Origin of the sequence: Bacillus sp. J14TS2, assembly GCF_018333015.1 — a bacterium.
In the GTDB taxonomy this organism is placed as follows: domain Bacteria; phylum Bacillota; class Bacilli; order Bacillales; family Bacillaceae_C; genus Lederbergia.
This window is the reverse complement of record NZ_BORE01000001.1, coordinates 1-115,343: the sequence shown is the minus strand read 5'-3', so window position 1 is coordinate 115,343 and position 115,343 is coordinate 1. Positions and strand designations below refer to the sequence as shown.

The window sequence follows — 115,343 nt, the reverse complement described above, 5'->3', positions numbered from 1 at the left end:
TACCAGGTCAGGAGAATCGAATTTATGGGGAGATCATGGAGGATTATGAAGCTGGAGAGATCCTTAGGCTAGGGGATACCTCTCACTATTTATTTATTGAACTTCCAACCAACCATGTTCCACGTTACACTGAGCAACTATGCTTTGACATCCAGATGAAAGGATTAATTCCAGTGATTGTCCACCCAGAACGAAACACGGAATTAATCGAACATCCAAACAAACTCTATCAGTTAGTGAAAAATGGAGCTGCTTCCCAAGTTACGGCGGGAAGTCTCACTGGTTACTTCGGTAAAAAAATTCAAAAGTTTAGCTTTGACTTAATCGAAAATAATTTAACTCATTTCTTAGCCTCAGATGCTCATAACACTACGACAAGAGGATTTAAAATGGCGGAAGCAGTTGATTTAGTGGAAACAAAATACGGTCTTGACTATGTCGAGCTATTCCTGCAAAACGCAGAAGTCATACTAGATGGACAAGATATTGATCGTGATATTCCCAAACAAATCAAAAAGAAAAAATTCCTAGGCCTTTTTTAGGCCAACAGGATGTTGGTCAGAACGGCGTTGCGCCAGGACGGTGCGCCTTTAGCCGTTCATCCTTATAAAAAGTTTTTTTGTGATTACCTATACTCATATAGTGAGCAACCCGAAGGAACTAGGCCTATATACGGGTGAAATGCCGGTTATGTCTCCAATCCGTTATCAACGGAGGCACTCGGTTATCCTGTGGGAGGGAAAAGCCCCTACCTTAGACACATTCGTTGTCAAGAGGATAATGTGAGGGCGGGTTAGATGCCCGTGTTTTAGGCTAACAAGACGACGTACACGGATGTACTAGTGCAGGCAAAGCAACAGGATGGTGCATTTTGACCTTGCCGTCGGTACTGCGCGTCTTAGCCTTTGCTCTTTAACGTTTCATTATTTAACGAAAGGTCGTGTGTGTACATGATCTTTCGTTAGCTAGTGAAAATAAGCTTAAGTATACATAAATCTATTAATTGAGAAAGAAGGGATGCCTAGTGACTTATCCAAAACGTCTATCGTTATTGGTTTTGTTGGATTCTGCCATTGTATTGTTTTCGATTTATATTGGCTATTTCCTCCTGCACCCATTTTCAAACTTTTATACGTCGAAACTTTTACTAATGAGTTCACTTATCCTACTCGCAAGCCATCATTTATTCGCTTTTCTTTATCGTCTGTATAACAAAGTTTGGGAGTATGCTAGTGTTGGAGAATTGCTTAGTATTGCCAAGGCCGTAACATTTTCGATCTTAACCGCAGCTGTTGCACAATTTATTGGTGTTGGTCATGTCTATTGGCGTGTGCTGTTTATCACTTGGATGCTGCATATTTTGTTAATTGGAGGTTCACGTTTTTCATGGCGAATGGTGCGCGATCGTTTAAACAAATCAAAAGCAGAAAAGAGAAATACTTTAATCGTTGGTGCTGGTTCTGCTGGGACAACGGTTGCCAGGCAGTTGCTTCACCATGAAGATGGAGAGCAAATACCAGTCGCCTTTGCGGATGACGATCTAACAAAATACAAGTTAGAGATTTTTAACTTAACCGTGTGTGGAACGATTGAGCAAATTCCCGATATTGTCGAGAAAAGAGACATTGAAGATATTATTATTGCGATTCCTTCTTTATCGAAAAAAGAAATTAGGCGAATTTACGAAATCTGCGCACAAACAGATGCTAATGTAAAAATTATGCCGCTGATCGAAGATGTGATGACAGGGAAAGTTTCGGTCAGTGCGATCCGCAATGTTGAGGTAGAAGACTTACTAGGGCGCGAACCAGTGAAATTGGATAGTAGCCAAATTTCAGAGTCAATCACAGGCTCAACCGTATTAGTGACTGGTGCCGGTGGCTCAATTGGGTCGGAAATTTGCCGGCAAATCTGCCACTTCGCTCCGAAAAAGCTATTATTATTAGGGCATGGTGAATTCAGTATTTACTCGATTGATATGGAACTGAAAAAACAATATAGTCAAGAAATTGAGATTATTCCGATCATTGCCGATGTGCAAGACCGTACACGCATCTTTGAAATAATGAATGACTATCAACCCGATGTTGTCTATCACGCTGCAGCCCACAAGCATGTACCATTAATGGAATATAACCCAAGGGAAGCAGTGAAGAACAATGTGTTTGGCACAAAAAACGTGGCAGAAGCTTGTGACACATTCGGCATTCACACATTTGTATTGGTTTCAACAGACAAAGCTGTTAACCCACCAAATGTGATGGGGGCAACCAAGCGGATTGCGGAAATGGTGATTCAAAACTTAGCCAAAGAAAGCCAAACGAAATTTGTTGCCGTTCGTTTTGGAAATGTATTGGGCAGTCGCGGTAGTGTCATTCCATTGTTCAAAAAGCAAATAGAATCAGGTGGACCTGTGACGGTGACACATCCAGATATGACCAGATATTTTATGACAATCCCAGAAGCTTCCCGTCTTGTCATCCAAGCAGGTGTCTTAGCCCGCGGTGGCGAAGTCTTCGTTTTAGATATGGGTGAACCAGTCAAAATCGCTGATCTTGCCAAAAACTTAATTACTTTATCTGGATATACATTAGAAGAAATCGGTGTGGAATATAGTGGCATTCGTCCCGGCGAGAAAATGTATGAAGAACTACTTAATGAGAATGAAGTACAGAAAGAACAAGTTTTCCCAAAGATACATATTGGGAAAGCAGAACCGATGGAGAAAACAGAGTTATTCGAGATTATAGAAAGCTTTGAACATTTAAATATAGAAGAAACACGAGATACCGTACTAGCAACAGCGAATTGGAAGGTAACAAAGGAAGTAAAAGTGGGCAATAGTCATTAATGAGAATTTTAAAAATGAGTATATGCGAAATTAGTAAAATAGAAGGGTAACCTTTTTTGTATTTAATGACAATGTGTGATAAAGGCTCCTTTATCGGTGATGCTTGGTGAAACATTAGTTACCTCTAACAGGATTAAAAGGTGAATACATCTAGAAAGGAAGTAGGAAAATGGAATCTACTAAAGTGAGGGAAAGATTATTTCTTTCCTCGCCACATATGAGTGACGAGGGTTACGAAATGGAATACATAAAAGAAGCCTTTGATACAAATTGGATTGCCCCCCTTGGTGAAAATGTAAATCAATTTGAAACAGAACTTGCTGCCAAGGTGGGTTCGAAATCAGCGGCAGCTTTATCTTCAGGAACAGCTGCGATTCATTTGGCACTAAAAGCCGCAGGTGTAGGTGAAGGAGATGTCGTATTCTGTCCATCTCTTACCTTTTCAGCCACAGCCAATCCCATTATCTATCAAAATGCGATTCCAGTATTTATCGATAGCGATGAAGAAACTTGGAATATGTCTCCAGATGCATTAGAGGAGGCATTTGAGAAATATCTACAAGTAAAAGCAGTTATTGTTGTCCACCTTTATGGTTTATCTGCTGATATGGATAGGATTGTTGAACTTTGTAAAAAACATAATGTGACATTAATCGAAGATGCTGCAGAATCTTTAGGTACATATTATAAGGGAAAACATACTGGGACTTTTGGAGATTATGGAATCTTCTCTTTCAACGGAAATAAAATAATCACGACTTCTGGTGGGGGGATGCTTGTTTCGGATAATGAAGGGAAAATTGCAAAAGCAAGGTTTTGGGCAACACAAAGTCGGGATCAAGCAAAGCACTATCAACATAGCGAACTTGGTTTTAACTACCGAATGAGTAATGTGGTAGCGGGAATTGGCAGAGGACAGTTGAAAGTATTAGATCAAAGAGTTGAGAAGAAAAGATATATTTTTGAGTACTATAAACAGGAACTTGGTAATCTTGAGGGTATTAAGTTCATGCCAAGTAACGCATGGAATGAACCGAATTACTGGTTAAGCAGCATGATGTTGACTGGCTCTATCAGACCTTTTGACGTAATGGAGGCTCTTGAAAGAGAAAATATCGAATCAAGACCTGTATGGAAGCCAATGCATATGCAACCATTCTTTGAGAAGTATAACTACATAGGTGGTAATGTGTCTGAGAAATTGTTTGAGAATGGGGTATGTTTGCCTTCTGATACGAAGATGACAGATAAGGACTTGAATAGAGTTATAACGATTATTAAAGGATTGTGGAAGTAAAATGAAAATAGAAACTAAACCTAATATAAATCCTCCTTCCCAAAAGACTGGGCGAGAGGGAGTTTATAGGCGTTTTGTAAAAAGACCAATGGATTTTATTTTATCGTTAGTAGCTATCATAATTCTCAGTCCGATTTTATTAGTAGTTGCTGTTCTTGTTAAGCTTAAGCTTGGAGGTCCTATATTTTTTAAACAGGAAAGACCAGGACTAAATGAGCAAATCTTTATGATGTATAAGTTTAGGACAATGACAGATGAAAAGGATGAGAATGGGAATTTATTATCTGATAGTGTAAGGTTAACGAGATTTGGAAAATTGCTACGTTCTACATCACTTGATGAACTACCGGAACTCTTCAATATATTAAAAGGTGACATGTCCATTATTGGTCCGAGACCATTATTAGTGCAATATCTGCCACTGTATAACGAAGATCAAAAAAGACGCCATGAAGTTCGTCCAGGTCTCTCAGGTTTGGCCCAGGTGAGTGGTAGAAATGCAATTACTTGGGAAGAAAAGTTCAAACTAGATGTTAAGTATGTTGATAATGTAAGTATATTTGGAGACTGGAAAATTATATTTCTAACTATAATGAAAGTATTTGTGAGGGAAGGTATTAGTTCGGAATCTTCAGCAACAATGGAACCTTTTAAAGGAAACAAAAAGGAAAGAATTGAGATATGAAGGAAAGACTGCTAATTATCGGAGCAAGCGGGCATGGAAAAGTCGTTTCTGACATAGCGATGAAAATGAATAAATGGCAAAGCATTGCTTTTTTAGATGATGACGAAAAAATCAAATCCTCAATGGGGTTAAAAGTAATTGGAACTTCTCAAAATGTTTCCAAATATATAGATGAATATGAAATATTTGTAGGTATAGGTAATAATTGTATACGGCAAAAAATCTATAATTTATTAGAGGAAGAGGGAGCTACTATTCCAACACTAATTCATCCTGATGCAGTAGTTGCACAGCAAGTGGTGGTAGGAGAGGGAACAGTTATAATGCCTGGAGCGATTATTAATAGCTGTACTAAAATAGGTAAAGGTTGTATTCTCAATACTGGTTCTTCGATAGACCATGATAATTGTGTAATGGATTTTGTTCATATTTCACCAGGAGTTCATTTAGCGGGTAATGTAAATGTTGGAACTAGATCTTGGATGGGGATAGGCAGTATCGTAAGTAACAATTTGTCGATTACGAATGATTGTGAAATTGGTGCAGGTGCTGTGGTAGTTAAGGATATAACTGAATCTGGCACATATATAGGTGTACCGGCTAGGAGAGTATAGAGGAATGAAGAAAAATGTTTGGATATGGAATCATTATGCGACCAATATGTTCAAAGACTGTGCTGGGAGACACTATTGGTTTGCAGAAAACTTAATTGATAATGGCTATACCGCAACAATTTTTTGTGCCTCCACTTTTCATAATATGAATGAAAATATTGATACAGGCATTCAGTTGTATGTTAAAGATGAGGTTAATGGCATCCCATTTGTTTTTGTAAAAACACCTTCTTATCAAGGTAATGGGAAAACTAGGATAAAAAATATGATAGCTTTTTATAGAAATCTATTCCCAGTAGCTAAAGAATTCGCAAAGATTCACGGGAAACCTGATGTAATACTTGCTTCTAGTGTGCATCCACTAACTATGTTAGCGGGGATAAGATTAGCAAAAGAATTCAAGATACCATGTATTTGTGAGGTTAGAGATTTGTGGCCAGAAAGCCTTGTTGCTTATGGTGCATTGAAAAAAAATAGTTTAATTGCTAAGTCACTATATCATGGAGAAAAATGGATATATAAGAAAGCAGACTCCGTTATTATGACTTGGGAAGGTGGAAAGGACTATATCGTTCATCAAGGATGGGAAAAAGAAGTTGATTTATCCAAGATTAAGTATATAAGTAACGGAGTTGTAATAGACACATTTGATAAAAATAGTCGGGAAAGCAAGTTAGTTGATCAAGATTTAGGAAATAAGGATTATAAGAACATTGTTTATACTGGATCAATAAGGAAGGTTAATAATCTGGGTTTGTTAGTGGATGCTGCAAAAATAATACAAGAACAAGGTAGAAAAGAAATTAGATTTTTGATATATGGATCTGGTAATGAAGAAGATGTTCTTAAGCAGCGTTGTATTGATGAAAATATAAACAATGTAATCTTTAAAGGACGTGTGGAAAAAAAATATATACCTTATATCTTAAAAAGTTCTTATATAAATATTCTTCATAATGAAAGTACCTCATTAGATAAATATGGACAAAGTCAAAATAAATTTTTCGAATACTTAACAGCCGGTAAATGTATTGTTCAGACATACTCAACTGGTTATAGTATTTGTGAGAAATTTAATTGTGGGGTTAGTGCACCTATTCAAAACGCAGAGGAAATCGCAAAGGCTGTTCTCAATTCATGTGATGATGAACAAGAAACTTTACAAAAAGGGAAAAATGCTAGGGAAGCTGCAAAATATTTTGACTTTAGACTTTTAACGAATAAATTAATAGAAATTATTAAAATTGTTGACGAAAGTGGGAAAAAAGTAAATGAGCATGTACGAAAAACTAGTTAATAAAGAGGAAAAAATAGCGGTAGTAGGACTTGGCTATGTCGGTATGCCGATTGCAGTTGCATTTGCCGAAACGGTGGATGTAATTGGCTTTGACTTAAATACTCATAAAATTGATCAATATAATAATGGGATAGATCCTACAAATGAAGTAGGTGATGAAGTTATACGGCAAACAACAGTTGATTTTACTTCTAATGCAACTAAATTGAAAGAAGCAAAGTTTCATATTGTTGCTGTTCCAACGCCAGTAAACGCAGATAAAACTCCTAACTTAAGTCCTATAGAAGGGGTAAGTAAGACTCTTGGACAAAATTTAACAAAAGGGTCGTTTGTGGTATATGAATCTACAGTTTACCCTGGCGTTACAGAGGATATTTGTATTCCTATACTTGAAAAGGAATCTGGACTAAAATGTGGACGTGACTTTAAAGTTGGATACTCTCCAGAACGGATAAATCCAGGGGATAAAGTAAACCGTTTAGAAAATATAGTTAAAATTGTATCTGGTATAGATAATGATTCATTAGAAGAGATTGCTAAGGTTTATGAACTGGTTGTTGAAGTTGGTGTCCATCGAGCTACATCGATTAAAGTTGCCGAAGCGGCTAAGGTAGTAGAGAATAGCCAACGGGATATTAACATTGCTTTTATGAATGAACTCGCAATTGTATTTGATCGTATGGGAATTGATACACAAGATGTCGTAGAAGCAATGAATACAAAGTGGAATTCACTTAAATTTCATCCCGGATTGGTCGGAGGACACTGTATAGGAGTCGATCCGTACTATTTTATTTATGAAGCAGAAAAACTTGGTTACCATTCACAAATAATTTTATCAGGTAGGAAAATTAATGATGGAATGGGAGAATTTGTTGCTGACACTATTATTAAGAAATTAATCCATTCTAATAAGGTAGTTAAGAAAGCAAAGGTTGTAATATTAGGTATAACTTTTAAAGAAAATTGCCCCGACACCCGTAATTCCAAAGTAGATGATATTATTAAACGTTTAAATGAATATGGCATTGATCCAGTTGTAGTTGATCCATACGCGGATCCAATAGATGCAAAACGTGAGTATGAGGTTGATCTAGTTCCATTGGATATGGTAGATAATGCGGATTGTGTAGTATTTGCCGTTGGTCATAGTATGTTTAAGGATATGACATTAGAGAAGATAGATGAGTTATTCGGTGATTTTTCGAATGAAGAGAAGGTAATTGTTGATGTTAAAAGTATTTTGGATAAAGATCAGATTATAGAACGTGGATATAGTTATTGGAGGTTATAAAAAGTACGGTTAGTATAGATAGTATTCCCGGTTTATAGTGGGAGTGCATTAAGCATTGCCCCATCTATACGGATATTATCATACAGGGGCAATGAGAAGGTGATTAAGGAGTATACTTAAAAGAGACTCTACCTTCTCTAACCTCGAAAAGTCACAGAGTTAAAGAAAATGACAAAACAATACTTAGAATATTAAAATTCCGATAGATCATATAAGAGATGGTTAACAAAGTTCCGCGCAATTTCATCTTCTCGAAATTTTAGCTTGTTAGAAATAATGAAATTAGTATTGCTGTTAGTGCAGCTTTTTGGCGATTACTAGATGGAGTATCCCACACGGAACTTTCGAAAAGTGATTTCCATGGTATACCTGGGGAAAAATAGAAGTACCGGAGAAAAGCAATCAGGCTAAAAAACAGAAGGAGTTTATATTGAAATATTGCTTTTTTGTATCTTGGCAAAATGGAAATTACAGTTTCTTTAGATTTTTTTATGATAAATAGTTTTAAATATAATCTGTGTAGGGAGAAGAAATATGAGAGTATTACACATTTGCTCATACTATATAGGAAATAAACTTTATAATAATTTAGTTAAAAGTTTGTCTTTTAAAAATATTAATCAAATTATTTATATACCAATTAGAGAAAAAGTTCAATTTGGTAAAAATCAACTTCCGTCGACATTTGAAACCGTAAAGTATGAGTATAGTAATATATTAAAGAAAAGTGATAGATATTTTTTTATAAGAAAAATATCTAAACAGAAGAAAGATATTGAGTGTAATATTCTGAGTGAAGTTTTACCTGATGTAATACATGCACACACTGTTTTCAGTGATGGTGGCACTGCATATTTGCTTTATAAAAAATATAAGGTTAAATATACTGTGAATATCCGAAATACGGATATAAATTATTTCTATAAGTATGCCATTCATTTAAGGCCCTTGATGTATAAGATATTGTTAAATGCTGAATCTATTGTCTTCATTTCTTATGCATATCAAAGGAAGATGTTCTCATTATTACCGTCACAGGTGGTATCAAAAATTAAAAATAAATGTTTGGTCATACCAAATGGTATATCTGATTATTGGCACAATAATCTTGCCAAAAGGAAAAGTATTAAGGAATCGACTGATCTTACTTTATTATTTATAGGTACGCTAAATAAAAATAAAAATATAAAAACAGTTGTTTATTCTTGTCATGAACTTATTAAGAGAGGCTATAACATAAAGTTGAATATTATTGGAAATGGTCCAATGGAACAGGAAGTCAAGAATCTTTGTGAAAAACTAAATATTTATAGAGATACTGTATTTCACGGCTATATAAATGATAAAAGTTATATTTCATCAATAATGGACAAGAGTGATATATTTATAATGCCCTCAATTAAAGAAACATTTGGACTTACCTATATTGAAGCAATGTCTAGAGGGCTCCCTGTTCTATATTCAAGTGGGCAAGGAATAGATGGTTTTTTTGAAGAAGGTAAGATCGGATATTCAGTTGATCCGTATAATATAAATTCTATTGTTGATTCAATTCATAAGATAGTTAATGAGTATGATACTATGTCAGTTAACTGTATTGAACTATCTAAACAGTTTAATTGGAAGAGTATATCTGAAGATTATATTAAATTATATCAGAGATAATAGTTATTTAGAAATGCTATTTTTTAATTGGGAGTCGATTAGATGAGTATTAAGCAAAAGTTTTTTTCGAAAAATGCCTTTCAAGGTATCTTTTACTTGTTGACCTATGCAATCCCAATGTTTATATTATCACAATTATTACAATTCAACTCAAAATATAAGGATATTTGGATAGTTTGCGAACGATTTAATGAGGCAAGAGATAATGGTTATCATCTATTTAAATATATAAGGGAAAAACATAGCAAAATTAAGTGTTTTTACATTATTGATAGAAGTTCAGCTGATTTATCGAAAGTAGGATCATTTGAGAATGTTATTTACTTTGGAACTTTTAAACATTATTTATACTACTTTTTAGCTAAAAGACATATATCGACACATGGTGCTGGAAATGGATGTATGCCAAATATTTATGCTTGTAAATTGTTGGATTTTATTGTAAAGCCTAGAGCGAAAAATGTTTATTTAAAACATGGAATTATAAAAGATGATTTACCTTCACTCCATAAAAATAAATCTAGAATTGATTTATTTGTATGTGGTGCCTCATTAGAATATAAATTAGTAAAAGAAAAATTTGGTTTCAACAATAATGAAGTAAAATATCTTGGTTTAGCAAGATTTGACAATTTAATGAATTTTTCAGCGAAAAAGCAGATAATGTATATGCCTACTTGGAGAACGTTTCTTAGATATTCTAATTCTAAGGAGTTCAAAGAATCAAATTATTATAAAAAGATTAATGCTTTATTAAATAATAAAGAATTAATAGACTTTTTAGATCATAATGATGTATCTTTTGTTTTATGTTTACATCCTTTACTCAAAGAATACTCACATTTATTTAATAAAACAGGAAAGAATATTAAGATTAATAATACAGCAGAAAATGATATCCAGTTACTATTAAAGGAATCAGCTTTATTAATAACAGATCACTCAAGCATTTACTTTGATTTTGCATATATGAATAAACCGATTGTATATTATCAATTTGATAACGAGGAATTTTTTAAATCTCATTCAGGAATTCGAAAATTTGATTATTTAAAACAAGGTTTCGGTCCAGTTTTAAAAAATGAAGAGGAGTTAGTTAAACAAGTAATAAATATTTCTAATAATAATTTTAAGAATACAAGGTTATATGAAAAACGTATTGAAGATTGTTTTCCTTTAAGAGACAATAAAAATTGTGAAAGAAACTTTCTGAGTATCTTAAATTTGTAGTTGCATTTATTAGATTTATTATAGTGGCTTATTAAAGGAGTAGTAATGAATATAAAAAATAGATTAAATGCTTATAAAAACTCGTCATTTGTAAAGCAAGTAACGATAATGGTAACAGGGACTGCTGGTGCGCAGGCAATTACTTTAGTTACCTCTCCACTTATTACTAGACTGTATGGACCAGAAGCATATGGTTTAATGGGTGTCTTTATTGCGTTTATTGGTTTTATTATACCAATTTCCGCTTTAACATATCCTATTGCTATTGTCTTACCCGATAATAAAAAAGACGCTTTAGGGTTGGGCAGATTATCACTATATATATCATTAATTTTCGCTATTATCTTCACTCTTCTAATAATATTTTTTGGTGAAGAAATGGTAACTCTATTTCGAATAGACGAGATAAGTAGCTTTCTATATTTTATTCCAATTGTTATATTTTTCTCTGGTCTCTTACAAGTAATAGAGCAATGGTTAATTCGTACTAAACAATTTAAAATAACGTCAAAAGTAGTGTTATTTTATACAACAATATTTCAAGGGAGTAAAGTTGCACTTGGTTTATTCTATCCATTTGGTTGGATGCTCATATCATTAACAGCTTTTAGTAATGGTATGAAAGCTTTTTTAATGTTTATATTTAATAAGGAAAAGGAAAAATTACCAAAGGTTAATTTTAAAAAAGAGCTATTACTCATTAAGAATCTTGCGAAGAAATATAAGGACTTTCCAATTTATAGATCTCCCCAAGTATTTTTAAATGCGGCAACGCAAAGTATACCTATTTTAATGTTGGGAGCTTTTTTCGGTCCGGCATCAGCTGGATTTTATACGATAAGTCGTACTGCATTAAGTTTACCAGTTCAGCTAATCGGTAAATCCGTAGGGGATGTATTTTATCCAAGAATTTCAGAGGCTGCGATCAAAGGGGAAAATTTAAATTATCTTATAAAAAAAGCTACTATCTCTTTATTTTTCGTTGGAATCATTCCTTTTGGATTAATAATTTTATTTGGTCCGTGGCTGTTTAGTTTTGTATTTGGCGAGGAGTGGAAAGTGGCTGGTGAATATTCTCGTTGGTTGGCTTTAAGATCATTTTTAACATTTGTAACTAGACCTAGTATTATTTCAATGCCAGTGCTTTCTGCGCAGTCATTTCATCTTAAATACACAGTTCTATCATTAATAATAAATATACTTTCATTAGCAATAGGTAATTTCATATTTACAAATGATGTGATTTCGATTGCCTTATTCGGCTTTTCAAGTGCATTACTAAATATTATATTAATCCTAATAGTCTTGAAAAAAGCAAAGAGATATAGCTAACAAAATAGACTATAATAATAAGTACATTAAGAAATTACTAGGAGGTGATTTAATGAAGGGAGTTTCATTAGATAGATTCACTACAATTATTATCTTTTTTACTGTGCTTCTATATCCATTAGCAAAAATGACAACTATAGACAGTTTCACTCTTTTATCACGTTTATTAATCACCATTTTAATCACAATGATCTTTTTATGGCTTATCTTCTTTGTTACTTTTAATAAAAGGCAGTTACTTTTGATTACACCTTTTATAATTTTTGAAGTAATTTATATATTAAACATTGGTAATACTTTTAATATTGATACACTGTTTATCATTATTCACCACTTATTAATTTTAATGCTAGTAATTTTTCTAATTAATATCAAATGGACAGCAGGTCAAGCAAAAATATTTAGTGCAATTTACTTTATAGTTTTTCCATTTCTAATATTATATTCAATTTTAAATAATGGATTAGTTAATTCTAATACAATTGGCGGTTACACATATTTATTAGCTTTTTTTCCTTTACTATATTTAGTTGGTTATAATAAAAATAAAAGATATATCTTTGTGATTTTAATAATGTCAATTTCAGTGATATACCTATCTGGAACTCGATCAATTATGTTAGCTGTTGGATTCGGGATACTTACATATATACTATGGAAAGTAATAACACAAAATAGACTTCTCTTCTATGGTTACTTTATAGTAATGTTAATGATAATATTTTTAATTACAGTTGTGTATCCTAATATTAATAAATTTGGTAAGTTTATTGAGCTTAATGATCTCTCTATAAAATATACAGGAAAGTCTTTACTTAGTGGAAGGAATCAAATATGGGAGTTATTATTAGATTTTATAGCTCAGGAGCCCTTATTTGGATATGGTTCTGGAACTATACCAAACAATTTATTGCAAACTACTCTAACCAGCCATAACTTATATATTCAGATAGCATTACAAGTAGGTTTAATTGGTCTACTATTTCTATTACTATTCTTATTTGCTATTTGGAAAACGTTTTGGGAGGAACGTAACAACCCAATGATTATATTGGTGTCTTGTTATTTTATAGGGATAATCATCTATCAAGTTTTTGAAGTGACCTTAACACAAAATAACTTTGGATTCATGATTTTACAATGGATAATATTAGGAATAGGATTAAGTTATTGTTATGACAAGATAAACTCTAGAAAAAAAGGATTAAAATCCTCAGCTAAGGTGGATAGCGTTAATACATGACAATGTAATAAGAATGAACTACGAAGTTTTTTAAAATGAATGTTATACAAAATGAAAGGTTAACCCGGTACGCAACACTATTATGACCGCTATTGTGGACGCCAATCGAACTCGGAAAGACCATATTGCCGATAGGATTATTAACAGAAATCCTAAAATTGTTGGGATCTACAGACTTACAATGAAAACTGACTCAGATAATTTCCGGCAATCAGCCATCCAAGGTATCATGAAACGCATTAAAGCCAAAGGAATTGAAGTCGTTGTTTATGAACCAGCTCTATCTGAGGATGATTTCTATAAATCTAGAGTAGTCAATGATTTCGAGGAATTCAAGAAAATCTCTGATGTGATTGTTGCCAATCGCTTGTCTGAAGACTTGCAAGAAGTAAAGGATAAGGTCTACACAAGAGATTTGTTCAGTCGGGATTGAAGCGGACAGTAAAATTCAATGAGGAGGGTTAATAAATTATAACTCTTCCCTCTTTTTACCAATAAATGGAAGCGTTGTCATTATTTGTAATTAAATTTATATAGAGATAGATAAAGAAAAATAGATAAGGGAATCTACTATAGTTGTAGAGTGTATGAACTGGGGGATGGATATGGATATTTTATTTGGGCTTCTTTTTGGAATACTAATGGTTGTTGGAGGGATTGCGACTTTTATATTTGTCGGTTTATTATTAATTAGGGCAATTGGCAATAAAGGTCTTTCCATTAAAAGTGGAGCAATTGGGGCCGGGGCGTCATTGGCATTGTTTATTATTTCTTTTGTTACATTTTTTATGATTATCTTGAATTCACCTTCTTTTGAGAATGATGTAGAAGAGGCTAGCGTTACAGATGAGCAAGAAGTGAAGACGTTCATACCTGAAATGCAAATTCAAAGTGCAGTTAAGGATAATCAATTGGAGGTTACTGGTACAACTAATCTTCCAGATGCTACCGAGTTAGTTATTACATTACAAAATGATAAAGATGAAAGTTTTGATCAAGCTGTGTCGATAAAAGATGGCGGCTTCTCGATGGATGCCGTTCCGATTGAAGAATTAAAGCCAGGGGAGCAAGCGATAGAAGTCTCACTTGCAGATCAACAGCCTGATGCAGTATTAGAGGTCATTGGGGAGGAAGGTGAGCTCCTTGCTGGGTCTTTATTAGATGATGATCAACAATTATTCGTCTCAGCCAATGTTACGATTCCAGCGGAACGGTCTCCACCTAGTGATGTGGAAGGTGTCAAAGCTGATGTAACCAAAGTTATTGATGGCAATACGATCATCGTTCAACTAGATGGAAAAGAAGAAGAGGTAAGACTGAGTTCTGTGGCTGTTCCAGAGGCAAAGCATTCAAAAAAAGGTGAACAACCATTTGGAACAGATGCATTTAAATTCACCTCCAAAAGTTTAGAAGAAAAAGCCGTTACCTTAGAGTTTGATGACCAGGAAAAGGACAAGGATGGAAGACTCCTCGCATATGTTTGGATAGAGGATGTTCTATATAATAAGACTTTGATAGAAAAAGGGTTAGCAAAGCTAGAAGAATCCTCAGATAATACAAAATACCTTGATGATTTCAACAAGACTCAAGACAAAGCTAAAGATAAAGAACTTGGCATTTGGAGTATTAAAAATTACGTTCAAAAAAGTGGATTTAATGATCCAGAGAAAAAGCAGGAAAAAGAGAAAAGCAAAGAAAAGAAAGAGAGCAAGGACAAGAAATCAATTGCTTCAACACCTGCACCAAAAAAGGATTCGGAAAAGTTAGCGAAGGCGCCTAAAGAAGAGAAGCCGGCAAGTACAGAAACGAAACCAAAAGAAGAAGAGGAAACGAAGACAGAAACGCCTTCTGAGCCAAAGGCAGAAGAAAATTCGACTCCCGCACCGGCAAAAACCCCTGACCCACCTGCGGAAACGGCTAGTTGTGACATAAAAGGAAGTCAAAATGGTATCTATCATGTTCCGGGAAGCACTTATTACAGTCGTACCAAAAATGTCGCCCAATGGTTTTGTTCAGTAGAAGAGGCAGAGAATGCGGGGTATCGAGCTCCGAAGCGATGAAATTAAGGACACATTTATATGGTGCCCTAGCAGTTTGAGAACTGTTAGGGCATCCATTCATATATTAAAAAGCTTTGTATCTAACGTATGCAGTTTATTTTTATTAGTCTATTATTAGATTAAGAATGAGATACTAAAGTTTTTAGTGTGCGTACATAGACTAACGGTGGCTTTTGTTTAATATCTCGGCTGTCATTTAATGGAACAAAAACTTATCATGTTACATTGGAGATGACACTTTTACTATGTGTTTTCTGTGACATTTTACATGGTCCCATAACCTGATTCGGGTGTGAACACTTTCTGAAATCGCTGTTGTTTTGCATTGACTTTTTTAAATAGGCACGTTACAATATGTGTAACCGGTTACCTATTATTTCAGAAAATGGAGTGGGCATTTTGTCTTCTATTAAAGATGTGTCGAAACATGCAGGTGTTTCGGTTGCGACTGTATCCAGAGTTTTAAATAATAAGGGTTATGTGAGTGTGGAAACGCGGAAAAAGGTAGAGCAGGCGATTAAAACACTAGATTATAAACCAAATGAGGTCGCAAGGAGTTTGTTTAAAAAACAATCTAAGGCGATTGGTTTAATGGTGCCAACCATCATGAATCCATTTTTTCCAGAACTTGCTAGGGCTGTTGAGGATGTTGCCTCGACATTGGGTTACAATATTATATTATGCAATACAGATGATAATCAGGTAAAAGAACAACATTATTTAGATGTTCTTTTACAGAAATATGTGGATGGAATCATTGTTTCTTCTAATAATTTAAAAGCAGAACAAATTGAAAAGCTTTCAATTCCAGTTGTGTGTGTTGACCGGGAGATTAGTAAAGAAATCCCTACTGTTATTGTAGACAACAGTAAAGGGGCACAGATTGCAACCCAATTTCTACTAGATCAAAGTCGAAAGAGGATTGGACACATTAAAGGACCAAGCCATATTTTGAATGCAACAGAGAGATATAAAGGGTATCTGAATGTGGTAGGTGCCGTTGATTGGTTTGAAAGTAGCTATGTGGTGGAAGGACATTACAACATGGAATCAGCCATTGAGGGCACAAAAAAGCTTCTGCATTTCCACCCAGAAGTAGATGGTATTTTCGCGGCAAATGATACAATGGCGATTGGAGCAATTAAAGCTATTAACCAACTTGGATATCATACCCCAAGGGATATTGCGGTGATTGGTTTTGATGGCATTTCACTTGGAAAAGCAACCATACCTGAGTTAACAACCATCGCCCAACCGATCTATCAACTAGGGGAAAGGGCCGCTACTATGCTTGTGGAACTCATAGAAGGTCAATCAGCTATTGATCGTGTATATCATGTTCTTGGGGTACAGCTTGTAGAAAGACAATCAACATAAGGAGGGATCCATACTATGACCTTTAAACCTAAAATTACGGTGGTCGGAAGTATAAATATGGATTTGGTCACCATGACAGATAAACTTCCTAATAAAGGTGAAACTTTACTTGGACAACAATTTCAAATGAATCCTGGAGGGAAAGGGGCTAATCAAGCGATCGCAGCAGCTAGACTTGGGGCCCGCACTTCCATGATTGGTTGTGTTGGACAAGATGCTTTTGGGAAACAGCTACTTCACAATTTAGAAGAAAATGGTGTGAATGTAAGTAATGTGGAACCGGTTACCGATGTTGTGACGGGAACCGCTACGATTCTTGTTTCGGACCAAGATAACCGAATCATTGTTACTCCTGGAGCTAATGACTCTGTCACCGTAGACTTTATTGAATCGAAGCGAGAAGTGATTGCGAACAGTGATGTCGTTATTTTACAACTAGAAATTCCCTTAGACAGCGTTATAAGAGCAATCGAAATAGCTAAGGAACATCATGTAAAGGTGATTTTGAATCCTGCGCCAATCAGAGAATTACCGGATACTCTGATCAGACAGATTGATTATGTGACACCAAATGAGCATGAAGAAACACTTTTAATGAAGAACAGGGATTTAAACGAACTTCAGAAAAAGTTAATTGTGACAAGAGGAGAGTCGGGTGTTTCTTTTTATCAAAATGATAAAAGGATCGATGTTCCAGCTTTTAAGGTAGATGTAAAGGATACAACTGGTGCAGGTGATGCTTTTAATGGCGGATTGGCAGTGGCTCTAAGCAAGGGACTTTCTTTAAGAGAAGCATGCATTTTTAGTAGCGCTGTTGCGGCAATCTCGATCACGGAATTAGGGGCACAAACGGGAATGCCAACTGAGGAACAGGTAAAAACTTTTCTTACCAATAACTAATTTTAGGAGGAGAACGAAATGACAAAAAGGCCAATTATTATCGACACAGATCCTGGAATTGATGATGCAATTGCGATCGCGATCGCTCTATATAGTGAGAAGTTAGATGTGCGACTTATTACGACAGTTGCGGGAAATGTCAGTCTCGAAAAAGTAACGTATAATGCCCTTCGTTTACTTAAGTTCTTTAAAAAAGACATCCCTGTTGCGAAAGGGGCCGATCGACCACTGATTAAAGCACCAATTGACGCAAGTGGTATTCATGGATCAACGGGTATGGATGGTTTTGATTTCGAAGAGCCAACCAAGGACCTATTATTAAAAGAAAATGCAGTAGAAGCGATGCGGCGGATTATTACAACCAGTGCTGAACCAATCACCCTTGTTCCGATTGGACCCTTAACGAATATTGCCTTGTTATTTAAGGTTTATCCTGAAGTGAAGGAAAACATTCAAGAAATTGTGCTTATGGGAGGGTCTACGGCTAGAGGAAATGCCGGCGTCATGTCGGAATTTAATATCTATGCAGACCCAGAAGCCGCAAAGATTGTTTTCCATAGTGGTGTACCCATTGTGATGGCAGGACTCGATGTTGGCTTAAAAGCGCTTATTTATCCAGAAGATAGTGAACAATTAAAGGATATGAACGAAACTGGGAATATGGCTTATCAACTGTTTAGTAAATATCGTGGTGGTAGCATGAAAACGGGGTTGAAAATGTATGATGCTTTTGCCATTGCCTATTTATCAAAACCGGAAATATTCCAGGTAGCTGATACATTCGTTGATATTGAATTAACTGGAACCCTAACAAGTGGCTGTACAGTTGTAGATTTAAAGGGTTACCTAGGAAAACCCAATAATGCTAAAGTTTGTCTTGATGTTAATGAATCCGAGTTTAAAGAGTGGTTTTTTACAAGTTTAGAGAAATGTAATTAAATCTGACAAGTTATTCCTAACAATGGGGCTGATGAAAGCCCCGTTGTGTCCCTAACTAACAACACATTTCAGAGCAACAAGAGGAGGAAGAACAATGAACCTTGATATTGTCATGTATGCATCCGCTATTATTTCTGTTGCCGTTGTCATATTTATGTTAATCAAGAAAATGGATATTAAGATTACACTTTTTTTAATGGGAATCATTTTAATCCTGATCAGCATTGGGATGGGGAAGGAAATTGCGATTAAAGACTTTGTACCATCCGGGTCTTTTTTGTTAGATCCCATTCAAGTCATAGTGGATCAATTTAAAAGTACTTTAAACGCTGCCGGATTTATTATTCTCTTGTTAGGTGGATATACCGCCTATATGTCTAAAATTGGCGCGAATGATGTGACAGTAAATGTATTAACGAGACCTATTTCCAAAATTAAGTCGGTTTACTTTTTAGTCCCAGTTGTGTTTCTTTTAGGTAACCTATTGTCTCTCGTTATTCCTAGTGCCTCTAATTTGGCGATTATTTTGCTAGCTACTTTGTATCCGGTTTTAAGGAAAGCTGGAATGTCATCGCTCTCAGCTGCAGCTGTGATCGCAACATCTGCAACGATTGTTCCAACCCCTTTAGGAAGTGACAATGTCGCGATTGCAGAAGAATTAGCTAAGCAAGAAGCATTTAGTGGTTTAACGGTAACAGAGTATGTTTTTAATTATCATGCGCTAGTTTCAATTCCGACCCTGATTTTTATTGCGATTGTGCACTATTTTTGGCAAAAGCGGATGGATAAAAAGCTTGAACAAAGTGCTCAGGAGAGTGAAGGGAAGATTGAATCAGAAGAGATGTCTGAGAAGCAACCTAATGTTACAGGTGGAAAATTATATAAATTTGTTTATGCCATTTTACCAATTTTTCCGATTATCTTGTTGCTCATTGCCTATGGAATACAAATAGGAACAGGATCGGCGATTAATATTAGCGTAGAAGTCGCCACGATTGTATCTTTTATTTTAGCGATTATTTGTGAATTAGTTCGGCATAAAGGGAATAAAAGCGTGTTAAAAAGCACGGAGGAGTTTTTTAAAGGAATGGGTGGGGCTATGCCCATTGTTGCACTTCTAGTTGCCGCTTCTGTTTACGTGACGGGATTAAAATCGATTGGATTAATTGATGCTTTACAGGCATCAATGGAAAACGTTCAGGGACAAGGCTTTGACTTTGTTTTGCCACTTATCTTAGTTGCAATCACCATGCTGATTGTGTTATTAAGTGGTAGTGGACTCGCTCTTTTCTTCGCGATGGTACCATTAGTAGTGCCACTTGCAAATGCAGCGGGAATTAGCCCTATTGCATTATCGATTCCAATGGGACTAGCTGGAAACCTTATGCGTGCCATATCTCCAGTTGCGGCCGTCGTCTTAATTGTTGCCGGAACAACCAAAAAAGAACCACTTGAGATTGTTAAAAGAACTTCTGTCCCAATGCTTTCAGGGATTGTATTCATGTTTATCTTATCCATGATCGTATTCTTATGATTTAAGATGATGCCAGGTTCTGAAACAATTTAGAACCTGGCACTTATAATTAGGAGAAATCTTATGGGTTACGGGGAATCCCACTCACCCTAGCAGGAAACCCATATACATAACAGGGGACCCCCATTCTAGTATGCAAGAAGCCCATTTACATAAGGGTGACTACAGCCATCCAATTGCCCCACTTATGCCATCTTTTTGATCATCTATGACAAGGAGATGATCCAGTTATGACAATGATGATCCACTTACTAGGATACAACACTATCTTAACCACAGCTTTAGCTACTTGCCCTTCACTGTCGTGCCACTTCCGAATGACGCCCAATGGTTTTGTTCAGTAGAAGAGGCAGAGAATGCAGGATATAGAGCACCGAAGAGATGAAATTAAGGGTACATTTATATAATGCCCTAGCAGTTTGAGAACTGTTAGAGCATCTGCATAATGTAATAAAGCTATTTTATTTTTAAATTAGCTAGCTTAGTACTACGGATTCTGGCGGTATATAGTTATATTCAAGATTTTCCTTTACAACCGAGATCCCAAATTTTTCAAGTTCCTTATGAATCATTTGACTGTCTGCAAGCCCTTGACGATAACAATATTCAAGGAAAATCAGATACTTGCTGCTCCACGCCGTTTCTAATTCAAGGAGTAATTTTTTTTGCTCCTCAGACAGTGATTCCTTTAATTGGGAAAAGAGTTGATCTGAAACTTCGTCTACAGTACGGTACTCCGAATCAGCCATAACCTTTTTGTAGGCTACTCGATGAACTCGTTCAAAAAAGACAATATCGATAAAGGCCTTTTGAATAACGTCTTTACTAGACAATGGCTCATCCTGGTTGTTGTCAGATTCATAGGTATCACGATTCTCGTGGGTTTCTTGAGTAAAAGGAAAATCCATTAAACCTTTCACTAAGTTCTTATCATAAACCATTGAATTTTCTACATTATATAGATCGATCATTATTTAACTCCTCCTATTTTTTGTTATATGAATATTAATCCTCACTTATGTTCCCCTTGCTGATAGGAGGCAGCCCATATATAATAGAGTTGCAGCCTCTCAGGAGGGTGTGGCATGGAGGAATCCGTTTGACTTGTCATTAAGATGGGCGGATTCCTCTTTTACTTGCTCTTTTGTACGATATAATTGACTTCTTGTAATTACTAGTAAACGCTTCCAATATATCATTCATTTTTTCCAATGCATGATTTTTTAAAGCTTTTTGCAAGTCTTCATCAACTGTGGCAGTAAATGGTTTACTTGCCAATCTTCTAACACCCCCTTAGTATTATTATACATTTTTAAGAACATACGTTCAACTGCATTTTAAAGAAAAAAAGTGAATGATCATTAATATTGCCAGTTTCATAAGCTTTATGGCATTCGTGGATTTACTGAACATTTAATGCTAAAAAGTTAAATTCTATTGAGTTTTATTAATCTCCCATTAAATAGATTTAAAAGGATTGCCAATCTCTTTTATCATGTATTGGAGAAAAATACCGTTTATAAGTGTAAATGGAAGTGTTCTATAACATTAGTGCTCCTTTCCAAAATGGCAAATACTTATTGATAGATAAGTCGAGTCGAACATCCTCCAGATGAGTTTTAGAAGTTCTGTGCTGTGGTTTTGACATACAATCTCCTGAAAGGTAGCCAGCTCTAAATTGCAAAAACAGGAGAAGAAAAACATGTTGTTTTTCTTTCCCCCTGCTTGATTCGAGACCTATAATACAGGTATGTTACGCGCTTACAAAAAATGGGGTCTCTTTTCTGCAATGACTGAATCAAAACTCCACACAAATGGCTCTATTCATCTGCAATCTTCAGCCCATATTGCTCAAGTTGTTTATGAATCATTGGGCTATCCGCAATCCCTTGGCAATAACTAATTTCAAGGAAAATGCCATACATACTGTCCCAAGCAGATTTTAATTCATGAAGTAATTCTTTTTGCTCATTAGTCGAGAATGTTTCTTCTAATTGGGAAAGGAGATTGCTAGAAACTGCTTCTGCATCACGGTATTCTGAATCAGCCATGACCTTTTGAAATGCTACTTGATGGACTCGCTCAACAAAGACAATGTTTATAAAGGCTTTTCGAATAATATTGTTACTAGTCATAGGCCTCTCCTGTTTATGTAGGAATTATAGGTATCACGATTCTCGTAGATTTCTTGGACAACAATTGGCTTCGAAAAATAAATATGCATTAAATTTTTCTCAAAGTCTGTTTTACCTCCTATTAGTTTTTCTACTTTGTAAGCCTCGATATCCATTTAATTTCCTCCTATCATGGTTATATAACTAATATATTGTATATAACCATGATACGAATTTAGGAATAAATTGTCAACAATAGGTTATACAACCTATAATACTTTATATAGAAAGGGTGATTGTATGGCCATCGATAAGAAGAAAAATACGCAAGTCTTAGTCACTTTTCCAAATGAGCTTTTAGAAAAAGTGGAGGATTTCCAATTTGCGAATCGCGTTCAAAACCGAAGTGAGGCTATTCGGGAATTGATTAGAAGGGGATTGAGGGAAAATAGGAAAGGTAATTAGGCTGAAAACTAAATAGAGACTTTTTTGAATACTGAACACTGATATTGATATAGTTGGTGAACGTCAATGAATGTTTCGAAGACGTCGTATTTATCCATTCTAAACAAAACGTCACAGAAACCATTCATGTTTCTGTGACATTTCCAATTCAACCATAACAACAAAAATTTCACCTTATGCGTGGTGGATGGTAGGAGTGTCATCCAAATGTCTAATCCATATTTCTTTATTTCTTCCATTAGATTTTTTAGGAAACCATCTCTGTATCCACTTATAACAAGGGTACTCGACCGTCCTCTTGCGCGGTTATTGTACTAGTGAATTCACAAAAAAATACGGAAAATAATCCCATTAAAGGATAAAATACTTAAACTGAATATTTCCAAGAAAAGTTAACGATCAAACCATAAATGTCACCACCGACAAATAATTCAGTTTCAAACCGCAAAAGGACCAGTCATCAGAAATTGATCACTGGTCCTTTGTCAGAATGGTATATCGTCTTCATCAGTATTGATGTATGAATAATGGTCTTTACCGGGAAAACGACCGCACTCCAGATGAGTATTGATTTCTTTTATAGACGCTTGGAAAGCTTTATCGACCGGCTCATCTTCATACATACAGGAGATCATCATAAGCCGTTCTTGCAAATACAGCGGGCAGGCATTGTTGTAGTAATACACCGCCACTTCTTGAAATAAGTCTTTAGCCACCGGAATTTCCTCCATTAAGTCCATGGCGCTCACGAATCAAAATATTACCGTCCAGAATGATTTTAAAAGAGTTGTGGACGATGCGATCTAGGATGGCATCAGCAATTTGTTGTTGTTCAATGTTGGCGTGCCATCCTTCTGGTGCGAATTGCGAACAGAAAACAGTTGAGCGTTGGAACTGTCAATTCTCAATAATTTCAAGAAGAATGGTTGCTTGGTCTAAAGTTAAGCTGGTCAATAACCATTCATCTATAACCAATAAATCCACTTTTCTATACGTGTTGAGTAGCTTACGAAAACTCACGTCAACCAAATTCTTTGCTACCATCAGTTTATCAAGCTACTCCGGAAGACGAATATACGCAACGTGTAAGAAGTTACGACAAGCCGCGTTTCCTAGTGCATTTGATAGGTATGTCTTTCCAGATCCTGTGGCACCCATCAAAATGACGTTTTTACCGTCTCGGATATAGTTACAGGTGGCTAATTCTCCAATGAGATGTTTATCTAGCTTGCGGTCATCGTAATGAAAAGTAGGGTGACAGATTAAAAGATAAATTGGTATGCGTTCGTCACTAAGCTATTAATTAAAAAATTTCCAATATTATTCTTTGCTTGCAAAAAAGGTGATAAGTGAAGAAGATGAGTTTTTCCCGTATCCAAGTTGATACTCAATAGATATAAATCCTTCATGTTCTAGCAAAAGCTGAAATTCTTCGATTCCGTACCAATAGAGCTCAAAATTCGATATTTCCGTTTGTTGAATCTTGCCTTTTTTGAGTAGATCGTATCGATGAATGGAGCTAGTTTTTTGTTGATGCCAATCTATTCCCTGAGTCGTTGAGGTAAATAGAATGCCAGAATCATCATCAATCGAAAATGGACTTGTCGAAATTTTATATGGAATAAAACTTGTTGGTAATTCTAAATCAATAATAATTTTCCCTTGTTTATCAAGATGCTGATAAAAAAAATGTAGTACGTCTTTAACACGATTGCGCGGTAACAGACAGAAGCTGCCAGTCGGCATGATTATCGCTTCGTATTTCTCTGGCAGACGAAGATTCGTAAGATCTCCTTGATACAAAGTTCCTTTTACATTAGTAGCTACCATATTTGCTCTACATTGTTTTAACATATCCTCAGACACGTCTACACCCTCTACATTAAGTCCTTTCTGGAGAAGAGGGATCATCATTCTGCCAGTGCCAACACCGGCTTCCAGTATCTTCCCTTTGGTATTTTTCAAATGATCAAAATAATACTCTAAATCACCATCAATCGAATATCCGGCAGGCTTGGTTAATTGATATAGCTTGGTACTCAACTCACCATATTCAGTAAACATATCGTCAACTTCTTTCTATGCTTTTTTTTATTGGTACATAAATTTCCATGATTGAGTTCTCAGAGGCATGGCAACGTTCATCATAATATTCAAATGGAAAATGAGACTCATCCAGCTCATAATTGATCTGATCAAACCATTCTTTAAAAATATATCTCCAGGTCTCCTTAACGACTACGGATAATGGGTCTTTCTCGTATGTTGTGGCAGTTGCTAGATTGTTGATGGGCGGAGTAGTGAAAACGGCGTAAGTAGCGCCAGGGATTTCTGCAACCACCATATCAGAGGTTACTTGGCTGAAATCATTGACAATAACGCCAAATAGATAGATGGCATTTCCTTCGTTTTGATAAGGCAGCCATACTCCAACTTCACCATGTTTTGGTGGTCTCAATTGTTCATAAAGCTTTTCTTCTAAATTTGATTCATCACATGAGTCCCAATAAGCCGCAAATTGATGACTATAATTATCTGCCATGTTCGTATGCATTCCATATCCAGCTAACTTAAAAGCACCTTTTTTAGCAATTTTTGGGGGATTCAATACTTCTCGAATATTTTTAACGAATGCGTTATCGTTATCCGCCATTCTGATTTTATATGACGTTGGAGTATACCCAAATTCTTGACGAAATGATTTTGAAAATCCGCTTGCAGATTCAAATCCATAATGTAAGGCAACATCCAAGATTTTTTGGTTGTCAGTAAGTTCAATCCTTGCCGTTGACAAACGATATTTCCTTACATATTCCATTAACGGAATCCCTTTTACTAGTGAAAAAATCCTACAGAAATGAAAAGTTGAATATCCTACTTGATTTGCTATTTTTTCAGCGGAAAGCTCCTCGTTTATGTGGTCTTTTATATAAGTTATGCTCTGATCAACGACTTTGTTGTACTGCATACTACCACCTCCGAGCTTATTATACGGATAAAACAATCATTTTGCTGTTCCTAGCTTGCTATAATTTTTGAACTGCAAAGAGAGATCCGAGGAACGACAAATAGCATGTTTTGCAATTAGTATTAATGCAAATCATGTTATTTGTACAATTTTATGTCTTAGTGTGCCAACTGTTTCCATAACTGCAATTAATTGTTAGCTAATACGACTGGAGAAATCTAAAAGCTAGTCTCCATCTTGGATTATACCATTGGTTTTTAGTGTTAATACTGATGGTTTTCGGTGTTGACATCTTTGCAACTCGTGTTGTCTTTTCTTGGAAATATACATAAACAAATCAAACTCCCAAATGCGAGTGCCCATTTACCTTGGAATAAACGCATAATCAACTTTAATATTTTGATTAATCCCCCTTCAGCATAGCTTGATTTTGTCATCTACTTTGTCAATATTTGCTGAATCCATCCGCTTAGCGTCGCTTTGTCAACAAATGGTGCTAATTGCGCAATTGTTTCAGGTCCCATGTTGCTGATTTTTCTTTTATCTACAAGTTGTTTCAAAGAGTCTCTCCCAAGAAAAGGGGCTAGCGAGACGAGGAAGCTTGCGTCTAACTGGTCATCCACTGTCTGATCTATTAAGTTTATTAACTTTTCTCCACTGCAGAAAGGAGCCAATTGCATGATTGTTCCAGGGGCAATATCTTCGTCGAGTGCTTGCTCAATTAATTCATCCACCGTATCCTTCCCAATAAATGGGGCTAGTTGTGCAATGGATTTCCAATTCATTTCTTTCTTATTCGCTTTCTCAATTAACACCTTCAATCCATTTCTACTCATGAATGGGGCAAGTTTCTGAACAAACTCCATATCGACGCCGTCCTCCGTCACTCCTGCAACCAATCCATCCAACAATTCAGTCTCTACAAATGGAGCCAACCGTACTATCAAGTCCTGATTAAATAATTGTTTATCCACTCGTGCTGTCATCTCTGTCAATTCACTTGCTTTCAGTAAAGGGGCTACTTCAATCAAACCTTCCATATCCACTTCTCCCTCATTTATCATATCAGCAACGTCCTCTTGACGATTTTCAGTAACCCCTGTCATGATGTGACCAATATGTTGGATATATGTCGAGCTGTCCTTCGTTGCTCCTCCATTCATTATATCTTCGATGGATACCCCAAACGTTTGCCCAATCGTCATCAATGTTCCAATATCTGGCAATGAATCACCACGTTCCCATTTTGACACGGCTTGATGGCTCACATTTAACCGATCCGCTAGCTCCATTTGTGTCCAATCTCTTTCCTTCCTTAGCTTTGAGATATAGCTTCCAATCATACTTGTATCTAACATCCAAACTACCTCCCCAATAAGTTTCAATGCGCATTGTTAATGAAAGCGTAGCATATTGTGTACCTGATGCCTATCAACTGTTAGTTGAATACGAAATTCTACTATTGGTAGAATGTATCAACTTGGAAATTCTTCGAATGTTGCTATTTAGCTAATAATTTTCCATCATCCATCGCGATTGGGAAGAAAAAAACTAATTCTTCGGTAAGAATATAAGGAATGAACCTTTTTGTTTTTCAAAATCTATAAAATTGTAGCTCCGTATTTACCTGACGTTCCCCATTGGTAAATTCACTGACAATAAGTGGTAAATCTAGGGGGAGTAGATGGCATGTATATAGATAAAAAAGGAAAATATGAAGAAGAACATAATAAACTTCTTCATAAAAGAGGGTTACACTTCACCCTTAGATGGAAGGGATTGGAGGTATTATCAAGTAAAACAGATGCTTGATGATGATAGGAATAGCTAACAAGAGACAAATTTCCCTTCTTTAAAAGGGATTGAACAAATATTTCTGACCCCTTCTACAAAGGGACATGCTTATGAAAATTAAGGGGAGAATACAAAAATTCAGGGGAAAATAAGGTTGACTGAAAGGGATTTTAGTTTTAATATATATTCAACATGTGACCAAAAGTTAACCAATACATGATAGGCATGAGGAGGAAAGCCCATAAAAAGTTTTAGGTAATACCAAAATGTTTTAACTGAATGATCTTGACTTCAATGCAGCCAAGAAGATTAATAATGATGTGACTATAAAGGAGGAATAAGAAATGACCGAGGTAGTAACAAAGGCAAAAAAGCTAAAAAACTATATAAACGGCGAATGGGTAGACAGTAAAACGGCTTATTATGAGCATGTTTATAATCCTGCTACAAAAGAAATCATTGCTCAAGTTCCGATTTCAACACAGGAAGATCTTCATTATGCAGCAGAAGTTGCCGCTAAAGCATTTGAAAAATGGAAGATTGTCCCTGTTCAAAAAAGAGCTAGAATTCTATTTAACTTTCAACAATTGCTCCAAAAAAATAAAGAAGAATTAGCTCGCATTATTACAATTGAAAATGGTAAAAATCTTACTGAAGCCTTAGGTGAGGTTGGACGCGGGATTGAAAATGTTGAATTTGCTGCGGGTGCTCCTTCGCTCATGATGGGTGATTCATTGGCAACGATTGCAACAGATGTAGAAGTAACAAATTATCGCTATCCAATTGGAGTGGTTGGTGGTATCACACCATTTAACTTCCCAATGATGGTACCATGCTGGATGTTCCCGATGGCGCTAGCAGTAGGGAATACATTTATACTGAAGCCATCCGAAAAAACGCCGCTGTTGGCGCAGAAGTTGGCAGAGTTGTTAGAAGAGGCTGGTCTTCCTAGGGGCGTATTTAATATTGTTCATGGTGCTCATGATGTTGTGAATGGAATTTTAGATCACCCTGAAATTAAAGTTATTTCATTTGTTGGGTCACAGCCAGTTGGAGAATATATTTATAAGCGAGGAAGCTCGAACCTTAAGCGTGTGCAAGCTTTAACAGGTGCAAAAAATCATTCCATCGTTTTAAATGATGCTGATTTAGATCATGCAACAACCAATGTAATTTCTTCCGCATTTGGATCAGCTGGGGAACGTTGTATGGCTTGTGCTGTTGTGGCAGTTGAAGAAGATGTTGCAGATGCTTTCCTTGAAAGGTTAAAACAAAAAGCAACAGATGCGAAAATTGGTAACGGTTTAGATGATGGGGTCTTCCTTGGTCCAGTTATAAGAGAACAAAATCAGCAGCGTACATTGAGCTATATCCAAAAAGGGATAGAGGAGGGTGCAAAATTAGTTTGTGATGGCCGTCATCATGTACCTGAAGGAGGATATTTTATTGGACCAACGATTTTCGATGAGGTCACAACAGATATGACGATTTGGAAAGATGAAATTTTTGCTCCTGTACTATCCGTCGTTCGGGTAAAAAATTTAAAAGAGGCAGTTGATACAACGAATCAATCAGAATTTGCCAATGGTGCCTGTCTTTATACATCAAATGCCTCATCTATTCGTTACTTCCGTGAAAATATTGATGCAGGTATGCTAGGGATTAATTTGGGTGTTCCAGCACCGATGGCCTTCTTCCCGTTCTCTGGTTGGAAGTCTTCTTTTTATGGAACACTTCATGCCAATGGAAAAGATAGTGTTGACTTCTATACTCGTAAAAAAGTAGTTACAGCCAATTACAAAGCACCAGTATTTGAATAAAACATTAAAAGTATGTTTAAAAAGGAGTAGAAAAGGGACCCATCTGCCAAAGTGGAGACCAAAAGGATGTTGGTCAGAACAGCGTTGCGCCAGGACAGCGCGAATTTAGCTGTTCATCCATAGGCTTCACCTTTGGAATATCCTCTAAAGGTAAAGCTATCATCCTATCAATCTTCACTTTGGATAAAATAACTACATGGAGGGTGAAATAAAGTGAGTACATTACTTCGAAAACCTAATTCAGTAGAAGCGTCATCTGGAGTCAAAATCGTTCATGAGGTGTCAAGTGAGAATTCATCATTAATATATGTGGGAATGAAGGTAGTGGATTTAGCCCCAGGCTCCAATTTTAGTGAGAAATTAGAAAAAGTAGAATGCTGCATTGTTGCTTTAACTGGAAAAATAAACGTAACTGACCATACAGAAACATTCGAAAATATAGGTATGCGGGAGAGTGTCTTTGAAAAGAAACCAACTGACAGTGTTTATATCTCAAATGATCGTTCGTTTGAAGTTAAAGCGGTTACAGATGCACGGATCATTCTCTGTTATTCGCCATCTGAGAAACAATTACCTACTAGACTGATAAAGGCAGAAGACAACAGTATCGAACATAGGGGGAAATATAATAACAAACGTTTGGTACATAATATTCTTCCTGACTCTGATCCAAGTGCCAATTGTTTACTAGTGGTAGAAGTCTTTACAGAAAGCGGTAATTGGTCTAGCTACCCACCTCATAAACACGACCAAGACAATTTACCGAATGAATCTTTTTTAGAAGAAACCTATTATCATGAAATGAATCCCAATAGTGGATTTGTCTTTCAGCGGGTCTATTCAGATGACCGATCGCTTGATGAAACAATGGCCGTGGAAAATGGCGATGTTGTGTTAGTCCCGAAAGGGTACCATCCTGTAGCAGTTCCGGATGGGTATGAATCTTATTATTTAAACATTATGGCAGGACCGAAACGTATCTGGAAATTTCATAATGAACCTGCCCATGAGTGGATACTGGAACGAAAATAAAGGGGTGCGACAATATGAAAATTGAGTTCAACTCAGATCGAGAATTTGACCTTATCGCAATTGGCCGGGCGTGCATCGATTTAAATGCAGTGGAATATAACCGTCCAATGGAGGAAACGATGACATTCAAAAAGTATGTTGGGGGATCACCAGCTAATATCGCCATTGGTACATCTAGATTAGGCCTAAAAGCAGGATTTATCGGTAAATTATCAGATGATCAACATGGCCGTTTTATTGAGCAATATATGAAAAGTGTTGGAGTAGATACGGATCATATGGCGGTTGACCAAGATGGTCATAAATCAGGATTAACGTTTACGGAGATTAAAAGTCCGGAAGAATGTAGTATTTTAATGTATCGCGAAGAGGCCGCGGATCTATACTTACAACCAAGTGAAGTGAGTGAGGAATATATTAAGAAGTCCAAAATTCTGCTTGTCTCTGGTACCGCTTTAGCTACAAGCCCTTCCCGTGAAGCTGTGCTGAAGGCTATTCATTTCGCTAAGAAACATGATGTGAAGGTTATATTTGAATTAGATTATCGTCCATATACATGGGGATCACCTGAAGAAACAGCTGTTTACTATACTTTGATTGCCGAACAAGCGGACATAGTTGTAGGAACACGTGAAGAATTTGATGTCATGGAAAATAGCGAAGATGGCAACAACGAAGCTACCGTAAGCCATCTGTTTACACACTCTCCAGAATTAGTTGTTATTAAACATGGTGTAGAAGGGTCATATGCTTATGCAAAATCAGGGGAAGTTTTTAAGGGGCGTGCATACTTAACAAAAGTATTAAAAACCTTTGGTGCAGGTGATTCTTATGCTTCCGCGTTCCTATATGCTCTACTGAATAGGAAAGATATAGAAACAGCTCTCCAATACGGTAGTGCTTCTGCGGCTATTGTTGTTAGTAAGCATAGTAGTTCGGAAGCTATGCCTACAGTAGAAGAAATTGAGAAATTAATTGCTGAACAATCGAATAAAGGCATTACGAATTTATAAGGGGTGAAACGTTCATGGGGAAAATTAGATTAACAACTGCGCAAGCCTTAGTTAAATTTTTAAACCAGCAGTATCTCCATGTTGATGGAGAAGAATTTCCATTTGTTGAAGGTGTTTTCGCTGTATTTGGACACGGAAATGTTTTAGGAATGGGTCAAGCACTTGAACAAGATGCTGGTCACTTACAAGTCATCCAAGGGAAAAATGAACAAGGGATGGCGCATGCCGCCATTGCTTATAGTAAACAAAAGTTACGCCAAAAGATTTATGCTGTCACGACGTCTGTTGGACCCGGATCAGCTAACTTAACAGCAGCTGCCGGTACAGCTTTAGCTAACAATATTCCTGTGTTGTTTATACCAGGTGATACGTTTGCGACAAGACAGCCTGATCCTGTATTGCAACAAATCGAACAGGAATATAGCTTTACGGTTACGACAAATGATGCCTTAAAACCTGTATCTCGTTATTGGGATCGAATTACGCGTCCTGAGCAGTTAATGTCAAGTTTAATTCGCGCTTTTGAGGTCATGACAGACCCAGGAAAAGCTGGTCCTGCAACCATTTGTATTGCACAAGATGTAGAAGGTGAAAGTTATGATTATGATGAAGACTTCTTTAAAAAACGGATTCATTATTTAGATCGTAAAGTGCCGGTCGAGCGGGAACTAACAAGAGCGGTGCAACTGATAAAAGCGAGCAAAAGGCCTGTTATCCTTGTCGGTGGCGGTGCTAAGTATTCAGGAGCACGTGACATCTTAATGTCCCTATCGGAAAAATATAATATTCCATTAGTTGAAACACAGGCTGGTAAAGCAACGGTAGAATCTACATTTAAAAATAACTTGGGTGGATTGGGTGTTACGGGCACACTTGCGGCAAATAAAATAACACGTCAGGCTGATTTATTTATTGGGATCGGTACGAGATATACAGATTTCTCGACATCATCCAAAACTGCATTTAATAATGAAGCCAAGTTTTTAAATATAAATGTTAGCCGTTTACAAGCATATAAGATGGATGCCTTCCAAATAGTGGCAGATGCTAAAACGACATTAGATCAGCTGTTGCCTCTTTTAGAAGGATATGAGAGTGAGTTTGGCCACACAATTACTGAATTTAAAGAAGAATGGAATGCTGAGCGTGACCGCCTAAGCAAGGTAACATTTACTCGCGATAATTTTGAACCAGAAGTAAAAAATCACTTTACACAAGATAAACTAAATGAATATTCCGATGCTTTACATACAGAATTAGTGCAAACGACCGCATTAGTTGCTGTAAATGAAGTGATTGATCCAAACAGTATCATTATTGCTTCTTCAGGATCTCTTCCAGGAGATGTGCAGAGGATCTGGAATCCTATTGTCCCTAATACGTATAACGTGGAATATGGTTATTCTTGTATGGGGTACGAAATATCCGGTGCATTAGGCGTTAAATTGGCTGAGCCAACAAAAGAGGTATACTCACTTGTGGGTGATGGCAGTTTTCTAATGTTGCACTCTGAATTCATTACAGCTATTCAATATGGTTATAAAATAAATGTCATTCTTTTTGATAACTCCGGATTTGGTTGTATTAATAATTTGCAAATGGATAACGGCGGTGGTACGTACTTCACAGAATTTAGAACCCATGATAACAAAATCTTAAATATAGATTATGCAAAAGTGGCGGAAGGATATGGTGCGAAAACCTATCGTGCCAATACCATTGAGCAATTGAAAGAGTCGCTAGAGGATACGAAAAAGCAAGATGTATCTACATTAATTGAAATGAAAGTCCTGCCTAAAACCATGACAGATGGTTATGAAAGCTGGTGGAATGTTGGCGTGGCAGAAGTATCCAATAAGGAGAGTATTCAAAAAGTATCTGAGTTAAGAAAACAAAAACTTGAAACAGCTAAACAATATTAAAAGCTATTAATTAATTTGATTCCGTGGAAAGAGGTGAGGATGGAGTTGACATTAGTAACGACAAGATTAGTTTCGATGAAAAAGATACTTCTAAAAGCGAAACAAGAAAAATATGCCATTGGTGCATTTAACATCAATAGTTTTCAATGGGTTGAAGCCATTTTGGAAGGAGCTCAAGAGGAGAATTCTCCTGTTATTGTCGCATCTTCTGATCGATTAGTAGATTATTTAGGGGGATTTCAGACGATCGCTACAATGGTAAATAGGATTGTTGAACAAAAGAATATTACTGTACCAGTCGCTTTACATTTAGATCACGGACCCAGTGTGAAACGCTGTATAGAGGCTATACATGCTGGTTATACTTCCGTCATGATTGATGGATCCCATCAATCAATTGACAAAAATATTGAAATGACAAAGCAGGTCACGGATTACGCAGGACCTTACGGTGTGTCTGTTGAGGCAGAAGTTGGAACAGTCGGTGGTAACGAGGATGGACTGATTGGCGGTATTCAATATGCAGACCCAATGGAATGTTTGCGAATTGTAAACGAAACGGGGATAGATGCTCTAGCAGCCGCTCTAGGCTCTGTTCATGGGCCATATCAAGGTGAGCCAGTATTAGGATTCACAGAAATGAAGAGAATCTCAGAATTAACGAATGTCCCGCTTGTTTTACATGGGGGTTCAGGTATCCCTGATCATCAAATCAAAAAAACGATTAAGCTGGGACATGCGAAGATTAATGTAAATACGGAATGTTTGCAAGCTTGGACGCAAGCAATTCGCGAAATACTGGATAAAGATAGATCACTATATGATGCTCGTACCATTCTCTCCCATGGAAAAGAAGCAGTCAAACAAACAGTAAAAGATAAATTGAGAGAGTTTCAATCAAGTAATAAGGCTTGATTGAAACTAAATTTTGAGAGACCGGGAGGCAATGCCTAATGACTAACATTAGGATAGGAATTGTTGGATTGGGACGACTTGGGAAAATACATGCTATGAATATAGTCAAACATACACAAGGTGCAGAACTTTATGCCGCTTGCAGTCTTGAAGAAGAAGAATTAAAGTTTGCAAAAAGTAAATTAGGCGTAAAAGAAACGTACAAATCATATGAGGAAATGGTGAATAACCCAAATCTTGATGCAGTATGTATTGTGTCACCATCGGGATTTCATCCTAAGCAAATTTGTTTAGCGATGGAAAAGGGATTACATGTATTTAGTGAAAAACCCCTTGGATTAGATGTAAAGGAAATTGAAAGAACGATAAAAGTTATTAATGCCCATCCCCAACAGATTTTTCTGCTTGGTTTTATGAGGCGTTATGATGAATCCTATCAATACGCTAAGAAACTCGTGAATGAAGGTGAATTAGGTGAACTGACGGTTGTCCGTTGTTACGGGATAGATCCCCATTCTGGATTAGAAAGTTTTGTCAAATTTGCAGGAGCAAGCAATAGTGGTGGGTTATTTGCCGATATGTCTATTCATGATATTGATTTAGTTCGATGGTTTACAAAAAAAGAAATAAGTCGTGTTTGGGCAATGGGAAAAAATGCAGCCTATCCTGAATTAGATAAAGTGAATGAATTAGAAACGGGGGCGGCAATGATGCAATTGGAAGATCAAACGATGGCGATTCTAGTTGCAGGCCGGAATGCTGCTCATGGATATCATGTTGAGACAGAACTAATTGGTACAAAAGGAATGCTGCGAATCGCAACTGTACCTGAAAAGAATTTAGTGACCGTTTTTAATGAGCATGGCGCGATCAGACCAACATCGCAGAATTTCCCTGAACGTTTTCAGGAAGCATTCAAAAGTGAAATGAATGAATTTGTAGCATGTATTAAGGAAAAGCGCCAACCAGAAGTGAGTGCTGTTGATGGATTACAAAGCACTAAAGTGGCAATTGCCTGTCAAAAATCCATTGAAACAAAGGGAATTGTTGGAATAGATGTAAAATAGGCTTAAATATTGAATGATTTAATCATTGAAGAGAGAATTTGTCATGCAGATGAGTGATAGAATTAAATTTGCCTGTGCGCTGATCGCATGGACAAATGATGATATGCCAGAGCTTGGACAAGAAAATACATTTGAACAGTGTATAAGTAAAATGGCGCTAGCAAGCTATTCTGGAACAGAAATCGGTAATAAATACCCTAGGGCGCCAGAAGTGCTAAGAGAATTTTTGGAAATAAGAAATCTTGAAGTGGCAAGTGCCTTGGTTTAGTAGCTACTTAACCATAAAACCTTTCGAAAAGACAAAAAAGGCATTTATTTTTCATCGCGATTTTTTACATGCAATGGATACAAAAGGGATTGTTGTATCTGAACAGGGCCATAGCATTCAGGGACTCTTAAAGTAAGAAAATATATAGGTCGTTTGATGGAACCCAGTAATGCATGAAATAAAATAAAAGAGCTTTTCTCAGTGATCATGAGTAAAGGTCGCCTTTCACTTAATTAGCCATTATAAGTTGTATAGTGAGATTGATCAGGTAATTTTGTATAATATGAATTTAAAAAGTTAGTTGTAAATCTAAAAGTAAATTTGGAAAAAGAGGAGAAATAATATGGTTTTTCCCTTAATTACTGCTCACACTGGATGCATGAACCAACCCGATAATTCATGGCAATCTATTCTTTCAGCGTTTAAGTCGGATGCCGATATCCTTGAGGAGGATGTTCGAGCGACGAAGGATGGGGAGGCTGTGCTCTTTCATGATGATCATTTGATCGATACATCTGGACGTAGCTGGCAGATTTCTCAAATGACAATGGAAGAGCTTGAACAACTTGAAGTAATTACGCACCATGGTGCGAGAGAAAATGCTATGCGGATTGTTAGGTTGGAGCAATTATTAATTTTACTCAAAGGATCAGGGAAAAGGGCAAATCTTGATATTAAGGATAATCATTCACCTAAAAGAGTAGCTGAACTTGTAAAACATTATTCACTTTTTGGTCAAGTATTATTGTCAGGATGTGAGGAGAAAAGGGCCCGTTATGTGGCTGAAAAATATCCTGACTTAAAAATGCTACTTAATGTAAATGAAAAACTTTTTAAAACGCACTCTTATATCCGCGCTCTTGATCAAACATGTGAAGCGGCACTTTCTACAGGTTGTTTCGGTATCAATATTAATTATAAGCTTTGTCGCAAAGAATTAGTGACAAAGGCGCAGGAATTAGGATTGCATGTGTACGTTTGGACAGTTATGAATCAGGATGACATGCTTAGAATGGCAAAGCTTGAAGTAGATTCGATTACGACTAAAAATGTGCCCGAATTACTTCGCTTAAAACGCGATTGGATTAATTAGGAGAAAAGAGAAAGATTAAAATAGTTAAAGGGACTGGGACATAAGTATTTTCGTCAAAGAAAAGACCGAACTATTAGGGCGTATATACCCCCGCTTTGGAAATGCATTGTTCGTCTAAGTTTAACGTTTTAATTATGTCCCATCCTCGTTTTGGGTTATTCAGCAATAATGAGTTGAATATTGTATTTTTTTGCATAGCCTTGATAAACTTCACTTGGCATTATATCGGTTATTACGTAGTCGATATCTTCCAACTGGCTGTAAGTCATTAACCCATATTTGTCAAATTTATCATGATCTACTAGTAAAAACACTTCTGAGCTTCTGTTCACTATGGAAGTTTTTAATTCACTTTCAAGTGGTGATGCGTTCGTCACACCATTTAATAAGGAAACACCTGTTGATGCCATAAAAGATTTATTAATATTATAAGCATTTAAAACATCCATATATTTTAAGCTTCCAAACGAATTTGTTTTTCTTTCAAGGATGCCTCCAGCTGTAATCACATTTAAATTTTTGTATGGGAGTGCACGGATAATAAAATTAAGATTATTGGTTATCACCGTAATTTCCTTTTCTTTAATATATTCCGTCATCCCAATTGTTGTGGTTCCGGAGTCAATAAAAATGATATCTCCATCTTTAACGTAATCGGCTGCTGCTTTCCCAATCTTTTCCTTTTCTGATTGACTACGAACTTGGCGGTCATAGAAAGATTCTAACTTTGCACTTTTGTCATCATCTACAGTAACACCGCCATAAACCTTTTTTAGGTACCCTTTTTCAACAAGCTCTTGAATATCACGCCGAATCGTGTTTTTAGATACTTTAAATACATTTGTCAATTCATCTAACGATACAGACTTATGCTCAGTAACATACGCTTTAATTTTATTAATCCGTTGATCTTTAATCATTCCTATATTACCCCTTTATTGATTTAACGTTAATAGCCAGCTTTAGAGATATTTATAATATATATTACCAACAAATAACCAAAACTTCATCAAAAAAGTAAATAAAGGTATTGCTATTTTTCTAAATACTCCCTATAATGAAAACGTGATCATTCGTTAAACCGGTTTAATAAACATGTCTTACACTCGTAAACATTTTAAAAAAATTAAGTGGTTTTTTGCCATTATTTTATCAATAGAGATATACTTTGGTTGGTTAACTTTTAATTAAATTATTGTCAGTTAAAGGAGTTAATATGGTCACTATAGATGATGTTGCCAAAAGGGCTGGTGTTTCAAAGGGAACAGTTTCCAATGTGTTTAGTAAAAAACGACCTATCAGTACGGAAGTGACGGAACGTGTTTTGAATATCGCAAAAGAATTGAACTATGTACCAAACCATATTGCCAGAAGCTTAGCAATTAAAAAAACGATGGTTATTGGTTTGAAAATGCAAACGACAGATTTTGAGTTAAGTGGCTTTGATTTAAAAGTTATTAATGGTGTAGTAAAAAAGTGTACAGAAAATGGATACCGCGTACTGCTTGACAGGGTATTTGAGAGTGAAGAATCAGCCCTATATTCAAGGGATCCTGTGGATGGAATAATTTTATTAAATCCAAAAGATGATGACCCAAGAATACGCCAATATAAGAACAGTAATTTGCCATTTGTAGTAATAGGCAGGCCGGGAAAAAATGATCATGATACAAGATTTGTAGATAATAATAACATTAAAATAGCTAAAGAAGTCGGTGAATATTTAATTGACATCGGTCACCAAGAAATTCTTTTTCTAAATGCGGCCAAAGACATGACAGTGGCTACAGATAGAAGAGAAGGTTTTAAATTAGCATATGAAAATTATGATCTCCCATTTAAAGAGGCAAATATCGTATATAACAATCAGATAAAACACAAGAGCGCTTCAGATTTTGGATTTTATAGTCTTCTAGAAGTGTATGACAAAAAAGCACACACAGCTATTATAGCTGACACCGATCGAGTTGCTCTTGGGGTGTTGCGTGCTGCAAGGGAATTAAATCTTGAAATTCCCAATTACTTATCATTAATTGCACTTAGTAATAATGAAACCCTTGCAATGGAAACTACACCGAAGTTTACAAGTGTTGAATTGTACCCGGAAAAATTGGGGGAAGAGGCTACAGAGGTATTAATTAATGTATTAAATGGTAATTTAGCTCCTAAGAAAAAAATAATAGCAGCAAAATTAGTTATTAGAGAGTCTTGTAAAACATTAACGTGATAAAAAAGTAAAAAAATAACGTTCAATTCGGAAGGTACATACAATCTATACCTTCCTTATGCACTTCATTAAACCGCTTTAATGAAATTGGATGACTAGGGGGGGAGGGATTCGAGCGATAAGGTAATTGATCGAACAGGAAAATCTAGAATTACGAGACTCCGGAGGGAATTTTCGCATGATTTGTTGATTGTGTGGAGGTCACAAGCAACAAATTTCCATAAACAACCTTATAGAGTGGTTTCACAAAAGTGTTGCAGTTAATATTGCAATTTAGGTTTTTTATCGTATTAAGGTGTAAAAAGTGATTTTAAAGGCTTGACCGCTTTAAGCTATTTAGTCGACATATTTCGATATGTATTTACAAAAAAATTACCTACCTTTCATCTAGAACTAACAATAAGAGTATACATTGTAAGTGTAAGGCAAATTGAAAGGGGTGATGTGTTTAATATAACAGTTGAATATTTGCTTGAAGAAAGTGAAAAGGATGTCTCTTGGGAGGTCAATGATATGAACATAGTGGGGAGAGGTGGAAACAAATGAGGAGAAATAAATGGTATTTTCTTGTATTAATTCTATCCGTTTTTATGTTAATTGCCACAGCATGTGATTCCGGAAAAACATCAACTGGAGGTTCAGATAAAAACGATAAGCAGTCCGAAGAAAAAACATTACGAATAATGTCCAATGTTGTTGGTGGAAAAACGCCTGAGGAAAATAAGCTATTCCTTGAGGAGATTGAAAGATTAACAGGAATAAAAGTTGATATGGTAAAGCCACCATCAGATTATAGCCAGAAGTTATTGGCAAGTATGTCTTCTGGAGATAAGTTTGATTTGTTATTAGTAACAAAAGACTTAATGGACAGATTAGTTGACCAAAATATTTTAACTGAATTAAACGACAAAATCGAAGGATCACCTACCTTATCTGATCCAAGTGTAATTCCAACTGAAGAATGGGATCTAATTAAATATGATGAAGATAAAATTTATGGAGTATTTAATAAATTCGAAGGTGGAACCATGCCAGTTGTTCGCCAAGACTGGATGGAAAAGTTGAATTTAGAAGAACCGAAAACCTTGGATGATTTTTATAACGTGTTTAAAGCATTTAAAGAACAGGATCCAGATGGAAACGGTAAGGATGATACATATGGTCTTGCAACAGCAGGTCTATACGATATCCAACCGTTTTTGAGTGCAGAAGGTGTTAAGTATAAGTACGTCATTAATGATGATGGTAAAAGAACGATACCAATATCCACCGAAAAGGCTGTGCCTGTACTTGAATGGCTTGCAAAACTATATGATGAAGGTCTTTTAGACCCAGCTTTTGCAACAAATGGTGGGGGAGAAATGCAGCAACTATTTTTATCAGATAAAGTAGGTATGGTCACATACTGGGATGCATGGGTTGGGTTATTTAATCAGAAACGTCAATCAGAAGACCCTGATACCGAATTTGAAGCAAAAGGATTGCCTGGTGCAATTGGTCCTGATGGTGGAATGATCTTAAGGCGTGGTGACCCTAGTGTTTGGGTAATGCCGGTAAATGCCGAACATACTGAAACAGCCATGGAATTTTTAGAGTTTTGGCACTCAGAGGAAGGTAATATTTTAAGTACTTTAGGAATAAAAGACCATGACTATACAGTAGAAGATGGCCAATATGAATTAACCGACATAGGTGAGGAACACAGTATGGATCATGGAGTTGTTACCCCTAATAATACAAACTGGGAAAACCCGATTGAAGTAATGCCGGGAATTCAGGAAGCACAAGAAATCATTTTGGAAAATGCTACGCTAGAAGTTGCTACATCTGATTGGGTAGAAGCAGAAAAAATTGTTGAAAATTATGCATTTAAAGCAATTATGGGTGAATTGTCAGCAACAGATGCAGTCAAAAAAATGCATAGTGAATTATTATCTGCAAATTTGATTGATGAATAATATATGTGAAAAGTAATAGCTTGAATCTTGGAATTTAAGCTACTTTTGAAATATTTTTAAAAAGAGTCTTTCTCCAAAAATCAAATAGGTAAGTAGTAATATTAACTAACCTAAGATTGGGGAAAGGCCCTTTCTCTTTGGATGAGCTGTCAAAGAAACATGTTTTCATCCAAGTTCTATATAATTAGACATTCCCAATGCTTGGTTTTTTCCAGCAAATGAATTTTGGCTGTGCATGTTTAATGACATCTCTTTCCTCTTAATTACAAATTTAAAGGTGGTGACCTTCATTGAAGATACTTCGTGAAAAGGCTTGGCTCTATTTGATGATACTACCAGTCGTTATTTACTTTCTGTTATTTTCATATTATCCATTAATTAGGGGGTTTATAATTAGTCTCCAGGACTTTAAATTGATTGGTGACTCGCCGTTTATTGGATTTGAAAATTATGTAACTGTATTAAAAGACCCAGTATTCTGGAGAGCTATGGTAAACACATTAATTATAGGTGGAGGGATTTTATTTATCGGATTTGCTTTTCCGATTATAGTAGCAATATCGTTAAATGAGGTTATCAGTACGACGTTTAAAAAGATCACTCAAATGATCATTTATTTGCCTCATTTATTTTCATGGGTAATCGTTGGGGGAATATGGATATACATGTTGGCACCAGATGGTGGAGTTGTGAATGAAATTATTAAATACTTCGGTGGAGAACCAATCTACTTTTTTACAAGGGGATGGTTGGCACAACCGTTAATGATTTTCACCGCCATATGGAAGGACATGGGCTTTTTATGTATTTTATATTTAGCTGCTATTGTGGGAATTAGTCCAGAGCTTTATGAAGCGGCAAAAATAGATGGGGCCACAAGATGGCAAGAAATTCGCCATATTATGATTCCACAGTTATATCCTACTATGATCGTTGTTTTTCTATTAAATTTATTAGGTGTTTTAAAGATATTTGACCAAATTTTCATTATGAGAAACTCTTCAATTGCTAGCAAGGTTGATGTATTAATGATCTATACGTATGAAAAAGGGATTAATCAGTTCGACATGGGAATAGCAACGGCAGCCTCGTTTATTGTTATTGTTGCAACATTAGTTCTGGCTTTGATTGCAAGGAAAATCACAAGATATGGTGAGGAGGTTTAGTTATGGATTCATGGAATAATAGAGGCTGGAAATATAAGACTATTTACATTATTAATCTACTTTTCTTATTGCTACTAGTTGCAACAATGATTATCCCATTGCTATATACACTGACTGTTTCATTATCAAGTGATTTAGGTTCAATGGAACCTGGAATTAAACTATTCCCTAAGGAAATCGTTTTTGATGGTTTTGTCACAATTTGGAATAAAATGGATCTTTGGCTTCCTTTTTATAACAATGTTAAAGTCACAATAATCGGTACTTTCTTTCACGTATTTCTGTCAGCCATGGCGGCGTATGTATTAATTCAAAGGAAACTGCCAGGTAAAAATATCTTACTTATATTCATCTTAGCTACAATGACAATCCCAGGAGAGGCCATTATGATTCCTCTTTATATTGTTAATAAAGATCTTGGTTTGCTTAATACATTGTCTTCATTAGTAATTAATGGAATAGCGTCAGGCTTTAGTATTCTATTACTACGGAATTTTTTCCAAAGCATTTCATATGACTTGGCGGAATCTGCAAAGATAGATGGGGCTGGTGATCTAAGAATTTTCTTTACTATTTATTTACCGTTAGCAAAACCGGGTATAGCCACCATCACGTTATTTGAATTTGTTGGTAAATGGAATCATTTCTTGCCAGCATTACTTTATATAAATGATGATCATAAATACACATTGCAGATCGCATTACGCTCAATCATATTATCAAACGATGCAACGTCAAGTGGTGATTTACTCACACCGAATGTTTCGATGGCGGGGATTGTGATTGCGATTCTTCCATTGATCATTATCTACCCTTATGCCCAAAAGTATTTTGTGGAAGGTATTATGCTAGGTTCGACCAAAGAATAACCGCGAGGAGGAAATATTATGAATAATCATCCAAATGCAAAGTGGAAAGAAACTTTTATAAGGCAAATTGCACAGGAAGAGCAGGAGCAATATATTGAAGTGAAGTTTTCTGTTCCCGAGAATATTGAGAGTATTCATGTGAAAATGGAAGTAACGAGTGAAAATCCCTCCGAAACGGTCATAGATTTGGGTGTAAGAGACTCTAACCGTGTTCGAGGTTGGAGCGGTGGAGCACGCGCGCATTTTTATATTAGTGAGACTAGTGCAACTCCTGGATATTTACAAGGGACATTACAAAAAGGAGAATGGGCAGTCCTGCTTGGAAGCTATAAGGTGCAGCCAAATGGTTGTGAAGTAAAATTGGAAATTGAATATACTCCAAAAATCTATCGATGGTTAAGAGGCGATTTGCATCTTCATAGTGTTCACAGTGATGGTACATATACATTAAAGGAAAGCATTGAAATAGCTGAATCACTACAATTGGATTTTATCGCCTTAACGGATCATAATACATCAAGTCAAAATTATGCGCGACCACGAGATGCAAAGATAACCATCATACCAGGTATGGAACTAACGACGAATAAGGGTCATTTAAATCTTTTAGGAGTAGAAGATCCTTTGCAAGATTTCAGAGTAAATAGTGACCTGGAGCTTGCTCAACGTTTAAAAGAGGCAAGAAAAAATGGAGCTGCGATTACACTTAATCATCCATACTGTCGTTATACCGGTTGGAAATGGGACTGGAATTTTGATTACGATTTTGTAGAGATTTGGAATGGTCCGTGGAGAGAAGATAATCAAAAAGCCTTAAATTGGTGGCAACAGGAACTTTCTAATGGAAGAAAACTGGTCGCAATTGGCGGAAGTGATACCCATCGTCCAGATCCGTTTGTCAAACACGGGGGGCCAACAACTTGGGTATACAGTAAATCTAAAAGCCAGGAAGATATTTTGAATGAAGTTCATCAAGGCCATGTTCATATTAGTTATTCGCCAACCGGTCCTCTCATTGAAATGGAATGCGGGAATAGCATGATGGGTGACACTTGTGTCAAATCTAATGAAACAATTGATGTAAAGGCGAGTAGGATAAAAAATAAAGATATCATCAAAATTTATACCAATAAAGGTTTAGAGCTAGAGAAGATAATAACAAATGATGAACAAGTAGAATTAAAAATTAACAATGATAACCGTACCTTTTATAGAGGAGAAATTTGGCGATATTTTTCCGAAGTAGATGAATACTTATTGGCTGCATTATGTAACCCCATTTATTTTGATTAACATTGGTACAGTTAAAGAAAAGCAAGTTTAAAAAAAGAGACGAGGAAAATAGGTGAGATCTATTAAAACAAATATAGAAGTGGTACACGTTATTTTTAAAACACATCTAGACATAGGTTTCACGGATTTGGCTGAAACTGTGACGAATGAATATATCCATTCGTATATTCCAAAAGCGATTAAGTTAGCGAATAACCTGAAACAAGCAGGCGGGAACGCCGAATTTATATGGACAACGGGTTCTTGGTTAATAGATGAATATTTAAAAAGAACTGGTGGAGAACAACAACAGCTTTTAGAAGAAGCGATCAATCAAGGATTTATTACCTGGCACGGCTTGCCATTTACAACACATACTGAGCTTATGGATAGAAATTTGTTCAATTATGGTTTGTCGATTGCAAAAAAGCTAGATAAGCAATTTTCGAAGGAAACTATTTCTGCAAAAATGACTGATGTTCCAGGTCATACAAAGGCAATTATTCCTCTTATGGCGGAGCAAGGAATTAAGTATTTACACCTAGGTGTGAATCCAGCTTCTAAAGTTCCAGATGTTCCGAATATATTTCTATGGAAGGGAACGAATAATTCAGAGATTATCGTGAATTATGCTGATAATTACGGCGATATTCTCCAAGTTGAGGGATTAAATGAAGTGATGGTTTTTGCCCATACTGGTGATAACCTTGGCCCGCCAAGTGAAAAGGACATAGAGGGCATATTTGATAAACTACAAAGTTCTTTCCCCAATGCTAAAATTAAAGCATCTACAATGGATTGTTTTGCAAATAGGATTTTAAAATTTAAGCATAAATTACCTGTTGTCTATGAGGAAATAGGAGATAGCTGGATACATGGAGTAGGAACTGATCCTAAAAAGGTGTCAAAATACCGTGAGTTATTACGTCTGCGAAATAAATGGCTGGAACAAGGAGACTTTGATTTAGAGAGCAAAGAGTACACAGATTTTTCAGATTCTCTATTGATGATTCCGGAGCATACTTGGGGTTTGGATGAGAAGAAGTTCCTAAGTGATTATAAGAATTATACGAAAGAGGAATTTAGTAAAGCTAGGGCATTAGATCATGTGCAAAAGGATGCAATACCTGACAAATATAGCTATATTGGATTATTTGCAATGGATGAAGCGAATATATCACCAAAGACGGCCGGAGCTGCTTGGTTTAATAGAAGCTATCAATTTTTTGAAAAATCATGGAAAGAACAAAGAGAATTTATCGATAAAGCAATAGCGGCGTTATCTTTTGATAAACAAAAACAAGTTCAAGATGCATTTTTATCATTAAAACCAGTAAAACAGATGACAGGTCCATTTGAAAGTCTTACCTTTAATCAGTTGCATTCTTTAACTCATTTTACAGTTAGTTTTGCTGATGATGGATCGATTAATCAATTGATCGACAAAAATGGAAAAGAATGGGTAAATGTCGATAATTCCATTGGCGCATTTCGGTATGAATCTTTTGGGGTAGACAATTACAATAGATGGTTTGAGCAGTATGTTGAAAATATTAAAGATACGCATCACTGGTCAGATGCTGATCAAGGGAAACCTGGAATGGAATTAATCAACCCAATTCCGAAGTATAGGGAGGATAAGGGAAAATTAGTCGCTTTAAAAAAGAAGGAAACTCCATCTAAAGAGATCATCCAAGTAGAATTATCTATGGCAGATGATGCGGTGGAGTTATTGGGAGCTCCAAAAGAGGTTGTTATTTTATATGAGTTTAGTAAAGAAAAACCAAAAATTGATATAGAGTTAAGCTGGTTTCATAAACAAGCGAACCGTTTGCCAGAAGCAATTTGGCTTTCATTTACCATTAATGTAGCAAATGAAAATATTTGGGAAATGGAAAAAGTAGGGGAACGCATATCACCTCTTCATGTTGTTCAAAATGGAAATAGGAATTTACATGCTATTGGATCTGGAGTGTATTATAAAGGGTCAGATGGCAGTGTTGAACTTAAAACAAAAGATGCACCATTAATATCTATAGGAGAAAAAAGGTTATTACAGTTTGACAATACATTTGCTAGTATGAATGGTGGTTTCCATTTTAATTTATATAATAACATTTGGGGTACGAACTTTCCGATGTGGTATGAAGAAGATGCAAAGTTCAGGTTTTCGCTAGATTTAACATCTTATAAGTAAATATAAGGGGTTTTATAACGACTAAAAGACTATTTAAGACTATATTTCAGATGAAAAACAGCGGGAAACTTATGTTCTTAGTACTTTTACATGAATCTCCTCAGATATAGGAATTTTCCTCTTAAGGTGTAGAGTTATATCAAAATTTTTAAAAATTCTGGGTGTGGATTAACGTATATTAAGGATTTAAGTAAGTTTGACGATAATTTATCGAATACTTGATTATATTATTTTTAAGTTTTTACGTAGGTGAATATTCTTTGACTGTTAAATAGAATAAATAAAATATTGATTTAATCAAAATAAGGGAATTTGGATTGGTGGTTAATATATGAAAAAAACATGTATTGGTATCATTGGAATTGGACGGATTGGTCAACTGCATGCGGATAATATTCTTAGAGCCAGTAACGTTAAATTGAAGGCGATTTCAGACGTTTGCTTGGCAGAGATTAAAGGCACATACCTAGAAAAATCAGTTGATTATATAACCGATGATTTTCGAAAAATTATTGCGGATCCGGAAATTGATGCCATATTTATCTGCTCTAGTACCGATACACATGTTGAAATTATTAAAGCAGCGGCTACTTCCGGAAAGCATGTTTTTTGTGAAAAGCCAATCAGTTTTAACTATCATGAAACAGAAGAAGCTCTACAAGTTGTTAGGGAAAATAACGTTAAGTTACAAGTAGGGTTTAATCGGCGATTTGACCAACACTTTCGTAAAGTCTATGAATCTGTGCAAAAAGGAATCATCGGAGAACCTCAGATCATTAGAGTGACATCCCGAGACCCTGAGCCACCTCCAGCAAGTTATATTCAGCGTTCTGGAGGGCTGTTTATTGACATGGCCATTCATGACTTTGATATGATGCGTTTTCTCTCAGGATCTAACGTGACAGAAGTACATGTATATGCCGCTAATTTAGTAGATCCAATGATTGGAGAATTAGAAGACATTGATACAGCTATAATTAGTTTGAAATTTGCGAATGGTGCACTTGGCGTCATTGATAATAGTCGAAAAGCGACTTATGGCTATGACCAAAGGGTTGAAGTTTTCGGTGACAAAGGTGCTGTTTCCGCTGGTAATGAAAGGATAACCAATATAGAAATCAGTACAGGTGAATCGGTATCCATTGATAAGCCTAAACATTTCTTCTTGGAAAGATATCAAGAGGCATATGTTGAAGAGGTTCAGTCATTTATTCGTTCCATACAAGAAAATCAACCCATTGAATGTGCAGGTGAAGATGGATTAGAGGCTGAGATACTCGCATATGCGGCTCGTCAATCATGGTTAGAAAAACGGACGGTTACGATTTCGGAAATAAAGAAAAGCAGAAAGATATTAAGCTCTAAATAATAGGCTATAGAGTCCTCAAATTTGGCACATGTAGTCATTGTTAGTAAGACTTTAAAGGTAGCCCTTCATCCATTTTCTTGAATCTCATATACTATTTTAAATGATTGGATCATAATTTTGCTCATCTAAGTGCATAACATCTCCTGATTTATAAAAAGGAATCATAGCTAAATGGATTTGAATGGATAAAGCACCATACTGGGATGTTGCTTTATCCATCTGAAAAATAAATCAATTTGTCAGCATTAGTAAATTCCAGCTTTCCTGAGATACCACCCGAGATTATATCAAGATATTTAATAAGTAAAAGGCAGTAAAGGCGACTATTTTATCAGCCTCTACTGCCTTTTAAATAGAATTGCTGAATAAAAGTTTGTCTGGGATGATTCTCAGAAGCTAGAAATCCATACTTTTCCCCGGATTTTTTTATGCACATCATTTACAGCAACTGCACTTTTTCTAGTTGTGCAAGTGTGATGGTTAATTCATGTTTCTCCGCACTATGTCTTTAACTTTAATTGTGAAGATATGATTTGGTAATCATTTGGGATATTATGACTTCTTATTTCTCTAGATAACATCGTTAACACCAAAAGAATACAAGGAAATGGGGATGAAAAGGGAAGCGAAATCTTTTAATTATACTTTTAAAATAGAAGACTATTTTAAAAGTGTTATGTATATAGCCATCCAATTAGACGTCGGATTTGATCCGTTCTGAACAAAACGTCACAGAAACCATTCGTGTTTCTGTGACGTACCCATAGTTATCCCACCTTTCCACTACCAAGTAAAGAAACAGGCTAATTCGCGACAACAATCGCCACGTCTGCTTGGCAAATCCTATGCGTTGAAAAACTCCCACTGATTGAAGTTTCACTTTATCTCATCAGGACTAAACATCAAAAATTTCACTTTTTGCTTGGTAGATGGTCGGGTTGTTGTCCAAATGTCCAGTCCATGTTCCTTTATCTCTTCCATTAGATTTTCTAGGGAATCAGCTATGGCTATATGCAAGACGTGGTGTTTCCCGCAGCCGTCAATGCTTTCCTCTTCCCAGTAATAATAACTGGCAAACGCCTCATATTGCTCTTCAAATTGCGTGTACAAGACTTGAATACGTAATTCCTTATGTGTCGTCCAAAACGTGCCTCCATCCTTTGGTAGTGGATGCATTTTATCACTCTCCCATTTTCATGTTTACAGTTTTCCGTTTAAACAACAAAATTCATCTGAAAGAATCTTAGGAAAGGGAGCAATCTGTTTCATATGACATTATATGATAGCGCATACAAACTGTATCTACTGATTAACCCTAAAATCTTCTTCCTACTCTTGAAGCAAATTTAATTTTGTAAAAAGAATATCTTTTGCTTTCCCTTTTTTTCGTTATGTGGCTTCGGCCCAACCTGTGCATAATAATAGTATGGATGTTGATATTCTTTGATGATTTGGGTATTGGTCTCGATGGGGGTATCTTCGTCTATTTCTTGAAACCGATCATGGTGTATTTTCTCGAGGGTTCTTGCTTTTATTAACTTACTTTCATAGGCTCTGAGGCTAAGTTTTAGGGTAATGATATATCTTTTACCGATGTACAAGTTGGTTTCCTTCTTATTCTCCGCCTTATAACGGTCCCCGTAATGGGAAGCAATCCAAATATTATGTTCCTTTCGCTTTGAATAAAGGGGGAACCAATAAATATTGTTATAGACTTTTACAGGAGGCATATTGATATTGCCTAAGATCTGCTTGCTTGCCTGCGAAGCACCTTCTAAATCATGCCCATAATAAAGCAGGCTATCTTGCATAATTTGTAATGGGCTTTTCCGGACTGTAAAACTATCATTTTCTTCAACGACTCGTGTCATCAAGTATCCATAGTTAACGATCAATGGCAATAAACAAGATGTACAAGACTTAATGATATAGTTCTCACGCACTTCTTCACTTTTAATATCTCCTAATCGATTGATCACTTTCACTCTCCCTTAAGTTAAATTTAAGATATTTATAAATACCTACGTCTATTATCCTATAAAAGAAGAAAAATTCCAAATAATATGATTACCAATTTTACCCCTTTTCGAATCTTCTTCTTTTATTCCTCGTCACTTAACAAACGAATGGACCAAACTACTTTATATGGTGTTTGTTTGGCTCTTTATCATTTTTCCCTTTAAAAAAATTTGCTTGAAAATGATTTTTTGCTAGATAGGACAAATCTCCCTTATTGAAATTGTAAAATGGAGTTCATTATTCAATAAATTGGCAGAAATGAACCTCATTTTTGGCAATAGATCCATTAGCTTTGAATGTAGATTTTTCTTAAGGTAGAGATACCCGGGAATACACAGAAAGCGCGCTTTCCAAAAGGAACGACAAATGGAAAGTTTTGACCAAATTGTTGAGAACTATCAACCGATGATTTACCATGCGATGAAATCTTTAGCGATTTATAAAAACAAGGATGAATTTTTTCAAACTGGCTTGATTGCCTTGTGGGATGCTCACCAACGATTTGATCATGAAAAGGGAGAATTCTCTTCCTACGCCTATTCCTACATAAAAGGGCGGATGATGACTAACCTCACAAAGCACAGGCAAAACGAAGAACAAAACGTCTATCCAGATGACAATTTCTGGGGAAACATAATGGAAGAAGAGAAACAATGGCTGGAACAGGAACATCTACAAAACTATTGCATAGGCCTTTCCGACAAACAAACCCAATGGGTCATCGACACATTCTACAAAGGCATGACCACCCGTGACATCGCCGAAAAAGAACAACTCTCCCTCTCAGCCATCAAAAAACGCAAGACTGTCACCTTAGCGAAAATACGAGAGAATATTGAGAGAGGGGTGGTGTGAATTTGGGAACAAATTTGGGGTCAGTCCCCCAGTCAGGTATAGCGTTAATGTAGTAAAGGAAAATCGTTGTGTTGGATGTGACCGATAGTCCCGTAGAGATAATACTCTTTATGCAATAAATTAGCAGAACGGACCCAGAAAATATTTGTCATAGAGAGCCATTCTTCATTGTTTTTTATACATCATTAAGATAAAGTTAAATTAATAATTTGTTCGGATGGATGTGGGCTTTTTCTGAGGAATTTGAAAAACAATTGGTTGATAAGTTATCAACTTCAACTACAAGAAATGCAATTTACAAAGATTTTAAAGAATGGCTAAAGTTAGGCGGAAGCTATTTGACAACCAGGTAGAGCCGAACGACGGCTAGAGGATATTGTGGAACTTGGAGAAGATGAAATCAAGAAGTTAGACAAGCTCATCACTCAATTATCGGTAGAGTACGACTGTGAGACGTAGAATTTAATAAAGAAGTGTTAGGAAACTGAGACGGTTATTAAGGTTACCAATGAAATCTTTAATAATTAATCTATTAAAAGGGTGGTATGAAAAATGACGAATGATCACATTCCAAGAAATGAATATCCGAGGCCGCAACTGGTCAGAAAAGACTGGATAAATTTAAATGGAGAATGGGAATTTGAAATTGATGCGAGTGATAGTGGAAAGGAACGCAAGCTTTATAATAAGAAACACCTGTCACGGAAAATAGTAGTTCCTTTTTGCCCAGAAAGTAAATTATCTCGAATTGAAAATAGGGATTTTATGAATGCTGTATGGTATAAAAGGGAATTTTCTATCCCTAGTAATTGGAGAGATAAAAAGATACTCCTTCATTTTGGAGCAGTGGATTATGAAACGGAAGTGTGGATTAACGGGCATTCCGTGGGGACACATGTTGGCGGGTATACACCGTTTACATTTGATATAACAGAAACATTAAATGCTGATGGTGGTAATACAGTGACTGTTTATGCAAAGGATGATATAAAAAGTAGATTGCAGCCATGTGGTAAGCAGGCACTTGAATATCATTCGAATAAATGCAGATATACTAGAACGACGGGTATTTGGCAAACGGTCTGGCTTGAGGCTGTTCCATTAAGTTCGATTGACACATTTAAGATTATTTCGGACATCGATAATAATCGCGTTACTATTGATACCAGTTTTCAGGGAGATACTTTAGGGTATTCCTTTAAAACGCTCGCAAGTTACGAAGGTAGAGTTATGGGCGAAACTGAGTTGTTGTTATCTTATAAAGAGAATATTATAGCATCGATTGATTTATCCGAATTATATTTATGGGAACCTGGGGACGGAAAATTGTATGATTTACAACTTTTCTTATTACGGGACAATGAAGTGATAGATGAAGTGACAAGCTACTTTGGAATGAGAGAAATAGCGATTAACAAGCAAAAGGTGCTTATAAACGGTAAATCGGTATTCCAAAGGTTAGTACTAGATCAGGGTTATTATCCCGATGGTGTTTATACAGCTCCTACAGAAGCTGATTTAAAAAAAGATATAGAATTGGCTATAGAGTTGGGGTTCAATGGTGCGAGATTACATGAAAAAGTTTTTGAACCGCGGTATCTATATTGGGCTGATCGGTTAGGATTCATGGTTTGGGGAGAATATGCGGACTGGGGATTTGATTTTAGTAACTTAGATGCCTTCGCAAGATTCCTTCCTGAATGGTTAGAGTCGGTTGATCGAGATTTTAATCATCCGTCAATTGTGGGATGGTGCCCTTTAAATGAAATTCAAGGTGCAAAATTTAAAACGGAGAGTGGTGACTCTGTATTATTACCTGATCAAAACGATCATGTCGTTAGCATGATTTATCGATCAACGAAACGTATGGATAACACGCGACCTGTGATTGATGTTAGTGGATTTTTCCACGTTGAAACTGATATTTTTGATGCCCATTTGTACGATCAAGACCCTGAATCTTTTGCCGAAAAGTTTGAAGACTTCAAACATGGCGGAAAGCCGTATATTAGTTTTAATTATTCGGATGAAAAACAGAAATATGAGGGTCAGCCCTATATGCTTAGTGAGTATGGTGGGATTTTTTGGGCACCTGGTGAAACCTTGGAACTTGAAGATTGGGAAGCCGGGAAACCTAAGACAAAAGAAGAGTTTATGTATCGTTATGATGGGATTACAAAAGCTTTATTGGAACATCCTAATATTTTTGGTTTTTGTTATACACAACTTTACGATATTGAACAAGAGAAGAATGGTTTATACACTTACGATCGCCGTTTGAAATTTGATAAGGAAGCTATTAAAAGAATCAATAGTGGAAAAGCGGCTATTGAAGAGAATACAGATGTAAACAAATGAAGCCTCTAGTCAGAAATATGCGAGGTTAGGGCTTATTAAAGTAGACTAAATTGGCTACTAGTCAGGATGAAATGAACAAATCAGATCATGTTAAAATAAATAGACCGTCACAGAATTCATTTGGAGTTCTGTGACGGTCTATTTCAATCGCGATCGCCTGGTTTAAACATCAAAAATTCATTTGCCTTAGTTTGATTTAATCTGCCTATCTCACTAAATATTAATTTTACTGCTTCTTCTTCCGTTCCAATTAAAGGAGGAAGCTAATAAATATAGGGGTTCCCCAGTTTTTTTATTTAATGTCAACGGAACTTCTTATCCGTTTTTCTGAAACAAAAAAGTCTTAAGTCAATTACTCACCTGAATCGTATTTGCGCATCCTCGCTTTTTCGACAATCCACTCAAAATGATCGTTCAATTCCTTAACATCTTCTTCAGAGAGGATCGCCCATTTTTGAGACTGCAAAAAATAAGCCGATTTTATTCCTTTATTTGCAAGGTCGTTTGTAATGTCTTTTACTGCTTTTTCATATTGAGTTAAGTTACTATCTTCTTTATATTCTGTTCCACGAATCAGGAAATCAAGGGAGACATCGAAAATATCCGCTAGTTTTATGAGTGCTTCAAATGAAGGACGTCTTTCCCCTCTTTCGTAAGATCCATACACATTATCTGTAAAACCTAGCTTATGACTCATTTCCTTTTTTGAATAGCCCTTCTTATCACGAAGATTTTCTAGTCGCTGTTCAAAGCTCTCCATCCTGAACACCTCTCTTCATTTGGCAAAAACTTAACACAATTTGTGTGTTTGTATTGATTAAACACACGAAATGAGTTGACAATTCGACAAATTCTGCTTAATATAGATTTATGGCACACAGAACGTGTGTTGTGTAGATGGTTTTTAGTGTTACTCAAGTTGAGTGGAAAGATTACTACATTCAACTTGGAAATTCAGAAAGTTGAATTCCCAAATGGGGGGGGATGTCTCAAATAAACCTAGATTTAAAGATCAGTTGTACATTGTGAAGGTATGTGATAATCAACTATCACTATCATTACATTAGTAACGTATTATATTGAGGGTCAATAAAGAAAAATTTAATACAAGGAGGATTTTTTTATGTTTACGTACAGTTTTGATTCACTTGTTTATTATGGGGAGGATGTATCGAAAAGTATTGAGAGAGTCGCACGGTTTGGTTATGACGCAATTGAATTAATTGGAGAGCCGGATGCTTATGATACCCAAAAGGTAAGGAAACTTGTAAATGATTATGGCATTACTGTTTCTTCGATATGTTCCATTTATAATGCTGAACGTGATTTGGCCCACCCTGATCCCGTGAAACGCAGAAATGCAATAGATTATGTGAAAAGAGTAGCAGATATGTCTGTTGAAGTTGGGGCGCCGGTGATGATTGTCGCTCCGACAGCAAATGGGAAAACGACATCTTTAGCTCATTACGAGGATGAGGTAAATTGGGCGATTGAAGGAATACGAGAGGGAGCGGAATATGCGGCTACTTTAAATGTGGATTTGTGTATTGAAGCTTGGAATCGCTATGAAACGTATATGTTAAATCGTTTAGATCAGGCTCTAGACATGTGGAAAAAAGTCAATCTACCGAATGTCGGGATTATGGGGGATACCTTTCACATGAATATTGAGGAGGATGATATAGCGGAAGCGATTCGAAAAAGTAGTGATGCATTGATTCATATCCATCTTGCTGATAACAATCGCAAGGCACCTGGATTAGGGACGATTGATTTTGTGCCCATATTAAAAGCGTTAAAAGAAATTGATTATCAACGACCTCTAACATTTGAAATTTTGCCAGCAGCTGCCGATCCATTTGCTGTAATGGAAACAGGTGGGGGGCGAGAATTCTTTGATGAATATACGGAAAAATCGATTGATTACATGAGGGCGATTGAAAAATCAATTTAAGAAGGGGGAGGAACTACCATGAAATTTGGTGCAAGTACATTTATATGGGTGTCCCCATTTTCGAATCATACATTAGATCTGATCGGAAAAGTGAAGAAGATGGGTTTTGATTATATCGAAATTTGCATTGAAGATCCAGAAACCATTGATGTTAACGCGATTAAACGACGACTTAAAGCGACCGATCTTGAAGCACTCGTTTGTGGTGCCTTTGGACCAATGCGTGATATCAGTTCTGAGGATGAAAGTATTCGGGAAGGTGGAGTTGAATACATTAAGCAATGCATTGATATAGCAGCAGAGATTGGTTCCCCACTGGTTTCAGGTCCGATGTACTCTGCAACAGGAAAAACGAGATTACTTTCAAGTACTGAAAAGGAACAACAGATTGAGTGGGCAGTCATAAACATGAAAAGGGTTGCGGAGTATGCGCAAGCAAAAGATATAAAACTAGCAGTTGAACCGTTAAATCGCTATGAAACAGATTTTATGAATACAGTACAGCAAGGATTAGAATTCTTCGAAAAAGTGGAATACGACAATGTTGGATTTCTACTAGATACTTTCCATATGAATCTTGAAGAAAAAAGTATACCTGAAGCGATAAAACTTGCCAATGATAAGATTTTTAACTTTCATTCTTGTGAAAACGATAGAGGAACACCGGGAACTGGAAACATACCGTGGAACGAAGTTGCGCAGGCTTTAAAAGACATTAATTATATGGGTCCTAATGTAATCGAATCTTTTACTTCCGAGATTAAAGAAATTGCAAGAGCCGTTTCGCAATGGAGGCCACTGGCACCGACACAAAATTCTATAGGAGAAGATGGATTGGTGTTTTTAAAGAAGGTTATGAACGAATGATTCATACAATCCAAATTCAGAATATCCAAAAAAGTTTTCATGGTGTTCAGGCACTAAAGGATGTCAGTTTTACTATTCGTGGTAGCCAGATTCAATGCCTCGTTGGTGAAAATGGAGCCGGGAAATCAACCATTATTAAGATTCTGGCAGGTTATTATCAACCAGACCAGGGTGATCTCATAATGGACGGTGAAAAGATTGTTTTCTCTAATCCAAAGGATTCAAAAAAATACGGAATATCCGTTATTCATCAAGAGTTGCTTCTTATTCCACATTTAACAGTCGCAGAAAATATATCTCTAGGACAATGGCCAAAAAAACAAAGAAGTCTAGTGGATTGGGAAGAAATGAAGCACCGTGCGAAGGAAGCGTTAAATAAGTTAGGTGCAAATATAGATGTAGAAGCGGTTGTCTCTACATTGTCAACTGGAGAACAGCAATTAGTTGAAATTGCTCGTTCTCTCTCAATGGAAACAAAAGTGCTTATATTAGATGAACCTACGGCGTCTCTTTCAGAAACGGAAACCCAGCAATTACTGAAAGTTGTTAAACATTTAAAAGAAAAAGGATTAGCTATCCTTTACGTCTCTCACCGATTGGAAGAGGTGTTTGAATTAGCAGATTATATCACAGTATTCCGCGATGGAAAGTTGGTAAAATCTGCATCACCGAAAGATATAACGCCAAATAATATTGTCCGGTTGATGGTCGGGAAAGATGTAACGTTAGAAAGAATTAAAAAGCATCAACATGGTCAAAAAGTGATGGAAGTGAAAGGGTTAACACGTAAAGGGGCACTGGCTAATGTTTCTTTTGATGTGCATGAAGGTGAAATAGTAGGCTTAGGTGGTCTTGTTGGAGCGGGAAGGACGGAAATATTCAGATGCCTATTTGGAGTGGATCCAATAGACAGCGGCGAAATTTTTATCGAAGGAAAGGAAGTTCCCATTAAAAGTCCAACAGATGCAATTCAGCATAAAATTGGATTGGTCCCTGAAGACAGAAAGACCCAAGGGCTAGTTTTATCTAGTAGTGTGAGAGAAAATACATCCCTATCGATCCTCAATCGCATTATGAAATTCGGATGGATTAACAAAAGTAAGGAAAGAGAGGTCGTAGAGAATTACAGGAAACGGCTGCAGATTAAGACCCACAGACTAGAAACAATCGTCATGACATTAAGTGGTGGAAATCAGCAGAAAGTATTATTAGCTAGATGGTTAGCGACACATCCAAAAATTTTACTATTAGATGAACCAACAAGAGGAGTAGATGTCGGAGCGAGAGCAGAGATTCAACGGCTAATTGAGGAACTTGTTGCTGATGGATTAGCGGTCGTCATCATTTCCTCTGACATTATGGAGCTATTGGCATTGAGTGACAGAATCGTTGTCATAAGAGAAGGAAGAAGTGTTGTGGAACTAAAAGGAGACAACGTGACGAAGGAAGAGGTGTTGAAATATGCAACAGGAGCAAGCGAAGACGAATCCTGAGCAAATAAAGCTAGAGAAAAAGGATGTAATGAAAAATTCCCGGTTTGATATCAAAAAATATATAGGTAGCCTCGGGCTTTTACTTGTGATCGTCGCATTTTGCATTGCACTTAGTATTTTGTCTCCTGTCTTTTTAACAAAGGCTAATTTAGTCAATTTACTTATGCAGTCGACGATCCTAGCAACATTAGCATTGGGAGTTACGTTTGTGATCATTACAGGAGGTATCGACTTATCTGTTGGCTCTGTCATGGCGGTATCTTCAGCTATTGGCCTAGGTTTAATCGTTTATAATGATGTTCCTGTTTTTATAGGGGTACTTGTCATGATTTTAATTGGAGCTGCTTTTGGGCTTTTAAATGGATTGTTAGTTACAAAATTACAATTATCCCCATTAATTGTCACACTTGCGACGATGGGAATTGCACGTGGAATCGTGTTAATTTACACGAATAGTGCGAATGTTAATCCAGTCCCTGAAAGCTTTGTGAAATTAGCGTCCGGTCATTTTTTAACAATCCCTTATTTAATCGTTGTTGTAGCGATTCTTACTGTTATCGCCCATGTGCTTCTAAAACATACTGTATTTGGAAGGTCCGTCTATGCAAGTGGTGGGAATGAACTAGCTGCACAATTATCAGGAATTCGAACAAAAACAATCATTACCTTAACGTATGTTTTAGCAGGAGTAGCTGCTGCAATAGGAGGTTTATTGCTAACGGCACGGTTAGAATCGGCGGGTCCTTCCGCAGGAACTGGTATTGAATTAACTGTTATAGCCGCAGTTGTTATTGGTGGGACAAGCTTATTCGGTGGGCAAGGGAATATTCTCGGCACCATCTTAGGGGTCATATTGCTGTCTCTTGTATCAAATGCTATTAATCTACTTGGTGTACCACCAGCATGGGATGCCCTTGTAACAGGAAGTGTCATTCTTGTTGCGGCCATTTTAGATGTATATCGACGTAAATTTTCTTTAGGTACGTAAACGAATTAGTTGAGGTGAAGAAAAAGATGAAGATGAAACGAATAAATAGTCTAGTTGTATTTCTTATGGTTTTAGTGTTAGTGGGGTGTAGCTCGAATAATCCATCTGCTACCAATAAGGAATCAGAAGAAAACAATCATAATGAAGAAACAATCGATATTGCTGTTTTGTTATGGAGTCGTGGGTTTGAATTTATGGTCGCGCTGGATGAGGGGATTAAAGAGGAGGCTGAAAAATTAGGAGCAAATGTAACGGTTCTTGATGGGCAAGAAGATAGTCAAGTACAGCTTCGACAAATTGAGGATAATATTGCGAAGGGAGTCGATTTAATCATCCTGGCACCAAATAATTCAGATGAATTGGTTCCCGGTGTAAAAAAGGCAAACGATGCAGGGATTCCGGTTGTCACCGTAGATAGTATTGTCGCAGAAGGTGCAGAAATTGTCAGTAGTATTTCTTTTAATAATGCAGAGGCTGGGCAGGTAGCTGCCCAATATATTAGGACAGCTTTGGGAGAGGGAACGGTTCTAGAGCTGACTGGGTCTCCAGCAGCGTATCATGCCATTTTCCGTGGTGGCGGGTTTAACCAAGGGATGGAGGAATCCACCGATTTCGAAGTGATTTCACAGAATGCGGAATGGTCTGCTGAGGAATCACAAAGCATTACCGCAGATTCATTAACGGCCAATTCGGAAATTAACGCCATCTTCACCCATAATGATGATATGCAACGCGGTGTACTAAGTGGACTTAGACAGGTGGATAAATTAAAGACAGCAGAAGAAGATGGATATATTGTGTCGGTTGGTGTAGATGGAACGCCAGAGGCATTGGAACGAATTAGAAAAGGTGAGCAAGCAGCGACTGTGAATCAAGATCCTTTTGAGATGGGGGCACTTGCTGTACAAACGGCAATAAAATATATAAAAGGTGAGGATGTACCAAAAGAACAGTTTACTCCACCAGTGCTAATTACGAAGGAAAATGTAGATGATCCTGATTTATGGGGAAATGTTATGAAGAATAAATAACGCGAGGCTTATCAAGTTGTTGTTCGTGATCCCTCACTTAGGCTTTTTGAAAATTCCTAGCTTGAAGTGGGGCGTATGGACGGTTGCACAGGGATAAACTTTTGAAATGAATTATATTCAGAATATTCTTTTTTGAATACAGAGTTAACTGGCAGTAAAATCCCCATTTCAAGAATTCAAGATGAAAACGAGAATTGCAAGTGGGAGACAACTGCCAGTAAATACCCGATTGGTTCAGGCCAGGAGGACGCAGGTCACAATTGCGTTGCAACGTACAGGACGTACTAGTGAGGGCGAAACGACAGGATGTTGCGAATTTAGTTTGATCCTTAACATTCAGTGGGGATGAAAAAAACCACTGAATGAAGTTTCACTTTATAGGCTGTCAAAAAAATTAATTAGCGACAGCTTATTCTTGAAAAAATTTTTAAAGAGAGGAAGTCGTGTAATGAAACCATTGAAGCTGATTCAAGTCGGTATAGGAGGATGGGGCTGGAGCTGGGTACAAGTTGTGTTAAGCTCTCCTCACTGGGAGCTAGCCGCGATTGTCGATTTGAATCATGATTTATTGAATAAGGCTTGCCAATACTATCAGCTTAGTCCTGAATCTGCTTTTACAACATTATCGGAAGCGATACAGGAAACAGAGGCAGATGCCGTTCTTGCGGTTGTTCCGCCTGATTTTCATAAAGAGGTGGCTTTGGAGGCATTTGCGCATAATCTTCATTGTATCATTGAAAAACCGTTGGCTGGCAACGTGGAAGATTCTTTAGCAATAATTGAAACGGCAGAGCGAAGCGAACGTAAACTGATGGTCAGCCAAAATTATCGCTATAAGCGTGCTCCGCAAACCGTTAAAAATGTCATTCAACAAAATATAATTGGAGAACTAGGAAGTGTGTACATTTATTTTCAAAAGGCACCTAAATTCTCAGGTTTTCGGACTGAAATGGAAGAACCACTTATCACCGATATGGCGATTCATCACTTTGACCAAATTAGAGGGATATTAGACTTAGAGCCTATCTCTGTGCATGCTATCTCTTGGAACCCTCAATGGAGTTGGTTTAAAGGAAATGCGATTTCTTCCGTTTTATTCGAAACAACCAGCGGAGCGGTCGTTTCATATACAGGTAGCTGGGTTTCGCGTGGGTGGGACACCAGTTGGGATGGTGATTGGCGTATTCAAGGGGAAGAAGGAGAAATTCATTGGGCTAACAATCAAGTCATTATAAAACCAAATGACATCTTTACCTCTGTCTTTATGAAAGACGCTTTGGAATCAAATGGTCACCTGCATGTAAATTTACGATCATTGGAAACGGAAGAAAGATGGGCAAGTCTTCAAGAATTCTATGAATCAATCATTGATAACCGAGAGCCTGATTCCTCTGGGAGGGATAACTTAAATAGTCTTGCAATGGTGTTAGGAGCAGTTAAGTCCGTAAAGACAGGGAAAAAGGTATATATCAAAGATGTTTTAGGAATTCGAGAGGAAGTTTAAAGTTTGGAAGCTAGGATAATGGATGTACTTTTTTGCGGTATGGAGTTCAATAAGAAGGTAAGGTGAAACAAGTAATGAAGAAAATAAAAGTGGGAATTATCGGCTCTGGCTTTTCTGCGTTGGCCCATGTGGAGGCGCTAAGACGTCTACCCGATATTGAAGTTGTTGCAATCTCATCAAGGAATAAGGAAAAAGTAGACAAGATTGCGGCTGAATTTCACATTCGACAAGCATATGCTGATCCGCATGAATTGATCCATGATCCTCATGTGGAGGTCGTTCATAATTGCACGCCAAATCATCTTCACTATGAGTTTAATCGTGATACTTTATTGGCTGGAAAGCATTTATTATCAGAAAAACCTTTGGGCATGAATAGTAAACAAACCAAAGAACTTGTAGAATTGTCCAATAAAAGTCCAGTGGTAAGCGGTGTTTGTTTTAATTATCGTCATTTTCCATTGGTTCGACAATTAAGAGATGAGATTCATTCTAACAAGCATGGAGGTGTTTATCATGTCCATGGTGGTTATTTGCAAGATTGGTGTTTGTATGACACGGATTATAGCTGGAGAATGGAGCAAGAGAAAAATGGCCCTTCCAGAGCAATGGCAGATATCGGTTCTCATTGGTGCGATATTACCCAGTATATATTAGGTAAAAGGATTGTAGAAGTGCTGGCGGATTTGAAAACCGTACACAATGTCCGAAAGAAAACGAAAAATCAAGTGAGTACATTTGAAAAAGGAGACATGTTTGAAACTCAGGATGTTCCTATTAATACAGAAGATTATGGAAGTGTATTGATTCGTTTTGAGGATGGGGTACAAGGCGTTTTTATGGTTTCTCAAGTTGCTGCCGGAAGGAAAAATCATTTGTTTTTGGAGATTGCAACTGAACATTTATCTTTTTCGTGGAAGCAGGAAGAACCTAATAAATTATGGCTAGGTAAAAGAAATAGAGCTAATCAGGAATTAGTTAGGGATCCCAATTTGTTGTCAGTGGAAGCTAGTCAACTTACACATGTTCCTGCTGGACACCAAGAAGGTTGGCCAGACGGGTTGAAAAATTTAATGATTGATTTCTATGGAACGATAAAAGGTGAAGTGAAAAATCCAAGCTTTGCAACCTTTCAAGATGGGCATCAAATTGTGTTATTAATTGAAGCGATTTTAAGAAGTCATAGGAATAAGCAGTGGGTGAAGGTAGATAACAAGAGGATGGATAGTGAAATTTTGTTGGGGGAATTGCATTGAAAGGAATATGGTTTTATTCATAATAGTAGTGTCTTAACTACACCATGGGAAGGAGCGGGGATTATCTGAAGCTAAATATTTTATTTGTGGGAGGAGTGGAACTATATGTTTCACTCCTTTTTGTGGTTAAGAAAAAAGGAGGTAGATCCCCGCTTGGCTATGCAAACTCTAGGTAATTATGTAGAAGTTCCAAAACTAAGAGACATGAAATAATGAATAAGAGGTTAATATTTGCCTCGTGTAGTAATAGTGAGTCTTCCAAAGAAACAATTGATAACGACAACGTTAATGAAAAGGGGATGCCGATTGTGAATGATCCTATTACGATAAATATGATGGTGGGGAAAGGTAGCCATTATGCATCAATAGATTGAAATGATCTCCTTGTGTGGCAGGAATACGAAAAAATGACGAATATTCATGTCGAATGGGAACAGGTAGTAGGTGATTCAATAACAGAAAAGAGAAATCTTGCTTTGGCAAGTGGGAATTTACCAGACGTTTTTTATCATACCAGCTTGACCAATGTAAACCTATATGAACATGGTAAACAAGGGACATTTATTGCACTCAATGATTTAATTGATGACTATGCACCTAATTTTAAAAAGATTTTAGATGAAATTCCTGAAATTAGGAAAGCAATTACTTTTCCAGATGGAAATATATATTCATTTCCAACAATCGTATCTGAAGATTTTTTATCCTTACGTGTCCAAGCTGCTCTTTGGGTAAATCAAACCTGGCTTGATAAATTAGGAATGGATGTGCCAGAAACAACTGATGAATTTTATAAGTATCTTAAAGCTGTTAAAGAACAAGATCCTAGTGGGGGAGAGGTTGATGTAATTCCATATGAAGGACCTGAAATAGATAATCTTATTGGTTACCTATTAGGTTCCTTTGGGATAGCTAATAAGGGGCGGGCTAATCCTAATATCGACCTGGATCCTGATGAAGATAAAGTGCGTTTTTATGCTAATACAGATAGATATAAAGCGATGCTTGAATATTTGCATAAATTATATAGTGAAGAGCTTATCGCACAAAATATATTTAATATGGAACCTAACCAATTTTTAGCTAACGCATCGGAAGGTGTATATGGTAGCTCGGTTCATTATAATCCTATTACTGTTTGGGATGAAGAAATAGGAAAAAACTATGTTAGTGGTATAGCTTTAGAAGGTCCTTATGGGGATCAGAACTTTGTGAAGCTTTCCCCTATAACGTATAGTATGGGAAATTTTGCGATTACAAAAGAGAATGAAAACCCCGCCGCAACAGTTAGATGGTTGGATCATTTCTACAGTGAGGAAGGAATCAAGCTCTTTTATATGGGAATAGAAGGTGAAACTTATCAAGAAGCCTCTGATGGGAGTTATGAATATGTAGAAAAAATTACAGACAGTCCAAATGGCTTAACGTTTGAACAAGAAGCATCAAAATATGTTCCTTGGTTCGGGATGCCTATGGGAACAATCAAGGAAGAGTTTTTCTTAGGAACAGCAAGTTCAGAAGGAGCGATAGAGGCGGCAAAAAAAGTTGAACCATATACACCTGAAGAAATATGGCCCCAATTTACGTATAAAGATGATGAAAGTAGGGATTTAGCATCAGTAGGAACTGATATTGATAAATACGTTGAAGAGATGCGTGACAAATTTATTACGGGAAATGTTCCGTTTTCAAAATGGGATGATTATGTAAAGACACTAGATGAAATGGGATTAGATAAATACATGGAAATTAAACAAGCAGCTTATGAGAGATATAAAAATAATTAATATAACCGTTTAAATCACTATGATTTGGTCCTTTTGGGACAATAATTATTTCCCAAAAGGACCAGAAAGTAATTATGAGTCATTCTGAAGTAAGGATAGAGGGGCATGTACGAGGTGCAAGAAGATGTTGCTAACCTATGATGCACGGCTATAGTTGAATGACTAAAAGCACGACGACGAGTATCGCTCTATCTTTGCCCTTCTCCACCTCCACCTCCACCTTTTACCAATTGTCGGAGATAACACTACGTGTGAAATCTACACTTGTCTTAAAATCCTCTTCATTATGAATGCCATGCAAAAGCATCCCACCTGTATAATTGTACTCTTTTAACTTTTCAAGGTAGTAGGGAAAGTCGACAATCCCGTTGCCAGCATGGGTAAAATCAAGCTCGCTTCCCTCTTTAATGTCCTTCCCATGCGCGATATAGATATCATTTCCTAGTAAATCAAATGCTTCGTCGATAATGGGCCGAACATACTCCTTTTTTGCTTGCCCCTTCTGAAATAAATTGGCCACATCCATGATGATTTTTAGCCGTTTAGACTGAAATTCGTCTAATAGCCAGCGTGCTTTTTTTGCGGAATTGACGCAATTGCTTGCTTCACATTCGATCCCCAAAATCAGATCGTGACGTTCAGCTATCTCCAACACCTTTTCCATGGAATCCATCATATCATCCCAAGCGGCTTGCGTATTGTTATCCTCATGAAAACGCCACATGTTCTGTGGATCCCTGCTACCTGTGCATAGTGTGATAAAACGGCAATGGAGGTCTTTACATGCTTGTGCAATGACTTCAAATCCTTGGAGCCCAATATTTCTTTGTTCTCTATCAGGATGGATCATATTATAAGTGCCATTAATCGCCACGATATCGACGCCATTGCGTTGCGCAGTTCGATAGATTTCTCGTGAGAGTGCTGGATCAATGGAGGCAGGCAGCTGTTCCTCGCCTACCGACAAAAAGTCAAATTGAACTTCTGTAAAGCCTTTTTCAAGGATTGCCGAAAACAACTCCTCGATGGAAGACCGCTTAATCTCAATTGAATACATACCTAGCTTCATCTTTTATCATTCCTAACTAGTATGATTTTTCTTTTAAATCGCTTTCCGTTTTCTCGTCGTGGCCCCTTTAGAATCCAGGGTTAACTCTCTTAATCTCAAATATTAAATAGCCATACAACGATTGGACCTAAAACAGATCCAATGATGGCACATAATGTCATTGTAACAGAACTCATAGAAAAGGTGGGTTCCCCGTATTCTGCTGCTTTTGCGGTGCCGATGCCATGTGACGCACTACCGAGGGCAATGCCTCTTCCAATCGGGCTATGCACTCGCGCAATCTTAAAGAGGGTAGGGGCAATGATGGCGCCAAAAATCCCTGCGATCATCACACCAACAACCGCCAGGGAAGGATTTCCTCCGAGTCCTCTAGCGACATCTATAGCAACAGGGGTTGTAAGGGATTTAGGGATAATGGAGAGAATGAGTATTTGATTGATTCCGAGTATCTTCGTTAAGAGGGCGATACTGATCATTCCGGAAACGGCACCGACCAAAACGCCTCCTAATACAGGGAATAAATGGCTCATCAAAAAATGACGTTGTTTATACAAGGGATAGGCAAGGGCTACAACGGATGGTCCTAAAAGAAAATGAATCCATTGTCCTCCGATCATATAACGTTCGTAAGGAATATGGAAAAGCAAAAGAATCACGATAATAAGTGTAGTGGCTGTTAAAACAGGAATGAAAACTGAAAAGGAATAGCGTTTGTATATTTTTGTCATAACAAGAAAAGCGATGACGGTTAATAAAATCATGCAGAACCCGAAGAAACCTTGCTGCATTCCTCTTCATCCTCTCCTTTTTGTGCCTTTTTCTCAAAAAACTGGCCGGCCATCCCTGTGATGATAATGGAAATGATGGTACTTAAAAGAATGGCTATAACGAGCAATGCGCCATGTAACGAAAGTAAGGATGGGTAGTCCATGATCCCAACTGTAGCTGGTATAAACAGTAACATTAAAATACCCAATAAAAAACCAGCTCCACTTTCAATAAACTTTACTGGGATTATTTTTAAACACAAACAAATGAAAAGTAAGATAAGTCCAATAATACTGCCTGGAATGACCAAGTGGAAGAAATTTTGAATAACGGTTCCAACAAAATGAAAAAGATATAAAATACATATTTGCAAAATGATGACAAAGATTTTCATGATGGCATCGCTCCTTTCGGAACCGACCATGAAGTCTACATGGGAAGCGAACTCAATCAGGCCATGATCCCGTATAATATGCGGATTATCCTTATTATATAAGTATAGATGGAAACGGGATTGACATGCAAATGGATAGAAATATTTGGAGCCCCTTCACCTCATTTTTTTAAGTCTCCCCAATGAACTGGAGTGAAAATTCCTATGATATAAAATATATGCAAAATAGCTTAGCTAAAAACATAACACGCCAATAGTCACTAATGGTAGATTTCGCTAAACGGGTACTTATGCTTTTAAGGAATCATGAACATTCTTGGAAAATTTTACTCGATAATCTTTTGGAGAATAACCTGTGTTTTTTTTGAAGAGTCTTGAAAAATAATAGGGATCTTGATAACCAACTTTTTTTGCTATCTCATAGATTTTAAGATTGGATAATTTTAAATACTTACAGGCTTGTTCGATGCGCATTTCAATAAAATATTCAATTGGGGACTTGTTCGTATAGTTTTTAAAAAGAGAATTTAGATAACTTGAAGAGATTTCTAAATGTCTAGCAAATTCGGTTAAATTGATATCCTGATCAATGTTTTCACTCATAAAACTAATGCACTTTGCTAGATAAAGATTTTTCTGATGAGAAATACTTTCATCAGTTAAAACGAATATTTCTGATAAAACCAGTCTTAGAAGTTGGGAAGTACAAGTAATCATTTCATCGGAATTGACATTTCCAGCCAACTCAAAAATATCAATAAAATGACCCTGTAAAATAACATATCTTTCTTTGGCTAGAACTTTTATTACCAATTTTTTATGTAAGCCCAAAAAATGGTCAAGGTTTGTATGAAAATGCATCCATAGAATCGACCAAGGATTGTTTTCGTTCGCATAGTATCGATGGGCTGCTTTTTTAGGAATACAAAAAATATCGCCACGACTCATGGATATGATCGAGTCGGGAATTTCAATGGTTCCTTGCCCTTCTAGACAATAGATCAGAACGAATTCATCAACGCCATTCATTCGTTCACGATAATGATATTTAGCATTTGGATAATAGCCGATTTCTAATATGTAAGTATGATCAACTAAAGGAGATTTTTTAATGAAATCATTTATGTTTGAAGGGAAGATAATATGTCGTTCATTACGAAATCCATCTTTTTTCTTTATTATGTCCATAACATTGCCTCCTATCCAAAAAAATTATAGCACCAAAAAGTAAAATAATCCATCTTTGATTGATTTATCCCATTCTTTCGAAAGCCTTAACATTGTAAAATTTGATTAACTTAAACATAAGGAGGACTAAAAAGTGAGTATGATTAGTGTAGAGGAGAAAAAACTTGTCATTCCAACTTATTTAACTTCGGAACCTGACAAAAACCCATTATTTTTTAAGAATCGGGTATATCAGGGGAGTAGTGGTAAAGTCTACCCTTTGCCCATTACCGAAAAAATATTCGATGAAAAAACGGATGTTGAATATTTAGCGGTCATCCTAGAGAACGATTACTTAGAAGTGACCATTTTGCCAAGCCTTGGTGGCCGTATTTATCGAGCAAAAGATAAAACAAACAATTATGATTTTGTCTATTACAATCAAGTGATAAAACCAGCGCTTGTTGGGTTGGTTGGACCATGGATTTCAGGTGGAATCGAGTTCAACTGGCCGCAACATCACCGTCCTACGACATTTATGCCAACTGAATATACCATTGAAGAGCATGAAGACAGCAGCGTCACTGTTTGGGTGAGTGAAATTGATCGCATGTATGGTACTAAAGGAATGGCTGGTTTTACGTTATACCCAGATAAAGCATACATTGAAATCACAGGGAAGGTGTATAACCGGACAGATATTCCACAAACTTTCTTGTGGTGGGCCAATCCAGCTGTACCCGCCAACGATCATACTATGTCAATCTTTCCACCTGATGTTCATGCGGTAATGGACCATGGGAAACGAGCGGTCTCTGATTTTCCGATTGCGACAGGAACTTACTACAAATATGATTACTCTGCAGGTGTTGATATTTCTCGCTACAAAAATGTTAAAGTGCCAACTTCTTATATGGCCTATCATTCCGATTATGATTTTATCGGAAACTATGATGAAAAGTTGCAATCAGGCTTACTTCATGTGGCAGATCACAATATCTCTCCAGGAAAAAAACAATGGGTTTGGGGCAATAGTGATTTCGGTCAAGCATGGGATCGTAACCTTACTGATGAAGATGGTCCGTATGTAGAATTGATGACAGGTGTTTTTACTGACAACCAACCAGATTTCACTTGGTTAAAACCTTATGAAGCAAAGCAATTTAAGCAATATTTTATGCCATACAAAGGGGTAGGGCGAGTTAAGAATGCCACAATTGACGGTGCGATTAATGTCGAGGCATATAATAATCAAATTGAATACACGCTCTATACTACGGAAAAACATGAATATGTGACAGTTATCGTTTTAAAAGATGGTAAGCAAATTCATTCGAATAAGGTGGCAACATCACCTAAGGATTTTGTTAAAGATTGTTTTGATTTTGAAACGGATGAATTTGATGAACATTTTGAGATTCAGGCATGGGGTGAAAAAGACAATCTTTTGGTAGCTTATCAAGGCTTTACAAAAGTGGAACAACCATTGCCAGATCCAGCTGAAGAAATTCCAGCTCCAGATAAGCTTAAATCAACAGAAGAACTCTTTTTGGCAGCTACACATATTGAACAATATCGTCATGCAACCTCCAATCCGGAAGATTATTACCTTGAAGGCCTCAGACGTGATGCATCAGATATTCGTTTGAATAATGGCTATGGAATGTATCTGTATAAAAATGGTGAATTTAAAAAGAGCTTTAAATACTTTGATCAAGCCGTTCAAAAACAAAAATGGAAAACACCCAATCCATTGTATGGAGAACCGCTCTTTAATCTTGGTTTAGTTCATCTACGTTTAGGTAATCAATCAGAAGCCTTCGATTGTTTCTATAAGGCAACATGGAATGAAGATACTCAAGGGGCGGCCTTCTATCAAATGGCCTGTATGTCACTAAGCAAGGGGAAAAGCAATGAGGCATTAGACTTTATCGAAAAGTCATTAATTAAAAATACTCATCATATGAAAGCTCGTGCCCTGAAAGCAATAATTGATCGCTTGCTAGGAAAAGACAATCGTTCATGGTTGGAAGAATCATTAGTGATAGATCACCTTGATTTGGCAAGTTATTATGAAAATTATTTGCTGACTGGCGATAAAGCGTCTTGGAAAAAAGTAATGCGTAACTGCTTGAACAACTATTTAGAATTAGCATTGGACTATATCCATTTTGGACAGTATACAGATGCTCTTGATATTCTAAATGAATGTTCAGTAGCTTCTCCGCTAGTTCACTATTACAAAGCCTATATCTACTGTTTGAAAGATCAAAAGGAGGAGGCTTGTGCAGAAATTTGTGAGGCAGAGAAGCAAGCTCCCGATTACTGTTTTCCTAACAAATTAGATGAAATTCTTATCTTAGAAAACGCCATTCACTTGCTACCAGAATCAACTGGTTTTGCGAGATATTATTTAGGTAATCTATTTTATGATAAGAACCGTTATGAAGATGCGATAAAATTATGGGAGGAAAGTGCTCAACAAAAATCAGATTTTCCAATCGTTTTTAGAAATCTATCTTTTGCTTACTTTAATCAATATGATGATGTTGAAAAAGCACAAGAAATGATCACGATTGCTTCGGATTTGGATCCAACAGATGCGAGGATTCTGCTTGAAAGAGATCTGCTCTCCGCTAAAGCGGGAAAATCATTAACGGAACGTATGGCGTTACTTGAAGAACGGATGGACACCACCCAATATCGAGACGATCTATATATTGTTTATATTGAATTGCTAAATAGTTTAGGAAAGTATAATGAAGCATTTAATAGAATATCTAAACGCAAATTCCATCCTTGGGAGGGTGGCGAAGGAAAAGTAAGCAATCAATACATGTACGCCTTGATTGAACAGGCCAAAAAGTTGCTGAGGGAAAACCCTGAAGGGGCAATCAAAAAACTTATCGCTTCGCAAAGCTTCCCTGTCAATCTAGGTGAAGGGAAACTACCCAATGTAGAGGATAATATTTCTAATTATTATATTGCAAAAGCCTATGAGATTCTAGGTGACCAAAAACAGGTGGAGCTCTTTTTCAAAAAAGCAGCCTCAGGAACCAGTAAACCCGAAAGTGTTTTGTATTACTACGATCAACCAGCGGATACGATTCTTTATCGGGGAATGGCGCATGAAGCTTTAGGCAAACTTGAGACAGCTAGAAGCTGCTACTATCAGTTAATCAGCTATGGGAAAAAGCATCTATTTGATGAAGTGTCATATGATTTCTTTGCAGTATCATTACCAGCTACCGTTGTGTTTAAAGATGATTTAAACAAAAATAATCAAATTTATTGTCGCTATCTAATGGCCTTAGGGAATATTGGCTTGAAAAACTTTGCCGAAGCCAAAAAAGAACTTGAACATATTCTTTCAATAGTGCCGAGTCACCAAGGAGCCATTCGTCATTTGGCGTTGATTAGTGAAGATGAGATGGTCTCATTGAATAATTAAAGTTAGTTCCAAGCAGAAGATGAAAAACTATGAATGAACAGTTTTTCATCTTCTGCTTGAATGTTGAGGGACAAGTATGAACCCTCTAAAAAATAACTAACAGTTTATGAAATAACAAATAATGAACTTTCATAATAGTTGTTCAGTCAACCACTTCTAATAAAGGAAATCATTTTGGTTTTTCTTTTTCCCTAAGGGGAAAGTTTCTAACTGCTATAAATCAACCAAAAAATGAACTAAATCATCGTCTTTTGAATGAATATAATGATCTTATTTGAGTGGCAGAATCTCATAAAGTCGATTTTTGAAAAGACAGTAATATAATCCATGAATCAATATTTTTTTCCATTTTAAACTTGAAAACGCTATATTATATTGAAAATAATAGGAAAGTAAGATTTTCTAGCTATTTAAAGAAAATATGAGGAGGGGAAAAATGTGAAATTGAAGAAAGGTTTTATGATTTTATCAATAATGGTGGGTTTGATTACGTTAACTGCATGCAGTGATAAAGGGAACGCTGGTCAATCCGCCTCTCAAACCAAGGATGGCAAGAAAGTAGTTACTGTCTGGGCTTGGGACCCTGCATATAATATTGCAGCCTTAGAAGAAGCGAAAGCAATATATGAAAAGGAACATGATGATGTAAAAATTGAAATCGTTGATTATGCAAAAGCTGACTTGGAGCAAAAACTACACACCAATTTGGCTTCCGGTCAAAAAGAAGGTCTTCCTGATATCGTTCTTATGGAAAATTTGAACGCTAACAAATATTTAACTTCTTATCCTGGAGCATTTGCGCCATTAAATGACAGTCTAAATTATGATGATTTTGCTACACCAGTGGATTTTATGACAATCGATAAGGAAACCTACGGTCTACCATTTGGATCGGCAGTTTCAGGAATGTATTTCCGCCGAGATTATTTTGAAGAAGCTGGATTCAAGGAAGAAGACCTAAATGATATCACATGGGATGAATTTATTGAAATAGGTAAAAAAGTAAATGAAAAAACAGGTCATCAAATTTTGACCCAAGATCCGGGAGATGGCGGATTACTACGTATGATGGTGCAATCTGCTGGTTCATGGTTCTTTGATCAGGATGGTAATGTTGATATTAAAAATAATAAGGTGTTAAAAGAAGTAGTTGAACAGTATAAACGTTTAATGGATTCAGGAATTGTTAAAGTAAATAGCGGCTGGAGTGAGTTTGTCGCAGCATTCAATAGTGGAGAGGTAGCAACTGTTCCAACTGGTTCCTGGATTACGCCTTCCATTGTTGCCGAGGAATCGCAAAGTGGCAAGTGGGGAGTAGCTAAAATGCCTCGCCTTAATTTAAAGGAATCAGTAAACGCCACTGAACTCGGCGGTTCAAGCTGGTTTGTATTGTCAGCCAGCGACAATCAAAAAGAAGCAATTAGTTTTTTATCCAAAACCTTTGGTGGCAGTGTAGAACTCTATGATAAACTCCTTTCAAAACATGGTATTAGTTCTATGTATGCGCCAGCATTCACAAGTGAAGCGTATACCGAGCCGCAGGACTACTTTGGTGGGCAAAAGATTTATGAAGACTTTTCAAAATGGTCAGAAGAAGTTAAGGGTGTGAATTTTGGTATGTACACTTGGGAGGCAGACGCTGCTCTGATGAACGAGTTACAAAATATATTAAATGGTGAAGATGTTCAAGAGGGTTTAAACAAAGTTCAAGAACAAGTTGAGCAACAAATTCAATAAAAGATGAATTCGTAGGAAAGTATTCAGATTACCTTTTTTAGACAATTAGGAGGTATTATCAAATGATTTTGATAGTATTCTGATGTTTTCTGAATGGGCCTGGATACTTTCTTTTCCATCGGAATCTAGTACTCCTTATGAGGAGATAAAAGACTATCCTAAAAATAGGAGGAAAAATAGTGCACAATACCAAAAAATTGGACATCTTAAGCATGAAGTTTATCTTACCAGCAATCTTAGTGATTACCTTATTTTCCTTCTTACCGATGATTCAATCGTTTATACTTTCATTTCAAACAGGAAAAGGGATAGTGACAGAATTTGGAGGGTTAGCAAATTATCAGCGATTATTCAAAGATCCAGTGTTTCTGCAAGCCCTTAAAAACACTTTATTATTTTTAATTATACAAGTACCTTTGATGACGTTATTAGCATTGATTGCTGCAGCAATTTTGAATGATAAAAAATTGAAGTTTCGCAGTTTTTTTAGAATATGCATCTTTTTACCTTGTGTCACTTCATTGGTTTCCTACTCTGTATTACTCAAATCATTATTTTCCACGAGTGGGTTAATCAACGATATTCTATTAAATCTAAATTTGGCCCCAATCGATTGGTTACTTGATCCATTCTGGGCAAAGGTAACCATCATTATTGCCTTGACTTGGCGCTGGACTGGCTACGATATGATCTTCTTTCTGGCAGCAATGCAAAATATAGATAACTCAATTTATGAGGCTGCTAGATTAGATGGAGCGGGTCCTTTTAAACAATTTACATCCATTACTGTTCCGATGTTAAAACCAATTATCTTATTGACCAGTATCATGTCAACAAACGGTACTTTGCAATTATTTGATGAAGTCATGAATTTGACTAATGGTGGTCCTAATAATGCAACAATTACGATCTCCAAATATATTTATGATTTGTCGTTTAAATTCACACCGAACTTTGGGTATGCAGCGACAGTCTCCTACACGATTGTAGTCTTGGTTGCCATACTAAGTTTTATCCAGTTTAAATTCACAAATAAGAAAGATTAGGTGATTATAGTGAGACCAGCAACTATCCTTAAATATACCTATTTAGTAGTCGTTTCCTTTGTATCAATTTTTCCTTTTGCGTGGATGATTATTAGTGCTACCAATTCTTCGAAAGATGTATCAATGGGAAAAATGACATTCGGTTCTGAATTTATGAATAATTTAGCTAAGTTGAATCAAACCGTTGATTTGCCAACAGTAATTGGTAATTCCTTTAAAATCGCAATTATCTCGACGATTTTGGCACTAGTTTTTTCCTCAATGGCCGGCTACGCTTTTGATATCTATAAAACTCGAGTAACCAATATGATTTTTACCATATTACTTTTAGCGATGATGATTCCTTTTGTTGCGATAATGATTCCGCTTTTTCGAATGATGACCTCAGTCGGATTACTTAATAGTTATACCGCTGTGATCATTCCTGCAATCGCCACACCATTTTTAATATTCTTTTTCAGGCAAAATACACAATCCTTTCCGAGAGAGTTAATTGAAGCCGCTAGAGTGGATGGTCTCAATGAATTTCAGATTTTTCTAAGGGTATACATTCCTAGTATGAAATCAACTTATGCGGCAGCAGCGATTATTACCTTTATGGGAGCGTGGAATAACTACTTGTGGCCGTTAATCATGTTGCAAACAAATGAAACGAAGACTTTACCATTGGTTATTTCGTCACTTTCATCAGCTTATCAACCTGACTTCGGCATGATCATGGTAGGTATCATCATTGCAACGTTGCCAATGGTGATTGTATTTTTCGCAATGCAAAAGTATTTTGTTAGCGGTATGGTTGGTTCAGTAAAATAACATAAAAAAATGAGGGAGTAATATGATGATTGATTTATCTGGGAAATGGTCGTACAAAGTAGACATTGAAGATATTGGAGCTCAAGATGATTGGTTTTTAGCCAAATTCACTGATTCGGGCTTTCAAATTCCTGGTAGCACTACTGATAATAATGTTGGAACTATTTACGAGTTTGATGGTTCGTTGACTAAAGAAAATATTCGCCATTTACGGCAAAGAAAACAATATGTAGGGAAAATCTGGTTAAAAAAAGTGATTGAAATACCAGATTTTCAACCCGAAAAAATTTATGAGTTCATCTTAGAAAGAGTGATGTGGCAATCAGAGCTTTGGATTAATGGACAGTATGTCGGTTCCAGAGATTCATTAAGTACTGCCCATCGCTATGATATTACTAACTTTATTGCGTCCAAAATAGAAATCGTTTTGTGTATTGATAATCGCGACATTCATCAGATCAATACAACACCAAGTGCTTATACTGAGGAGACGCAATCCATCTGGAATGGTATGATTGGCAACTGTCGAATTGAAACACATCACTTTTTGTTTCGTCAAATGAAGGTATTAACGAATTACGACCAACAATCGATTGAGCTAACCTATTCTTATGAATCAATAAATCCAAACGCCAAAACATTATATATCACTGTTGAAAAAGAGGGGAAAGTAGTTAAAGAGACAACTCAACCTATATATGGTAATAGCGGTAGTGGAAAACTTACTATCTCTTTACCAAACATAGTTTCTTGGGATGAATTTCATCCAGAGCTTTATGATCTCATATGTACAGTAGAGATGAATGATGAATGTATTGCCTGTGAAAAGCAGAGAATTGGTTTTAGAAAATGGTCAACAAATGGCAAGCAGCTACAACTAAATGATCGCCCCGCCTTTTTAAGAGGAACGATCGATTGTTGTATATTTCCATTAACTGGATATCCACCAATGGATGAAGCATCGTGGTCAAAGATTTTCCAAACGATCAAAGAGCATGGACTCAATCATGTGCGTTTTCATTCATGGTGCCCACCGGAGGCGGCATTTGCTGTTGCAGATCAAATCGGCTTATATCTGCAAGTAGAAGGACCAATTTGGTTGGATGCTTGGATGCCTTTCATACTAGGGGATAGGGCTGATCATTATACATTCTTCCAAGCCGAAAGTGAAGCAATTGTAAATACTTATGGTAATCATCCGTCTTTTTGTTTCTTTAGCTGTGGCAATGAAATTCGTGGTGAGTTTGCTATTCTTCGTAAGATAGTAAAAAGCTTGAAGCAAATGAACAGTAATATTTTATATACTTTAACATCAAATTGGGATCGGAAAATTGATTCCGAGGATGACCTGTTCATCGCGCAAACTGTTGATAAAGTACCAGTTAGAGGACAGTATGATTTAGATAAAATGGTTGAGGAAACGACTATTGAATTTTCGAATGCAATTGCACTACGTCAAGTTCCAGTGATTTCTCATGAAGTCGGTCAATACAGTGTATATCCATCAATTCGTGAAATAGATAAATATTCTGGGAATCTTCTACCAGTAAATTTTCAAGCCATTAAAAATGATTTAGAAAGTAAAAACATGTTGAAATACGCCGATGATTTTACTTATGCTTCAGGGAAACTCGCGTTTGAGTTATATAAAGAGGAAATTGAAGCGAGTCTGCGAACTGAAAAAATGGGCGGTTATCAATTGCTCGGATTGAACGATTTTACTGGACAGAGTACAGCAACGGTTGGCTTGTTAGACGCTTTTTGGGAAAGTAAGAATCTAATGAGAGTAGAAGAATACAGGCAATTTTCAGCACCACTAGTTCCTTTAGCAGTAATGAAAAAAAGAATTTTTTCTGCTGATGAGACCATAAGCATAGATTTGGAGATTGCAAATTACTACCAATTTTTAGATTCACCAAAAGTTATTTGGTCACTTTCTTCTGAAACGGATTGTATTTTTTCTAAAGAATTTAATTTGCCTAAGCTAGATTTGGGCTTGAATCACATAACTGAAAGAGTTGTTTTTTGCTTAAAGAATAAAGTAAAGCAAAACTCGCAAATGGTTTTAGAGGTACAGGTAGAACTTGAACATGCCATCAAGTTTAAAAATTCGTGGAAATTATGGTGTTACGTCAAAGAAGATTCCGTACCTAACGTTATCGAAAGTACAACGATAACCGAACCGATTCTAAAAGAGGTGGAAAATGGCGCTTCCTTGCTCTTAACGCCGGAAAAGGCAACAGTCAAAGAGGCCGAAAAGACAACTTTTTTCCCTGTTTTTTGGAGTCCAGTTCACTTTAAATCCAAAGATAATTGTGGATTAATCGTAGATAATGAGCATCCATTGTTTAAACTATTCCCAACGGAAAAATATGCGAACTATCAATGGAAATCATTGATTGAAAATGCGTTTTCCATACCGTTTCATGAATTGGCGGAATCCTTCAATCCAATGGTGCAGGTAGTGCCGAATTTCTTTAATAATAAGAAAATGTTTGTATTGAGTGAATTTGTTTATGGTGACGGACGGATTGTAGTGACATCTCTAAACATCCATGATGAATCTTTACCGGCAATAGCATTGAAAAATGCGCTGAAATTCTACATGAACTCGAAACAATTTGAGCCAGCCAATAGAATCTTTAAAGATCAATTAGCAAGTCTTTTTTATGCAGAAGGCACCCAGAAAGAGGAAATAGATTTAGCCGAATTGGGTGTTTGTACGGCTGACAGTGTTTACAGTGCTGATTTTGCACCAGAAAATGCCATCAATAACAAATCCTCAAGCTACTGGAAACCGAAAAATAATAGTCCGGGTCACTGGTGGTGTATTGACTTAAAAGCAGTTCATAGGATTAAAGAAATCGAAATCGAACTCTTGTCTAAAGGAACTTATTACTACGATGTGAGCGTGTCAGAAGATAATCACAAATATCAAAAGTTGATTAGTAAAACCATCAGCCCTAAAAATAGCTTAATTATCTCTGATGAAGTGGAGACGTCCGCTAGATATCTAAGGATTACTTATGGAGATGTTAGCAAGGGCGTAGAAGTAGGTCATCGCAGTGTTAGGATATTCTGAATAAGGGAAATGATGAATGCTAATAAATTTCGATTTGAATGAATGACTACAATAGCGTTGTGATGGGGAGATATAGTGTTGGGCAATGTCTCTGTCATAGCGCTTCTTATATATGGAAACCTTGAGCAATAAATATAAAGAGTGAGAGAAAGCTATTGGTTTTACTAGAAAACGCAAAGCAAATAAACGGATTACACAAATGTTATTGAGGAAATTAAAGAATATCCAGATTATTTACATTGACAAACGGGTACATCATGAGCTTTATCCCGGTAATTTGGCTAAAACCTGTAAGCACATTATACAGCTTGCAGGTTATGACCTCTTCATATAGATAGACAAATTGTTTCTGGTAGTCAGTCTGGCGGCTTCTCTGCATACAAAGTGATCTCAAGAAATTTTTAGTCGCTGAACTAGAATGTAATGGTGTAGGGGGATAAATCTAATATGAAAGTTATTAAAAAATACATAGTTCTTTTCACGTTTGCACTAATGTTTCTCTTTTTTAATGTTATACCATCTGTCCAGGCTTCTAATTCAAATGATACTTCAAAAGAACCGATGAACACAGAGATTAGAAACATCGACGGGACTAAAGTTCTGTTTCAGTATGGTAAACCGGTCCCTTCCTTTGATAACTGGAATAAGGAAGAAAATAATAGAAAGAAAAAATCGCTTAACGGTAATTGGAAATTTTCTTATGATCCTAAGAATCAAGGGTTAGAAAAAGGTTGGCATACACCGGGTTTTGATGATAAAAACTGGGAAGGAAAAAAGGTTCCTTCAAGCTGGGATTTATATGATGCCCCCAGTTTTGACTCATATGATGGAGAAAAATACGGTCTAGGTAGTGCCTTTTATGATGGATATGCTTGGTACAGGGCTACTTTTCATGCGGGTGCAGATTGGAAGAATAAGTTCATTAAGATGAACTTATTGGGCGTCAACTATAAGGCGGAAATCTTTTTTAATGGACATTTTATAGCTGCTCATGAAGGAGGACATACTCCTTTCTCGGTTGATCTTGGACATTTTATTAAAACAGGAAATGAGAACACTATTGCCATAAGAGTATATAGAAGACCTTGGTATGATTCTTATACAGCTAAAAAGCAGAATCCAATAACTGATGATAAAGAATTACCTTATAAACCAGTAGATTTTTGGCCGTATGCTGGGATAACGAGGGATGTTTATATTGAAGTGACTTCACCGGTTACTGTTAGCAAGGTCATTACAGAAGCCAAACATCATACGTTACAGGTTTCTTCAGTTATTTTTAACAACAGCAATCGAAAGGTTACGAAGAAAGTAATCACTACTCCTGGTAAGAAAACAGGTGGAAAGGCAACTATAAGTAATGTTCAACTAAAAGCAAATGAAGTAAGAGTCGTGAAACACACGATTGATATTCCACTTGCAAAGGCGTGGGACGTTCATAACCCTCACCTTTATATGGCGACCGTAAAAATTAGCGATATTAATGGTAAAACCGAGGATCAATTGACTGCAAGTTTCGGAATGAGGACAATCGAGGTAAAAGGTGGAAAACTTTTGCTAAATGGTAAACAGGCATTCCTTAAAGGCTTAAACTGGCATGAAGAAACAGCAAGGAGTGGCAGATCTCTTTCTGTTAAAGAATATAATAAAGAACTCAATATGGTTTTAGATACGGGAGCTAATTTTATTCGTAACAGCGTTTACAATCGACACCCATATGTATATGAGTTCGCAGACAAATATGGGCTACTTGTGATGGATGATATCGATAATATGTGGCTTGACATCAAGCAACAAGAATATCAAACTAAAACCTATGGATTATCGAAGGCATTAGCTTCCACCATGGCCTGGAACCAAATCAACAATCCATCTGTCATTTTATGGGGGTTACAAAACGAATCCGAAACTTCAAGTGCTACTGTGTATAGAGAGTGGATTGGAGATATGAAGGCTGCTATAAAGGACCTAGACCCTCAAGACAGACCAGTTACCTGGGCAAGCTCTACTAGTTGGGATCCAGCGTTTGATCTAGCGGACGTGATCGGGTTTAATGAATATTTTGGTTACTTCTATGGAGAGGATAGTGACTTAGGTAGTACATTAGACCAAGTACATGAACAGTATCCGTCTAAGCCCATCTTAATTACAGAAAACGGAACATGGTCTATATATGGTAATCACGGATCTCCATTGATACAAGGTACAGAAGAATGGCAGGTAAAAAAATTTGAAAGCCATTGGGAACAAGTGGTGAATCGCAGTGAATACATGGCGGGATATACATTCTGGGTTCTAAAGGATTATAAACAAAGAGTGGATTATAATCATAATTATAATGGTATTTCCGCAATGGGCTTAATGACATTCGGTCGCCAAGAGAAAAAACAGGTTTACTATGCATTTAAGAACGCTGTAAACCCTTTTAAATAAAAGGATGTATTATTCTGGTTATTCATTTTATTTACAAAATCTTATAGACAAACCCATTCCTAGATTGTTTAAAATGAGTTTGTCTATTTACATAGACTTTTTTAAGTGTCTATTATATAGGGTACTTTTTTAGTATTTACTACTAGATAGTTTTTTCCCGATCAGAAGCGCCTTAGGTATAGTGCTAAGTTCATCACTGTGTGCCAGTTTCTAATACAATTCAGACAGGGTGATAATCGCTCTTTTAAGATAATCCGGCTATGAGGTTCCAAGCCCCTTTGTCATCGTTTGTAATTCACAATCGATGGTGAAGGAATGATTGAGATCTTCAATTTCATTTAATTAGTTATTGGTGTAACTAACCAGCGCTCTAAAACAAAGCTGAATCTTTAACTGCAGTCTCAGTTTTCAGCTCTGCCCCTATCTGTTCTTCTTTCTTCTGTGAGGGTATTTTTAAATGTGAATTAGGATAAATAGATACTTTTTTACGTTTAAAAAATCATATCATTTCCTGAAATTCTCAGAGTGAAAATTTAGTCTATCTTGCGTCTGCTTTGCCTTCTTACTAATAGATAGGTCCCCCCTAAAGTAATGCCTCCGAGTGGAAGCCCAATGCCGATAGTGGTGACTGCCTTTTTACGTTGTTCTTGCTTTCTTAAGGCCTGACCATCTTCGAATAATGTGTTATAGAGAGCAACTGATTCTTTGTTTTCCTTATATTCTTCTGGGATAAAATAATCTGCATTTGTATGTCCGTTTTCAAAAGCTGTTTCTTTAATGTTAACTGCTGTATTGTTAGAATCATATCCTTCTTTATGCCATGCTAGTAAGTCCTTCTGATTATAGCTTTCTGGTACTTCATAATTCATTAGAAGGTAAGCATCTTGATACCCTTCTTTTAAAACTTCCTTTTTTCTAGATAATTTCCCTTCCTCATAGCCTTGTTCATATGATGAGATAAATTTCTTGTTAATGGAAGTTGTATCAGGCTTAGCTAGTTCGTATCCATTCTTTTTTCCCTGCTCTAATTGTTTTGCTTTTTCTTCATTGCTTCTGGTCTCATATCCCTTTTCATAATGGGTCTTAAAAGATGTCATTAAAGTTTCGTCGTCTAGATAGTTTTTCGGAATCACCAGTTTCTCAAGAGAATAACCTAAATCGTACCCTTTTTCTTCAGATTGATGGATGGATTGTTCCCTAGTAAATGCTTTAATATAGGCTTCTTGATAGCTAGAATTCCATTCTTGTGATTTGGCACTATCCTCTCTAACTGCTTGTTCCCCATTTTCACGGTAATCACTTTGACCGTCTTTTTTTCCTTGCTTCGCTCCTTCTTTTTTATCCTTTTCCTGAATTGCTTTTAAACCGTCAAGATATCCAGCATCGTACCCAGTGGTGAATCCTTGTTCGTACCCTTCGTTTCCAGAGTTACTTTCAGAAGCTTTTTCTTTTCTGTTGTAACCATCCTCATATCCCTGTTCTTTTCCTGCAGCTTTCCCTTCCTCAACGTCGGCCTGAGTGTAACTAGGTGTTGGTGGAGATCCAGAGTTCGAATTAGGAGTTGTTGCATCTGAACTGCCACCATTGTGATAATGATACTCTCCATATTCAAGGCCCCATTTCTCACAATTCGTTCTACATGTATGCCCACCATTCGCATCTGTTCTTCCTGGATGTGCCTCTGCTTTTATTATAGGAAATAAGATACACACTGCTAGTAAAATAGATAGATAATTCTTGTTCATATTGATCCCTTAGCCCTTTCTGTAATATAGGAAAATATTCCCTCTATCATTATAATGGAGATGTTATCGAGAACAATTTGTTTTTATATAAAGTAATCAATATTTTCATACCAATTTTTAGAGAATTAGATAATTAGTTTACAATTAGCGAAAGGGAGTATCCAAAAATGAACAGATAAAAGAGAGCAGGGGTGAGCCTTGTTATTAAGACAGAGGCTTGTGCCTCTGCTCTTCTGAAACTGCTACCTATGGTCTATTGCCTAGCATATTAATGCCGTATATTGCTTATCGAGTTATATTATATTAAAATAAAAAATAGAGCTTCCCTTTCCAAAGGGATCCTTCAGCTCTTTGAGGGATAATAATTCAATGAAAGGCATTGTTAAAGTAGTTTTCTTTAAAAAAACTACTTTAATAATGCCTTTTTCTTTGCATAGGAAACTATAAAAGTGTCGCTTGTGGATAACTGTTTACCTTGCAGTTGGTGTCTAGCTACAGGCGCCATCGGCTCGAGGCTCGCAGGAGCGAGTCCATCGGCGTTGCGCCAGGACGGCGCGAATTTAGCCGATGTTCTGCATAATAACCTGAGCCAATGAAAGGCAAAGAACGCCTTTCTTTGTCTCAGAACATTTGCTTGTCGCCGATAGGCGGGCGCCTTGCGCTTTTCTTGTTAGGTAATAAAAGAAAACAAAAAGTTTCGAAAAAAAGTAAGTAATGCTTGGATGATTTATAGAACGTTTGAGACATTCATATAGATGAATCAGAAGGAGAGATGGAGATGAAGTTTGATACAAATACCGTTGTCATTAAGGTAATCGGTGTTGGCGGCGGCGGAAACAATACCGTAAACCGAATGATCGAGTATGGGGTTCAGGGTGTGGAATTTATTGCTGTTAATACAGATGCGCAAGCGATCAGGTTATCACAAGCTGAAAGTAAGATGCAAATCGGTACAACATTGACAAAAGGCTTAGGAGCGGGAGCTAATCCGGAGATAGGTAAAAAGGCAGTTAAAGAAAGTAAAGAAAAGCTCCAAAGGATCATTAAGGGTGCAGACATGATAATTGTCACTGCCGGAATGGGAGGCGGCACAGGAACAGGTGCCGCCCCTGCAATTGCCGAAATTGCTCGTGAGTTTGGCATACTCACCATTGGTGTTGTAACATATCCCTTTACGTTCGAAGGTCGTAAGCGTGCAATACAAGCGGAAGTTGGAATCGCTACAATGAAGAAAGCAGTAGACAGTTTAATTGTTATCCCAAACGATCGTTTATTGGAGATAATACATAAAAATACACCTATGATTGAAGCCTTTCGTGAAGCGGATCATGTCCTACGTCAAAGTATCCAAGGAATCACCGATTTAATTACTGTACCTGGATTAATCAATGTCGATTTTGCCGATATCAAAACAATCATGTCCAATAAAGGTTCGGCTTTAATAGGCCTTGGCAGTGCAACAGGTAAAGACCGTGCAATTGAAGCTACCAAAAAGGCTATTTCTAGTCCGTTACTTGGAACCTCCCTAGATGGCGCCCGAGGTCTGCTTATGAAACTCACAGGCGGAACAAATTTAAGTCTATATGAGATACAAGAGGCTGCAAATATTATTACTTCTAAGACAAACAACGAGCTAAATATGATTTTCGGTTCTTCCATTAATGAAGACTTACAGGACGAGGTTATTATCACTGTTATTGCTACTGGCTTTAATGACCCGAAGGATAGAATTTAATAACATAAGGGAAAACGGACAACTAATCGGCAGGCCAAATAGAGCACGGATAACGAAACTATTCAGATTTTATATAAATTTTATATTTTGTTCATTTGGGTTTCATTTATTGTTTATATGGATTTTATACTCATTGCTTACTATTAGTTTATACAAAAGTTAAGGGAGATGTAAAATCTATGTTTACAAAGAAAAGTTTATTCATGTTCATTTTGAGTAGTGGTCTTATTCTTACTGGTTGCGGTGCAAATGATAGTGTTAGTAAAGAAGAAGAGCAAGGAACAACACAGGAAGAAACAAGTGAGGTCGAGGATATATCGAATGGTGAAGAACTATCCAACATCCTTACCTCTACGGATTGGCAAGGTACCGAGGTACATGATGAAGAGGGAAAAGATCTAACAGAAGAAAATAGTGATTTTATTGGATTGGCAAAATATGATCAAGAATCCAATCGCTATGAATTTTTTGATAAAGACACAGGTGAAACACGTGGAGATGAAGGAGTATTTTTCATCACGAACGATAGAGGAAAACGGATATTAATATCTGAAAGTATGGGGTATCAAGCGGTTGTCGATATTACAGAACTGAGTGATGAAAAGTTTACCTATAAACGAATGGGTGAAGATGAAAATGGTAATGAAACAGAAGTATATGTTGAACATGTACCGTATAATGAAAATGACCTAGAGTTTACCAATGGAGGTAAAGAATTAACAAGTGAAACAGGTGAAATGATTAAAGACATACAGGGTGATCACATTTTAGGGGAAACCTTATGGAACGGTACAAAAGTGGTGGATAACGATGACAATGATGTGACAGAATACAATGAAAACTTTATTAGTCTCGCTAAATTTGATGCGGAGACAAACAAATATGAATTTTTTGATTTAACTAGTGGTGAAAGCCGTGGAGATTTTGGATATTTTGCTGTGATTAACAATAATAAAATTCGTGCACATGTATCGATCGGAGAAAATCAATATGGTGCTGCATTAGAGATCACTGAGCTAAACGATGATCGTTTCACCTATAAGCGAATGGGACAAGATGCTGATGGGAATGAAATCGAAATCTATGTGGAGCATGAGCCTTATGAAGGTAATTTTGATCCTTCCTTTGATTTTTAAAAAAGCTTTTAGTTAATATAATCTTATCTAGTTAACCAAGGTGGGGAGGAAACAGGTATGAATATACGCACACAATTTTTAATCACGTTTTTTGGAAGTTTAATGGTTATTATCTGTTCAATGGTAGCTATATTCTGGTTACTGCTGTTTGCCATCAATGGGGAAGCCTCCTCACCTGTTAAGCTTTATAAATCCGTTACCCAACAAAAACAAATTACCTATGATGAGCAAGAAGCTTTGGTTACCTTCCGAAATATCGCTAAGGAAAATCCAGATGATTTATTGAAAGCTAATATTCAACAAAGTATTGATGCTTATGAAACGAAAGATTTAAATATTGTTATCCGGAAACAAGATGAAATAATGTATCATTCTCCTGACCTTGTTGTAAAATCATTAATCGTTCACGCCCCTAAATTTGATACTGAGAATATTTATACACAAGGCACTATCGACAATAAAGGTAGCCTTTATCGTTATCTCAAGTTTGACTTTCACTTTTCTGATAATGACAAAGGCAGTGTGATGATTTTAAGGCAAGAAAATAGTTTTTCTGAATTTTTACAGAGGTGGGGGCTAATTATTATTACTTTAATTCTAGCCATTGCTATTTTTCTTGTCTTTATGTTTAACCGTTCCCTAAATAAAGCGATTATTGTTCCTTTGCGTGAATTAAATAGGAAAGTGCAGAAATTAAAAGAAGGAAAGTTAGAAGGGAAAATTGAAGTTTCAACTAGCAAAAAAGGGGAAGTGAATGAGCTTGCTCAAGAATTTGAGAAACTGCGTGAGGCGTTAAACATAGTCAGTAAAGAAAATAAAAAATACGAAGAAAATAGAAAAGAATTACTTTCTAATATTTCACATGACTTGAAAACACCGATTACTTCGATTGTTGGCTATGTAGAGGGATTAAAAGATGGTGTTGCAGATACACCAGCAAAACAAGATAAATACTTAAATATCGTCTATAATAAAGCCAAAAATTTGAACTTTTTAATTGATGACTTGCTTGTATTTTCTAAATTAGATGTGCAAAAATGGCCTTTTTCCTTTGAGTATATTGACCTCAAAAGGTTTCTTGTCCATTTTGTTGAAGAATACCAATTAGATCTCGAACAAAAATATATTAACCTTACCTTAGAAGATATTTATTTAAACAAAGCTATTGTGCGAATGGATGTCCAGAAAATTCGCCGTGTGTTAGATAATATTATACAAAACAGTATAAGGTATATGAATAAAGATAAAAAGCAGATTATGATTTTTGCAAAACAAGAGATCGATGAAGTAAGGATAACCATACAAGATAATGGTTCCGGGATAGCTATGGAAAATTTGGAGATGATTTTTGATCGATTTTATCGTGTGGAGAACTCCAGAAATAGTGATAAAGGCGGCAGTGGATTAGGTCTTGCTATTGCTAGACAAATCATTTTAGAGCATGGTGGAAACATAAAAGCGGACAGTGAACTAGGTGAGGGTACTAGTATCACTTTTACCCTACCTTTAAAGGAGAATGGATATAATGAAGGAAATTCTATTAGTGGAGGATGATCAGGATATAGCAGAATTGCAAAGAGATTATCTTGAATTAAATGAAATAAATGTCAATATCGTTTCTGATGGCTTAGTAGGCTTAGAAGAAGGGCTCACTGGGAGATATGACTTAATCATATTGGATATCATGATACCAAGCATGTCGGGATTTGAGATTTGCAAAAAGTTGCGCGATAAAGTGAATACACCTATTTTAATGGTGTCTGCAAAAAAGGAAGATATCGATAAAATACGTGCGCTCGGGTTTGGTGCGGATGATTATATTACAAAACCCTTTAGTCCTAATGAGTTAGTTGCACGTGTAAAATCGCACTTAAACCGTTTTGAGCGTTTAACAAAAGGACAACAATCAACCTCCGATGAAATCTTAGAAGCCAATGATATTCGTTTGAATACAAAGTCACATAAAGTTTTTTCCTCCGATCAAGAAATCAATTTTACGACAAAAGAATTTGAGCTATTGAAATTTCTCATGAAGAATCCGAATCAAGTGTTTAGTAAAGAAGATTTATTTGAACGAGTTTGGGGATTGGATTCATTTGGTGATACGTCGACCGTTGTTGTTCATATTAAAAGATTGCGGGAAAAGATAGAATTTGATCCCAAAAACCCAGTATTCTTAGAAACAATCTGGGGTTCCGGTTATAGATTTAATCACAATTAAAATATGCCAAGGAGATATTAATATTTATGAATTTTAAGCATATAAACAGACTGTTTATTTTTCTTATGTTTATTTTAATAATGGCAGCTTGTCAAGATCAGGATAGAACAGTGCTAACAAATGTAGATAAAGAGGAAAAGAGTGGAGAAGAGCAAACGGCTGAGATTATTGATGAAGACACACTATCACCAGAAGAAACGAATGAAAATGAAGAGGTTGCACAAGAAGTGAAGAACGAAACGAGTCATTTTGAAGATGGAAGTTTACTAAAAGCGGTGGAAGAAGACGATCAAGAATTAGTGCTATCGATACTAGAAAATTCCGATTATCAAGTAGAGGAAATGAACGACAATAGTGAGACGCCACTGATGCTTGCTGTGCATAACAATTTCATTGAGATCAGTAAAATGCTTATTGATCACGGTGCAGATATTAATAAACAAGATGAGATTTCAGATAGTCCTTATCTATATGCAGGTGCTCAAGGCAGATCCGAAATATTAAAGTATATGTTGGAAAATGCTACACCTAACGAGAAGATATTTAACCGTTTTGGAGGGAATGCACTTATTCCTGCTGCGGAAAAGGGGCACTTAGAAAATGTTAAATTGCTTCTAGAAAAAAGCAAAATTGATATTAACCATCAAAACAACTATGGTTATACAGCGCTTATCGAAGCAGTGGCTCTAGCATACGGTTCTAGAACATACCAGGACATTATTCGAATTTTGCTGGAGAATGGGGCAAATCCCAATTTAAAAGATCACCACGGAAAAACAGCCCTAGATTATGCACAAGAATTAAATTATGTTGAAATGAAAAACATTTTAAAAGAGTATAATTAAGTTTTTTTAAAATGTTAAATCGCTCTGGGAAACTTCAAAAAATCCACAAAGCTTAGTGGATTTTTCTTTTCACAATTGAACATCAATCCATTGAATGATCAGCTTTGATATAGCTTTCTACTGTTTACTACAAAGCTAAATATTATAATGACTTTTCAATAAGTAAAAACTTCAGCAAGTAAGTCATTTTGTGGAACAATCCTAAAAAACCCATGTCAAAGTATAGAAGAGGCTGCCCATTTATTCCTTTACCGCGTCCGTTATTTCTGTTTGGTTTCTTCCATCAATTGAGGTGATTTTTGTAAAGTGCGTTTTTATATAGACTTTTTCTCGCGTCCGTCATTTCTAATAATTTACCATTTCTCTTGACTAAATTTTTTAAAAAACTAAATTTCCTCATTGCTTTTAATGTTGGGACATATGAAACTTTTTGTAGCAATAGAAAATTCCCCCTCTTCTTTAATCAAAATAATAGAGTGTAGCATATCCAATACTCTGTATATGGAAAACATAAGTAAAACTAACTTTATTGATATTTTTAATATAGCTAACCTCGTGATAATATATTTAATATTATTGTATTAACCGATTAAAGGAGTTGTAGATGACAGATAATGTCTGATAATCAAAGTCAAGTGAAAATTGTACCACTAATGATATCCTTACTCATGTGTGGTTTTATGGGCATGTTTAGTGAAACGGCCCTTAATATTGCCTTACATCATTTAATGATAGAATTTGATGTTTCCGCTGCTACTGTCCAGTGGTTAACAACAAGCTATCTGCTCGTTTTAGGTATTCTTATTCCTATTTCGGGTTTGTTAATTAGACGATTTAAAACTAAAAAAATATTTATTACTGCTATCCTTTTTTCTATTACTGGTTTAGTGCTTGCAGCCAATTCTCCTAACTTTTCTATATTGTTACTTGGTCGAATTATCCAAGCATGTGGAACGGGTCTTGTAACACCATTATTATTTAATACTATTTTGGTTGTTTTTCCTCCGAATAGACGTGGAGTGGCCATGGGGATTGTTGGTTTGGTTATGATGTTTGCACCGGCAATCGGTCCAGCTGTTTCTGGATTTATTATTGAACATCTAAGTTGGCATTGGGTATTTTGGATACCGATCCCCTTTTTAATCATTTCCTTATACTTGGGTCTAATCTATTTAATTGATCTATCTATTAAAGACAAACCAGCAATTGATTACGTTTCTATTATTTTATCAACCTTGGGATTTAGCGGGCTTGTTATGGGGTTCAGTCTTGCGGGGGAAGAGCATGTAGGATGGACAAGTGTGCCAGTTCTTGTTTCTCTCTCAACGGGGTTAATATCTTTGATCTTGTTTGGCTGGCGTCAATTAATACTTGAGGAGCCAATCCTTAATATACGGGTTTTTAAACATCCTATGTTTGTGATGGGAATAGGATTAACAGTTTTAAGTAACATGATAATATTTTCAAGTAATTTACTACTACCTATGTACATACAAGGAGGGCTGGGTTTATCTTCAGCAGCGGCAGGCTTACTATTGCTGCCAGGAGGGGTTATTAATGGAATTATGTCACTTGTTAACGGACATTTATTTGATAAATATGGTCCTAGATGGTTAGTGATTCCTGGTTTTATATTAGGGCTTACTTCGGTGCTTGTCTTTTCAAAGATATCAACTACTACTCATGGGCTAACGATTATCGTCTTCTATACCCTTTTAATGGTAGGGATGTCTATGATTACAACACCGTCGCAAACAAATGGATTAAATCAATTGGAACGAGGTAATTATCCTGATGGGACAGCAATTGTGAATACCACCATTCAGACTTCTGGTGCAATTGGTACGGCTATCGCTGTCAGTATACTCAATAGAAGTCAAAATGCTTTTTTAACTCAAGTAAATAATCCTCAGAATGCTACTGCTCAGATAGGGGCCTTGGTTCAGGGGATTCAGCATGCATATAACTTTGCCGTAATTGTAGCTATTATCGGCTTAATATGTTCCCTATTTGTTAAACGTGCTCAGTATGCCCATAGACTTTTTAAAAATGTCTAACACATCCTGTGAATCTCGTAATTCCTTCTTTAAACACGTAATCTCTTTTTCAACATCGGAATTATAATCACCGTCACTACTGATGCAAAATGTCCCACCACATTACGAGATTCTATTGCATCCAAAAAATTTCTCCCTTTGTATATTTTTCAATTACCTGTACTCTTTAATTAAGTTCGCACTGTTTCTTTTGCAATAAAATTTTATATTAAAAATGTGTTCGGTTCTTGCTCTGCTAAGTTTCTTCCATACAATTCAAGGCCTGTTGTTGGTGTGATTAACCCATGTTGGGGAGGAGTTTTTGCATCTTTCATGATTTTGGATAGTAAGTTTGAATCTGAAATTTCACTCCCTCCAGCAATTGAAAAAAGAAGATCTACTGCTTCACAGTTCAATCTATTAGCGTAACTACAGTCTACACGTGCTTGTACACGACTATCAAATGGCATATATTCTCCAGAAGCTGCCCAGCTATCAATTTCATCTGCTACACGATATGCTAGTAAACTAGCTGTTTCCATTTTCATAACAGACTCTGCTAATTGTATATGTGTCACTCCTGCTTCTGCCTGTTTGGTATGGAATGTGTATTGGATTCTTCTGTCTGGTAATTTTTCTAAAAAGATTTCCTTCGCTGCTGCACTCAGGCCTATTCCTGGAGCTAGTATAACAAGTGCAGCTGCTGGAATTAAGGCTGATCTATATAGGTCTTGATCGTGTAAATGTACTGATGGATATTCCCCAACAATAGCTTTTGATAAAGATACTGTCCATTTATCCGGTACAAATACATTTTCTACTGTAAGGCTATTACTTCCTGTTCCTCGCATGCTCATTGTATGCCAATCGTCTAAGACATTAACATCCTTACGAGGAATAAGTGCAGCACCAGGACCTACAACTTCTCCATTATCATCGACTAGTGGGAAACCTAATAGGAAGTAATCTGAATGATTTGAACCAGATGCAAATCCCCACATGCCTTCTTTAATAAGATATCCTCCTTCAACTTTCTCTACCTTACTTTTTCTCGCCTCAAATACACCACAACAATTAGCAAGGGCACCATCTTTAAAAACTACATCATGAACTTCCTTAGTAAAACTTACAGAAACCATCCAGTTTGCAAAGTTTATTGTAGCCACTACCCAGGCAGTAGAGCCGCATCCCTTACCAATCTGTGATACAATATCAAGACACTGTCGAAATTTCAGTTGATAACCTCCATACTTTTTAGGTGTTAGCAATTTTAGGAGCCCAGCATCTATTAATTCGTTTATAGTAGATTGGGGAATACTTCTTAGATTTTCTGTTTCATTAATTCTCGCCCGTAGATTTGGTATCATTACCTCAGCTTTTTCTAGTAATCCTTCATAATATGTGGATCCAACTGCCATTTGTTTATTTACCATATAAATCCTCCTCGTTATAATCCTAATCCCATTCTTAAAACCCTAGTTTCTCTATACAAATTATTTTCAGTTAACAACTAATTTTTAAGACTTTGTATTCAATTAAATCCCCATGCTATATTCTAAACAGTTATCTCGGAGTCCCCCCTGAAAGCACTGATCATATCTAAAGATAATTCTGGTTGGGTGTGATAACTAGAAGATTAAAGAAAAAGAGGACCCATCATTAGTAAAACAGAAAGTGCGGTGTATAACTTATACGTCATATCGTCTGCATCCTTAGTACGGAGATGGAGAATACGCCATACAAGATACCAAGAGCTAATTGTAAATATTAATATTCCTATACTACTTTTGACTGAAAGTTCTCCCCAAATATAAATAGGTACAATAAATAAGAGAGGCTGAAATGTTAAAGCAATGGCAGATGTTTTTCGGCTTAAAGTATCCCCAAGTATCATCGGTAATGTGCGTCTTCCATTTAATTTATCCCCTTTTATATCGCGAAGATCTTGAAGAATACTACAGGTAAACCAATATATAAAAAAAACAGTAAACCACGTGATTGCCATTGGACCTATATCTCCGTTTATAAAAATCCATAAAGGAATAGTAACTACTAAAGTGCTAACATTCGCTAATAGGGTTTTTATAAACCATTGACGGGCCCCACCCCAATAATTATATGCTACTGAATAAATAATCCAAATGGCAATCCATAGCATTCCTCCTATAATATAGATAAGGAAAAGATGGACTAACAATACAATAGGTATTCGTCTTTCTATTTGTTTTGGGGTACATAACCCACTTGGAATTGGACGATGAGGTTTGTTTACTTTATCCTCCTCTATACCAATTAATTGATTCATGGCATCAAAAGAATATGCCGTGAGCAAACCATGGATTGCTCCTACTAATATTATGATAGGCAAGGGCAACGCTGGTTCGCTTGACACACTCCAGGCAGCTATACTGAAACCTCCACCAGCGATTACACTTGGGACAAAATTAGATCTAACAACTCTCCAACTAAGATAAATTTCAAACCATATAGCATTCATTGCAACAATCATAAATTTAAACACCTCGTTCAGTAACTTTTTGTTTAGAAAAGTTTTATATTTATACAGCTGAATCAAATTCATAATGTTTTATCTTAAAAATGCTCGTAAGAGCAGAATTTCTAAAATATGTTTTTTTAAGTTTTATGTAGCGTCTTGAACAGCTTTAAAATAATCCAGATTGATGCGATCACAAGCTGAGTTTGCATCATAAATCAATCCATCAGGATGAAGTGTAAGGTCAAGCGGCTTGATTCCTGCTTTTCCCAGGCATTTTTTAATTGTTCCACCTTTTCTTCAGATGGGAGAAAAGCAATTCCACAGTCGCCACTGCCTGCCCCGGAAGGCTTTCCGACACCACCGTGCTGTTCCGCTAAATCGTACAGGGTGGTCAGTGCCGGTGTTTCAATATCAACACCGGCGTTTCTGCCTAATTCTGCAAGTGCTCGGCGGTTTAACCTGACTCCTTCAATTACCTGTACAGGATCGGCATGCGTGACCCCATCGAGAAAGCTGCTAACTGCCACGCTACTGTTAGAGAGAAATTGTTCGTACTGTGATGAATTCGAATCCTTCAAATCTCTGATTTTCCTAATAAGCGAAGAAGTAAGTGCAGGTGAACCGGTCCAGCCTATACACATATGTATAGTTTCCGGTAGCTTGATCGGTTTAACTGTAAAATACGGCCAATCCGATTCAGCAAGTTTCGTAATTGTATTCGCATCGTTATAAGCACGTAACAGCCAGTCAGCCTGAAATGATGAATATCGCAGTAATCCGCCGTGAGAGGATGCGGCAACATCAGCACCGGATCCGTTCCCTTGCGTGATAACATGGGAAATGGAAGCATGCTTAAAAATCAGCTGTTTAGATGGTTCATGCGGCAAAAACCGCTTTAAAATTGCAGAAACTACTGCAGTGGCCACAGCTGCGCTCGAACCGAGGCCGTATTTACGCCCACCTGTATCATCAAGTTCGCTGCGAACCGACAAATGACATGGCTTCGGTAAAATATTATGTTCCAGCAGATATATATACGGCTGACATGGGATTCTCCACAAATCGTATCCGATTGTCATCCGACTTGACAGAGACTTTGTCCCCGGTCCATTAATTTTATAAAAAATTATATATTCTAAAACTTTGTCTTTAAATCTTTTGTTCCCATAACCATAATTTTAGGAGACAAACTTTCAATATTTCTCTTTATGTGATTCGCTGTCCTGCTTTTAGAAAGAACAATCACACAATCGCCCCGCACCTGTTAATTTAGCCCCCAGTCCTCCATTTTTTAAAGCAATTTTTACAATGTCATCTAAGATTGGAAGGCTCGAACCCATTTTTTTCAAAACCACGTGACTCGAATTCATTAATTTCCATAATTCATTCAGCGCACCCTTAGTTAGGAGTTGAAAAAACTTTTCAGTATTATATACCTAACTGGTTTAGGTATCTTGTGGTGTCATCTGTTGCTGTTCCCATCATCTTATGAAGAAAATCGAGATTTTTTGGATAGCCATACTTTTGGAAATATGTAAGTTGCCCACTAACAACAGTTGCTGCATCCAAACCACTGGGCTTCCCGTACGCAATCGTTTCACCTATAGAAACGAATTCTAATATTTCTGTTTTAGATAAATTCAACGACTATAAATCATTTAATGCAAGTACAATCGAATGGAATAAGGCAGCAGAAGAGCCCATTCCCCTAGCTAAAGATATATTACTTTCAATTTTTAAAGATAATGGATCAAAAATATTTAAGCGCTTTCGAATCTTTTTTAAAATGAATCTGGAACACTATCTAATACTTTTTCCAAAACCAATTCTTTTCATATTCCTTTATACTTCATTTCCGAATTCACAATAAAAAGTCGGACGCTAGTTTTAGACGCTTAAACATTATTTACGTTAAACCATTTATTTACATTTAAGGTGATTAAAATAATGTTTTAATAGAGAAAACTGTCTTATCTTGGGTTTTCTGTTACTGATTCCACCTTTAAGTAAGTACTCCATTTTAGGTATCTTTTTAACACTATCCGTCAAACTCTCTCCTCCATTTTTAATTTTTATGTAGTCTAACCAGCGCACAATTTTTTCTACACCACCGTAATGACATACCAGGACTTTTCTATAAGTTTTCAAAACTGATAGACTAGCATGTATAAAATTCACAATGAATAGATTTTAAATTTGATATTTTCTGCATTAAAAATATTGATTTCCCCCTAAGATATCAAGTGGTGGTAGTAGGTCATTCATGGTAAAACTATATACTCAACTCTTGATGACAGTCTATGGTGTGTAATAGTATATTACCAAAAAATGACAAAAATTCAAATAAATTACATTCCTTTATCATTTTCTTTACGAAGATGGAAAGAGTTACACAAAACACAATATTAATATTGATAGGTATAACGTTAGATTAAACCCATTAATTCAAACTTTAACTTGAAGAGATACAAAAATTATTATTTTTACCAATCGGGGCATTATTGTTCATTTTAGGTACACCCAAATTGAACAAAAATAAAGGAGAAATCATAAAATCATTACGTTGTCCTATTCATCCATTTCCCGAATAGAGTAGACATTAAAAAGGAAGAAGAAAACAATGAAAAAATTCATCCCATTACTATTATTGTTCGCAATGTTGGCTGGTTGCGGAAGTAAAAATATAGCTAATGATTTACAAGCGGAAAAGTGGAATGTTGTTGCTACTAATGGCGAAAGTTACACTGGGGAATTTCGCCAAGATACAGTTTCTTTTAAAATGGGGTTTGTTTAATGTTGTTATGTCTTATCAAGTTGATAGGGAGATAATTAGACTAAGAAGATACTGAAGATACTTATGAATATGAGATCAAAAACCTATTGGCGTTAAGGAAGTAGGATGGGGAATTGATGGGACGGTGGCCAAAAAGCTAACCGATGTCGGAATTGCCTTCATTGGTGTAGCGGGAGCTGACGGTACTTCATGGAGTCAGGTCGAGAAATTCCGGGCGAAGGACAAGGTAAAGGCCGAAGCAGCTGAGGCCTTTAGCGAATGGGGAATCCCACCAGCCAAGTGTGTATTGTCCGTGCGAAAGCAAATTGAGAAACAACCGATTGTGGCTAGTGTCGGGATGAGAACAGGCTTAGACGCAGCCAAAGCCATTGCCATTGGAGCAGATATGCTTGGATTTGGACGATCAATCTTGAAAGAAGCAACCCAATCAAGAAGCAACCCAATCGACAGAAGATGTTATGCGTGTGATGGAAACGCGAGAATTGGAACTAAAAATGGCCATGTTCGGAATCGGCTGTTCATCTTTAGCAGCTAAAACAGACGGATAGGGTGAAGATCTGATGAGGAAGGGTCCCTCGAGAAGGAGGCCCTTTTTCCTGTAAAATCGTATATAATAATCCCAAGACTAAATGTGTATTTTACATTATATTTTCCAAATGCTTATTCCGGTAGTATCAAAAATTCTATGAAAACAAAAGTCTAAAAGTAGCTCTAAGGTCTAAATGTGGTGATAAGCAGTCGCAATCGAATGGAATTATGTCACTTGTTAACGGACATTTATTTGATAAATATGGTCCTAGATGGTTAGTGATCCCTGGTTTTATATTAGGGCTTACTTCGGTGCTTGTCTTTTCCAAGATATCAACTACTACTCATGGGCTAACGATTATCGTCTTCTATACCCTTTTAATGGTAGGGATGTCTATGATTACAACACCGTCGCAAACAAATGGATTAAATCAATTGGAACGAGGTAATTATCCTGATGGGACAGCAATTGTGAATACCACCATTCAGACTTCTGGTGCAATTGGTACGCCTATCGCTGTCAGTATACTCAATAGAAGTCAAAATGCTTTTTTAGCTCAAGTAAATAATCCTCAGAATGCTACTGCTCAGATAGGGGCCTTGGTTCAGGGGATTCAGCATGCATATAACTTTGCCATAATTGTAGCTATTATTGGCTTAATATGTTCCCTATTTATTAAACGTGTACTGGTTACTCAGTTAACACTAAAGAAATTCCCTCAATAAAAACAAGTAGCATAACGATGCATAAAGGCGCACATAAGGTCTTTTAAAAATACCGAACGTCGCTAAACGAGCGTCCCGCGTCTTTGCTCTTACACTTTACGCAAAAGTCGTAGGGATTTGGAACTGTATTTTGAAAGAGTCAATCAGTGAACCATTAATTTTAGAACGATTCACTCGAAAATACAGTCCCTAATGAAATTCAAAATGCTACTTGGTATTGTAAAATTCCCTGTTTATTTCCTTATCTAGAGAAACAAGCTATTGAGAACGGGGACTTGGGGAAGGGGCTTTGCAATGGCTAAAATAAATTTGGGAGTTTCGCTGAGATCCATACTTCGGCAGAATAACTATTTTTTAAACTGCTACTAATTCTATCATCTTTTTAAACACATATATCTTCCTATTGTTATTTTTATAGATACTCCTTATACTGTTAAAGGTGAACATTATAAAATTATAATAATTAAATGTTCGGTTTTTACTTCGATAGGGGGATCATAATGACAAAAAGTATCAAAGTATTGGCGATTCTAGCTATTTCCATTTTGATGTTAATGGGTTGTGCATCGGCACAAGAAACATCAAAGAAAACAAATGAACAATCTGTAAAGACGGAACCTATTGCTGTACAAGGTGCGATGGATGTTGAAGTTTCCGCATTACTTGATGCAATGGGGGACTATAAAGAAGAAAAATATGGCAATTATTCATTTTATGTTGGAGAAATTGAAGAGCTTCCTGTTGTTGTTTCAAGAACAGAGGTGGGCATGGTCAATGCCGCTGCATCCACTGCACTTTTGATTGAGAAATATCATCCTAAAGCGATTATCAACCAAGGAACAGCAGGTGGACATGATCCGGATGTTCATGTATTTGATACAGTCATTGGTACAGAGGTTATGAATATTGGTAGCTTCCGCTCTGATCATTTAGATGAAGGACAAGGAATGAAGCCGGAAAAATGGCTGCATATGACCACTGATATTAGAGAAGCAGATGGAGAAACGAAAGAGTATGCATCGCTTCCAAGTGATGAAAAGTTAGTAGAAGCAGCTTTAAGTGTGGTAGATCAATACGAATATGGTGATGTAGTAGAGGGGAAAATTGGAAGTGGAGACTGGTGGAACAGAGAAATTGATCGAATCCAATGGTTCCACGAAAACTTCGGAACAAGTGCCGAAGAAATGGAGGCTTTTGCTGTCGCTCAAGTCGCTCATGTACAAGATGTACCTTTTCTATCTATACGCACTATCTCAAACTCTGAAGTAACAGATGATAATATTGAAGATTTAGAAAAAGCAGGACAATACGGCGCTGAATTTTCTGTTGAAGTCGTGAAGGCAATTGGGAAATAGAAGAAGACCACGAGAACTTGGTTAAACAAAAGCGGACCCATGCTGGATCCGCTTTTGTTTTTCTAGCGTGGCAATTGATTAGAACCTAACCCCAATAATAAATTTATTGAACGGGTACTTTTCCCCAAACCACTTCAGCTATTTCAATCACATGTTTTATTTTATTCCACTGTTCTTCTTCTGTTAGGTTATTCGCTCCCTCTTCGGTGCTTGAGAATCCACATTGTGGACTTAGAGCTAATTGGTCTAGGGAGATGGATTGACTTGCTTCTTTTATACGTTGGATAATGGCTTCTTTATCCTCAAGCTCACCATTTTTACTTGAGATAAGTCCTAGTACAACTGTTATATCTTTATTAATAATCTCTTGTAATGGTTCAAATCCACCAGAACGTTCATCATCATATTCCAAGAAGTAACTGTCATAAGGCAGTTGATCGAAAAATTTAGCCACCTGTTCATAGCCACCTTCATAAAGATAGGTTGATTTGAAATTTCCTTTGCACATATGGGTCGCGACAATCATATCCTCTGGTTTATCCTTTAATGCGACCTGAATGGTCTTCACCAGCAAAGCGACAAGCTCATCAATTTTTAGCCCGCTAATTTTCTCCAAGAAATGAGGAAATTCAGGGTCTGCCAGGGCTGATAGGACCGTATCATCAAGTTGTAGATATCGGCAGCCTGCCTCATAAAATTTCTGAACAGTCTCCTGATAAGCAATTGCCAAATCTTCAAACAAATCATGAAGATTAGGGTAGAGCTCCTTTTCTTGATCACTTGGGATTCGATATAACATTTGACTTGGAGAAGGAATCGTTACCTTGGCTAGTTGTGAACCATCTCCATGTTCATCCACTTTCCTTTTCAAATACGCAAAATCTTGGATCATATAATGTGCTCCGAAGCGGATTTTACCCGTCACCTTGTAAGAATCGGCACTGGTCGTTTCCCCTTTAAATGCAATCCCGCCTTCTCGTTTGGTATACTCCACACCTTCTAATCCCCAGAAAAAATCATGCATAAACCAAGCTCTTCTGAATTCGCCATCTGTGATCGCTTTTAAACCAACGTCTATTTGCTTCTTTATTAACTTTTCAATTTCTTGATCCTCAACTAATCTTAAAGCCACTTGACTTAAATTCCCAGCTCGATAAGAAGCTCTGGCTTCTTTCAAAGGCCCCGTTCTTAAAAAACTCCCAACATGATCCGCTTTCAAAGGTAAATGACGTGCCATATTATCTCAGTTCCTTTCCTAAAAAAATAAACTTCTACTGAAACTAAATTCTGCTGTATCACAAGCATAGCAGAAAAAGGTGGTATAGTATAAAACTTAATATTTATGAGGAGTGATAGCCAGAGGTTATATCAAAGTGTGTGCTGGGTTAAGGAATTATTCAAAATTCCCTAGAATCTCTTTATTGGTGGATAAGGAAGGTGCTCCCCTGAAAGAATTAACATATAAAGAAGTTATTAAGAATAATCTTGATAACAGATAGTACTTAACTGTGCTTTCCATTTTAATAAGGATGCTATTACTTAACTAGGAAGGAGAATATCATGATTAATAGCCAGACGGAAACAAACATTAAAACAAGTACACAAAAAGCAGGAAAAAAAAGAACGGATTCAAGTTATGTTTGGTATCTTTTTCTTATTCCTAGTTTTTTAGGAATTTTTCTATTTATGGTCTATCCTATTCTTGAATCGCTACGATTGAGTTTCTATCAATCTAATGGGACACTTGAAAAGTTTATCGGTCTCTCTAATTTTAAAAATGTATTAACTTCAGGTCCTTTTTGGAACTCCGTTTGGAATACCTTTTTCATTGGTATTTTTCAAGTAATGATTACGATTCCTTTAGGATTTATCTTTGCGTCCTTAATCAATTCTACGAAAAGATGGCAGAACCTTTTTAAAGTTGTCTATTTTTTACCTAATGTTACATCCATTGTTGCAGCTTCCATGATATTTGCTTTTGTTTTGCATCCAGATATGGGGATTGTCAACTATGCACTTGATTCATTAGGTTTGCCAACACTCGGATGGTTTTCATCTCCATCTACATCAAAGTGGGGAGTGATTTTGCTATCTGTTTGGCATTGGATCGGCTTTGTAATTATAATCTGCCTGGCAAATTTGCAGGCGCTATCTACCGAAATGTATGAAGCGGCTAAAATAGATGGAGCAAGTGGCATGCAACAGTGGGTTTTTATTACTGTACCCAATATGGCTCCTACTTTTGCGTTTTTGCTTATCACAGGATGGATTGGTGCTTTACAACGTTTTAACGAAGTTTTTGTTTTAGGTGGACCCAGTGGAAGCCCGGCACGCTCTATTCAAACGATGGGGGCATTTATTTATGAAAGGGGATTCACGGGCTTTGAGTTTGGAATTGCTTCAGCAGCCACATATATTATGTTCATTATTATATTGATCTTTACTTTTATTAATCTTAAAGTCTCGAATATGAAATTATAAACGAGGGAGGGGAGAATAGATGATCAATGCAATGTCTAATAAGAAATTGGGAAACATATCAGATTGGGTAAAATTTGTGATTTTATTAATCTTTGGTGTTTTATTAATGACTCCATTTATATGGATGGTGAGTGTTGGATTTGACCGAACGGCAAACGTTACAATGCCGTTTCCACCACGATTAATCGCAGAAGAAGTATCACCATTTAACTATGGAATTGTATTTGAAAACGGAAGATTGATTCAATCCTATATAAACTCTGGAATCGTAACAATTAGTTCGGTGTTTATAGGTGTAGCTTCCTCCCTTTTAGCGGGATATGCCTTTTCAAAGGGGAATTTTAAAGGAAAGAAAGTTCTATTTATTATCGTGCTCTGTACATTAATGATCCCAATAGAGCCACGTTTAATTCCGTTATATACATTGTTTAATAAAGTGGGGTTATTAAATACTTTTTGGCCATTGATTCTGCCAACTTTAATTAATGGGATGCTTATTTTTCTCTGTAAGCAGTTTTTCGATCAGCTACCAGACACATTGCGGGAGGCCGCCCAAATTGACGGTGCAGGTGAATTCAAAGTTTTCTTTCGAGTGTATCTCCCTCTCGCGGGTCCAATTGCAGCAACAATGGTCATTTTGGCCTTTATTTGGAGTTGGAACGACTTTATGTGGCCGTTAGTTGTCCTAAACAATCAAAATTTACACACTGTACCCCTTTATCTAGCAAGTTTCTCTTTAGAAAATGGAACAAGTTTAGGAGGACTAACCATGGCATTAGCGACTGTTAGTATTCTTCCAATCGTCATATTGTATCTATTTTTACAAAGATATGTAATTCAAAGTATTGCTTTAAGTGGGGTAAAAGGGGAATAGTTTTTTACATTTATTAAAATATGAGGGGGAAGTAATGTGATTAGACCTGTGTTTAGAAGAGGAACCTTTTTAACGCCATTATTTATGGTGTTATTGTCGGTTGTGATAGTTGGTTGTAGTACGAATCCGGGCGGCTCATCCACTGATTCCGAACAAAAGGCAACAAATACAGTAGATGGAGAATGGGCAGGTCAAACGATTAAGGTACAGTTGATTGGCGATTTCGATATGGAATCTTCGACAGACCCAATCACAGGTGAAAAAACGAAAGGATTAACGGTATTAAAAGAGGAATTTGAGAAACAATATCCTGGTGCAAAAGTCGAGTTCATTCTTATGCCATGGGAAGGGTACACAGAGAAAACACAAGCAATGATCACCTCGGGTGAAGCGGATGTCTATCAAATGCCCGGCGTAGCGGACTATGCCCCTCAAGATGTCTTAGAACCATTACAACCTTATATTGATAAAGATGATGACTTTAGTCTAGATATTTTTATTGATAACCAAGTGGACGGTTGGAAAGTGTTAGGGCCAGATAGTGATGAACTGCAAATTTGGGGATTACCATTTTTAGGGGATGCACGGTTTATTGCTTATGATAAAGAGCTTTTTGATCAATGGGGTGTAGAATATTTGTCTGAATTTCCAACGATGGAAGAAATTGAGGAAAAGGCAAAAAAGATGACTGGTACTAATCCTGAAACGGGGGAACAAAACTATGGGATATGGTTTAGAGGAGATTATGATTCCGCCTTTAGACTTGTGAATATAGCTGAAGGGCAAAACGGACAATGGGGAACAGGCTTTGCTTGGGATGAAATTGAATTTGAATTTGATTCACCAGAAATGGTGAATGGATTAAATTGGTTATTGGATCTGCAAGAATATGCACCAAAAGGGATTGTAAGTAATCAAGGAAATGAAAAATGGTTAACAAAAGACAATAATATTGCAATTTTGTTAAATCAGGGACCTGGAGATATAGTTAAAAAATCGTATGCGCAGGGGCTGGAGGATCGAATTGGAATCGCACAAGAATTTAAAAATGATGAAGGGATAGGCGGAATGTTTGCCGGTAGTCCAATCGCGATTGCCAAAAACAGTAAAAATAAAGATTTGGCGTGGGAATGGCTTAAATTTGCTACCAGTGATTTCGCACAAAAATATGTATTTGAAGAAGCTGGCGGAATTCCGGCTGTGAAATCTGCCAACGACTGGGATAGTGTGAAAGAAAAGGATAAGTTAATGTTACCGGTTCTTGAAGCAATGGGTACCCCGTGGACACCAAGATATCCATGGGCATCATCACAACCAAGGTATATCTTATCTTCAGAGATTGAAGCAGCTTTAACAGGAGAAAGAAGTACCGAAAAAGCGCTAGAGAAAGCACAGAAGGAAAGTACCGAGTGGTTGGAAAATCGATAGTAGATGATAAAAACGGGGGTTTTTCCAGAGGGAACTCATTTCTCTGGAAGAATCCCCATTTTCTATGTAGAAAATCCCATATCTCTGGAACAGTTGCGCATTTTCCATGTAGGAACCCCATTTCATTTAAAAAGAAACCCATTTCCTAAAGAATGTGCTAGGCTTATGGACAATGCTTATTGAATTGGTGAAGAATACTGGGGAAAGGGTTACGGGACAGAAGCCGCAAAAGCAATGATCGATTTTGCATTTATGGAGAAGAAAATACCATAAAGTATTCGCGCGTTATTTCAAATCCAATCCTGCTTCTGGAAGAATTATGCAAAAAGTTGGGATGGTTCAAGATAGCTTATTGAAAGACCATTTAGTTAAAGATGATAAGTATGAAGACTTAATTTATTACGGATTAATCAATCCTGATGATATACCTAAATAAGGAACAGAACGAAAAAGTCTAAAATTTGCAGGTTTTGCTGCCTTACTTGCGTATTTAAGGCTTTTTCAATTTGTTGTTCCTCTACATATTCTCTAGCCCCTGCATCTTATGAATTGTATGATGAAAGTCCGCTTAGTATAATGAGAGATAATTCAACCATAGAAAATTTCAAGTGTATTTCCGTTCAGGACCAGTACAATAATAATTTGGAGGTCGATAGTATGGTAAAACCAAATATTTTAATGATTATTTCCCATGATACAGGTAGATATCTGGGAAGCTACGGTAAGAAGATTGAGACGCCAGCATTAAATCAACTTGCTGAGGAAGGAATTCAATTTAATCATTACTTTTGTTCTCAACCACAATGTAGCCCGAGTCGCGGTAGTATTTTAACCGGTATGTATGGACACAATCACGGTATGTTAGGATTGGCACATTTGGGACATTCAATGAACAGTCAAGTAAAAACAATTCCATCCGAGGTTAAAAAAGTAGGTTATAGTACTTGGCTGTTTGGTTTTCATCATGAATCAATTGCTGGAAATCAGGATGCCGAAAAATTAGGATATGATCATGTGATAAAAATACCTACTAATGCAGCTAGCAAAGTAACGGATAAGCTAGAAGACTTTTTGACGGAGAAAGCCAATAATGATGACATACCGTTTTATGCATCTGTTGGTTTTGAAGAAACACATCTACCAGTAGATCACTTTGAACCAGATCCTATTGATTCAGTAGAAGTTCCACCTTATCTGCCTGATACTGCTGGTGTAAAAAATGACATTGCTCATTTTCACGGTTCTGTGAAAGCGTTAGACTCTGCAGTTGGTAGAATTATGAAAAAGTTAAAAGAAACCGGACTGGATAAAAACACAATTCTTATTTATACAACAGATCACGGTATACCTTTCCCTAGAGCGAAGGGGACCTTATTAGATTCGGGTTTAGAAACTGCATTAATAATGAGATTTCCGGAAGACATGTATAACCAAGGTGGTCTTATGAAAGAGGAACTTCTATGTAATATTGATTTAATGCCTACATTATTGGAAGCAGCGGGTGCTGATATTCCTGAAGAAATAGATGGACACAGCTTTTTACCGCTAATAGCAGGGGATGATTATCAGCCCCGTGAAAGCTTCTTCTGTGAGCTAACTTGGCATGATCGATACCATCCTATGCGGGGAATACGTACGAACAAATATAAATATATACGTAATTTTGAAAAGGGACCAAAAGTGTACCTTCCATTGGATATACATCAAACTCTTGCCGGACAAGATGTTAGGGATGAATATTATGTTCCCAATACGGAAGAGGAATTGTATGATCTGCACAATGACCCTCTAGAACAAATTAATTTGGCAGATGATGAACAATTTATGGAAGTTGTGAAAGGGCTTCGGTCCAAAGTGGAAGAATGGATGAAAGCCACGAATGATCCATTATTACACGGACCAGTACCAGGTGAGGAAGCCCCGGGCTGGAAAGAGGAAGTGGAAAAAGGTAATTTTAAGAGGGAATTTATCAAATAGAAATTGATGCTTGCTAATGATGAAGGGAATACAACGCTTATCTCGTGTCTGGGGAAGACAGGAGATCATGCTTCCGAAGTTATCATGGATGGGAGGACTGCGCATTAAAGTTAAAGGAGGGAAAGCTGTAATGGATAGCTCAGTTATGAAGAATAAATTACAAGAATATGTAGATGTGTTTAATGCGGGCGATCTTAAACGTTTGATCGCACTATTCGCGGATGATGCGAAAGTGGAGGATCCCGTTGGGCAGCCGCCAAAGATAGGACGTCAAGAAATTGAAAAATTTTATCGTGAAAGTATGCTAGGAGGGGCCCAACTCGAATTATTAACATCACCCCGCGGTTCCTTCGGTAATGCAGCATCGATTACCTTTGCCGTTCATTCCAAAACGGAAGGTCGATCAATTCGTATCGATGTCACAGATGTAATGACCTTTGACGAAAACGGTAAAATAGTCACCATGCAAGCCTTTTGGGGACCAGACGATGTGCAACAGCTTTAGTTTAACGCCGAATTTATGATGAAAACATTTTGTGGCAGTCGGGTACGAAGGGTACCCCCCTGAAGTTTCGCTTTATCCAAATATATTCAAACTGAAATAAAGTGAACAGAAAGCACATTATTCCAGAATCATTCCAAAGTTAAGTGGAAATGGTTTACTGGAATAATGTGCTGATGTATTAACCATACAATTACTTTTTATGCTTCGTATCTAAGCCTATTCTTTCATACTGTTCATCTGGAGCTTCATTTTCTTCCATTAAGGTTAAAAGTTTAGTAATCATTTGCTCTTCTATTTCTTTATCTTCCATAGTGTGTAATTGTTTAGGATCCTTCTCTAAGTCAAACAGTAGATTGCCGAAATCATTGACCTTGTATTTGTCTTTTGCAGGCACTTTCAATACATTAAGACCCTTTGTAAATGAGAAACCTTCGACAAACTGGGCCTTAGCTAATTCCGATACTGTAAATAGGTTGTGCATGTGCATAGGCATTAATGTATAGTTAAACAAGTCATTCGTTTTATCTTTTAATGCCGCGCGCATATAAACATGTTTTCCATCCGTAACATTCACATGACCGCTAAATACCCCGAATAGGGCGGCTTCTCTTATCGGTGTGTCATCTTCAATTACATGTCGTAATGGTTTTCCTTCCATGTCCTCTGGTATTTCTAATCCAAAGAAGTCTAATAAAGTTGGTGCCCAGTCTATCAATTGAACAATTGAGCTTCTTTTCTCATTTTGAACTTTTAGCCTAGGGTCATAAATAAATAAGGGAGTATTCGCAACTTCATTATAATAGGGAACTTGGTTTTTACCCCAATATTGATGTTCTCCTAACATAAAACCATGATCTGTTCCTACAATTAACATTGTGTCTTCCCACATATTATAACGATCCATTAAATCTAATACCTTACCTAAGTTATGATCACACATCGTGACCAATGATTGATAAACTTTGCGTACTTGTTCAATTTCTTCGGATGTTTCACCTTCTACTTTTCCACGAGGCCAATCATAATGTTTTCCGTCATAATCTTTTTCATTGTACATATCAAGATAGTGATCCATAACTTGGAAAGGTTCATGAGGATCGAAAGTTTCAATTTGCAGCATCCAATTATCTTCTTTCCAGTTGTTATTAATAAATTCACAGCCTAGGTTAAAAACTTTTGTTTGCGGTTGATCTTCTTCCCGTTTGATATACTGTCTGTTTACCCAGTCATAACGCCATAGACTAGAAGTGTCGGTTCCTTGTTGATTTTTGGGAACGCGTACAACATCTGGAATATGTGGATCTTTCTTTTGACCTTTCCAATGATCGCCCTCTTGTCCACGTACAATTTCCCATGAAGAATATCGATTATGATAAGTAGATCCACCATCTTCCCAATAGTGTAAATGATCACTAATAAGATGAGAATAGACACCGGATTTTTTTAAAAGCTCGGGCATTGAATCATCGAAAGGCTCAAGTGGCCCCCATTCCCTATGAAGGAAATTTTTCCTTCCTGTGTGCAGCTCTCGACGAGCTGGCACACAGGGCATGCTTGAGACATAACTATTTTCAAAAGTAACAGCTTTTTGACTTAAACGTTCAAAATTAGGTGCGTATGTCTCGGTTCCTCCATATGGGGGGAGATAGTGTCGATTCAAGCTATCAAATAAGATAAATATTGCTTTCAAAAAAATCTACTCCTTTATAGCATTTTTATAACTGGTTTCTACAATATCCTGTATCTTATTCCCAATATCTTGACCATCCATCATATTGATTACTTCAATTACATGCTTATTTTTATTTTTCAGATCATCGACATCAACCATATCCATCAATTTCTTATTCACAGCAATAATATCAGCCCAACTAACATATCCCCCTAGTTCGCCAGCAGAGGTATGATCTAAATTCGCTTCAATATTTCTTTCTTTTAAGGCTTTTGCTGTGACTGTCTCTAACATTGCACTACTTCCTACACCATAACCGCAAACTAACAGTACATTAACTGAGTTTTTCATCATAATTCCTCCATTAAAATTTATATTTTTTAGATTTATGCATAAGGTCCCATAGATAGAGCTTTTGCAATCGCTTTTAGAATTTCAAGGAAAGCCGGCCACACGGTTGAAAAGTCAAACATACCCGACCAACCTACACCATCTGGTATACCAAGGAGTGGCAATGTCCAAACTGTACCAAATGACTGAATCATTCCTAATAATATGCCACAAATCATTACGGATTTATATCCACCATATTTATTGGCAAGCACCCCAATCGGCCCCCCACTAAAGAATAGTGGTATAAAACCAGGGATAACCATTACTGGACTTTTAAAAAATAGTAATAAAAGCATTGAAATGATTGTACCGAAAGTTGTGAAGATAAAGCCTAGTGTTGCAGCATTTGCTGAAAATGGGAGTAATGCAGCAACGTCTATTGCAGGAATCGCGTTTGGGATAAGTTTTTCTTGAATTCCCTTAAAAGATGCTGTGATTTCTCCAACCATCATCCGCACACCCTGTAATAGGATAACCATATACATAGAGAATTCTAACCCTAAGGTAAGAATGTAAATATACCAAGGTTGTCCACCTGATAATACTTCAATGTTTTTAATCCCGATTGTTAATAGAAAACCACCTGTGAAAACAATCATAGTAATGGCGATAGCGGTTACGTTATGGTTAAAAATCCCTAACCAGCCTGGTAAATTTAAGTTTTCTGCATCGTCTTTTTCTGGATCTCCAAACTTATGGGCGAACTTTGAGAAAAACCAAATAGCGAAGTTTTGATTATGCCCAATTGTAAAACCAGCATTGTTTGTTATCTTATTAATCGCTTTTATTGGTATGGTTGTTGCAATTGCCCAATAAATACCTAGTAAAACACCAGAAATTATGATCGTAGGTATCCAAGGCATATCAAGCCAATATGCCAGTAACCATAACATAGCTTGAGCATGAGCTACGCCACTATTACCAGTTAAAAATATTCCTTTCGCTTTTGTATATTTTCCAAAGTAAACAAGGACCAAGTTTACAAAAAAGGCTATTAGGAATACATATCCAACAAATCCAAAGTTATTACCTAACGCCTCTTGAGTGGCTGCTTTCATTGCGTATGAATCCATTAAATATCCTTTAATGCCATAAACATCACTTACCGCTGCAACTACTGGTTTAAACCCATCTGAAAACTGTTTTCCGCCAAATAGCACTAACATTAAACCAACCGCTGCGCTTACAGAACCTGTAATGACTTGGATGCGTGATTTCCCATTTAATGCATAACCTACACCAACTAATAACCCTATGATAATAGCAGGCTGGGTTAATAGTTCGTAGATTACGTTGAATATTGCGCTAAACATGTTTTCACCCCCACCATTCAGCCTTCTTTTAAAAGAAGAAATTTTTAAATCTCCCTCTAATAGTTCTTTCTATCACCCACCAAAAATGATTCATTAATTCGAAAGCGTATTCAAATAGTTTTAAAAAATGAATGAATTGAACGTATTCATGTTCGATTTGATTGTTGTGATAATATTAAATTATAAAAAAATAAATGTCAATACTTTTTTATAAATCTAAAACACCATTGAATTTACCGCTTCAACCATCGAATTGATCGTTTTAGTCTGCTAGAAAAAGTAATTGACATTCTTTCGTTTATAGATTAAAGTAGCTGTATGTTCGAATTGATCGTATTAGTGTTTGTTTTGATTTAAAAAATGTTCGATTTGATTGTGAGGGTATGAAAATGGAGAAAAAATTAAATATTGTTGACCAAAGAAAGCAAAGAATAATCAATTATTTAAGGAAACATAAAGTAGCAAAAACCGCTGATTTAAGTAAATCTTTAAATGTATCTGAGGTAACCATTAGGAGAGATATAAAGGAATTTGAAGATAGTAATCATATTGAGCGATTTCATGGCGGTATTAGACTGATTCAAGATATTACAGATAATGAAGTCCTCTACGAAGAAAAAGGAGGCAAATATACCAAAGAGAAAAAGGAAATCGCTAAAGAAACAGTTAAGCATATTGAAGATGGTGATACTATCTTTATTAATTCCGGATCCACAACACTATACGTTCTAAAAGAGATCAATGACTCGGGGAAAATCGTAAAAATTATTACAAATAACGCTTTAGCTCCCACTGTTATAGATAGGGATTCTGTAGAGCTGCTTATCACTGGTGGGGAATATAGAGCGAAATCTAAATCATTAATTGGTGAAAATGCGATTCAGATGATATCAAATATTGTGGCTAACAAATGTATATTAGGTATTAATGGTATTAGCGCAGAAGATGGGATCTTCACTTCTGTTTATCAGGAGGCAGGGGTGAATGAACAAATGATTGAATCTTGTTTTGGTGAAGTGATCGTTGTAGCAGATCATTCAAAAATTGGTAAGGTTTATAACTTTAGAAGCGCTGCCATAGAAAAAATAGACGTTCTTGTAGTGAACAACGATTCTAATATAGATGAAATAAACAACTTAAAAGAAAAAGGAGTAAACGTAATTATCCCTTGAAATGGAGGTATATAAAGTGGACTTTTTAGACTCCTTAATTGAAAACGATTCAGTTCTATTGAATGTAGAAGCAAGCAGTTGGGAAGAAGCGATCCAAAAAACTGTACAACCTTTAATTAATTCAGAGGCAGTATCTCAACAATATGTTGAGGAAATTATTAAATCCACAAATGAAATGGGACCGTATTATATTCTCATAGAAAATTTTGCAATGCCGCATGCCCGTCCAGGTAGTTATGTGATGAAAGATTCTTTTAGTTTCGTAACATTAAAAGAACCAGTCCTTTTTCCAGAAGATCAATCTGTTAAAGTACTTGTTTGCTTGGCCGCAACTAGTAATGAAAATCATCTTGGGAGTGCTCTACCACAAATTGCTGCAATTTTTTCCGATAGTAGTATCTTTGAGGAAATTAATCAAGCTAAAACAAAAACAGATATAGTAGATCTTTTTAAAGAAAGGAAGGATTAAAATGACTGAAATAAGCAAAATTACAAGAGATTCATGGGTATTAAGCACATTTCCAGAGTGGGGAACATGGCTAAATGAAGAAATTGAAGAAACAGTCGTCGAAAAAAATACTTTTGCTGCATGGTGGTTAGGCTGCACAGGTATATGGTTGAAGAGTGAAGGAAATGCAAATATTCTAGTTGATTTATGGTGTGGATCCGGAAAACGCACTAAAAAAACAAGCAAAATGAAGAAAGGGCATCAAATGATGCGTATGAGCGGGGTTGAAAATTTACAACCAAATTTACGAAACGCTCCATTTGTTATCGATCCTTTCGCAATTAAAGAGTTAGATGCACTTGTTGTCACCCATATTCATTCTGATCATCTCGATATTAATACAGCGGCAGCCGTATTACAGAACTGTGATGAATCGGTTCCTTTTATTGGACCGCAGGCGGTAGTGGATATTTGGAAAGGGTGGGGTGTACCGGAAGACCGTTGTATCATCGTTAAACCTGGTGACAAAATGAATATAAAAGATGTCGAATTAGTAGTCTTAGAATCATTTGATAGAACGGCGTTAATTACAGCTCCGCAGGAACTTGAATTAAAAGGGAAGCTACCTCAAGATATGGACGAGCTTTCAGTTAACTACTTATTTAATACTACAGGTGGAAGTTTGTATCATGCTGGTGATTCCCATTATTCAAACATGTTTGCTAAGCATGGAAATGAACATAAAATTGATGTTGTCTTAGGTGCGTATGGAGAAAACCCTCGTGGGATAACCGATAAAGTAACATCAGTCGATATGCTGCGTATGGCAGAAGCACTTAAAGCAAAAGTGGTGATTCCAGTCCATTATGATATTTGGACAAACTTTCAAGCAGATCCGAAAGAATTACAATTAATTTGGGAATCTAAAAAAGACCGTTTAAAATACCAATTCAAACCATATGTATGGCAAGTCGGCGGGAAATTTGTCTACCCTGATAACAAAGATGATCTGGAATATCATTTCCCAAGAGGATTTGATGACGTCTTTGTAAAAGAAAACGATCTACCATATCCTTCGTTCCTATAAAAAAATTAAGAGGGAGGCTGGGACCTAGCACAACACCGACGAACAATGCTTACTTTCCCGGGCGAATTATATGTACCATAACAGTTCGGTTTCCCTTTGATAAAAACACTTTCGTCCCAGTCTCTTTAGAAAAGGATGAGAAATTATGAATACTCCTAACTTACAAATAGCTTTAGATAATTCATCATTAGATGATGCTTTAAGGACTATAAAAGAAGCAGGTTCCATTGTCGATATTGTTGAAGCCGGCACGATTCTATGTCTAGCAGAAGGAATGCAAGCAGTGAAATGCCTTCGTGCATTATATCCAGATAAGATCGTTGTTGCAGATACAAAATGTGCTGATGCAGGAGCAACAGTCGCAAAAAATTGCAAGGATGCAGGTGCAGACTGGATGACCGTTATTTGTTCCGCAACAATCGCAACAATGAAAGCGGCGATGAAAGAAATCGATGAACTACAGGTAGAGTTATATGGGGATTGGACTTACGAGCAAGCACAGCAATGGTTAGATGCTGGTATTTCCCAGGTGGTATACCATCAAAGCCGAGATGCTCTGTTAGCTGGCGAAACCTGGGGGGAAAAAGATTTAATTAAAGTGAAGAAGTTAGTTGATATGGGCTTTAAGGTATCTGTTACAGGAGGGCTTAAATTAGAAACAATAAAGTTGTTTAAGGGTATTGATGTGTATACATTTATTGCCGGGAGGAGTATTACAGGCACGGAAGATCCAGCACAAGCAGCTAAAGACTTTCAAGATGAAATTAGACGAATTTGGGGCTGATCATATTGAATCCATTAGGAATATATGAAAAGGCGTTGCCAGCTAATATTTCCTGGTTAGAAAGGCTTGAATTGGCGAAAGAACTCAATTTTGATTATGTTGAGATGTCAATTGATGAAACGGATAAACGTTTAGCACGTCTAGATTGGACCCAAGAGGAAAGAAAGGCAGTGATTGATGGTGTTCTGAAAACAGGCATAAAAATACCGTCAATTTGTTTAAGTGGACATCGTCGCTTCCCACTTGGATCAACTAATGAACAGGTTAGAAAACAAGCTCTAGAAGTGATGCAAAAGGCAATTAATCTAGCATCTGATATTGGTGTACGTGTCATTCAATTGGCTGGTTATGATGTATATTATGAAGAAAAATCTATTCAGACCAGACATTATTATATAGAAGGAATGAAAAAGTGTTTAGAACTGGCCGCAGAAAAACAAATTACTTTAGCTATTGAAATAATGGATGACCCTTTTATAAATTCTGTTACTGAATACTATAAGGTAAAAAAACAATTACCATCTCCGTGGCTTAAAGTCTACCCTGATTTAGGTAACTTATCTGCATGGATTGAAAATGATGTAGGCTATGAGCTTGAGATAGGGATGCCGCAAATTGTTGGTGTCCATTTAAAGGATACGTTAGCAGTGGCGAATGGATTCCCGGGAAAATTCAAAGAAGTTCCCTTTGGGGAAGGCTGTGTTGATTTTGAAGGCTGTTTGAAAATATTAAAAGCTAATCATTATTCAGGACCATTCTTAATTGAAATGTGGAGTGAAAAGAGCGATCGTCCTGAAGAGGAAATTAAACAAGCGCTTTCCTTCTTATTACCAAAGTTTAAGGAGGCAGGTTATGACTACAAGAGATGAACGCATAAAAGAAATGCAACAAAATGTTTGTAAAGCTAATCTACGTCTACCTGATGAGGGGCTTATTAAACTAACTTGGGGGAATGTAAGCGAGGTAGATTATGACTATAACATAATTGTTATTAAGCCAAGTGGTGTTTCTTATTCCTTAATGAAATCGGAACATATGGTTGTTACAGATCTCGATGGAAATATCCTACAAGGTACTTACAAAGCCTCATCTGATTTAGCAACCCATGTTACACTATACAAAAATTTTAAGGATATTCGCTCGGTTGTGCATACACATTCAAAATATGCGGTTATGTGGGCACAGGCAAATAGAGATATACCCGTTTATGGAACAACCCATGCGGATGCTTTCTATGGACCCATTCCATGTACACGTGATTTAACAGCAGAGGAAATAAAAAAGGCATATGAAGCCGAAACAGGAAATGTGATTGTCGAGACTTTTAAGCAAAGATTTATTGATCCAAATGCGGTACCAGGTGTAATTGTCCATAGTCATGGACCATTTACTTGGGGGAAAAGTGTAAACGCAGCTGTAGAAAATAGTATTATTTTAGAGGAAGTAGCTGAAATGGCACTTCACACGGAGTCGTTATCATCTTCTCGACCACCAATATCCAATCATTTGCTAGATAAGCATTATTATAGAAAACATGGTTCAGATGCATATTATGGTCAAAAATGAATTACTCTTAGAAAGAAAACACTTGGTAATATCTGATTTCGTTGTGCATGAAGTGATAGAACAAATAAAAACGCTTAACTCATACCTGAAATCAAGTATAGAGAAAGGTCGGCTAATTAGTATGACAATTAAACAAGGCATCGCAGCTTCAAGCGGAATTGCAATTGCAAAATCATACCATCTGGCATCACCAGATTTATCATTTGAAAAAAGGCCCATCGATGATCCGAACGTTGAAATAAAACGTCTAGATAAAGCATTGGAAGTTTCAAAACAAGAGTTAGAGAAAATTAAAGAACATACTGAAAAAGAACTTGGTATTGAGCATGCAGATATTTTCTCAGCACATCTTTTAGTTTTAAGCGATCCGGAACTAATTAACCCGATGAAAGATAAAATTTCGTCCAGTAAAGTAATGGCAGAATCAGCATTAGAAGAAGTTACAAACATGTTTATTGATATGTTTGAAACGATGGATAATGAATATATGCGTGAACGTGCAGCTGATATTCGTGATGTAACCAAACGTGTAATGGCACATTTGCTTGGTGTTACTTTTCCAAATCCGGCGCTGATAGATGAAGAAGTAATTGTAATCGCTAATGACCTGACACCATCAGATACTGCACAATTAAACAGACAGTATGTAAAAGGATTTGCGACAGATATTGGCGGCCGTACATCACACTCGGCGATTATGGCAAGATCTCTTGAGATTCCAGCAGTCGTTGGAACCAAAGACATCACAAAAGCAGTTTCACAAAATGACTTAGTAATTGTTGATGGGAATGAAGGTACCGTCATGATCGATCCTTCAGATGAAGACCTAGCTCTATACCTTGAAAAACAAGATATGTTTGCAAGGCAAAAGGAGGAGTGGGCTAAACTGAAGGATGTGCCAACCTTTTCAGTTGATGGAAAACAGGTTGAATTAGTTTCCAACATAGGTACACCTGATGATGTTGCAGGTGTATTGAATAATGGCGGTGAAGGAATCGGCCTTTATCGGACAGAGTTTTTATACATGGGTAAAAATCAGCTGCCGACAGAGGACGAACAGTATGGGGCATACAAATCAGTATTAGAACAAATGGAAGATAAGCCAGTAGTTGTTCGGACATTGGATGTTGGCGGCGATAAAGAACTAAATTATTTAGAGCTGCCAAAAGAATTGAATCCGTTTCTAGGCTTTCGGGCTATCCGCTTCTGTTTGGCAAATGAACATGTCTTCCGTCCACAGTTGCGAGCACTACTCCGTGCCAGTGTACATGGAAACTTGAAAATAATGTTTCCGATGATTGCAACACTTGAGGAGTTCCGGCAGGCAAAAGCAATCTTAATGGATGAAAAGGAAAATTTACAAAACGAAGGCAAGGAAGTAGCGGATCAAATCGAAGTTGGAATTATGGTTGAAATCCCCTCGACGGCTATTACGGCAAAACAATTTGCCCAAGAGGTTGATTTTTTCAGTATTGGCACCAATGATCTAATACAATACACAATGGCGGCAGACCGCATGAATGAACAGGTTTCATACCTGTATCAGCCATATCATCCAGCTATTTTAAATCTTGTAAACAATGTGATCGAAGCAGCACACAGTGAAGGGAAATGGGTTGGGATGTGTGGTGAAATGGCCGGAGATCCAATTGCCATTCCCATATTGCTCGGACTGGGGCTCGATGAATTCAGCATGAGTGCAACATCTATCCTTCCTGCACGTACACAAATACTAGGATTATCCAAGAAAAAGCTAGCTGCCAATAAAGACATAATATTGGCAATGAGTACAACGGAAGAAGTTATTGAATTTGTAAGGAAAATAGCAGAAGAGTAAATGCATAGAATCATAGTGATTATTATAGAGAAAAGAGGCTGGGACATAACTAGCCAAAAATAAAAAAAGATGGATTCCACATCGAGTTTTGATGCGAAATCCATCTTTTTTGAAATCATTTATAAGTAGATACATAAAAAAGCGGCTAGAGGCAGTGTATCTTCTCAGATTCACTGCCATTAAGGCGAATCCCAATTCATTTTCCACTTTGGGTTTTCCTCGTACGGAGAAACGAGTGAAACCCAAATTAGCCTTCAAGAATCCAAAAA

The 115,343-nt window shown here is 36.6% G+C and carries 95 protein-coding genes and 10 pseudogenes (1 of these 105 running past the window's edge); 74 read left to right on the top strand and 31 right to left on the bottom strand.

Going from position 1 to position 115,343, the window contains the following annotated elements; all coding sequences use genetic code 11:
* From KI375_RS00505 to dcuC, 18 genes and pseudogenes are all read left to right on the top strand, one after another.
* A protein-coding gene (locus KI375_RS00505) for a tyrosine-protein phosphatase (protein WP_212971611.1) crosses the window boundary here: on the top strand, positions 1–542 show its 3' portion. Its footprint begins 226 nt before the window's first position; the window shows 542 of its 768 coding nt (coding positions 227–768); its start codon lies beyond the left edge, outside the window; it ends in the stop codon at positions 540–542.
* Between the two features lie 482 nt (positions 543–1,024).
* Complete coding sequence (locus KI375_RS00500; protein ID WP_212971610.1) at positions 1,025–2,851, top strand: polysaccharide biosynthesis protein; 1,827 nt, start codon at positions 1,025–1,027, stop codon at positions 2,849–2,851.
* Positions 2,852–3,035: 184 nt separating this feature from the next.
* Entirely contained in the window at positions 3,036–4,148 is a 1,113-nt protein-coding gene (locus KI375_RS00495) for a DegT/DnrJ/EryC1/StrS family aminotransferase (protein ID WP_212971981.1), read from the top strand.
* Position 4,149: 1 nt separating this feature from the next.
* Positions 4,150–4,833 carry a sugar transferase gene (locus tag KI375_RS00490; RefSeq protein WP_212971609.1) on the top strand — a complete coding sequence of 228 codons (684 nt, stop codon included), beginning with the start codon at positions 4,150–4,152 and terminating at the stop codon, positions 4,831–4,833.
* A complete protein-coding gene (locus KI375_RS00485; protein WP_212971608.1) occupies positions 4,830–5,447 on the top strand; it encodes an acetyltransferase in 618 nt (205 codons plus the stop codon). The genes KI375_RS00490 and KI375_RS00485 overlap by 4 nt, the downstream gene beginning before the upstream one ends.
* Before the next feature lie 4 nt (positions 5,448–5,451).
* On the top strand, positions 5,452–6,744 hold the full coding sequence (locus KI375_RS00480) for a glycosyltransferase family 4 protein (protein ID WP_212971607.1): 1,293 nt from the start codon (positions 5,452–5,454) through the stop codon (positions 6,742–6,744).
* A complete protein-coding gene (locus tag KI375_RS00475; RefSeq protein WP_212971606.1) occupies positions 6,719–8,038 on the top strand; it encodes a nucleotide sugar dehydrogenase in 1,320 nt (439 codons plus the stop codon). The genes KI375_RS00480 and KI375_RS00475 overlap by 26 nt, the downstream gene beginning before the upstream one ends.
* Positions 8,039–8,572: 534 nt before the next feature.
* Positions 8,573–9,703 carry a glycosyltransferase family 4 protein gene (locus KI375_RS00470; RefSeq protein WP_212971605.1) on the top strand — a complete coding sequence of 377 codons (1,131 nt, stop codon included), beginning with the start codon at positions 8,573–8,575 and terminating at the stop codon, positions 9,701–9,703.
* 42 nt (positions 9,704–9,745) lie between these two features.
* Complete coding sequence (locus tag KI375_RS00465) at positions 9,746–10,933, top strand: CDP-glycerol glycerophosphotransferase family protein (RefSeq protein WP_212971604.1); 1,188 nt, start codon at positions 9,746–9,748, stop codon at positions 10,931–10,933.
* A 45-nt stretch (positions 10,934–10,978) separates the two neighbouring features.
* Positions 10,979–12,265: a lipopolysaccharide biosynthesis protein gene (locus KI375_RS00460; RefSeq protein ID WP_212971603.1), complete on the top strand. Its 1,287-nt coding sequence runs from the start codon at positions 10,979–10,981 to the stop codon at positions 12,263–12,265.
* 52 nt (positions 12,266–12,317) lie between these two features.
* Positions 12,318–13,508 (top strand): O-antigen ligase family protein, encoded by a 1,191-nt coding sequence (locus KI375_RS00455; RefSeq protein ID WP_212971602.1) that lies wholly within the window; start codon positions 12,318–12,320, stop codon positions 13,506–13,508.
* Positions 13,509–13,575: 67 nt separating this feature from the next.
* Positions 13,576–13,941, top strand: a pseudogene (locus KI375_RS00450) (UDP binding domain-containing protein); the annotation flags it as partial.
* 154 nt (positions 13,942–14,095) lie between these two features.
* Positions 14,096–15,121: pseudogene (locus KI375_RS00445) on the top strand (thermonuclease family protein); the annotation flags it as partial.
* Between the two features lie 309 nt (positions 15,122–15,430).
* A pseudogene (locus KI375_RS27870) lies at positions 15,431–15,568 on the top strand (sunset domain-containing protein); the annotation flags it as partial.
* 399 nt (positions 15,569–15,967) lie between these two features.
* Positions 15,968–16,945, top strand: a complete 978-nt coding sequence (locus tag KI375_RS00440; RefSeq protein ID WP_212971600.1) for a LacI family DNA-binding transcriptional regulator — start codon at positions 15,968–15,970, stop codon at positions 16,943–16,945.
* A 15-nt stretch (positions 16,946–16,960) separates the two neighbouring features.
* Entirely contained in the window at positions 16,961–17,845 is an 885-nt protein-coding gene (rbsK, locus tag KI375_RS00435) for a ribokinase (RefSeq protein WP_212971599.1), read from the top strand.
* An 18-nt stretch (positions 17,846–17,863) separates the two neighbouring features.
* A complete protein-coding gene (rihC, locus tag KI375_RS00430; RefSeq protein ID WP_212971598.1) occupies positions 17,864–18,784 on the top strand; it encodes a ribonucleoside hydrolase RihC in 921 nt (306 codons plus the stop codon).
* Between the two features lie 94 nt (positions 18,785–18,878).
* On the top strand, positions 18,879–20,318 hold the full coding sequence (dcuC, locus tag KI375_RS00425) for a C4-dicarboxylate transporter DcuC (RefSeq protein ID WP_212971597.1): 1,440 nt from the start codon (positions 18,879–18,881) through the stop codon (positions 20,316–20,318).
* 476 nt (positions 20,319–20,794) lie between these two features.
* Here dcuC and KI375_RS00420 read toward each other — a convergent pair whose 3' ends face one another.
* From KI375_RS00420 to KI375_RS00370, 11 genes and pseudogenes are all read right to left on the bottom strand, one after another.
* Positions 20,795–21,289, bottom strand: coding sequence for a hypothetical protein (locus KI375_RS00420; RefSeq protein WP_212971596.1), 495 nt, complete (start codon positions 21,287–21,289; stop codon positions 20,795–20,797).
* 139 nt (positions 21,290–21,428) lie between these two features.
* A complete protein-coding gene (locus KI375_RS00415) occupies positions 21,429–21,596 on the bottom strand; it encodes a hypothetical protein (RefSeq protein WP_212971595.1) in 168 nt (55 codons plus the stop codon).
* Positions 21,597–22,138: 542 nt separating this feature from the next.
* Positions 22,139–22,453 carry a hypothetical protein gene (locus tag KI375_RS00410; RefSeq protein ID WP_212971594.1) on the bottom strand — a complete coding sequence of 105 codons (315 nt, stop codon included), beginning with the start codon at positions 22,451–22,453 and terminating at the stop codon, positions 22,139–22,141.
* The gene (locus tag KI375_RS00405) at positions 22,450–22,608 is read right to left on the bottom strand and encodes a hypothetical protein (RefSeq protein WP_212971593.1); all 159 of its coding nucleotides are present in this window, start codon (positions 22,606–22,608) and stop codon (positions 22,450–22,452) included. Before KI375_RS00405 ends, KI375_RS00410 begins: the two co-directional genes overlap by 4 nt.
* A 774-nt stretch (positions 22,609–23,382) precedes the next feature.
* On the bottom strand, positions 23,383–23,613 hold the full coding sequence (locus tag KI375_RS00400) for a hypothetical protein (protein ID WP_212971592.1): 231 nt from the start codon (positions 23,611–23,613) through the stop codon (positions 23,383–23,385).
* Positions 23,606–23,776, bottom strand: a pseudogene (locus KI375_RS27865) (ATP-binding protein); the annotation flags it as partial. The pseudogene KI375_RS27865 and the gene KI375_RS00400, both read right to left, overlap by 8 nt.
* 18 nt (positions 23,777–23,794) lie before the next feature.
* Complete coding sequence (locus KI375_RS00390; protein WP_212971591.1) at positions 23,795–23,941, bottom strand: hypothetical protein; 147 nt, start codon at positions 23,939–23,941, stop codon at positions 23,795–23,797.
* 12 nt (positions 23,942–23,953) lie between these two features.
* The gene (locus KI375_RS27860; RefSeq protein ID WP_374706787.1) at positions 23,954–24,160 is read right to left on the bottom strand and encodes an ATP-binding protein; all 207 of its coding nucleotides are present in this window, start codon (positions 24,158–24,160) and stop codon (positions 23,954–23,956) included.
* Between the two features lie 57 nt (positions 24,161–24,217).
* On the bottom strand, positions 24,218–24,961 hold the full coding sequence (locus tag KI375_RS00380; protein WP_212971590.1) for a class I SAM-dependent methyltransferase: 744 nt from the start codon (positions 24,959–24,961) through the stop codon (positions 24,218–24,220).
* Between the two features lie 4 nt (positions 24,962–24,965).
* A complete protein-coding gene (locus tag KI375_RS00375; protein ID WP_212971589.1) occupies positions 24,966–25,865 on the bottom strand; it encodes an AraC family transcriptional regulator in 900 nt (299 codons plus the stop codon).
* Between the two features lie 437 nt (positions 25,866–26,302).
* Positions 26,303–27,223 (bottom strand): helix-turn-helix domain-containing protein, encoded by a 921-nt coding sequence (locus KI375_RS00370; protein ID WP_212971588.1) that lies wholly within the window; start codon positions 27,221–27,223, stop codon positions 26,303–26,305.
* A gap of 331 nt (positions 27,224–27,554) precedes the next feature.
* Between KI375_RS00370 and KI375_RS27615 the strand changes: the two genes are divergently transcribed.
* From KI375_RS27615 to KI375_RS00330, 9 genes and pseudogenes are all read left to right on the top strand, one after another.
* Positions 27,555–27,677: a hypothetical protein gene (locus KI375_RS27615; protein ID WP_280528614.1), complete on the top strand. Its 123-nt coding sequence runs from the start codon at positions 27,555–27,557 to the stop codon at positions 27,675–27,677.
* Positions 27,678–28,003: 326 nt separating this feature from the next.
* Positions 28,004–29,479: a CoA-acylating methylmalonate-semialdehyde dehydrogenase gene (locus KI375_RS00365; protein ID WP_212971587.1), complete on the top strand. Its 1,476-nt coding sequence runs from the start codon at positions 28,004–28,006 to the stop codon at positions 29,477–29,479.
* A gap of 213 nt (positions 29,480–29,692) precedes the next feature.
* Positions 29,693–30,511, top strand: a complete 819-nt coding sequence (iolB, locus tag KI375_RS00360) for a 5-deoxy-glucuronate isomerase (RefSeq protein WP_212971586.1) — start codon at positions 29,693–29,695, stop codon at positions 30,509–30,511.
* Positions 30,512–30,525: 14 nt separating this feature from the next.
* Positions 30,526–31,524 carry a 5-dehydro-2-deoxygluconokinase gene (gene iolC / locus KI375_RS00355; protein WP_212971585.1) on the top strand — a complete coding sequence of 333 codons (999 nt, stop codon included), beginning with the start codon at positions 30,526–30,528 and terminating at the stop codon, positions 31,522–31,524.
* Between the two features lie 14 nt (positions 31,525–31,538).
* A complete protein-coding gene (iolD, locus tag KI375_RS00350) occupies positions 31,539–33,446 on the top strand; it encodes a 3D-(3,5/4)-trihydroxycyclohexane-1,2-dione acylhydrolase (decyclizing) (RefSeq protein WP_212971584.1) in 1,908 nt (635 codons plus the stop codon).
* Positions 33,447–33,485: 39 nt separating this feature from the next.
* The gene (fba, locus tag KI375_RS00345) at positions 33,486–34,361 is read left to right on the top strand and encodes a class II fructose-1,6-bisphosphate aldolase (RefSeq protein WP_212971583.1); all 876 of its coding nucleotides are present in this window, start codon (positions 33,486–33,488) and stop codon (positions 34,359–34,361) included.
* A 38-nt stretch (positions 34,362–34,399) separates the two neighbouring features.
* Positions 34,400–35,428, top strand: a complete 1,029-nt coding sequence (gene iolG, locus KI375_RS00340) for an inositol 2-dehydrogenase (RefSeq protein WP_212971582.1) — start codon at positions 34,400–34,402, stop codon at positions 35,426–35,428.
* A gap of 43 nt (positions 35,429–35,471) precedes the next feature.
* Positions 35,472–35,826: pseudogene (locus tag KI375_RS00335) on the top strand (IolE/MocC family protein); the annotation flags it as partial.
* A gap of 213 nt (positions 35,827–36,039) precedes the next feature.
* Positions 36,040–36,789 (top strand): glycerophosphodiester phosphodiesterase, encoded by a 750-nt coding sequence (locus KI375_RS00330; protein WP_212971581.1) that lies wholly within the window; start codon positions 36,040–36,042, stop codon positions 36,787–36,789.
* 155 nt (positions 36,790–36,944) lie between these two features.
* On the opposite strand, the gene KI375_RS00325 is transcribed toward KI375_RS00330, so the two are convergent.
* Positions 36,945–37,709, bottom strand: a complete 765-nt coding sequence (locus KI375_RS00325) for a DeoR/GlpR family DNA-binding transcription regulator (RefSeq protein WP_212971580.1) — start codon at positions 37,707–37,709, stop codon at positions 36,945–36,947.
* A 275-nt stretch (positions 37,710–37,984) separates the two neighbouring features.
* On the opposite strand from KI375_RS00325, the gene KI375_RS00320 reads away from it, so the two are divergent.
* The 7 genes from KI375_RS00320 to iolG (KI375_RS00290) all read left to right on the top strand — a co-directional run bounded on the left by KI375_RS00320 (position 37,985) and on the right by iolG (KI375_RS00290) (position 47,847).
* Positions 37,985–39,016, top strand: a complete 1,032-nt coding sequence (locus KI375_RS00320; RefSeq protein ID WP_280528613.1) for a LacI family DNA-binding transcriptional regulator — start codon at positions 37,985–37,987, stop codon at positions 39,014–39,016.
* Between the two features lie 542 nt (positions 39,017–39,558).
* Entirely contained in the window at positions 39,559–40,974 is a 1,416-nt protein-coding gene (locus KI375_RS00315; RefSeq protein ID WP_212971578.1) for an extracellular solute-binding protein, read from the top strand.
* Positions 40,975–41,264: 290 nt separating this feature from the next.
* Positions 41,265–42,140 (top strand): ABC transporter permease subunit, encoded by an 876-nt coding sequence (locus KI375_RS00310; protein WP_244852126.1) that lies wholly within the window; start codon positions 41,265–41,267, stop codon positions 42,138–42,140.
* A gap of 2 nt (positions 42,141–42,142) precedes the next feature.
* On the top strand, positions 42,143–43,009 hold the full coding sequence (locus tag KI375_RS00305) for a carbohydrate ABC transporter permease (protein WP_212971577.1): 867 nt from the start codon (positions 42,143–42,145) through the stop codon (positions 43,007–43,009).
* Between the two features lie 18 nt (positions 43,010–43,027).
* Complete coding sequence (locus KI375_RS00300) at positions 43,028–44,302, top strand: CehA/McbA family metallohydrolase (RefSeq protein WP_212971576.1); 1,275 nt, start codon at positions 43,028–43,030, stop codon at positions 44,300–44,302.
* A 52-nt stretch (positions 44,303–44,354) separates the two neighbouring features.
* The gene (locus tag KI375_RS00295; RefSeq protein WP_244852124.1) at positions 44,355–46,478 is read left to right on the top strand and encodes a DUF5054 domain-containing protein; all 2,124 of its coding nucleotides are present in this window, start codon (positions 44,355–44,357) and stop codon (positions 46,476–46,478) included.
* 331 nt (positions 46,479–46,809) lie between these two features.
* A complete protein-coding gene (gene iolG / locus KI375_RS00290; protein WP_212971575.1) occupies positions 46,810–47,847 on the top strand; it encodes an inositol 2-dehydrogenase in 1,038 nt (345 codons plus the stop codon).
* Between the two features lie 96 nt (positions 47,848–47,943).
* Here iolG (KI375_RS00290) and KI375_RS27610 read toward each other — a convergent pair whose 3' ends face one another.
* The 3 genes from KI375_RS27610 to KI375_RS00280 form a co-directional block, all read right to left on the bottom strand.
* Positions 47,944–48,066: a hypothetical protein gene (locus tag KI375_RS27610; RefSeq protein ID WP_280528612.1), complete on the bottom strand. Its 123-nt coding sequence runs from the start codon at positions 48,064–48,066 to the stop codon at positions 47,944–47,946.
* Between the two features lie 657 nt (positions 48,067–48,723).
* Complete coding sequence (locus KI375_RS00285; RefSeq protein ID WP_212971574.1) at positions 48,724–49,023, bottom strand: hypothetical protein; 300 nt, start codon at positions 49,021–49,023, stop codon at positions 48,724–48,726.
* Positions 49,024–49,193: 170 nt separating this feature from the next.
* A complete protein-coding gene (locus tag KI375_RS00280; RefSeq protein ID WP_212971573.1) occupies positions 49,194–49,826 on the bottom strand; it encodes a competence protein ComK in 633 nt (210 codons plus the stop codon).
* A 406-nt stretch (positions 49,827–50,232) separates the two neighbouring features.
* Here KI375_RS00280 and KI375_RS00275 point away from each other — a divergent pair, with 406 nt between their 5' ends.
* On the top strand, positions 50,233–50,721 hold the full coding sequence (locus KI375_RS00275) for a sigma-70 family RNA polymerase sigma factor (RefSeq protein ID WP_212971572.1): 489 nt from the start codon (positions 50,233–50,235) through the stop codon (positions 50,719–50,721).
* A 552-nt stretch (positions 50,722–51,273) separates the two neighbouring features.
* Positions 51,274–53,079 (top strand): glycoside hydrolase family 2 protein, encoded by a 1,806-nt coding sequence (locus KI375_RS00270; RefSeq protein ID WP_212971571.1) that lies wholly within the window; start codon positions 51,274–51,276, stop codon positions 53,077–53,079.
* 352 nt (positions 53,080–53,431) lie between these two features.
* Here KI375_RS00270 and KI375_RS00265 read toward each other — a convergent pair whose 3' ends face one another.
* Complete coding sequence (locus KI375_RS00265) at positions 53,432–53,839, bottom strand: helix-turn-helix domain-containing protein (protein ID WP_212971570.1); 408 nt, start codon at positions 53,837–53,839, stop codon at positions 53,432–53,434.
* 363 nt (positions 53,840–54,202) lie between these two features.
* On the opposite strand from KI375_RS00265, the gene KI375_RS00260 reads away from it, so the two are divergent.
* The 9 genes from KI375_RS00260 (at position 54,203) to KI375_RS00220 (ending at position 63,959) form a co-directional block, all read left to right on the top strand.
* Entirely contained in the window at positions 54,203–55,033 is an 831-nt protein-coding gene (locus KI375_RS00260) for a sugar phosphate isomerase/epimerase family protein (RefSeq protein ID WP_212971569.1), read from the top strand.
* Positions 55,034–55,051: 18 nt separating this feature from the next.
* A complete protein-coding gene (locus tag KI375_RS00255) occupies positions 55,052–55,900 on the top strand; it encodes a sugar phosphate isomerase/epimerase family protein (RefSeq protein ID WP_212971568.1) in 849 nt (282 codons plus the stop codon).
* Positions 55,897–57,393 carry a sugar ABC transporter ATP-binding protein gene (locus KI375_RS00250; RefSeq protein WP_212971567.1) on the top strand — a complete coding sequence of 499 codons (1,497 nt, stop codon included), beginning with the start codon at positions 55,897–55,899 and terminating at the stop codon, positions 57,391–57,393. The genes KI375_RS00255 and KI375_RS00250 overlap by 4 nt, the downstream gene beginning before the upstream one ends.
* The gene (locus KI375_RS00245; protein WP_212971566.1) at positions 57,362–58,381 is read left to right on the top strand and encodes an ABC transporter permease; all 1,020 of its coding nucleotides are present in this window, start codon (positions 57,362–57,364) and stop codon (positions 58,379–58,381) included. The genes KI375_RS00250 and KI375_RS00245 overlap by 32 nt, the downstream gene beginning before the upstream one ends.
* 26 nt (positions 58,382–58,407) lie before the next feature.
* Positions 58,408–59,412: a sugar ABC transporter substrate-binding protein gene (locus KI375_RS00240; RefSeq protein ID WP_212971565.1), complete on the top strand. Its 1,005-nt coding sequence runs from the start codon at positions 58,408–58,410 to the stop codon at positions 59,410–59,412.
* A gap of 448 nt (positions 59,413–59,860) precedes the next feature.
* Positions 59,861–60,916, top strand: a complete 1,056-nt coding sequence (locus KI375_RS00235) for a Gfo/Idh/MocA family protein (protein ID WP_212971564.1) — start codon at positions 59,861–59,863, stop codon at positions 60,914–60,916.
* 74 nt (positions 60,917–60,990) lie between these two features.
* On the top strand, positions 60,991–62,172 hold the full coding sequence (locus KI375_RS00230) for a Gfo/Idh/MocA family protein (protein WP_212971563.1): 1,182 nt from the start codon (positions 60,991–60,993) through the stop codon (positions 62,170–62,172).
* A 212-nt stretch (positions 62,173–62,384) separates the two neighbouring features.
* Positions 62,385–62,546, top strand: coding sequence for a hypothetical protein (locus KI375_RS00225; RefSeq protein WP_212971562.1), 162 nt, complete (start codon positions 62,385–62,387; stop codon positions 62,544–62,546).
* A 12-nt stretch (positions 62,547–62,558) separates the two neighbouring features.
* Positions 62,559–63,959 (top strand): extracellular solute-binding protein, encoded by a 1,401-nt coding sequence (locus KI375_RS00220; protein WP_280528611.1) that lies wholly within the window; start codon positions 62,559–62,561, stop codon positions 63,957–63,959.
* Positions 63,960–64,182: 223 nt separating this feature from the next.
* Here KI375_RS00220 and KI375_RS00215 read toward each other — a convergent pair whose 3' ends face one another.
* The 4 genes from KI375_RS00215 to KI375_RS00200 all read right to left on the bottom strand — a co-directional run bounded on the left by KI375_RS00215 (position 64,183) and on the right by KI375_RS00200 (position 67,378).
* A complete protein-coding gene (locus KI375_RS00215) occupies positions 64,183–65,028 on the bottom strand; it encodes a sugar phosphate isomerase/epimerase family protein (RefSeq protein ID WP_212971560.1) in 846 nt (281 codons plus the stop codon).
* A gap of 95 nt (positions 65,029–65,123) precedes the next feature.
* Entirely contained in the window at positions 65,124–65,816 is a 693-nt protein-coding gene (locus tag KI375_RS00210; RefSeq protein ID WP_212971559.1) for an LrgB family protein, read from the bottom strand.
* Entirely contained in the window at positions 65,786–66,190 is a 405-nt protein-coding gene (locus KI375_RS00205) for a CidA/LrgA family holin-like protein (RefSeq protein ID WP_212971558.1), read from the bottom strand. Before KI375_RS00205 ends, KI375_RS00210 begins: the two co-directional genes overlap by 31 nt.
* Positions 66,191–66,478: 288 nt before the next feature.
* Entirely contained in the window at positions 66,479–67,378 is a 900-nt protein-coding gene (locus KI375_RS00200) for an AraC family transcriptional regulator (protein ID WP_212971557.1), read from the bottom strand.
* 139 nt (positions 67,379–67,517) lie between these two features.
* On the opposite strand from KI375_RS00200, the gene KI375_RS00195 reads away from it, so the two are divergent.
* The 6 genes from KI375_RS00195 to KI375_RS00170 all read left to right on the top strand — a co-directional run bounded on the left by KI375_RS00195 (position 67,518) and on the right by KI375_RS00170 (position 79,919).
* Complete coding sequence (locus KI375_RS00195; RefSeq protein ID WP_212971977.1) at positions 67,518–70,808, top strand: DUF5107 domain-containing protein; 3,291 nt, start codon at positions 67,518–67,520, stop codon at positions 70,806–70,808.
* Positions 70,809–71,246: 438 nt separating this feature from the next.
* Positions 71,247–72,545, top strand: coding sequence for an ABC transporter substrate-binding protein (locus KI375_RS00190; protein ID WP_244852122.1), 1,299 nt, complete (start codon positions 71,247–71,249; stop codon positions 72,543–72,545).
* A gap of 212 nt (positions 72,546–72,757) precedes the next feature.
* Positions 72,758–73,591 (top strand): carbohydrate ABC transporter permease, encoded by an 834-nt coding sequence (locus KI375_RS00185; RefSeq protein WP_212971975.1) that lies wholly within the window; start codon positions 72,758–72,760, stop codon positions 73,589–73,591.
* A 6-nt stretch (positions 73,592–73,597) separates the two neighbouring features.
* On the top strand, positions 73,598–74,404 hold the full coding sequence (locus tag KI375_RS00180; RefSeq protein ID WP_374706786.1) for a carbohydrate ABC transporter permease: 807 nt from the start codon (positions 73,598–73,600) through the stop codon (positions 74,402–74,404).
* A 22-nt stretch (positions 74,405–74,426) separates the two neighbouring features.
* Positions 74,427–77,486 (top strand): discoidin domain-containing protein, encoded by a 3,060-nt coding sequence (locus KI375_RS00175; RefSeq protein WP_212971556.1) that lies wholly within the window; start codon positions 74,427–74,429, stop codon positions 77,484–77,486.
* Positions 77,487–77,933: 447 nt separating this feature from the next.
* On the top strand, positions 77,934–79,919 hold the full coding sequence (locus tag KI375_RS00170; RefSeq protein WP_212971555.1) for a glycoside hydrolase family 2 protein: 1,986 nt from the start codon (positions 77,934–77,936) through the stop codon (positions 79,917–79,919).
* A gap of 1,555 nt (positions 79,920–81,474) precedes the next feature.
* Here the strand turns inward: KI375_RS00170 and KI375_RS27855 are convergent.
* Positions 81,475–81,664, bottom strand: a pseudogene (locus KI375_RS27855) (YHYH domain-containing protein); the annotation flags it as partial.
* A 778-nt stretch (positions 81,665–82,442) separates the two neighbouring features.
* Between KI375_RS27855 and ftsZ the strand changes: the two are divergent.
* From ftsZ to KI375_RS00135, 6 genes are all read left to right on the top strand, one after another.
* Positions 82,443–83,399 (top strand): cell division protein FtsZ, encoded by a 957-nt coding sequence (gene ftsZ / locus KI375_RS00160; RefSeq protein WP_212971553.1) that lies wholly within the window; start codon positions 82,443–82,445, stop codon positions 83,397–83,399.
* A 179-nt stretch (positions 83,400–83,578) separates the two neighbouring features.
* Positions 83,579–84,535, top strand: coding sequence for a DUF4822 domain-containing protein (locus KI375_RS00155; RefSeq protein ID WP_212971552.1), 957 nt, complete (start codon positions 83,579–83,581; stop codon positions 84,533–84,535).
* Positions 84,536–84,592: 57 nt separating this feature from the next.
* Positions 84,593–86,089 (top strand): sensor histidine kinase, encoded by a 1,497-nt coding sequence (locus KI375_RS00150; RefSeq protein ID WP_212971551.1) that lies wholly within the window; start codon positions 84,593–84,595, stop codon positions 86,087–86,089.
* Complete coding sequence (locus tag KI375_RS00145) at positions 86,061–86,756, top strand: response regulator transcription factor (RefSeq protein ID WP_212971550.1); 696 nt, start codon at positions 86,061–86,063, stop codon at positions 86,754–86,756. The genes KI375_RS00150 and KI375_RS00145 overlap by 29 nt, the downstream gene beginning before the upstream one ends.
* A gap of 26 nt (positions 86,757–86,782) precedes the next feature.
* Positions 86,783–87,601 (top strand): ankyrin repeat domain-containing protein, encoded by an 819-nt coding sequence (locus KI375_RS00140; RefSeq protein WP_244852118.1) that lies wholly within the window; start codon positions 86,783–86,785, stop codon positions 87,599–87,601.
* A 614-nt stretch (positions 87,602–88,215) separates the two neighbouring features.
* Positions 88,216–89,658, top strand: coding sequence for a DHA2 family efflux MFS transporter permease subunit (locus tag KI375_RS00135; RefSeq protein ID WP_212971549.1), 1,443 nt, complete (start codon positions 88,216–88,218; stop codon positions 89,656–89,658).
* Positions 89,659–89,861: 203 nt separating this feature from the next.
* Here the strand turns inward: KI375_RS00135 and KI375_RS00130 are convergent, their stop codons facing one another.
* From KI375_RS00130 to KI375_RS27845, 5 genes and pseudogenes are all read right to left on the bottom strand, one after another.
* On the bottom strand, positions 89,862–91,070 hold the full coding sequence (locus KI375_RS00130) for an acyl-CoA dehydrogenase family protein (RefSeq protein ID WP_212971548.1): 1,209 nt from the start codon (positions 91,068–91,070) through the stop codon (positions 89,862–89,864).
* 203 nt (positions 91,071–91,273) lie between these two features.
* Positions 91,274–92,146, bottom strand: a complete 873-nt coding sequence (locus KI375_RS00125) for a UbiA family prenyltransferase (RefSeq protein WP_212971547.1) — start codon at positions 92,144–92,146, stop codon at positions 91,274–91,276.
* A 203-nt stretch (positions 92,147–92,349) separates the two neighbouring features.
* A complete protein-coding gene (locus KI375_RS00120; RefSeq protein WP_212971546.1) occupies positions 92,350–93,126 on the bottom strand; it encodes a phosphomevalonate kinase in 777 nt (258 codons plus the stop codon).
* Between the two features lie 237 nt (positions 93,127–93,363).
* A pseudogene (locus KI375_RS27850) lies at positions 93,364–93,534 on the bottom strand (hypothetical protein); the annotation flags it as partial.
* Positions 93,535–93,781: 247 nt separating this feature from the next.
* Positions 93,782–93,910, bottom strand: coding sequence for a GHMP family kinase ATP-binding protein (locus KI375_RS27845; protein WP_483861593.1), 129 nt, complete (start codon positions 93,908–93,910; stop codon positions 93,782–93,784).
* A gap of 844 nt (positions 93,911–94,754) precedes the next feature.
* Between KI375_RS27845 and KI375_RS00105 the strand changes: the two genes are divergently transcribed.
* The 4 genes and pseudogenes from KI375_RS00105 to KI375_RS00090 all read left to right on the top strand — a co-directional run bounded on the left by KI375_RS00105 (position 94,755) and on the right by KI375_RS00090 (position 97,537).
* Positions 94,755–94,928 carry an META domain-containing protein gene (locus tag KI375_RS00105; RefSeq protein ID WP_212971545.1) on the top strand — a complete coding sequence of 58 codons (174 nt, stop codon included), beginning with the start codon at positions 94,755–94,757 and terminating at the stop codon, positions 94,926–94,928.
* Positions 94,929–95,052: 124 nt separating this feature from the next.
* Positions 95,053–95,463, top strand: coding sequence for an alpha-hydroxy-acid oxidizing protein (locus tag KI375_RS00100; RefSeq protein ID WP_244852115.1), 411 nt, complete (start codon positions 95,053–95,055; stop codon positions 95,461–95,463).
* Positions 95,464–95,675: 212 nt separating this feature from the next.
* Positions 95,676–96,182: pseudogene (locus KI375_RS00095) on the top strand (MFS transporter); the annotation flags it as partial.
* 500 nt (positions 96,183–96,682) lie between these two features.
* Positions 96,683–97,537, top strand: coding sequence for a 5'-methylthioadenosine/S-adenosylhomocysteine nucleosidase (locus KI375_RS00090; RefSeq protein ID WP_212971543.1), 855 nt, complete (start codon positions 96,683–96,685; stop codon positions 97,535–97,537).
* Positions 97,538–97,640: 103 nt separating this feature from the next.
* On the opposite strand, the gene KI375_RS00085 is transcribed toward KI375_RS00090, so the two are convergent.
* Positions 97,641–98,774 carry a 5-methyltetrahydropteroyltriglutamate--homocysteine S-methyltransferase gene (locus KI375_RS00085; protein WP_212971542.1) on the bottom strand — a complete coding sequence of 378 codons (1,134 nt, stop codon included), beginning with the start codon at positions 98,772–98,774 and terminating at the stop codon, positions 97,641–97,643.
* A gap of 323 nt (positions 98,775–99,097) precedes the next feature.
* Between KI375_RS00085 and KI375_RS00080 the strand changes: the two genes are divergently transcribed.
* The 6 genes and pseudogenes from KI375_RS00080 to KI375_RS00055 all read left to right on the top strand — a co-directional run bounded on the left by KI375_RS00080 (position 99,098) and on the right by KI375_RS00055 (position 104,802).
* The gene (locus KI375_RS00080) at positions 99,098–100,018 is read left to right on the top strand and encodes a carbohydrate ABC transporter permease (protein WP_212971541.1); all 921 of its coding nucleotides are present in this window, start codon (positions 99,098–99,100) and stop codon (positions 100,016–100,018) included.
* A gap of 19 nt (positions 100,019–100,037) precedes the next feature.
* Positions 100,038–100,892 (top strand): carbohydrate ABC transporter permease, encoded by an 855-nt coding sequence (locus KI375_RS00075; protein ID WP_244852113.1) that lies wholly within the window; start codon positions 100,038–100,040, stop codon positions 100,890–100,892.
* A gap of 36 nt (positions 100,893–100,928) precedes the next feature.
* Positions 100,929–102,320: an extracellular solute-binding protein gene (locus KI375_RS00070; RefSeq protein WP_244852111.1), complete on the top strand. Its 1,392-nt coding sequence runs from the start codon at positions 100,929–100,931 to the stop codon at positions 102,318–102,320.
* A gap of 183 nt (positions 102,321–102,503) precedes the next feature.
* Positions 102,504–102,756: pseudogene (locus KI375_RS27225) on the top strand (GNAT family N-acetyltransferase); the annotation flags it as partial.
* 221 nt (positions 102,757–102,977) lie between these two features.
* On the top strand, positions 102,978–104,297 hold the full coding sequence (locus tag KI375_RS00060) for a sulfatase family protein (protein ID WP_212971540.1): 1,320 nt from the start codon (positions 102,978–102,980) through the stop codon (positions 104,295–104,297).
* Positions 104,298–104,427: 130 nt separating this feature from the next.
* Positions 104,428–104,802, top strand: coding sequence for a nuclear transport factor 2 family protein (locus tag KI375_RS00055; RefSeq protein WP_244852109.1), 375 nt, complete (start codon positions 104,428–104,430; stop codon positions 104,800–104,802).
* A 190-nt stretch (positions 104,803–104,992) separates the two neighbouring features.
* On the opposite strand, the gene KI375_RS00050 is transcribed toward KI375_RS00055, so the two are convergent.
* From KI375_RS00050 to KI375_RS00040, 3 genes are read right to left on the bottom strand one after another with little or no spacing between them, the layout of a single operon-like run.
* Positions 104,993–106,492, bottom strand: coding sequence for a sulfatase (locus tag KI375_RS00050; RefSeq protein ID WP_212971539.1), 1,500 nt, complete (start codon positions 106,490–106,492; stop codon positions 104,993–104,995).
* A gap of 6 nt (positions 106,493–106,498) precedes the next feature.
* Positions 106,499–106,825, bottom strand: coding sequence for a PTS sugar transporter subunit IIB (locus KI375_RS00045; protein ID WP_212971538.1), 327 nt, complete (start codon positions 106,823–106,825; stop codon positions 106,499–106,501).
* 35 nt (positions 106,826–106,860) lie between these two features.
* Entirely contained in the window at positions 106,861–108,180 is a 1,320-nt protein-coding gene (locus KI375_RS00040; RefSeq protein ID WP_212971537.1) for a PTS sugar transporter subunit IIC, read from the bottom strand.
* 389 nt (positions 108,181–108,569) lie between these two features.
* On the opposite strand from KI375_RS00040, the gene KI375_RS00035 reads away from it, so the two are divergent.
* The 7 genes from KI375_RS00035 to ptsP all read left to right on the top strand — a co-directional run bounded on the left by KI375_RS00035 (position 108,570) and on the right by ptsP (position 115,074).
* Positions 108,570–109,352: a DeoR/GlpR family DNA-binding transcription regulator gene (locus KI375_RS00035; protein WP_212971536.1), complete on the top strand. Its 783-nt coding sequence runs from the start codon at positions 108,570–108,572 to the stop codon at positions 109,350–109,352.
* A gap of 16 nt (positions 109,353–109,368) precedes the next feature.
* Complete coding sequence (locus tag KI375_RS00030; RefSeq protein WP_212971535.1) at positions 109,369–109,821, top strand: PTS sugar transporter subunit IIA; 453 nt, start codon at positions 109,369–109,371, stop codon at positions 109,819–109,821.
* Position 109,822: 1 nt separating this feature from the next.
* Positions 109,823–110,887 carry an L-ascorbate 6-phosphate lactonase gene (ulaG, locus tag KI375_RS00025; protein WP_212971534.1) on the top strand — a complete coding sequence of 355 codons (1,065 nt, stop codon included), beginning with the start codon at positions 109,823–109,825 and terminating at the stop codon, positions 110,885–110,887.
* 145 nt (positions 110,888–111,032) lie between these two features.
* Positions 111,033–111,671 carry a 3-keto-L-gulonate-6-phosphate decarboxylase UlaD gene (locus KI375_RS00020; RefSeq protein ID WP_212971533.1) on the top strand — a complete coding sequence of 213 codons (639 nt, stop codon included), beginning with the start codon at positions 111,033–111,035 and terminating at the stop codon, positions 111,669–111,671.
* Between the two features lie 5 nt (positions 111,672–111,676).
* Positions 111,677–112,540, top strand: coding sequence for an L-ribulose-5-phosphate 3-epimerase (locus KI375_RS00015; protein ID WP_280528610.1), 864 nt, complete (start codon positions 111,677–111,679; stop codon positions 112,538–112,540).
* On the top strand, positions 112,524–113,237 hold the full coding sequence (araD, locus tag KI375_RS00010) for an L-ribulose-5-phosphate 4-epimerase AraD (RefSeq protein ID WP_212971532.1): 714 nt from the start codon (positions 112,524–112,526) through the stop codon (positions 113,235–113,237). Before KI375_RS00015 ends, araD begins: the two co-directional genes overlap by 17 nt.
* A gap of 121 nt (positions 113,238–113,358) precedes the next feature.
* On the top strand, positions 113,359–115,074 hold the full coding sequence (ptsP, locus tag KI375_RS00005) for a phosphoenolpyruvate--protein phosphotransferase (protein WP_212971531.1): 1,716 nt from the start codon (positions 113,359–113,361) through the stop codon (positions 115,072–115,074).
* Here the strand turns inward: ptsP and KI375_RS27220 are convergent.
* A pseudogene (locus tag KI375_RS27220) lies at positions 114,991–115,343 on the bottom strand (hypothetical protein); the annotation flags it as partial. The gene ptsP and the pseudogene KI375_RS27220 overlap by 84 nt on opposite strands.

What these genes read in the sequence shown, in the direction of transcription:
- KI375_RS00375 (WP_212971589.1), bottom strand. Translation starts at nt 25,865, where the DNA reads ATGCAGTACAACAAAGTCGTTGATCAGAGCATAACTTATATAAAAGAC.
- KI375_RS00390 (WP_212971591.1), bottom strand. Translation starts at nt 23,941, where the DNA reads ATGGTAGCAAAGAATTTGGTTGACGTGAGTTTTCGTAAGCTACTCAAC.
- KI375_RS00380 (WP_212971590.1), bottom strand. Translation starts at nt 24,961, where the DNA reads ATGTTTACTGAATATGGTGAGTTGAGTACCAAGCTATATCAATTAACC.
- KI375_RS00270 (WP_212971571.1), top strand. Translation starts at nt 51,274, where the DNA reads ATGACGAATGATCACATTCCAAGAAATGAATATCCGAGGCCGCAACTG.
- KI375_RS00465 (WP_212971604.1), top strand. Translation starts at nt 9,746, where the DNA reads ATGAGTATTAAGCAAAAGTTTTTTTCGAAAAATGCCTTTCAAGGTATC.
- KI375_RS00060 (WP_212971540.1), top strand. Translation starts at nt 102,978, where the DNA reads ATGGTAAAACCAAATATTTTAATGATTATTTCCCATGATACAGGTAGA.
- fba (WP_212971583.1), top strand. Translation starts at nt 33,486, where the DNA reads ATGGAGTTGACATTAGTAACGACAAGATTAGTTTCGATGAAAAAGATA.
- iolC (WP_212971585.1), top strand. Translation starts at nt 30,526, where the DNA reads ATGAAAATTGAGTTCAACTCAGATCGAGAATTTGACCTTATCGCAATT.
- rihC (WP_212971598.1), top strand. Translation starts at nt 17,864, where the DNA reads ATGACAAAAAGGCCAATTATTATCGACACAGATCCTGGAATTGATGAT.
- iolG (WP_212971582.1), top strand. Translation starts at nt 34,400, where the DNA reads ATGACTAACATTAGGATAGGAATTGTTGGATTGGGACGACTTGGGAAA.
- KI375_RS00150 (WP_212971551.1), top strand. Translation starts at nt 84,593, where the DNA reads ATGAATATACGCACACAATTTTTAATCACGTTTTTTGGAAGTTTAATG.
- KI375_RS00195 (WP_212971977.1), top strand. Translation starts at nt 67,518, where the DNA reads ATGATTAGTGTAGAGGAGAAAAAACTTGTCATTCCAACTTATTTAACT.
- KI375_RS00175 (WP_212971556.1), top strand. Translation starts at nt 74,427, where the DNA reads ATGATGATTGATTTATCTGGGAAATGGTCGTACAAAGTAGACATTGAA.
- ulaG (WP_212971534.1), top strand. Translation starts at nt 109,823, where the DNA reads ATGACTGAAATAAGCAAAATTACAAGAGATTCATGGGTATTAAGCACA.
- KI375_RS00410 (WP_212971594.1), bottom strand. Translation starts at nt 22,453, where the DNA reads ATGACTAGTAACAATATTATTCGAAAAGCCTTTATAAACATTGTCTTT.
- KI375_RS00365 (WP_212971587.1), top strand. Translation starts at nt 28,004, where the DNA reads ATGACCGAGGTAGTAACAAAGGCAAAAAAGCTAAAAAACTATATAAAC.
- KI375_RS00470 (WP_212971605.1), top strand. Translation starts at nt 8,573, where the DNA reads ATGAGAGTATTACACATTTGCTCATACTATATAGGAAATAAACTTTAT.
- KI375_RS00230 (WP_212971563.1), top strand. Translation starts at nt 60,991, where the DNA reads ATGAAGAAAATAAAAGTGGGAATTATCGGCTCTGGCTTTTCTGCGTTG.
- KI375_RS00315 (WP_212971578.1), top strand. Translation starts at nt 39,559, where the DNA reads ATGAGGAGAAATAAATGGTATTTTCTTGTATTAATTCTATCCGTTTTT.
- ftsZ (WP_212971553.1), top strand. Translation starts at nt 82,443, where the DNA reads ATGAAGTTTGATACAAATACCGTTGTCATTAAGGTAATCGGTGTTGGC.
- KI375_RS00325 (WP_212971580.1), bottom strand. Translation starts at nt 37,709, where the DNA reads ATGATTAAAGATCAACGGATTAATAAAATTAAAGCGTATGTTACTGAG.
- KI375_RS00125 (WP_212971547.1), bottom strand. Translation starts at nt 92,146, where the DNA reads ATGATTGTTGCAATGAATGCTATATGGTTTGAAATTTATCTTAGTTGG.
- KI375_RS00080 (WP_212971541.1), top strand. Translation starts at nt 99,098, where the DNA reads ATGATTAATAGCCAGACGGAAACAAACATTAAAACAAGTACACAAAAA.
- KI375_RS00135 (WP_212971549.1), top strand. Translation starts at nt 88,216, where the DNA reads ATGTCTGATAATCAAAGTCAAGTGAAAATTGTACCACTAATGATATCC.
- KI375_RS00485 (WP_212971608.1), top strand. Translation starts at nt 4,830, where the DNA reads ATGAAGGAAAGACTGCTAATTATCGGAGCAAGCGGGCATGGAAAAGTC.
- KI375_RS00250 (WP_212971567.1), top strand. Translation starts at nt 55,897, where the DNA reads ATGATTCATACAATCCAAATTCAGAATATCCAAAAAAGTTTTCATGGT.
- KI375_RS00305 (WP_212971577.1), top strand. Translation starts at nt 42,143, where the DNA reads ATGGATTCATGGAATAATAGAGGCTGGAAATATAAGACTATTTACATT.
- KI375_RS00020 (WP_212971533.1), top strand. Translation starts at nt 111,033, where the DNA reads ATGAATACTCCTAACTTACAAATAGCTTTAGATAATTCATCATTAGAT.
- KI375_RS00155 (WP_212971552.1), top strand. Translation starts at nt 83,579, where the DNA reads ATGTTTACAAAGAAAAGTTTATTCATGTTCATTTTGAGTAGTGGTCTT.
- rbsK (WP_212971599.1), top strand. Translation starts at nt 16,961, where the DNA reads ATGACCTTTAAACCTAAAATTACGGTGGTCGGAAGTATAAATATGGAT.
- KI375_RS00210 (WP_212971559.1), bottom strand. Translation starts at nt 65,816, where the DNA reads ATGCAGCAAGGTTTCTTCGGGTTCTGCATGATTTTATTAACCGTCATC.
- KI375_RS00370 (WP_212971588.1), bottom strand. Translation starts at nt 27,223, where the DNA reads ATGTTAGATACAAGTATGATTGGAAGCTATATCTCAAAGCTAAGGAAG.
- KI375_RS00215 (WP_212971560.1), bottom strand. Translation starts at nt 65,028, where the DNA reads ATGAAGCTAGGTATGTATTCAATTGAGATTAAGCGGTCTTCCATCGAG.
- KI375_RS00420 (WP_212971596.1), bottom strand. Translation starts at nt 21,289, where the DNA reads ATGATCGATCTATATAATGTAGAAAATTCAATGGTTTATGATAAGAAC.
- KI375_RS00185 (WP_212971975.1), top strand. Translation starts at nt 72,758, where the DNA reads ATGAAGTTTATCTTACCAGCAATCTTAGTGATTACCTTATTTTCCTTC.
- KI375_RS00490 (WP_212971609.1), top strand. Translation starts at nt 4,150, where the DNA reads ATGAAAATAGAAACTAAACCTAATATAAATCCTCCTTCCCAAAAGACT.
- KI375_RS00455 (WP_212971602.1), top strand. Translation starts at nt 12,318, where the DNA reads ATGAAGGGAGTTTCATTAGATAGATTCACTACAATTATTATCTTTTTT.
- KI375_RS00130 (WP_212971548.1), bottom strand. Translation starts at nt 91,070, where the DNA reads ATGGTAAATAAACAAATGGCAGTTGGATCCACATATTATGAAGGATTA.
- KI375_RS00170 (WP_212971555.1), top strand. Translation starts at nt 77,934, where the DNA reads ATGAAAGTTATTAAAAAATACATAGTTCTTTTCACGTTTGCACTAATG.
- KI375_RS00255 (WP_212971568.1), top strand. Translation starts at nt 55,052, where the DNA reads ATGAAATTTGGTGCAAGTACATTTATATGGGTGTCCCCATTTTCGAAT.
- iolG (WP_212971575.1), top strand. Translation starts at nt 46,810, where the DNA reads ATGAAAAAAACATGTATTGGTATCATTGGAATTGGACGGATTGGTCAA.
- KI375_RS00260 (WP_212971569.1), top strand. Translation starts at nt 54,203, where the DNA reads ATGTTTACGTACAGTTTTGATTCACTTGTTTATTATGGGGAGGATGTA.
- KI375_RS00145 (WP_212971550.1), top strand. Translation starts at nt 86,061, where the DNA reads ATGAAGGAAATTCTATTAGTGGAGGATGATCAGGATATAGCAGAATTG.
- ptsP (WP_212971531.1), top strand. Translation starts at nt 113,359, where the DNA reads ATGACAATTAAACAAGGCATCGCAGCTTCAAGCGGAATTGCAATTGCA.
- KI375_RS00405 (WP_212971593.1), bottom strand. Translation starts at nt 22,608, where the DNA reads ATGGATATCGAGGCTTACAAAGTAGAAAAACTAATAGGAGGTAAAACA.
- KI375_RS00300 (WP_212971576.1), top strand. Translation starts at nt 43,028, where the DNA reads ATGAATAATCATCCAAATGCAAAGTGGAAAGAAACTTTTATAAGGCAA.
- KI375_RS00040 (WP_212971537.1), bottom strand. Translation starts at nt 108,180, where the DNA reads ATGTTTAGCGCAATATTCAACGTAATCTACGAACTATTAACCCAGCCT.
- KI375_RS00075 (WP_244852113.1), top strand. Translation starts at nt 100,038, where the DNA reads ATGATCAATGCAATGTCTAATAAGAAATTGGGAAACATATCAGATTGG.
- KI375_RS00275 (WP_212971572.1), top strand. Translation starts at nt 50,233, where the DNA reads ATGGAAAGTTTTGACCAAATTGTTGAGAACTATCAACCGATGATTTAC.
- araD (WP_212971532.1), top strand. Translation starts at nt 112,524, where the DNA reads ATGACTACAAGAGATGAACGCATAAAAGAAATGCAACAAAATGTTTGT.
- KI375_RS00035 (WP_212971536.1), top strand. Translation starts at nt 108,570, where the DNA reads ATGGAGAAAAAATTAAATATTGTTGACCAAAGAAAGCAAAGAATAATC.
- KI375_RS00200 (WP_212971557.1), bottom strand. Translation starts at nt 67,378, where the DNA reads ATGGACATAATAAAGAAAAAAGATGGATTTCGTAATGAACGACATATT.
- KI375_RS27610 (WP_280528612.1), bottom strand. Translation starts at nt 48,066, where the DNA reads ATGGATAAAGCAACATCCCAGTATGGTGCTTTATCCATTCAAATCCAT.
- KI375_RS00330 (WP_212971581.1), top strand. Translation starts at nt 36,040, where the DNA reads ATGGTTTTTCCCTTAATTACTGCTCACACTGGATGCATGAACCAACCC.
- KI375_RS00240 (WP_212971565.1), top strand. Translation starts at nt 58,408, where the DNA reads ATGAAGATGAAACGAATAAATAGTCTAGTTGTATTTCTTATGGTTTTA.
- KI375_RS00090 (WP_212971543.1), top strand. Translation starts at nt 96,683, where the DNA reads ATGACAAAAAGTATCAAAGTATTGGCGATTCTAGCTATTTCCATTTTG.
- KI375_RS00140 (WP_244852118.1), top strand. Translation starts at nt 86,783, where the DNA reads ATGAATTTTAAGCATATAAACAGACTGTTTATTTTTCTTATGTTTATT.
- KI375_RS00085 (WP_212971542.1), bottom strand. Translation starts at nt 98,774, where the DNA reads ATGGCACGTCATTTACCTTTGAAAGCGGATCATGTTGGGAGTTTTTTA.
- KI375_RS00475 (WP_212971606.1), top strand. Translation starts at nt 6,719, where the DNA reads ATGAGCATGTACGAAAAACTAGTTAATAAAGAGGAAAAAATAGCGGTA.
- KI375_RS00225 (WP_212971562.1), top strand. Translation starts at nt 62,385, where the DNA reads ATGAATAAGAGGTTAATATTTGCCTCGTGTAGTAATAGTGAGTCTTCC.
- dcuC (WP_212971597.1), top strand. Translation starts at nt 18,879, where the DNA reads ATGAACCTTGATATTGTCATGTATGCATCCGCTATTATTTCTGTTGCC.
- KI375_RS00045 (WP_212971538.1), bottom strand. Translation starts at nt 106,825, where the DNA reads ATGAAAAACTCAGTTAATGTACTGTTAGTTTGCGGTTATGGTGTAGGA.
- KI375_RS00460 (WP_212971603.1), top strand. Translation starts at nt 10,979, where the DNA reads ATGAATATAAAAAATAGATTAAATGCTTATAAAAACTCGTCATTTGTA.
- KI375_RS00285 (WP_212971574.1), bottom strand. Translation starts at nt 49,023, where the DNA reads ATGCATCCACTACCAAAGGATGGAGGCACGTTTTGGACGACACATAAG.
- KI375_RS27615 (WP_280528614.1), top strand. Translation starts at nt 27,555, where the DNA reads ATGTATATAGATAAAAAAGGAAAATATGAAGAAGAACATAATAAACTT.
- KI375_RS00055 (WP_244852109.1), top strand. Translation starts at nt 104,428, where the DNA reads ATGGATAGCTCAGTTATGAAGAATAAATTACAAGAATATGTAGATGTG.
- KI375_RS00105 (WP_212971545.1), top strand. Translation starts at nt 94,755, where the DNA reads ATGAAAAAATTCATCCCATTACTATTATTGTTCGCAATGTTGGCTGGT.
- KI375_RS00245 (WP_212971566.1), top strand. Translation starts at nt 57,362, where the DNA reads ATGCAACAGGAGCAAGCGAAGACGAATCCTGAGCAAATAAAGCTAGAG.
- KI375_RS00235 (WP_212971564.1), top strand. Translation starts at nt 59,861, where the DNA reads ATGAAACCATTGAAGCTGATTCAAGTCGGTATAGGAGGATGGGGCTGG.
- KI375_RS00480 (WP_212971607.1), top strand. Translation starts at nt 5,452, where the DNA reads ATGAAGAAAAATGTTTGGATATGGAATCATTATGCGACCAATATGTTC.
- KI375_RS00205 (WP_212971558.1), bottom strand. Translation starts at nt 66,190, where the DNA reads ATGAAAATCTTTGTCATCATTTTGCAAATATGTATTTTATATCTTTTT.
- KI375_RS00265 (WP_212971570.1), bottom strand. Translation starts at nt 53,839, where the DNA reads ATGGAGAGCTTTGAACAGCGACTAGAAAATCTTCGTGATAAGAAGGGC.
- iolD (WP_212971584.1), top strand. Translation starts at nt 31,539, where the DNA reads ATGGGGAAAATTAGATTAACAACTGCGCAAGCCTTAGTTAAATTTTTA.